The organism is Burkholderia sp. MSHR3999, assembly GCF_000833595.1.
Classification (GTDB): domain Bacteria; phylum Pseudomonadota; class Gammaproteobacteria; order Burkholderiales; family Burkholderiaceae; genus Burkholderia; species Burkholderia ubonensis.
Map to the genome: position 1 here is coordinate 115,344 of NZ_JRFO01000002.1, position 115,343 is coordinate 230,686.

General features: G+C 67.1%; 98 protein-coding genes and 4 pseudogenes (2 of these 102 cut by a window edge). 66 read left to right on the plus strand and 36 right to left on the minus strand.

Going from position 1 to position 115,343, the window contains the following annotated elements; genetic code table 11:
* The 3 genes and pseudogenes from KY49_RS11270 to KY49_RS11280 all read left to right on the plus strand — a co-directional run.
* Positions 1-301 carry the end of a diaminopropionate ammonia-lyase gene (locus tag KY49_RS11270; protein WP_042584762.1) on the plus strand. Its footprint begins 941 nt before the window's first position, so only the last 301 of its 1,242 coding nucleotides appear in the window; the start codon falls outside the window, past its left edge; the stop codon is at positions 299-301.
* Positions 302-330: 29 nt separating this feature from the next.
* A pseudogene (locus tag KY49_RS37075) lies at positions 331-516 on the plus strand (amidohydrolase); the annotation flags it as partial.
* A gap of 268 nt (positions 517-784) precedes the next feature.
* Positions 785-1,339: a CS1 type fimbrial major subunit gene (locus KY49_RS11280; RefSeq protein ID WP_042584764.1), complete on the plus strand. Its 555-nt coding sequence runs from the start codon at positions 785-787 to the stop codon at positions 1,337-1,339.
* Between the two features lie 28 nt (positions 1,340-1,367).
* Here the strand turns inward: KY49_RS11280 and KY49_RS11285 are convergent, their stop codons facing one another.
* From KY49_RS11285 to KY49_RS11295, 3 genes are all read right to left on the minus strand, one after another.
* The gene (locus tag KY49_RS11285; RefSeq protein ID WP_042584765.1) at positions 1,368-2,726 is read right to left on the minus strand and encodes an aspartate aminotransferase family protein; all 1,359 of its coding nucleotides are present in this window, start codon (positions 2,724-2,726) and stop codon (positions 1,368-1,370) included.
* A gap of 203 nt (positions 2,727-2,929) precedes the next feature.
* Positions 2,930-3,436 (minus strand): GNAT family N-acetyltransferase, encoded by a 507-nt coding sequence (locus tag KY49_RS11290; protein ID WP_042584766.1) that lies wholly within the window; start codon positions 3,434-3,436, stop codon positions 2,930-2,932.
* 415 nt (positions 3,437-3,851) lie between these two features.
* Positions 3,852-4,469 (minus strand): glycine zipper 2TM domain-containing protein, encoded by a 618-nt coding sequence (locus tag KY49_RS11295; RefSeq protein WP_042584767.1) that lies wholly within the window; start codon positions 4,467-4,469, stop codon positions 3,852-3,854.
* A gap of 424 nt (positions 4,470-4,893) precedes the next feature.
* On the opposite strand from KY49_RS11295, the gene KY49_RS11300 reads away from it, so the two are divergent.
* Positions 4,894-6,078: an amidohydrolase family protein gene (locus KY49_RS11300; RefSeq protein WP_042584979.1), complete on the plus strand. Its 1,185-nt coding sequence runs from the start codon at positions 4,894-4,896 to the stop codon at positions 6,076-6,078.
* Between the two features lie 30 nt (positions 6,079-6,108).
* Here the strand turns inward: KY49_RS11300 and KY49_RS11305 are convergent, their stop codons facing one another.
* From KY49_RS11305 to KY49_RS11315, 3 genes are all read right to left on the minus strand, one after another.
* A complete protein-coding gene (locus tag KY49_RS11305) occupies positions 6,109-6,972 on the minus strand; it encodes a LysR family transcriptional regulator (protein WP_042584768.1) in 864 nt (287 codons plus the stop codon).
* 228 nt (positions 6,973-7,200) lie between these two features.
* Positions 7,201-7,761: a nucleotidyl transferase AbiEii/AbiGii toxin family protein gene (locus KY49_RS11310; RefSeq protein ID WP_331456545.1), complete on the minus strand. Its 561-nt coding sequence runs from the start codon at positions 7,759-7,761 to the stop codon at positions 7,201-7,203.
* 13 nt (positions 7,762-7,774) lie between these two features.
* Positions 7,775-8,254, minus strand: a complete 480-nt coding sequence (locus KY49_RS11315; RefSeq protein WP_042584769.1) for a helix-turn-helix domain-containing protein — start codon at positions 8,252-8,254, stop codon at positions 7,775-7,777.
* Positions 8,255-8,553: 299 nt separating this feature from the next.
* Here KY49_RS11315 and KY49_RS11320 point away from each other — a divergent pair, with 299 nt between their 5' ends.
* Complete coding sequence (locus KY49_RS11320) at positions 8,554-9,405, plus strand: phytanoyl-CoA dioxygenase family protein (protein ID WP_042584770.1); 852 nt, start codon at positions 8,554-8,556, stop codon at positions 9,403-9,405.
* A 9-nt stretch (positions 9,406-9,414) separates the two neighbouring features.
* Here KY49_RS11320 and hutC read toward each other — a convergent pair whose 3' ends face one another.
* Positions 9,415-10,152, minus strand: a complete 738-nt coding sequence (gene hutC, locus KY49_RS11325; protein WP_042584771.1) for a histidine utilization repressor — start codon at positions 10,150-10,152, stop codon at positions 9,415-9,417.
* Positions 10,153-10,184: 32 nt separating this feature from the next.
* Complete coding sequence (locus KY49_RS11330; protein ID WP_042584772.1) at positions 10,185-10,727, minus strand: helix-turn-helix domain-containing protein; 543 nt, start codon at positions 10,725-10,727, stop codon at positions 10,185-10,187.
* A 128-nt stretch (positions 10,728-10,855) separates the two neighbouring features.
* On the opposite strand from KY49_RS11330, the gene KY49_RS11335 reads away from it, so the two are divergent.
* Genes KY49_RS11335 through KY49_RS11345 form a run of 3 tightly spaced genes read left to right on the plus strand, consistent with a single transcriptional unit; the run spans position 10,856 to position 13,286 of the window.
* Complete coding sequence (locus KY49_RS11335) at positions 10,856-11,638, plus strand: aldolase (protein WP_042584773.1); 783 nt, start codon at positions 10,856-10,858, stop codon at positions 11,636-11,638.
* 50 nt (positions 11,639-11,688) lie between these two features.
* Entirely contained in the window at positions 11,689-12,585 is an 897-nt protein-coding gene (locus KY49_RS11340; RefSeq protein ID WP_042584980.1) for a dihydrodipicolinate synthase family protein, read from the plus strand.
* On the plus strand, positions 12,582-13,286 hold the full coding sequence (locus tag KY49_RS11345; RefSeq protein ID WP_042584774.1) for an MOSC domain-containing protein: 705 nt from the start codon (positions 12,582-12,584) through the stop codon (positions 13,284-13,286). Before KY49_RS11340 ends, KY49_RS11345 begins: the two co-directional genes overlap by 4 nt.
* Positions 13,287-13,304: 18 nt before the next feature.
* On the opposite strand, the gene KY49_RS11350 is transcribed toward KY49_RS11345, so the two are convergent.
* Together KY49_RS11350 and KY49_RS11355 are read right to left on the minus strand one after the other, a co-directional pair.
* Positions 13,305-14,072, minus strand: coding sequence for an SDR family oxidoreductase (locus KY49_RS11350; protein ID WP_042584775.1), 768 nt, complete (start codon positions 14,070-14,072; stop codon positions 13,305-13,307).
* A gap of 115 nt (positions 14,073-14,187) precedes the next feature.
* Positions 14,188-15,045 carry a class I SAM-dependent methyltransferase gene (locus tag KY49_RS11355; protein ID WP_042584776.1) on the minus strand — a complete coding sequence of 286 codons (858 nt, stop codon included), beginning with the start codon at positions 15,043-15,045 and terminating at the stop codon, positions 14,188-14,190.
* Positions 15,046-15,353: 308 nt separating this feature from the next.
* On the opposite strand from KY49_RS11355, the gene KY49_RS11360 reads away from it, so the two are divergent.
* Together KY49_RS11360 and KY49_RS11365 are read left to right on the plus strand one after the other, a co-directional pair.
* A complete protein-coding gene (locus KY49_RS11360; protein ID WP_042584777.1) occupies positions 15,354-16,061 on the plus strand; it encodes a YceH family protein in 708 nt (235 codons plus the stop codon).
* A gap of 120 nt (positions 16,062-16,181) precedes the next feature.
* A complete protein-coding gene (locus tag KY49_RS11365; RefSeq protein ID WP_042584778.1) occupies positions 16,182-17,312 on the plus strand; it encodes a 3-deoxy-7-phosphoheptulonate synthase in 1,131 nt (376 codons plus the stop codon).
* 70 nt (positions 17,313-17,382) lie between these two features.
* Here KY49_RS11365 and KY49_RS37080 read toward each other — a convergent pair whose 3' ends face one another.
* On the minus strand, positions 17,383-17,712 hold the full coding sequence (locus KY49_RS37080; RefSeq protein ID WP_143136008.1) for a hypothetical protein: 330 nt from the start codon (positions 17,710-17,712) through the stop codon (positions 17,383-17,385).
* Between the two features lie 66 nt (positions 17,713-17,778).
* Between KY49_RS37080 and KY49_RS11370 the strand changes: the two genes are divergently transcribed.
* From KY49_RS11370 to KY49_RS11410, 10 genes and pseudogenes are all read left to right on the plus strand, one after another.
* Positions 17,779-18,354 (plus strand): fimbrial protein, encoded by a 576-nt coding sequence (locus tag KY49_RS11370; RefSeq protein WP_080402322.1) that lies wholly within the window; start codon positions 17,779-17,781, stop codon positions 18,352-18,354.
* Between the two features lie 137 nt (positions 18,355-18,491).
* A complete protein-coding gene (locus KY49_RS11375) occupies positions 18,492-19,238 on the plus strand; it encodes a fimbrial biogenesis chaperone (protein ID WP_231636377.1) in 747 nt (248 codons plus the stop codon).
* Between the two features lie 148 nt (positions 19,239-19,386).
* Positions 19,387-21,990, plus strand: a complete 2,604-nt coding sequence (locus KY49_RS11380; protein ID WP_042584780.1) for a fimbria/pilus outer membrane usher protein — start codon at positions 19,387-19,389, stop codon at positions 21,988-21,990.
* Between the two features lie 110 nt (positions 21,991-22,100).
* Entirely contained in the window at positions 22,101-23,069 is a 969-nt protein-coding gene (locus KY49_RS11385) for a fimbrial protein (protein WP_052495644.1), read from the plus strand.
* A 109-nt stretch (positions 23,070-23,178) separates the two neighbouring features.
* Positions 23,179-23,331 (plus strand): annotated as a pseudogene (locus KY49_RS35385) (3-deoxy-7-phosphoheptulonate synthase); the annotation flags it as partial.
* Between the two features lie 565 nt (positions 23,332-23,896).
* The gene (locus tag KY49_RS11390) at positions 23,897-24,688 is read left to right on the plus strand and encodes a fimbrial protein (RefSeq protein ID WP_269433286.1); all 792 of its coding nucleotides are present in this window, start codon (positions 23,897-23,899) and stop codon (positions 24,686-24,688) included.
* Between the two features lie 3 nt (positions 24,689-24,691).
* Entirely contained in the window at positions 24,692-25,192 is a 501-nt protein-coding gene (gene cblA, locus KY49_RS11395; RefSeq protein ID WP_042584782.1) for a cable pilus major pilin CblA, read from the plus strand.
* A 91-nt stretch (positions 25,193-25,283) separates the two neighbouring features.
* Positions 25,284-27,989 carry a TcfC E-set like domain-containing protein gene (locus KY49_RS11400; protein WP_042584783.1) on the plus strand — a complete coding sequence of 902 codons (2,706 nt, stop codon included), beginning with the start codon at positions 25,284-25,286 and terminating at the stop codon, positions 27,987-27,989.
* Positions 27,990-28,362: 373 nt separating this feature from the next.
* Positions 28,363-29,370, plus strand: a complete 1,008-nt coding sequence (locus KY49_RS11405; protein WP_269433283.1) for a CfaE/CblD family pilus tip adhesin — start codon at positions 28,363-28,365, stop codon at positions 29,368-29,370.
* Between the two features lie 467 nt (positions 29,371-29,837).
* The gene (locus KY49_RS11410) at positions 29,838-30,323 is read left to right on the plus strand and encodes a hypothetical protein (protein WP_042584785.1); all 486 of its coding nucleotides are present in this window, start codon (positions 29,838-29,840) and stop codon (positions 30,321-30,323) included.
* 52 nt (positions 30,324-30,375) lie between these two features.
* Here KY49_RS11410 and KY49_RS11415 read toward each other — a convergent pair whose 3' ends face one another.
* Both KY49_RS11415 and KY49_RS11420 read right to left on the minus strand, forming a co-directional pair.
* Positions 30,376-31,077: a hypothetical protein gene (locus tag KY49_RS11415; RefSeq protein WP_042584786.1), complete on the minus strand. Its 702-nt coding sequence runs from the start codon at positions 31,075-31,077 to the stop codon at positions 30,376-30,378.
* Positions 31,078-31,226: 149 nt separating this feature from the next.
* Positions 31,227-31,610 carry an SH3 domain-containing protein gene (locus tag KY49_RS11420; RefSeq protein ID WP_042584983.1) on the minus strand — a complete coding sequence of 128 codons (384 nt, stop codon included), beginning with the start codon at positions 31,608-31,610 and terminating at the stop codon, positions 31,227-31,229.
* A 334-nt stretch (positions 31,611-31,944) separates the two neighbouring features.
* Here KY49_RS11420 and KY49_RS11425 point away from each other — a divergent pair, with 334 nt between their 5' ends.
* From KY49_RS11425 to KY49_RS37085, 4 genes are all read left to right on the plus strand, one after another.
* Complete coding sequence (locus KY49_RS11425; RefSeq protein ID WP_042584787.1) at positions 31,945-34,023, plus strand: carbon starvation CstA family protein; 2,079 nt, start codon at positions 31,945-31,947, stop codon at positions 34,021-34,023.
* A gap of 12 nt (positions 34,024-34,035) precedes the next feature.
* Positions 34,036-34,242, plus strand: a complete 207-nt coding sequence (locus tag KY49_RS11430; RefSeq protein WP_006766647.1) for a YbdD/YjiX family protein — start codon at positions 34,036-34,038, stop codon at positions 34,240-34,242.
* A 140-nt stretch (positions 34,243-34,382) separates the two neighbouring features.
* Positions 34,383-35,456: a DUF262 domain-containing protein gene (locus KY49_RS11435; RefSeq protein ID WP_197083561.1), complete on the plus strand. Its 1,074-nt coding sequence runs from the start codon at positions 34,383-34,385 to the stop codon at positions 35,454-35,456.
* Between the two features lie 5 nt (positions 35,457-35,461).
* Positions 35,462-36,403, plus strand: coding sequence for a HEPN domain-containing protein (locus KY49_RS37085; RefSeq protein ID WP_269433284.1), 942 nt, complete (start codon positions 35,462-35,464; stop codon positions 36,401-36,403).
* Between the two features lie 221 nt (positions 36,404-36,624).
* On the opposite strand, the gene KY49_RS11440 is transcribed toward KY49_RS37085, so the two are convergent.
* The gene (locus KY49_RS11440) at positions 36,625-38,019 is read right to left on the minus strand and encodes an MFS transporter (protein ID WP_042584788.1); all 1,395 of its coding nucleotides are present in this window, start codon (positions 38,017-38,019) and stop codon (positions 36,625-36,627) included.
* Between the two features lie 197 nt (positions 38,020-38,216).
* On the opposite strand from KY49_RS11440, the gene trhA reads away from it, so the two are divergent.
* Positions 38,217-38,837: a PAQR family membrane homeostasis protein TrhA gene (gene trhA / locus KY49_RS11445; protein ID WP_042584789.1), complete on the plus strand. Its 621-nt coding sequence runs from the start codon at positions 38,217-38,219 to the stop codon at positions 38,835-38,837.
* A 24-nt stretch (positions 38,838-38,861) separates the two neighbouring features.
* Here the strand turns inward: trhA and KY49_RS11450 are convergent, their stop codons facing one another.
* The 5 genes and pseudogenes from KY49_RS11450 to ispH form a co-directional block, all read right to left on the minus strand.
* Positions 38,862-39,227, minus strand: coding sequence for a DOPA 4,5-dioxygenase family protein (locus tag KY49_RS11450; protein ID WP_042584790.1), 366 nt, complete (start codon positions 39,225-39,227; stop codon positions 38,862-38,864).
* 106 nt (positions 39,228-39,333) lie between these two features.
* Positions 39,334-39,600, minus strand: a pseudogene (locus tag KY49_RS39130) (hypothetical protein); the annotation flags it as partial.
* Positions 39,601-39,642: 42 nt separating this feature from the next.
* A complete protein-coding gene (locus KY49_RS39135; RefSeq protein ID WP_197083563.1) occupies positions 39,643-39,858 on the minus strand; it encodes a hypothetical protein in 216 nt (71 codons plus the stop codon).
* Positions 39,859-40,106: 248 nt separating this feature from the next.
* The gene (gene hpnH, locus KY49_RS11465) at positions 40,107-41,267 is read right to left on the minus strand and encodes an adenosyl-hopene transferase HpnH (RefSeq protein ID WP_042584792.1); all 1,161 of its coding nucleotides are present in this window, start codon (positions 41,265-41,267) and stop codon (positions 40,107-40,109) included.
* A 12-nt stretch (positions 41,268-41,279) separates the two neighbouring features.
* Positions 41,280-42,221 carry a 4-hydroxy-3-methylbut-2-enyl diphosphate reductase gene (gene ispH / locus KY49_RS11470; RefSeq protein ID WP_042584793.1) on the minus strand — a complete coding sequence of 314 codons (942 nt, stop codon included), beginning with the start codon at positions 42,219-42,221 and terminating at the stop codon, positions 41,280-41,282.
* Between the two features lie 436 nt (positions 42,222-42,657).
* Here ispH and KY49_RS11475 point away from each other — a divergent pair, with 436 nt between their 5' ends.
* The gene (locus KY49_RS11475) at positions 42,658-43,845 is read left to right on the plus strand and encodes a glycosyltransferase (RefSeq protein WP_042584794.1); all 1,188 of its coding nucleotides are present in this window, start codon (positions 42,658-42,660) and stop codon (positions 43,843-43,845) included.
* A gap of 94 nt (positions 43,846-43,939) precedes the next feature.
* Here the strand turns inward: KY49_RS11475 and KY49_RS11480 are convergent, their stop codons facing one another.
* Together KY49_RS11480 and hpnA are read right to left on the minus strand one after the other, a co-directional pair.
* Positions 43,940-45,376 (minus strand): hypothetical protein, encoded by a 1,437-nt coding sequence (locus KY49_RS11480; RefSeq protein ID WP_042584795.1) that lies wholly within the window; start codon positions 45,374-45,376, stop codon positions 43,940-43,942.
* A 108-nt stretch (positions 45,377-45,484) separates the two neighbouring features.
* The gene (gene hpnA, locus KY49_RS11485; protein WP_042584796.1) at positions 45,485-46,492 is read right to left on the minus strand and encodes a hopanoid-associated sugar epimerase; all 1,008 of its coding nucleotides are present in this window, start codon (positions 46,490-46,492) and stop codon (positions 45,485-45,487) included.
* Positions 46,493-46,645: 153 nt separating this feature from the next.
* Between hpnA and KY49_RS11490 the strand changes: the two genes are divergently transcribed.
* The 3 genes from KY49_RS11490 (at position 46,646) to KY49_RS11500 (ending at position 49,193) form a co-directional block, all read left to right on the plus strand.
* Entirely contained in the window at positions 46,646-46,942 is a 297-nt protein-coding gene (locus tag KY49_RS11490; protein ID WP_029226273.1) for an acylphosphatase, read from the plus strand.
* 7 nt (positions 46,943-46,949) lie between these two features.
* Complete coding sequence (gene rarD / locus KY49_RS11495) at positions 46,950-47,846, plus strand: EamA family transporter RarD (protein ID WP_042584797.1); 897 nt, start codon at positions 46,950-46,952, stop codon at positions 47,844-47,846.
* 240 nt (positions 47,847-48,086) lie between these two features.
* Positions 48,087-49,193, plus strand: coding sequence for an OpgC domain-containing protein (locus KY49_RS11500; RefSeq protein WP_042584798.1), 1,107 nt, complete (start codon positions 48,087-48,089; stop codon positions 49,191-49,193).
* 30 nt (positions 49,194-49,223) lie between these two features.
* On the opposite strand, the gene KY49_RS11505 is transcribed toward KY49_RS11500, so the two are convergent.
* Positions 49,224-49,427: a hypothetical protein gene (locus tag KY49_RS11505; protein WP_042584799.1), complete on the minus strand. Its 204-nt coding sequence runs from the start codon at positions 49,425-49,427 to the stop codon at positions 49,224-49,226.
* 113 nt (positions 49,428-49,540) lie between these two features.
* A complete protein-coding gene (locus KY49_RS11510; RefSeq protein ID WP_042584800.1) occupies positions 49,541-51,064 on the minus strand; it encodes a peptide MFS transporter in 1,524 nt (507 codons plus the stop codon).
* Between the two features lie 501 nt (positions 51,065-51,565).
* Between KY49_RS11510 and KY49_RS11515 the strand changes: the two genes are divergently transcribed.
* The 7 genes from KY49_RS11515 (at position 51,566) to KY49_RS11545 (ending at position 59,423) form a co-directional block, all read left to right on the plus strand.
* The gene (locus KY49_RS11515) at positions 51,566-52,147 is read left to right on the plus strand and encodes a cupin domain-containing protein (protein ID WP_029226270.1); all 582 of its coding nucleotides are present in this window, start codon (positions 51,566-51,568) and stop codon (positions 52,145-52,147) included.
* Between the two features lie 178 nt (positions 52,148-52,325).
* Positions 52,326-53,939, plus strand: coding sequence for a peptide ABC transporter substrate-binding protein (locus tag KY49_RS11520; protein WP_042584801.1), 1,614 nt, complete (start codon positions 52,326-52,328; stop codon positions 53,937-53,939).
* Positions 53,940-53,950: 11 nt separating this feature from the next.
* The gene (locus tag KY49_RS11525) at positions 53,951-54,889 is read left to right on the plus strand and encodes an ABC transporter permease subunit (protein ID WP_042584802.1); all 939 of its coding nucleotides are present in this window, start codon (positions 53,951-53,953) and stop codon (positions 54,887-54,889) included.
* 13 nt (positions 54,890-54,902) lie between these two features.
* Entirely contained in the window at positions 54,903-55,805 is a 903-nt protein-coding gene (locus KY49_RS11530) for an ABC transporter permease (RefSeq protein WP_042584803.1), read from the plus strand.
* A 1-nt stretch (position 55,806) separates the two neighbouring features.
* Entirely contained in the window at positions 55,807-56,799 is a 993-nt protein-coding gene (locus tag KY49_RS11535) for an ABC transporter ATP-binding protein (protein WP_042584804.1), read from the plus strand.
* On the plus strand, positions 56,796-57,815 hold the full coding sequence (locus tag KY49_RS11540; RefSeq protein WP_042584805.1) for an ABC transporter ATP-binding protein: 1,020 nt from the start codon (positions 56,796-56,798) through the stop codon (positions 57,813-57,815). Before KY49_RS11535 ends, KY49_RS11540 begins: the two co-directional genes overlap by 4 nt.
* A gap of 153 nt (positions 57,816-57,968) precedes the next feature.
* Positions 57,969-59,423: an OprD family porin gene (locus tag KY49_RS11545; protein WP_042584806.1), complete on the plus strand. Its 1,455-nt coding sequence runs from the start codon at positions 57,969-57,971 to the stop codon at positions 59,421-59,423.
* A gap of 105 nt (positions 59,424-59,528) precedes the next feature.
* Here KY49_RS11545 and KY49_RS11550 read toward each other — a convergent pair whose 3' ends face one another.
* On the minus strand, positions 59,529-60,521 hold the full coding sequence (locus tag KY49_RS11550; RefSeq protein WP_042584807.1) for a DedA family protein/thiosulfate sulfurtransferase GlpE: 993 nt from the start codon (positions 60,519-60,521) through the stop codon (positions 59,529-59,531).
* A gap of 168 nt (positions 60,522-60,689) precedes the next feature.
* Positions 60,690-60,962 carry a hypothetical protein gene (locus tag KY49_RS11555; RefSeq protein WP_010095979.1) on the minus strand — a complete coding sequence of 91 codons (273 nt, stop codon included), beginning with the start codon at positions 60,960-60,962 and terminating at the stop codon, positions 60,690-60,692.
* 615 nt (positions 60,963-61,577) lie between these two features.
* On the opposite strand from KY49_RS11555, the gene KY49_RS11560 reads away from it, so the two are divergent.
* The 3 genes from KY49_RS11560 (at position 61,578) to KY49_RS11570 (ending at position 67,310) form a co-directional block, all read left to right on the plus strand.
* Positions 61,578-62,105, plus strand: coding sequence for a GNAT family N-acetyltransferase (locus tag KY49_RS11560; protein WP_042584808.1), 528 nt, complete (start codon positions 61,578-61,580; stop codon positions 62,103-62,105).
* A 508-nt stretch (positions 62,106-62,613) separates the two neighbouring features.
* Positions 62,614-65,709 (plus strand): YadA-like family protein, encoded by a 3,096-nt coding sequence (locus tag KY49_RS11565; protein ID WP_082062336.1) that lies wholly within the window; start codon positions 62,614-62,616, stop codon positions 65,707-65,709.
* A gap of 557 nt (positions 65,710-66,266) precedes the next feature.
* Entirely contained in the window at positions 66,267-67,310 is a 1,044-nt protein-coding gene (locus tag KY49_RS11570) for a helix-turn-helix domain-containing protein (RefSeq protein WP_042584809.1), read from the plus strand.
* Between the two features lie 192 nt (positions 67,311-67,502).
* On the opposite strand, the gene KY49_RS37090 is transcribed toward KY49_RS11570, so the two are convergent.
* Positions 67,503-67,793 carry a hypothetical protein gene (locus KY49_RS37090; protein ID WP_156162482.1) on the minus strand — a complete coding sequence of 97 codons (291 nt, stop codon included), beginning with the start codon at positions 67,791-67,793 and terminating at the stop codon, positions 67,503-67,505.
* Positions 67,794-67,807: 14 nt separating this feature from the next.
* Here KY49_RS37090 and KY49_RS11575 point away from each other — a divergent pair, with 14 nt between their 5' ends.
* Entirely contained in the window at positions 67,808-69,376 is a 1,569-nt protein-coding gene (locus KY49_RS11575; RefSeq protein WP_042584810.1) for a thioredoxin family protein, read from the plus strand.
* A gap of 143 nt (positions 69,377-69,519) precedes the next feature.
* Positions 69,520-69,885, plus strand: a complete 366-nt coding sequence (locus KY49_RS11580; protein ID WP_042584811.1) for a 5-carboxymethyl-2-hydroxymuconate Delta-isomerase — start codon at positions 69,520-69,522, stop codon at positions 69,883-69,885.
* Between the two features lie 106 nt (positions 69,886-69,991).
* Here the strand turns inward: KY49_RS11580 and KY49_RS11585 are convergent, their stop codons facing one another.
* A complete protein-coding gene (locus KY49_RS11585; RefSeq protein WP_042584812.1) occupies positions 69,992-71,395 on the minus strand; it encodes a GntP family permease in 1,404 nt (467 codons plus the stop codon).
* Positions 71,396-71,723: 328 nt separating this feature from the next.
* Between KY49_RS11585 and KY49_RS11590 the strand changes: the two genes are divergently transcribed.
* The 5 genes from KY49_RS11590 (at position 71,724) to KY49_RS11610 (ending at position 77,435) form a co-directional block, all read left to right on the plus strand.
* On the plus strand, positions 71,724-73,187 hold the full coding sequence (locus tag KY49_RS11590) for a sigma-54 interaction domain-containing protein (RefSeq protein WP_042584813.1): 1,464 nt from the start codon (positions 71,724-71,726) through the stop codon (positions 73,185-73,187).
* A 39-nt stretch (positions 73,188-73,226) separates the two neighbouring features.
* Positions 73,227-73,769: a hypothetical protein gene (locus KY49_RS11595; protein WP_042584814.1), complete on the plus strand. Its 543-nt coding sequence runs from the start codon at positions 73,227-73,229 to the stop codon at positions 73,767-73,769.
* Positions 73,770-73,830: 61 nt separating this feature from the next.
* Positions 73,831-74,118 (plus strand): hypothetical protein, encoded by a 288-nt coding sequence (locus tag KY49_RS11600; protein WP_175550693.1) that lies wholly within the window; start codon positions 73,831-73,833, stop codon positions 74,116-74,118.
* A 104-nt stretch (positions 74,119-74,222) separates the two neighbouring features.
* Positions 74,223-74,513: an H-NS histone family protein gene (locus tag KY49_RS11605; RefSeq protein WP_010090142.1), complete on the plus strand. Its 291-nt coding sequence runs from the start codon at positions 74,223-74,225 to the stop codon at positions 74,511-74,513.
* A 561-nt stretch (positions 74,514-75,074) separates the two neighbouring features.
* Positions 75,075-77,435, plus strand: coding sequence for a bifunctional acetate--CoA ligase family protein/GNAT family N-acetyltransferase (locus KY49_RS11610; protein ID WP_042584815.1), 2,361 nt, complete (start codon positions 75,075-75,077; stop codon positions 77,433-77,435).
* Positions 77,436-77,900: 465 nt separating this feature from the next.
* Here KY49_RS11610 and KY49_RS11615 read toward each other — a convergent pair whose 3' ends face one another.
* Together KY49_RS11615 and KY49_RS11620 are read right to left on the minus strand one after the other, a co-directional pair.
* Entirely contained in the window at positions 77,901-78,452 is a 552-nt protein-coding gene (locus KY49_RS11615) for a hypothetical protein (RefSeq protein ID WP_042584816.1), read from the minus strand.
* A gap of 218 nt (positions 78,453-78,670) precedes the next feature.
* Entirely contained in the window at positions 78,671-79,492 is an 822-nt protein-coding gene (locus KY49_RS11620) for an IclR family transcriptional regulator (RefSeq protein ID WP_042584817.1), read from the minus strand.
* 550 nt (positions 79,493-80,042) lie between these two features.
* Between KY49_RS11620 and KY49_RS11625 the strand changes: the two genes are divergently transcribed.
* Positions 80,043-80,891: an ureidoglycolate lyase gene (locus KY49_RS11625; RefSeq protein ID WP_042584818.1), complete on the plus strand. Its 849-nt coding sequence runs from the start codon at positions 80,043-80,045 to the stop codon at positions 80,889-80,891.
* A gap of 51 nt (positions 80,892-80,942) precedes the next feature.
* Here KY49_RS11625 and prpR read toward each other — a convergent pair whose 3' ends face one another.
* Positions 80,943-82,928, minus strand: coding sequence for a propionate catabolism operon regulatory protein PrpR (gene prpR, locus KY49_RS11630; RefSeq protein WP_042584819.1), 1,986 nt, complete (start codon positions 82,926-82,928; stop codon positions 80,943-80,945).
* A gap of 171 nt (positions 82,929-83,099) precedes the next feature.
* Here prpR and prpB point away from each other — a divergent pair, with 171 nt between their 5' ends.
* The 5 genes from prpB (at position 83,100) to KY49_RS11655 (ending at position 90,271) form a co-directional block, all read left to right on the plus strand.
* Positions 83,100-83,993, plus strand: coding sequence for a methylisocitrate lyase (gene prpB, locus KY49_RS11635; protein WP_042584820.1), 894 nt, complete (start codon positions 83,100-83,102; stop codon positions 83,991-83,993).
* A gap of 49 nt (positions 83,994-84,042) precedes the next feature.
* Entirely contained in the window at positions 84,043-85,215 is a 1,173-nt protein-coding gene (gene prpC / locus KY49_RS11640) for a bifunctional 2-methylcitrate synthase/citrate synthase (protein ID WP_042584821.1), read from the plus strand.
* A gap of 64 nt (positions 85,216-85,279) precedes the next feature.
* Entirely contained in the window at positions 85,280-87,877 is a 2,598-nt protein-coding gene (gene acnD, locus KY49_RS11645; protein WP_042584822.1) for a Fe/S-dependent 2-methylisocitrate dehydratase AcnD, read from the plus strand.
* A 16-nt stretch (positions 87,878-87,893) separates the two neighbouring features.
* Complete coding sequence (gene prpF / locus KY49_RS11650; RefSeq protein WP_042584823.1) at positions 87,894-89,084, plus strand: 2-methylaconitate cis-trans isomerase PrpF; 1,191 nt, start codon at positions 87,894-87,896, stop codon at positions 89,082-89,084.
* Between the two features lie 125 nt (positions 89,085-89,209).
* The gene (locus KY49_RS11655) at positions 89,210-90,271 is read left to right on the plus strand and encodes a CaiB/BaiF CoA transferase family protein (RefSeq protein WP_042584988.1); all 1,062 of its coding nucleotides are present in this window, start codon (positions 89,210-89,212) and stop codon (positions 90,269-90,271) included.
* Between the two features lie 53 nt (positions 90,272-90,324).
* Here the strand turns inward: KY49_RS11655 and KY49_RS11660 are convergent, their stop codons facing one another.
* Positions 90,325-90,768, minus strand: a complete 444-nt coding sequence (locus tag KY49_RS11660) for a PaaI family thioesterase (protein ID WP_042584824.1) — start codon at positions 90,766-90,768, stop codon at positions 90,325-90,327.
* A gap of 234 nt (positions 90,769-91,002) precedes the next feature.
* On the opposite strand from KY49_RS11660, the gene KY49_RS11665 reads away from it, so the two are divergent.
* The gene (locus KY49_RS11665; protein WP_042584825.1) at positions 91,003-92,622 is read left to right on the plus strand and encodes a methyl-accepting chemotaxis protein; all 1,620 of its coding nucleotides are present in this window, start codon (positions 91,003-91,005) and stop codon (positions 92,620-92,622) included.
* Here KY49_RS11665 and KY49_RS11670 read toward each other — a convergent pair.
* Positions 92,595-93,704 (minus strand): AGE family epimerase/isomerase, encoded by a 1,110-nt coding sequence (locus KY49_RS11670; protein ID WP_042584826.1) that lies wholly within the window; start codon positions 93,702-93,704, stop codon positions 92,595-92,597. The genes KY49_RS11665 and KY49_RS11670 overlap by 28 nt on opposite strands.
* Positions 93,705-93,971: 267 nt before the next feature.
* On the opposite strand from KY49_RS11670, the gene KY49_RS11675 reads away from it, so the two are divergent.
* From KY49_RS11675 to KY49_RS11680, 3 genes are all read left to right on the plus strand, one after another.
* Entirely contained in the window at positions 93,972-95,276 is a 1,305-nt protein-coding gene (locus tag KY49_RS11675; RefSeq protein WP_042584827.1) for a hypothetical protein, read from the plus strand.
* Between the two features lie 175 nt (positions 95,277-95,451).
* Entirely contained in the window at positions 95,452-95,607 is a 156-nt protein-coding gene (locus tag KY49_RS38100) for a hypothetical protein (RefSeq protein ID WP_010096074.1), read from the plus strand.
* Positions 95,608-95,753: 146 nt separating this feature from the next.
* Positions 95,754-96,233 (plus strand): GNAT family N-acetyltransferase, encoded by a 480-nt coding sequence (locus KY49_RS11680; protein WP_042584828.1) that lies wholly within the window; start codon positions 95,754-95,756, stop codon positions 96,231-96,233.
* A 112-nt stretch (positions 96,234-96,345) separates the two neighbouring features.
* On the opposite strand, the gene KY49_RS11685 is transcribed toward KY49_RS11680, so the two are convergent.
* Positions 96,346-99,138 (minus strand): heavy metal translocating P-type ATPase, encoded by a 2,793-nt coding sequence (locus KY49_RS11685; protein ID WP_082062331.1) that lies wholly within the window; start codon positions 99,136-99,138, stop codon positions 96,346-96,348.
* A 534-nt stretch (positions 99,139-99,672) separates the two neighbouring features.
* On the opposite strand from KY49_RS11685, the gene KY49_RS11690 reads away from it, so the two are divergent.
* The 3 genes and pseudogenes from KY49_RS11690 to KY49_RS11700 all read left to right on the plus strand — a co-directional run bounded on the left by KY49_RS11690 (position 99,673) and on the right by KY49_RS11700 (position 105,885).
* Positions 99,673-99,972, plus strand: a complete 300-nt coding sequence (locus tag KY49_RS11690; RefSeq protein ID WP_042584990.1) for a hypothetical protein — start codon at positions 99,673-99,675, stop codon at positions 99,970-99,972.
* Positions 99,973-100,511: 539 nt separating this feature from the next.
* Positions 100,512-101,948 carry a DUF1254 domain-containing protein gene (locus KY49_RS11695; protein WP_042584829.1) on the plus strand — a complete coding sequence of 479 codons (1,437 nt, stop codon included), beginning with the start codon at positions 100,512-100,514 and terminating at the stop codon, positions 101,946-101,948.
* Between the two features lie 149 nt (positions 101,949-102,097).
* A pseudogene (locus KY49_RS11700) lies at positions 102,098-105,885 on the plus strand (DUF748 domain-containing protein).
* Positions 105,886-105,940: 55 nt separating this feature from the next.
* Here KY49_RS11700 and KY49_RS11705 read toward each other — a convergent pair.
* Together KY49_RS11705 and KY49_RS11710 are read right to left on the minus strand one after the other, a co-directional pair.
* On the minus strand, positions 105,941-106,159 hold the full coding sequence (locus tag KY49_RS11705; protein WP_042584830.1) for a hypothetical protein: 219 nt from the start codon (positions 106,157-106,159) through the stop codon (positions 105,941-105,943).
* A gap of 138 nt (positions 106,160-106,297) precedes the next feature.
* Positions 106,298-107,155: an oxidoreductase gene (locus tag KY49_RS11710; protein WP_042584831.1), complete on the minus strand. Its 858-nt coding sequence runs from the start codon at positions 107,153-107,155 to the stop codon at positions 106,298-106,300.
* 119 nt (positions 107,156-107,274) lie between these two features.
* Between KY49_RS11710 and KY49_RS11715 the strand changes: the two genes are divergently transcribed.
* Both KY49_RS11715 and KY49_RS11720 read left to right on the plus strand, forming a co-directional pair.
* Positions 107,275-108,216, plus strand: a complete 942-nt coding sequence (locus KY49_RS11715) for a LysR family transcriptional regulator (RefSeq protein ID WP_042584832.1) — start codon at positions 107,275-107,277, stop codon at positions 108,214-108,216.
* A gap of 295 nt (positions 108,217-108,511) precedes the next feature.
* Positions 108,512-110,173, plus strand: a complete 1,662-nt coding sequence (locus KY49_RS11720; RefSeq protein WP_042584833.1) for an alkaline phosphatase family protein — start codon at positions 108,512-108,514, stop codon at positions 110,171-110,173.
* A 181-nt stretch (positions 110,174-110,354) separates the two neighbouring features.
* Here KY49_RS11720 and KY49_RS11725 read toward each other — a convergent pair whose 3' ends face one another.
* The gene (locus KY49_RS11725; protein WP_042584834.1) at positions 110,355-111,251 is read right to left on the minus strand and encodes a LysR substrate-binding domain-containing protein; all 897 of its coding nucleotides are present in this window, start codon (positions 111,249-111,251) and stop codon (positions 110,355-110,357) included.
* Between the two features lie 162 nt (positions 111,252-111,413).
* Here KY49_RS11725 and KY49_RS11730 point away from each other — a divergent pair, with 162 nt between their 5' ends.
* The 5 genes in view from KY49_RS11730 to KY49_RS11750 are tightly spaced (at most 38 nt apart) and all read left to right on the plus strand, a layout consistent with a single transcriptional unit that may run on beyond the window.
* The gene (locus tag KY49_RS11730) at positions 111,414-112,265 is read left to right on the plus strand and encodes an ABC transporter permease (protein ID WP_042584835.1); all 852 of its coding nucleotides are present in this window, start codon (positions 111,414-111,416) and stop codon (positions 112,263-112,265) included.
* A 7-nt stretch (positions 112,266-112,272) separates the two neighbouring features.
* Complete coding sequence (locus tag KY49_RS11735) at positions 112,273-113,304, plus strand: ABC transporter ATP-binding protein (protein WP_042584836.1); 1,032 nt, start codon at positions 112,273-112,275, stop codon at positions 113,302-113,304.
* A gap of 38 nt (positions 113,305-113,342) precedes the next feature.
* The gene (locus KY49_RS11740; RefSeq protein ID WP_042584837.1) at positions 113,343-114,431 is read left to right on the plus strand and encodes an extracellular solute-binding protein; all 1,089 of its coding nucleotides are present in this window, start codon (positions 113,343-113,345) and stop codon (positions 114,429-114,431) included.
* A gap of 10 nt (positions 114,432-114,441) precedes the next feature.
* Positions 114,442-115,272: an ABC transporter permease gene (locus KY49_RS11745; protein WP_042584838.1), complete on the plus strand. Its 831-nt coding sequence runs from the start codon at positions 114,442-114,444 to the stop codon at positions 115,270-115,272.
* A protein-coding gene (locus tag KY49_RS11750) for a TIGR00725 family protein (RefSeq protein ID WP_042584839.1) crosses the window boundary here: on the plus strand, positions 115,250-115,343 show its beginning. Its footprint extends 461 nt past the window's final position; the window shows 94 of its 555 coding nt (coding positions 1-94); the start codon lies at positions 115,250-115,252; its stop codon lies beyond the right edge, outside the window. The genes KY49_RS11745 and KY49_RS11750 overlap by 23 nt, the downstream gene beginning before the upstream one ends.

Below are 115,343 nucleotides of genomic sequence, written 5' to 3' on the forward strand. Positions count from 1 at the left end.
GATCGACGACGACGACGCGGTGCGCACGATGCGCCGCTTCGCGACGGGCACCGGCCGCGACGCGCCGCTCGTGATCGGCGAATCGGGCGCGGCCGGTCTCGCGGGGCTCGCCGCGCTGATGCGCGACCCCGAACATGCACGCGCGGCGGGGCTCGACGCCACGTCGCGCGTGCTCGCGATCAGCACCGAAGGGGCGACGGCGCCGTCGGTCTACCGGCAATGCGTCGGCGAATCGGCCGAAGCCGTGCTGGCGCGCCAGCGCGACTGGCTGGATCGCACGGCGGCCGCCGTCGCCGTGTAACCGGCATCGGCATCGACGAGGAGTTCGGGATGGAAAGCACGCTGCAAGGACAACTGAAGGCCTGGCGACAACACCTGCATCGCTATCCGGAGACCGGTTTCGACGAAGTGAAGACGTCCGACTTCGTCGCGACGATCCTGACGACGCTCGGGCTCGACGTGCATCGCGGGATCGGCGGCACGGGGCTCGTCGCGAGCCTGACGGTCGGCAACGGGGACGCGCTGGGCAACGGCGGCGTGCCGTTGCACAACGCGCGCTACGACTTCAACGACGAGATCCTGTCGATCGGCGCGCGGTATTTCGCGGAGCTTGCGCGGCTTGCGTTGCCGGTCGCGTGAGGGTCGTTTTTTAGCGTATCCGGTTGCATCGCCGGAAATACGGATGAAAATCCTCGCTGATTGATCTAATGTAGAGCGATGATGTTTGGCCTAATGGGTTTGTTGATTTGGGTTTCAAATTCTTATTTGAATTGCGAGTTGACAAATGAAGATCGGCAAACTCATCCTGGCGCTCTGCGTGAGCGGCGTGCTGGCCGGCATCGCGCATGCGGGCCAGCCTTCGGCCCAGGCGGTCGTGAAGAAGATCACGCTGACCGCGCATATCGGCGACAGCATTTTCGTGTCGCGGCCGGACGGCTCGGCTTGGTATGACGTAGTGGAACTGACTGCGAACGACAACACGCAGAAAACTTTCAGCAAGACGCTGCCGATTCGCGTATGGACAAAAACCCCTGACTTCATCGTTACGCTGGCGCGACCGCTGAGGCTGTCGAACGGCCATGGCGAGATGACCAACGCGAAGGTGGCGCTGACGGGCGCCGACGGGACTGCGATCGTCGCACCGGATTCGGTGCGGAAGGTCACGCAGGTCAGGCCGGGCGACGGTGGCGGCTTCGACGAAATCCACAACCTGAAGATCAGCGCCAACGCGCCGGCCCGCAACGGCGCTGCCCGCGCCAACGGCAGCTATAGCGGCGATCTCGTGCTGCTGTTCGAGCCGACCGCGGCGTCAGGCGACGACGGGCCGATCGAACAGTAAGCACGCGTTCACCTGCTGCGTCACGCCATCACACCAGTTCGCCGAGACACGCATCGAACTGCGCGACCAGCAGGTCGACATCGTGCGTGCTCGTCTCGGGACACACGAGCATCATGTTGTGGAACGGCGTGATCAGCACGCCACGGTTCAGCAAGTACAGGTGCACGATGTGCTCGAGCTCGCTGTCGAGCTGCCGGCCGGCGATCGTGCCGTTGCGCGGCGGCGTCGGCGCGAACTGGAACTCGGTGCGCGCGCCGATGCGCGTCACGCACCACGGCAGCCCATGTTTCGCGATCGCCTGTTCGAGCCCTGACGCGAGCCGCGCGGCCAGTTCGAACATGTGCGCGTACGCCGCGTCCGTCGCCACTTCGTTCAGCGTCGCGCGCATCGCATGCATCGCGAGCATGTTCGCGGTGAGCGTCGTGCCGATGCCCGAATGCCCGGGCGGCGCGTTCAGCTTCGCCTGTTTCGCGCGCTCCGCGAACGCCGCGCTGAACCCGTAGACCGCGCACGGCACGCCGCCGGCAATCGGCTTGCCGACCACCAGCACGTCGGGATCGAGCCCGTGCGCCACCGCATAGCCTCCGGGCCCGCTGCTGATCGTATGCGTCTCGTCGATCACGAGCAGCGTGCCGTAGCGGCGCGTCAGCGCGCGGGCTTCATCCCAGAAGCCGGGATCGGGCAGCACCATCCCGATGTTCGTCATCGCGGGCTCGGCGAGCACGCACGCGACGTCGCCGTCCTTCAGCGCCGCTTCGAGCGCCCCCAGATCGTTGAACTCGACGACGCGCGTGTTCGCGAGCAGGTCGTACGCCTGCCCGAGCAGGCTGTCGCGCTGCACGGGGCGGCCGTCCACGAGATCGACGAACACGTCGTCGACCGTGCCGTGATAGCAGCCGTTGAACACGACGATCGTGCTGCGGCCGGTGGCCGCGCGCGCCCAGCGCAGCACGAAGCGGTTTGCATCGCTCGCGCTGAGCGCGAACTGCCAGACCGGCAGCCCGAAGCGGCGCGCGAGTTCGCGCGACACCCATGCGGCGTCCTCGCTCGGCAGCATCGTCGTGTAGCCGCGCGTCGCCTGCTCGGCGAGCGCACGGGCGACGGGTTCGGGCGCATGGCCGAACATCGCGCCCGTGTCGCCGAGACAGAAATCGGCATAGCGATGGCCGTCGACGTCGGTGAACGTCGCGCCGCGCGCTTCCTTCACGTACAGCGAGAACGGGGTCGACCAATCCTGCATCCAGTGCAGCGGGACGCCGAACAGCAAGTGCTCGGCGGCTTCCGCGGACAATGCGCGGGATCTCGGCATCGCTTCGGCGAACGCGCGGCGCTCGCGGTCGAACAACGCGCGGGCGCGGGTGAGGTCGACTCCGTGGCGGGAACGCAAGTTGGGCTCCTCTGGCAAGGTGGATCGGATGACGCCTGAGCGAGCTTGTCACATTCCGCGTGCCGGGTCGATCAGGGCTCGACCGCGTATCTGTCTGATTTGAAGTTTTTGCGCATAAATGTACGGCAACGGATGCCTTGGGGTGCGTTCGTGAAGTGAGTGTGCGCCCACATATTTGCGGATATGCAGGCCGCTTCGCTGCGTCATGACAGCGTCTTGACCATGTGGTGTTCGTCGTAGAAGCGGCCGTCCACGAACAGCGACCGGGGCTCCGTTCCGAATCGGACGAACCCTTGCGACGCATATAGCCGTTCCGCGGTGCCGTTGATCTCGTTCACGCACAGCAGCAGTTGGCGGCATTGCCACGCCTGCGCCGCATGCGCGGTCGCATGTTCGAGCAGCGACTGGGCGATCCCGCGTCCGCGATACGCGGGATCGACGAACACGCCCCAGACCGTCGCCTTGTGCGCGACTTTCGTCCGCGCATCGCGGTGCACACCGGTGATGCCGACGAGCGTGTCGCCGTCGAACGCGCCGAATACCGCGAGCTCCGGCGTCGGGCGCATGCGCGACACCACTTCGTCGAGGGAGAGCGCGGCCTGTTCGTCGCGGGTCGGCAGGAACGAGGTCGGTGAAGTCTCGATCGCCCGGAGGCGCAGGGATTGGAACAGCGCCGCGTCGGCGGCGTCGAGCAGGCGAATCGTGATCATGTGTCGTTGGTCTGGTGGATCGTCGGAATCCGCGGCGCGTCACGCCGCGGGGCGCGTCCATGCTAATCGGATTCGGCAACGCCTGCTTTGCCGATCGAAGCCGCCGTGATGACGCGGTGATGCGCGCGACCGTGTCGTGCTTGTCGGCTGGCGTGCGGCTGAACGACATGATCCACGCAGCGGGTTCGGCTGGCCGATCTTGCGGCGGTCATTCGCCGGGGCCGTGCGGCAAGGCGGGAAAGCGGGCTGCCTGGAATCGCGTGTCGCGTGCTTCCGGCGCGTGAGCTTGAGGATGGGGAAGGAGTGGTGCGCCGCGTCTTATTGGCGGCGCGTACGAAGCAAAGCGGGCGGCGCGGCGCGTGACGTCGCGCCGGTCAAGGGCACGACGTCGACCGAGGACGTCGTGCCGCCGAAATCAGTACCGCGACAGCTGGCTGCCGTCGATCCGCACGCGGTCGCCCGGGCGCAGGTCGCCCGGCGTCGGCACGTCGAACGCGCGCGTCGAGCCGTCGCTGACCTGCACGTCGACCCGGTAGCTGCTCGGCGCCTGCTGCGCGCCCATCTGCTGGCCGATCTGGTTGCCGGCCACCGCGCCGCCGAGCGCGCCGATCACGGTCGCCGCATCACGGCCGTGGCCGCGGCCGAACTGGTTGCCGATCACGCCGCCGAGCAGCGCGCCGACCACGGTGCCGGCGACGCCCGCCGGCGCCACGGCGCTGCTGACCGGGCGGATGTTCGTGATCGTGCCGTACTGCGTGCCGTATTGGTTGCCATACTGGTTCCCATACTGCTGGTTGCCGTATTGCGAATCGTACGGAGACGGCGCCTGGTTCGGATAGGCGGGCTGTTGCTGCACGTAGCCGGGCTGCGAGTACGCGGGTTGCGCATAGCCGGGCGTCGCGTATTGCTGCTGCGGATAGCCCTGCGCGCCGTACGGGCCATAGCCCGGCGCGACGCAGGCAGTCAGCGGGAGCGCCGCCACGGCGACGAGCGAGGCGAACAGAACGGTCTTCGTGGAGGGCATGCGCTTCATGATGTTTCCTGCATCGGCAACGTGTTCGCCGAGGGGATCAAGGGACGGGGGGCGAACTCGGCGTGAGTATAAGGAATGGCCGCAGGCACGTCCGGAGCGGCCGGGTAACAACGTGTAAAGTCTGTTGCCGCGTAAATCCCGGCGTCTATATGGCCGGCCCGCCTGACCGCGGCGCATCGCAAAATCGAATGCGCGGCATCGCGACAATTAATTGGCGCCGCGCACGGGCGTCCGATATCGTGACCGGATTCCCCATTCACGGTCGCGCGGCGCCGGCTGCGGTTCCGCCCATATTGGCTGCGGCGCGATCGCCTCATCGCCACCGTGTCATGACTGACCGCATCTTCATCAACGCCGTCGCTGCGGTTTGCGCGATGAGACGCTCGCGCATCGCTTCGAATCGTTTAGACGAATGGATATGCCGATGACCAGCCTGCTGATCCGCAATCTCCGCACGGGCGCCGGCGACGCGCTCGACCTCCTGATCGACGGCGACCGCATCGCGCGGCTCGGGCCGTCGCTCGACGCGCCGGACGGCTGCGCGGTCGAGGACGGCGCGGGCGCGCTCGTATTGCCCGGCCTCGTCGAAGGCCACACGCACCTCGACAAGACGCACTGGGGCATGCGGTGGTACCGCAACGAAGTCGGCCCGCGCCTCGTCGACCGCATCGAGCACGAGCGGCGCTGGCGCGCGACGAGCGGCCACGACGCCGGCGCGCAGTCGCTGGCGCTCGCGCGCGCGTTTCTCGCCGCCGGCACGACGCGGCTGCGCACGCACGTCGACATCGATACCGACGCCGGGCTGCGCCATCTGCACGGCGTGCTCGCGACGCGCGACACGCTGCGCGGGCAGATGGACATCCAGATCGTCGCGTTTCCGCAATCGGGCGTGCTGAAGCGCCCCGGCACCGCCGCGTTGCTCGCCGACGCGCTGCGCGCGGGCGCCGACCTGCTCGGCGGGCTCGACCCGTGCGCGATCGAAGGCGACCCGGCCGAGGCCGTCGACGTGCTGTTCGGGATCGCCGAGCGCTTCGGGCGCGGGCTCGACATCCATCTGCACGAGCCGTCGACGATGGGCGCGTTCTCGCTCGACCTGATCCTGCAGCGCACGGCCGCGCTCGGGATGCAGGGGAAGGTGACGATCAGCCACGGGTTCTGCCTCGGCGAGATCGACGAACGCGCGCGCGACGCGCTGCTCGCGCGGATGGCCGCGCTCGGCGTCGCGCTGGTCACGACCGCGCCGGCGTCGGTCGCGGTGCCGCCGCTGGCCGCCTGCCGCGCGGCGGGCGTGACCGTCGTCGGCGGCAACGACGGGATACGCGATACGTGGTCGCCGTACGGATCGCCCGACATGCTCGAGCGCGCGATGCTGATCGCCATGCGCAACGATTACCGCCGCGACGACGCGCTCGAGACCGCGCTCGATTGCGTGACCGACGGCGGCGCGCGCGGCTGCGGCTTCGCGGATTACGGGCTGCAGGCCGGCCGCCGCGCGGACCTCGTGCTCGTCGACGCGCTGACGCCCGCCGAGGCGGTCGTCGCGCGGCCCGTGCGCCGGCTGGTGGTGTCGTCGGGGAAGATCGTCGCGCGCGACGGCGTGCTGGTTTGAAGATACGAGCGCCGCTGCCGGGCCGCGGCGTCACCGCCGCTCGCGCTCCAGCATCGCGGCGAGCGTCTTCGTCAGTTCCTTGACCATCGGATCGGCGGTGGGGCGGTGCAGGATCGCGATGTCCATGTTCTCGATCGGCGCGAAGCCCTGCTTCGCGCTCAGCGCGACGTGCTCCGCCGTGACCGCGCGCGCGGGCAGCACGCTGATGCCGAGCCCGTCGGCGACGGCGGCCTGGATGCCGCTCAGGCTCGACGTCGTGAAGCTGATCCGCCAGCGGCGGCCGCGCTCCTCGATCGCCTTGATCATGTCGTCCCGGTACAGTCCGCGCGGCGGAAACGCGACGATCGGCACCGGGTCGAGATCGATCGACGGATGCTTCGCGCTGTCGATCCACTTCAGCTTCTCCGGCCAGCGCACGACCGCTTCGCGGCTGTCGCGCCGCTGCTTGATCAGCACGAGATCGAGGTCGCCGCGGTCGTATGCGGCGCTGACGTCGCGGCTCAGCCCGCAGGTGACTTCGAGCTTGACCTGCGGATGCCGGCGCTTGAATGCCGCGAGCGCGTGCGTCGTGTTGCCCGCCGCGAAATCGTCGGGCACGCCGAGCCGGATCGTCACCGCCACGGTCGCGCCCGACAGCGCTTCGAGCATCTCGTCGTTGAGCGCGAGCATCCGGCGCGCGTAGCTGAGCACGGTCACGCCCGCGTCGGTCGGGCGCACGTCGCGCGCGCCGCGATCGAGCAGCCGGTGCCCGGCAATGTCCTCCAGACGCCGCACTTTCTGGCTGACGGTCGACTGGGTCGAATGCAGGCGCGCGGACGCGGTCGTGAAGCTGCCGCAATCGGCGACCATCACGAGTGCGCGCAGCAGGTCCAGGTCGAACAGCGGTCTATTCATTTCTGCACTTCTTCGGGTTTGAGTATTTCATTTCCCAATACGTGCTGCGACTTTTAACATGCGCGGCCGCGGCGGGCAATCGCTGCTTCACCCGGGCGGGGGTGGTGCAATGGCTAGGCCCGGGGGCGCGATCTGCGATCAGCCGCTGACTTGGGAAATTGCCGCAGGAATTCGGTCGCCAGTCCGGCGCAGTAGTCGAACGATGGCGCGTAACCGAGCGTCCGGATGTCATTGAAGCGCGGCAGCAGGAAATCGCGGTGCTCGTCCAGGATTCGCAGAAAGGTTTCGCGATGGCGAATCAGGAACTCCCCCCGCTGCCATCAAGCTGTCCGGTTCCCGTTCTATCACCAGGCTGAGATCGAACAAGTCCCGCGCAGTCGGGCGATCGCCGCGATGCCACATCTTCTTTGCGACGATCTCCGCAGCAGTTTCGACTTTCATCGGATGATCCATCAGCGTCCACTCGTCGAATCCGGGGGTGGTCAGGTTCCGGGAAACGACGAAGTCGATCTCGCCGTCAGGCAACACGAGTTTCACGAATTCGGCGTGTTCCTCGTAGTCGGTCGTGATATCCGATGCCGCGTCGCTGATGCGAGATTTGACGTACCCGAGGTACTGCGGATTGGGAACGAAGATATCGATGTCCTTGCTCATGCGATGGCCGTAACGCAGCATCAGGACGGTGCCGCCACCGAACGTCCAGAACGGATTGGCCGTGCCATGTATCCGTATCTCGTCGATGAGTGTTAATGCGTGGCGAAACAGGCCCTGCCAAGGGCCGTCGGGCAAAGGTATAGGGCGGTCATCCCCAGATTCCCCGATAAAGATGAAGATCTTTCGACCAGGCCGCGAGGTGCTTCCAGATTTGCCGGAGCGGCGTGCCCGAACGTGTGGCAACCTCTTCGGCCGCTTTCACCACGACCGACACCGGAACCTCGTCGAGAACGACCGAAAGCTGCGATTCATACCCTTCCGGGATCCGCCCCGTGGCGAGCGCGTCTGCCAGCAGACGTTCGGTCAGGTCTCCTTTGTAGCTGACGTTTGCACTCACCGTGGCCTTGTAGAGACCTTTCTGGTCAGGCCGCGGCCGGGTCGTCAGTTCGATGCCGAGCACGCTCAGCAGCGGAATCAGCTTGTTGATGCCGAGATCCTTGACCTTGCCGGTTTCGAGCTGATTGACGGTGAAACGCGACAGGCCGGCGAGCTTTGCCAGTTGAGCCTGTGTGAGATCGAGTTCCGCCCGCCGTTTTGCAACAGCCTGGCCAATCTCGTAAAGCTGCATGATGACCTCCCGCCGGCGATCCTGGATAGCCGGTAAATGTAAAGTATATCCTACATCACTGAATGCGGCGCGAGCATCATTTTGCTCAAGTTACTGTATAGACTGCGATCGGATGACAACACCAATCAGCGGCACTTAACACCAAATTTCTCCGCTTGTTGTCAAAAATAAAGCGGTCTAGACTGCGCTTCGGCGTCATCGAAATCCGAAGCGTTCGCGCGCTGCGCAGGCCCTCATCTGGCGTGGCGTTTACAGCCGGACGGACCCGCGATTGACCCTATCCAACCGACAGGCGAGCCATGATCACGAACATCAAAGACCGCGTCGCGAAAGCCGTCACGCCCGAGCTGATCGAAGCGTTTCGCGCGGAAGGCGCGGTCTGCATCAAGGGCATCTTCTCGCCTGACGAGATCGCGACGCTCAAGTCCGGCATCGACGACAACCTCGCGCGCCCGAGCACGCGTGCGAAGGTCGCGAGCCGGCCCGACGATCCCGGCTGGTTCTTCGAGGATTTCTGCAACTGGCGGCACAACGCCGCGTACCGCGACTTCATCGTGCGTTCGCCCGCGCCGTCCGTCGCGGCGGCGCTGATGGGCGTCGACACCGTGCGGCTCCATCACGACCACCTGCTCGTCAAGGAGCCCGGCACGCGGCAGCGCACGCCGTGGCACCAGGACCAGCCGTACTACAACATCGAAGGCGACGACAACGTCAGCATGTGGATTCCGGTCGATCCGGTGCCGCTCGAATCGACGCTCGAATTCATCGCCGGCTCGCATCGCGGCCCGTGGCTGATGCCGCGCACGTTCATGGACCGGGAAGCGAAGTGGTTTCCGGAAGGCAGCCTCGCCGACCTGCCGGACATCGAAGCGGACCGCGCCGCGTTTCCGATCCGGCGCTGGGCGCTCGAACCGGGCGACATGGTGTGCTTCCGGATGCTGACGCTGCATGCATCGGGCGGCGCGCGGAATCGCCGGCGCGCGTTCTCGATCCGCTTCGTCGGCGACGATATCCGCCATGCGCCGCGGCGCTGGAAGACGTCGCCGGATTTCCCGGGGCTCGCGGACGAGCTGCCGGACGGCGCGCCGCTTGCGCATCCGCTGTTTCCGGTCGTGTGGTCGAAGGAGGCCGGGCAGGCGGCGGCGCTCTGAGCGCGCCGCTCAGGTCTGCTTGTGTCCCGCGCCCGGCTTGAAGCGCGAGCCGAGCCGGTAGCGATTGCCCGGGTGCAGGAAGTGCACGAACGTGACGGGCAGGCCGTTGGTCCAGGTGCGGCGCGTGAGCGTCAGGCACGGCTCGCCGGTGCGCATGTCGAGCAGTTGCGCCTGCTCGTGCGTCGGCAGTGACGCATCGACGACGTGCTCGATCTCCAGTTCGTGATGCGACACGTTGTTGTACAGATATTCGGACGGCGGCTCGCGCTGGAAATCCTGGTCGATGAAGCCCGGCGCGGCGGCGGGATTCACGTAGCGATCCTCGAGCTGGATCGGCCGGCCGTTCTCCTCGTGCACGCAGACGACGTGAAACACCGGCGTGTTCACCGGCAGGCCGAACGCGGCCGCGACGTCGAACGATGCCGGCTCGCTTGCGCGGCTGAGCACGCGGCAGCGGTATTCGTGGCCGCGCGCGCGGATCTCGTCGCGGATGTGCGCGATCATCAGCAGGTTCGATTGCGGCTTGTTCTCGGCGACGAAGGTGCCGACGCCCGCCACGCGCTTCAGCGCGCCTTCGTCGGTCAGCTCGCGCAGCGCGCGGTTCACCGTCATGCGCGCGACGCCGAATTGCGCGGCGAGATCGAGCTCGGACGGGATGCGGTCCCCGGGACGCCAGTCGCCGGATTCGATGTTCCGGCGCACGAGCGTCTTGATCTGCTGGAACGGCGCGGTGGCCTTCTTGACCATCGGGAATCCTTGGGCGGGGAGAAGCGACGATTCTAGTCTTCGTGACTCACGATGACCAGAATCTCCGCCTGCGTTGCGCCGAGGCTTCGCGTGCGGTGCGGAATCAGCGCATTGAAGTAGACCGAGTCGCCCACCTTGAGCTGCACCGTCTCGTTCGGGAACTCGATCTCGACGCGCCCCTTGTGCACGAACAGGAATTCCTCGCCGTCATGCTCGCGGAACGTCGACGCGGCGAATTCGTGCGGCGGCCGGACGATGAACGGCAGCATCTTCTTCGGCGCGACGCCGGCCGCGATGCTCTCGAACGCCTGCGCATGCCCGGCGGACCTGCCGCCCGGCGCGGCGCGCTCGTCCGCGCGCGTCACGGTGATCAGCTCGCGATTGTGGCGTTCCGAAAACAGTTGCTCGACATCCACGTTCAACGCCTTCGACAGCTTCAGCGCAACGGCGATCGACGGCACGCTCAAGCCGCGCTCGACCTTCGACAAATAGCTCTTGGTGAGGCCGGTCTCATCGGCCAGCACATCGAGCGTCCAGCCCTTTTGCTTTCTCAACAGCTTCAGGCGAATCGTCATGGGGCACAGGTTTCTTTTGAAAAACCGATTGTAACGCATGACACAATGTGTCATATAATCGGCTTTGTGTCATGAAGTGCGCAAACGGATGCGCATGACGGGCACGTCCTTTCGATTGAGGAGGCTATATGGCGGAAACATTGCAGTTGCCGAAGGCGGCGCTCGTTGCGCTCGCGCAGCGGCGTCTCGAGAGCGAGGTGGGCGAGAGCGGCTGGACCGTGCGGCAGAAGCTTGCGCTCACGTGCCGGATCCTGTTCGACGCGGGGCACGACTCCGGCCTGGCCGGGCAGATCACCTGCCGCGCGGACGAGGCCGGCACCTACTATACGCAGCGGCTGGGGCTCGGTTTCGACGAGATATCGGCCGCGAACCTGCTGCGGGTCAACGAGGATCTCGAGGTCGTCGACGGCGAAGGCATTCCGAACCCGGCCAACCGGTTTCATACGTGGATCTATCGCCAGCGCCCCGACGTGAACTGCATCATCCATACGCATCCGACGCATGTCGCGGCGCTGTCGATGCTCGAGCAGCCGCTCGTCGTATCGCATATGGATACGTGCCCGCTCTACGACGATTGCGCGTTCCTGAAAGACTGGCCCGGCGTGCCCGTCGGCAACGAGGAAGGCGAAATCATTTCGAAGGCGCTCGGCGACAAGCGGTCGATCCTGCTGTCTCACCACGGCCAGCTCGTGGTCGGCACGACGATCGAGGAGGCCTGCGTGCTCGCGTTGCTGATCGAACGCGCCGCGAAGCTGCAATTGCTCGCGATGTCGGCCGGCACGATCCGCCCGGTTCCGCCGGCGCTGGCGCAGGAAGCGCACGACTGGATCTCGAAGCCGAAGCGCGACGCCGTGACGTTCGAGTATTACGCCCGCCGCGCGCTTCGCACGCATCCCGATTGCGTTGCCTGAACCATCGATTCAACTGGTCTGCATTGACTTTTAATTCTGGAGTGCAAATCGTGTCAATCCTGCTGCAAGGCATCATTGCCTACCCGGTTACCCCTTTTTCCGCCGGCGGCGACGTCGACCTGAAAGCGCTTGACGCGCTGATCGAGCGTTTGGTCGCCGATGGCGTTCACGGCATCGCGCCGCTCGGCAGCACGGGCGAGAGTGCGTACCTGTCCGACGCCGAATGGGAGGCAGTCGCCGACACATCGATTCGGGCGGTCCGCAAACGCGTGCCGACGGTCGTCGGCATTTCCGACCTGACCACCGCGGGCGCGGTGCGCCGCGCCCGCTTTGCCGAGCAGGCCGGCGCCGATGCGGTGATGGTGCTGCCGGTGTCGTACTGGAAGCTCAGCAACGACGAGATCGTCGGCCACTATCGCGCGATCGGCGATGCGATCGGCATTCCGGTCATGCTCTACAACAACCCGGCGACGAGCGGCGTCGACATGTCGCCCGAGCTGATCGCCACGATCTGCCGCACCGTCGACAACGTCACGATGGTCAAGGAGAGCACGGGCGACATCATGCGGATGCACCGCCTTGCGCAATTGAGCGACGGCACGATTCCGTTCTACAACGGCAGCAATCCGATGGCGCTCGCCGCACTGGCCGCGGGCGCGGCCGGGTGGTGCACGGCCGCGCCGAACCTGAACGCGCGTTTGCCGCTTGCGCTGGTTGAGGCCGTTCGGGCGGGCGACCTGGCGCGGGCGCGAGAGGTCTTCCACGCGCAGTTGCCGCTGCTGCAATTCATCGTCAGTGGCGGCCTGCCGGTTACCGTCAAGGCCGGATTGCGTCTGCGCGGCTTCGACGCCGGCGAACCGAGAAAGCCGCTGCTGCCGCTCGGCGAGGACAGGACGCGCGATCTCGCGCGCCTGCTTGCCGCGCTGCCGGTGTGCGAGCCGGCATGAGCGGTGACGCGCTTCCGGCGATCGACGCGGGCATCGGGGCCGTGCTCGTCGGGGCGTGCCGGCCGCTGGCCGGTACGCCCCACGCGAGCGCGATCGCGAAGCGGCCGGTGCCGGCGCGCCTGTGGCTGGGCGCGCTCGGCTTCGCGGGCGACGAGCAGGCGGACCGCCGGCATCATGGCGGCGCCGACAAGGCGGTCCACCACTACGCGTTCGACCATTACGCGTGGTGGTCCGCGCAGATCGGCGCACGCGGCGTGCTCGCGCAACCGGGAGCATTCGGCGAGAACCTGTCGACGTCGGGTGTGACCGAGCGCGACGTCTGCATCGGCGACGTCTTCACGCTGGGCGGCGCCGTGCTTCAGCTATCGCAGTCCCGGCAGCCCTGCTGGAAGCTCAATGCGCGTTTCGAGCATCCGCGGATGGCCGCGCTCGTGCAGCAAAGCGGACGGACCGGATGGTATTACCGCGTGCTGGAGGAAGGGTGGGTGGAGCCGGGCGCGGTGCTGGCGCTGCACGCGCGCCCCCATCCGGAATGGCCGCTGTCGGCGGTGCTCGACGTGCTGTACCGGCGCACGCTCGACATGGCGGCGCTCGACGCGCTGTGCGGCATCGGGACGCTGCCGCCCGCCTGGCGCAAGATGCTCGAGCGGCGCCGGACGGAACGGACGGTCGAAGACTGGACGAAGCGGCTGGAAGGGTGACGGGCGGCGGCGCGCGGCTTATCCGGCCGCCAGCTCCCGCACGTCGGCCGTCGGCGTGGCGCCGAACGCATCGCTCAGCGCGTAGTCGATCAGTTGCCGCGCGGCCGCGTCCGGCGTCGCGAGCGCGCCGCTCGCCTTCAGTTGGTCGAACTTCTCGCGCTGCGGGAAACGATCGGTGCTGGTCGCGCGGATCGTCGCCTGCATGCCGGTATCGACGACGCCCGGCGCGACGCTGCAGATGCGCAGCCCGCGCGTCGCATCCAGCGCGACCGCGCGCGCGTGATGGTCGAGCGCGGCCTTGGTCGCGCAGTAGATGCTCCAGCCCGCGTACGCGTTGCGCGCCGCGCCGCTCGACACGTGCAGGATGCGGCGCTCGACGGTGTCGGCGCCGGCCTGTGCGAGCGCGCCCGACAGCATCAGCGGCGTCGCGACGTTCAGGCTGACCGCGCGCGCGATGGCCGCCGGGTCCTGCGCGTCGAGCGGGCCGATCGGCTCGACGGTGCCGGCGTTGTTGAACAGCAGCACGGTGGATGCGCCGTCGACGAAGCGGCTCAATGCGTCACCGGCGAGCCAGGCTTCGACGCGTGCCGGCTCCGACAGATCGAGTTCGACTTCGGCGAAGCGCTCGCCGGCTTGCGCGCCGAGCGACGGATGGCGGCTGCGCGACAGGCCGAGCACGGCGATGCCGCGCGCCAGCAGTTGCGCGGCGAGCGCGGCGCCGAGGCCGCGCGTGTGGCCGGTGACGATCGCGCGAACGGCCGGGAATGGAGTGGACGGGCTGGGCATGTCGATGAAAAGCGGATGGAGGTTGAACGGGCGCGTGTGCGTCGTGCCCCGCCTGACGAACGCGTATCGTAGCGCCGGCGTTTGCGTCGCGCAAACGCGAACGCCGTTGCGCGATCTACACGGTCGCGACGAGGAACACTTCGCCGTCGACCGGCCGGAGCCCGTCGGTCCGTCCGCTGAAATAGCGTTGCGCGAGATCGGCCGGCAACACGCAGCGGGCTTCGCTGAAGCCGGCTTCGCTTGCGAGCGCGAGGATTTCGGCCGGACTGAAGAGGCTCACGAACGGCGTGCCGGAATCGCGCGCGCGGTTCATCACCGCCTCATATATCGCGCGGTCCGCCGGCTCGACGAGTTCGGGCGGCAGCAGGAACGTCATCGCGAGCGTCGTGCCGCGTGCGAGCGACGCGATCTGCCGCAGCGTCGCCTTGATCGCGTCGAGGCTCAGGTACATCGTCACGCCGGTGGACGCGACGACCGCCGGCCGGTCGGTCGCGAAACCCGCCGCCGCCAGTTTCTCGAGCCACGAATCGCTGGCCTCGAAGTCGACCGGCACGAGATGCAGCCATTCCGGCACGCCGAACCCGAGCGAGATCAGGCGCTGCCGCTTCCATGCCTGCGGGCCCGGCTGGTCCACCTCGAACACCTGCAGGCGTGACGCGAGGCCCGGCCGGCGCTGCGCGAAGGTGTCGAGGCCCGCGCCGAGCAGCACGTACTGCGCGATGCCGCGGTCGGCGCGCTCGGCCACCAGATCCTCGATGAAGCGCGCGCGTCCGACGACCGACGCCCGAAAGCCGCGCGTGCCCTGCGGGTGCATGTCGGGACGGTCGCGCCAGTCTTCGTCCGGCGCGATCAGTTGCAGGCCGATATCGTCTTCGAGCACATACGGCGGCGCATCGACCTCCGTGTGCATGGCCCGCCACAGCGCGACGCGCAAAGCGGTGCTTTCCGGTGCGACGGATTGCTTGTCTTGCATGACGACCTCCTGTCTCGTGGCGAAAGTTCGAGCCGCGCACAAAGTGTAGTCATCGTGCGCGGCGGTTCCAAGCCGGCGCGTTACCCGCGATTCGGGCAGCGCATTCGGCGAGCGCGGCTGACGCAGCGCATTTAGCGATTGCAACCGATGCAACACGCGCAACGCATGCGATGAATGTGACGAATGCCGCGACACGCGACCGCACGCTCCGGCGGCGCGGCACCGGCTATCATATGGCTCGCCCGCCCGGCGCGCCGCCGGGCCCTGATCCGCTTCCCTTTCACACGCAGCATGCCGCGACGCCACCCATGAACACCACTCCGGATACTCCTTCGCCCCGCCCCCTTCGCGAACTGACGCAGCTCGAAGCGCGCATTCTCGGCGTGCTGGTCGAGAAACAGCACACGGTGCCGGATACGTACCCGCTGTCGCTCAACGCGCTGACGGCGGGCTGCAACCAGAAGACCGCGCGCTCGCCGGTGATGAACGTCACCGAGGCCGAGGTGACGACCGCGATCGACGGGCTGAAGCACCTGAGCATCGTGATGGAGGGCAGCAGCAGCCGCGTGCCGCGTTTCGAGCACAACATGAACCGCGTGCTCGGCGTCCCGAGCCAGGCGATCGCGCTGCTGACGATCCTGCTGCTGCGCGGCCCGCAGACCGCCGCGGAGCTGCGCCTGAATACCGCGCGCCTGCACGGCTTCGCGGACATTTCGTCGGTCGAGGCGTTCCTGGAAGAGCTGGCGACGCGCGAGCCGCCGCTCGTCGTGAAGCTGCCGCGCGCGGCCGGCGCGCGGGAGAACCGCTGGATGCACCTGATGTGCGGCGAGGTGAGCGTGAGCGACTTCGCGGGGCAGGATGCAGGCGGGGCCGATTCCGTTCCGCCGTCCGAGTTCGAGGCGCTGAAGGCCGAGCAGAAGCGTCTCGCGGATGAGGTGGCACGGCTGCAGGCGCTCGTCGAGCGGATGGCCGCCGAACTGGGGATCGAAGTCGATCGGGCGGCCGGCGCGTCCTGAGCGAAGCGGACGGCGCGCGCCGGGTCGGGCCGGCGTGCGACCCGGCGCCGGCCGCTGCCGCGACGGCCGGGTGAGATAATCGAGCCTGCCATTTCTACTCGAAGTCCCCCGGAGATCACCATGAAAAACCTCGACAATCCTTCACACGATCGCGAGGTAGGCACCGCCGACGCGACGCAGGACACCACGCGCATCGACGACGTCCGCATCGGCGCCGTCCGTCCGCTGATCTCCCCGGCGCTGCTGCAGGACGAGCTGCCGGTGCCGCCCGCCACGCAGACGCTCGTCGAGGACACGCGCAAGGCGATCGGCGACATCCTGCACGGCCGCGACGATCGGCTGCTGATCGTCGTCGGCCCGTGCTCGATCCACGACCACGACCAGGCGCTCGAGTACGCGCATCGCCTGAAGGCCGCCGCCGACGCGCTCAAGGACGACCTGCTGATCACGATGCGCGTCTATTTCGAGAAGCCGCGCACGACGGTCGGCTGGAAGGGCTACATCAACGATCCGCGGCTCGACGGCAGCTTCCGCATCAACGAAGGGCTGCGCGCCGCGCGGCAGCTGCTGCTCGACGTCAACGCGCTCGGCCTGCCGGCCGCGACCGAATTCCTCGACCTGCTGAGCCCGCAGTACATCGCCGACCTGATCGCGTGGGGCGCGATCGGCGCGCGCACGACCGAGAGCCAGAGCCACCGGCAGCTCGCGTCGGGCCTGAGCTGCCCGATCGGGTTCAAGAACGGCACCGACGGCGGCGTGCAGGTCGCGTCGGACGCGATCGTCGCCGCGCGCGCGAGCCACGCGTTCATGGGGATGACGAAGATGGGCATGGCCGCGATCTTCGAGACGCGCGGCAACGACGACGCGCACGTGATCCTGCGCGGCGGCAAGAACGGCCCGAACTACGACGCCGCGCACGTCGAAGCGAGCTGCGCGGTGCTGCGCGCGGCGGGGTTGCGCGAGCAGGTGATGGTCGATTGCTCGCACGCGAACTCGAACAAGTCGCACGAACGGCAGATCGACGTCGCGCAGGATCTCGCGCGGCAGCTCGCGCAGGGCGAGCACCGGATCGTCGGCGTGATGGTGGAGAGCCATCTCGAGGCGGGGCGGCAGGATCTGAAGCCGGGCGTGCCGCTGAAGTATGGCGTGTCGATCACCGATGCGTGCCTGAGCTGGACGCAGACGGAGCCGGTGCTCGATGTGCTGGCCGAGGCGGTCAGGCATCGCCGGGTGTATTCGCGTAACGCGTGATGTTGCGGCGGGTTCCGGCCCGCCGTCACCTCGTTCGATATGCTGGCGAAGCTTAGCCAAGCATACGTTTTCAACCATGCTCGCCAGACGCGCGTACACGGTCGGCGAGATTCTCACGTCGGAAGATGGCCATTCCTGCCTGCCCGGCCGCTAGATCGACGGTGATCACGCGGGGGACCTGACTGGCTACATCTTTCGTATCCCTGCATTTCGAGTTTTGCACTCGACATTCTTCGTCGAAACTCGTCGCATGAATCGCGAGTCCTCGGATTTCATTTTCCGAGACTGCGTCGACAATTGTTGCTGATTTGGCAATTTTAGGAAGATTCTCATATTCCTTCCGCCCCAATCTTTTGAGAATGCTAATCGAGCGATGCGTTGCGGTAGTCAGCGTATTCAACGCGAAAAGCCATACGCGAGCGTCGTTTCAATTCGATTAGTAATCTGAACGATAGGGTGAAAACACATGACCAAGAAAATGAACATCGGGCATATCGCTCGGGCTTCGGCGGTTCTGGCGCTCGTCGCGGCGGCTGTGCCGGCGATGGCTGCTGACGGCGAAATCGCGTTCAACGGCAAAGTGCTGTCGACGACCTGCACGATCGCTGCGGGCGGCGGTGCAAGCGGCGGCAAGAACATGACGGTCAAGCTGCCGAGCGTATCGGCGAGCGCGCTTGCGAATGCCGGCGACGTGGCAGGCCGCACGCCGTTCTCGATCCAGCTGAGCGGTTGCACGGGCGATTCGACGAAGGTGTCGACGGTGTTCGAAGCGGGCAGCACGGTCGATTCGGCAAGCGGTCGCCTGAATCTCGTGTCGGCCGGCGCGGAAGATACCGTCGCGTCGAACGTCCAGATCAACCTGCTGAACGATGCGCAGGAGCCGATCAAGGCAGGCCTGGCAGGTTCGCAGCAAAACTCGCAGGTTGTCGCGCTGAAGGACGGCGGCGCCACGCTGAATTACTTCGCCGAATACTACGCAACCGGCAAGTCGACCGCGGGTTCCGCGAATTCGCGTGTCCAATACTCGCTCGATTACCAGTAAATCGTGCTCGCAGGGAAACCGCTCTGCCTTACGCGGAGTGGTTTCCCGTTTCCCCGTAGACCTATTTTCCGGCGTGTTCCATTCGGAGCCGCAGCTTGAATACGACCCACCGAACGAGTTGACTTATGAACTGGAGGATGCCGAAATCCCTGGCCGCGCTCGCGCTGTGCGCGTCCATGTGGGCCCAATGCGTGCACGCAAGCGTCGTCATCACCGGGACCCGCGTGATTTTTCCTGGCGAGAATCGCGAAGTGACGGTTCGCCTGCTGAACGACGGCACGACGCCGGCGCTTGTCCAGGCGTGGATCGACACCGGCAACGAGAAGCAGTCGCCGGAACAGATCGCCGTGCCGTTCGCGCTGACACCGTCGATGTTCCGCCTCGATCCCGGCAAGGGGCAGTCGCTGCGCATGCTGTACACGGGCGAGCCGTTGCCGGCCGACCGTGAGTCGCTGTTCTGGCTGAACGTGCTGGAGGTGCCGCCGAAAGCGGAAGGCAACGACGACGCGAACCGGATTCAGCTCGCGTTCCGCACGCGCATCAAGGTGATGTATCGCCCGGCGGGATTGCCGGGCAGCGCTGCCACGGCGGCCGACCACCTGCGCTGGCAGATCGTCCCGCAACAGGGCGGGCAAGGCGTCGCGCTCAAGGCGGCGAATGCCGGGCCATATGTCGTGAACCTCGGCGCGATCGAACTCGACGCGGACGGCCGCAAGTACACGTTGCAGCCGGGTTTCGTCCGCCCGCAGGATTCCGCGACGTTTCCCGTTGAGGGGCTCGGCGCCGTGCCTGCTCACGCGGCGGTCGAATATAGCGCCATTGACGACTGGGGCGCGATCAAGCCGCCCAAGAAAAACAATATCGGCGACAAGCCGCACGACTGATACCGGGCATGCGTCCGCCGGCTCGATCGAGCCAGGCGCGCCCGAGGTACGAGCAATCTGATTTCGGATCCGCGCGATCCCGCGGGCGGCATGCATTCCAGACGAATGCATAAAGTGTTTCGTGATCCGAAGAAAATTCGGGGTAAACATGAATCTGTTTCTACACGGTGGCGCCGCCGCGCGTTCTGCGCCGCGCGTCAGCTTGCTCTATTCGATGGTGCTGTCGGCGATCGCCGGCTGGCACGCGAACGCCAGTGCCGCGCCGGTGACGTCGGCTGCCGCTGACGACGCGCAAGCCGTGGCGACTCAGGTGGCGAGCGTCCAGTTCGACAGCGGCTTTCTGACCGACAACGGGCGCGACGTGGCCGACATCTCGCGCTTCGAGAAGGGCAACGCGGTGCTGCCGGGCACGTATGGCGTCGACGTCTACGTCAACGATAACCTCGTCACGAGCGCCCGAGTCAAGTTTCGCGCATCCGCGCATTCACCCGATGCGCAACCGTGTTTCGACGAGGCGTTGCTGCAGGATATCGGCGTCGACGTCGAACGGCTGCATGCGGCCACGCTTGCGCAATTGCGCGACGAACGTGCCTGCATGGAGCTGCCGGACGCGATCCCGAACGCCACGGCCGCCTTCGCGTTCGACGAACAACGTCTGCGCCTGAGCATTCCGCAGACGGTGCTGCGTCGCAGCCCGCGCGGCTACGTCGGTCCCGATCGCTGGGATGCGGGCGTGACGGCGGGCATGCTGAATTACAACGCGAACCTCTATACGCGCCGTGGTTCCGGTGGACCGACGATCACGCAGGGCTATGTCGGCCTGACGGCCGGTGTGAACCTCGGCAAGTGGCATTTCCGGCACGAAGGCTCGTACAACTGGGCGACGGCGGGCGGCGGCAAGTATCAGGACATCGCGACCTACGTGCGCCGCGATCTCGCGGCGCTCAAAGCGCAGTTGACCGTCGGCGAATCGTATACGACGGGCGAGCTGTTCGATTCGACGCAGTTCCGCGGCGTGCAACTCGCATCGGATGACCGGATGCTGCCGGAATCGATGCGCGGCTATGCGCCGGTCGTGCGCGGCGTCGCGAACAGCAACGCGCAGGTGACGATCCGCCAGAACGGCGTGACGATCTACGAAACGACGGTCGCACCGGGCGCGTTCGAGATCGACGATCTTTATGCAACGGGCTACGGCGGCGACCTGAAGGTGACGGTGACGGAAGCCAACGGCGCCGTGCACCAGTTCAGCGTGCCGTACGCGGCGGTGCCGATGTCGTTGCGGCCGGGCGTTCATCGCTACAGCTTCGTCGCGGGAACGGTACGCGACACGCAGAGCGACCGCGATCCGCTGTTCATGCAGGGCACCTGGCAGCAGGGCATCACGAACCTGCTGACCGGATACGGCGGCCTGACCGTCGCGCAAGGCTATCTGTCGGCCATGCTTGGCAGCGCATTCAACACGCCGTTCGGCGCGATCGGGATGGACCTCACGCAAGCCAGCACCTCGGTGCCGGGCGTCAGGCGCTTCAACGGCACGAGTGCGCGGGTCAGCTACTCGAAGTCGATTCCGCAGACGCAGACCGACGTGACGATCGCCGCCTATCGCTATTCGACGAGCGGCTATTTCGGGCTGAACGACGCGATGAGCGTGCGCGAGCGCGTCGCGAACCTGGGCTCGGTCGACTCGGTCGCGCGGCAGCGCAGCCGCGCGTCGCTGTCGGTCAACCAGTCGTTCGGAGACCGAGCCGGCCGGCTTGCGCTAACCGTGTCCGCAATGAACTACTGGAACCGCAGCGGTTCGGATGTCAGCTATTCGGCATCCTACTCGAATATGTTCCGCGGCATCAGCTACAGCGCGTCCGTGCTGCGCCAGCAGAACAGCATCGGCAGGAACGAGACGCAGTACTACGTGAGCGCGACGATCCCGCTCGGCAAGACTTCGTCGACGATGGCGACGACGAGCTTCTCGCGTAACACGCGCGGCGAGATGCAGGCGCTCGCGACGCTGTCGGGCTCGGCGCTCCACGACGATCGCCTGTCGTACAGCGTGACGGGGAACCGGTCGTCCGGCGGCGGCCGCGCAAGCAACGACGGCAGCGGCACGATCGTGTATCGCGGTGCATACGGCGAAGTGTCGGCGACGGCGGGTGCGGGCACCGGCTATCAGCAGGGTTCGCTCGGCGTCCGTGGCGGGGTGGTCGCGCATCGCGGCGGCGTGACGCTCGCGCAGCCGCTGTCGGAGACCTTCGCGATCGTCAACGCGCCGGATGCGGCGGGCGCGCGCGTGCTCAATTCGCCGGGGGCGCGCGTCGACTGGCGCGGCTATGCGGTCGTGCCGTACCTGACGCCGTATTCGATGAATGCGATCGAGATCGATCCGGAAGGGTTGTCGACCGACGTGGAAATCAAGTTGACGCAGCAGCAGGTCGCGCCGCGCGCCGGGGCGGTGCCGATGATCGAGTTCCCGACGGTGTCGGGCAAGTCGGCGGTGATCGATGCGCGTCGCGCTGACGGCAGCGCGCTGCCGTTCGGTGCGGCGGTGGTCGATGCGGCGGGCAAGGAGATCGGCATCGTCGGGCAGGGCAGCCGGATCTTCGCGCGCGGGCTCGACGACAGCGGCACCCTAGCCGTGCGCTGGAGCGAAGATGCGAAGGCGCTGTGTTCGATTCGCTATGCATTGCCGATTGCGAAAAGCGGTGTGCATAAAAACGCGGTACGGCGCGTCGATGCAGTGTGCGCGGAACAGTAACGGCCGCCCCGGCTCGCCGATGAAGCGGGCCGGCCGGCTTCATGCGACGGAGCTGTCAGGCTATCCGTGCGCGGACGATGAGCAAATACGGGCAGGAAAGAGGAATTGAGATGACGATCACGATAATTGAAAGGGTGAGCGCGAGTGCCGCTCGGCGACTGCATGCGATCGCATTCATGGTGGCTGCAGCTGCCGCAACGGCGTCGCCCGCCAGCGCGCAGACACGTATCAATGCATTCGGGCAGCAGATCTCGCTCCCGAGAAGCGCGGCCAAGGGGACGATCCTGGCGAGATACTATATCGCGCCGACGCAGGTGTGCCATGGGAAGACGTGTGCGATGTGGTCATTTTTTAACTACATCAATGGTGATAGCCAGTTTGGAGTGACTGCGACGATTCCGACGAACGTGTCGGGTGTGTCGACGCGTCTACTGATCAATGGCCAGGCGTATGAACCTGACAGGTTTAAGATCTACGACCCGCCGATCGTTATCAATCAACCGCTCGAAGTGCAGTTGGTCAGGGGCAGTGGAGTGATGTCAAGCGGCGATCTCACGGGCCCTTACGCGTGGTCTCGAGAGTACTTCACGATCTTCACGAAGGCAGACGACGCCAGCATCGACAGTACCCATATTAGCCTACTGGGAACGATCACGACGATCGACGGTACCTGCTCGGTGCCAGCCCAGACCGTGAAGTTGCCCAACGCGCAGTTGAGCAAATTCGGAGACGTCGGGTCGACGCTCGGCACGCAGAGTTTCCAGATTCGTGTCGACAACTGTCCGAAAGGATACAACCGCGTCGGGTACGCGCTTGACCCGCGCGGTGGCGTGATCGCGAATGCGCCGGGCGTGCTGCCGCTCACCGACGGTTCCACCGCGAGCGGCGTGAAGATCAGGCTCGCCGACGACAAGGGCGTGCCCGCGGTTTTCGGCACGTCGATCAAGATCGATGCTTATAACAAAGCGACGGGCGGTTCGTATGCGATTCCGATGCAGGCGTCCTACATCAAGACGGACGCGACGGTCAAACCGGGAACCGTGAACGGCGCAATGACCGTGTTGCTGGACTATCAGTGACCGGGCTGCATCGATCATCAAGAAATGTTCGCCCCGCACCGCGCCATATGGCGCTTATGGCGTGTGTCGTCGTGTCGCCGGGCGCGAACACCGCGACCGCCTGCTGGATCTTCGAGAGGCGCGGCAGCTGACGCCGGGCGTGCCGCTGAAGTATGGCGTGTCGATCACCGATGCATGCCTGAGCTGGACGCAGACGAAGCCGGTGCTCGATGTGCTGGCCGAGGCGGTCAGGCATCGCCGGGTGTATTCGCGTAACGCGTGATGTTGCGGCGGCGGGCCTGGGCCCGCCGCCGCCACGTTCGGTGCGTCGACGGAGATCGGCCGCGCGAGCGTTCATTTCCTCCCTCCCCTCCCTGCCTGCCTGCTTGCCGAATGCGCGCTCGCTGCGGTAACGCATGTCACCCTGCACGCGGGCGTCCTGCCCGGTGCATTGCCCCTCGTTTTCCGGATGGTCGCGTCTGATGACCCGATGGTCTGTCAGCGTCCGACACGTCTTCTGCCCATGTTTGCTGCGCCACGCGCAAGGTGGCGCGTAGCTCGCGGAAATTTAGTAACTTGTCGACATGATCGTGCGCAATCGACGCATATGCTGCCATTTTTAGGACCATTCCTATATTCGGTCCTAGTCTAGTTTGTGAAAATTCAATTCATGCGATGCGTTGCGGTAGCCGACATGCCTGACACGACGCTGGCTGCACAAGAACTGCCGCATCCATTAACAGTCGTCTGAAATGGCTTGAGCGAAGTCGGGCAGGTCGTCGAATGTGAAATGAATTTCTAATTACTAAGTTATGCGAATCGAGTCAAAGGAAAAGTCCCGTGTGGGAATGGTGTTGCTTGCTGCGATCGCGATGTCGCTTGCCTCATCGGTCGCCAGCGCGAACATGACCGTCTATCCGATGGCTGCATCGATAGGGTCGGGCGGAAAATCGGCGGCGCAGTTGCGCGTCTATTCGAAATCCGAAACGACGCAGTACGTGAAGGCAATCGTGAAGCGCGTGATCGATCCGGCGACACCTCATGAGCGTGAGGTAAGCGGCATGAGCTCCGGCGACGACGCGATCGTGATCTCGCCGGCCAAGTTCGCATTGCCGGCCGGCGGAACGCGGCTCGTTCGCGTGATTCCGTTGGGCGTGCCGCAGAAGGAGGTGCTTTATCGCGTCTATCTGCAGCCCGTTGCAGCGCCGTCCGACGCTGACGCCGATTCCGGCACGGCGGGCGATGTATCCGGTCAGGTCAACTTCAGTCTCGTCTGGGCGCCGCTCATTCGGGTGTTGCCGAAAACGGCGTTGCCTGATCTCAACGTGTCGCACGGCTCGCTGACCAATACCGGCAATGTCCGGATCGGCTTGCTCAAAGCCGGCGCGTGTCAGTCCGAGCGGGACGAATCGTCATGCCAGTGGACGAAGTTTGAACGCAGCGTCTATCCCGACCAGCAATTCAAGCTGGACGGGCTGCATCCCGCACCTTACGTGCGGATCAAATATCGGGTGGAGGGAATGTCGGATGTACAGCAGAAGGTCGTGCCCGCGCATTCCATCAACACGATGAGCGCGTCGAGCGCGAATACCGAGACCCAACCGGGTCGAACCATTGTTTCAACCAACCAGGGAGATTAACCCATGCTGAAATTCGTTCCGATCGCCGCCGCTGCGCTCATGTCGATGTCGGCTTACGCCGTGCAGAAGGACATCACCGTGACCGCGAACGTCGACACGACGCTCGAGATGCTGTCTGCGGACGGCTCGGCGCTGCCGACGACCATGCAGATGCAATATCTGCCGGGCTCGGGCCTTCAGGCCACCGAAGTGAACACGAAGATCTTCACGAACGACAAGGCGAAGGATCTGCAGATTCGTCTCGCGGCCGATCCGTCGTTGAAGAACCAGACGAACCCGGGCGCCCCGGAAGTTCCGCTGGCCGTCAGCCTGGGCAGCACCGAGCTGAGCACCACGGCAGCAACGCTGAAGGCGTCGGAGATCTTCACCGGCGAACTGGCGCAAGGCTCGAACGTGCTTGCGCTGTCGATCAAGCAGAAGAAGGCCGAAGCCCTGACGGCGTCGGGTAGCTACCAAGGCGTCGTCAGCGTGATCGTCACGCAAAGCGCGGCATCGGGCGGCTAAACCTCACCGTTTCACTGGCGGGCGCGCCTGACGGGCGCGCCCGTTTTTTTTCTCCTCTTTTTCTCCTCTCTCCTACGCTTTCTCATCACTCATGATCCCATTCGATCTCAAGAAGACTGCCGTTGCATGCCTCAGCGCGCTGTGTGTGGGTGACCTCGTGTCGCCCGCATGCGCCGCTTCGGCCGTGCCGGCGGGATTCGAGGACATCGTGACGGGAAGCGAGGAGCGCATCGACGTCAATTTTCTTGGCGAGTCGCTCGGCTTGTTTCGGGTGTTCGTGACGCCCGGGACGATTCGCTTCGAGGAGCCCGCGCGTTTGCTGATGGCGCTCGGCAAGCATCTCGACCCGACGAAGGACGTGTCGCAGATCGGCGATGCGCTGTCGAAGCCGATGGCGCGCAATGGCAATCTCGCGTGCGGCGGACAAGCCGGCGTGAACGGCTGCGGGTATGTCGAGACCGACAGCGCGGCCGTGATTTATGACGACAGCAACGGCAACATCGAGCTGTTTCTGTCGCGCGACTGGCTGAGCACGGAGGAGCGCGACCGCCGTTTCCGCGAGCCTTCGCCGATGACGGAGAACGCGCTGATCCATCAGCAGACGATCAACCTCTCCGGCGGGCGTGGCTACAAGAGCCTGTCCGTCTCGGGCACAGGCGCGCTCGGCCTCACGCCGAACAGCTTCATCGGCGGCAACTGGGCATTTACCCATTCGAGCTACGCGACGAATTCGGACAGTCGCGTCGATCTGCAGGACATTTACTACCGCCACGACATCGGCTCGCAGCACTATGCGCAGGCCGGGCGGATGGACAATCGCAACCTCGCGAGCACGCTCGGCGGCAACTTCGGTTTCACGATGTTGCCGGTCGGCACACTCGACGGCGTGCGCGTCGGCACGACGCTCGCGTATACGAACCCCGAAGTCGCGGAGCAAGGTACGCCGGTCACGCTGCTGCTGCCGCGCGATTCGCGTATCGACGCTTACCGCGGCAACGAACTGCTGGGCACGGCCTACATGAAGGCCGGCGTCAATTCGCTCGATACCTCGCGCTTTCCGGAGGGCACGTATCCGCTCACGCTGCGCATCTTCGAGAACGGCGTGCAGGTGCGCACGCAGACGACACCGTTTACGAAGACGGGCGGCGGGATCAACTCGCGCACGCGGCAATGGTTCGCGCAGGCAGGACGCGCGGCCGACCGCGACGCGCCGAACGGCGTGGCCGCCGCGGCGGGTGTCCGCATTCCGCTGCCGGGCGATGTGACATTGACGAGCGGCGTCGCGACCGTCGGCGGGAAGCTCTACAACGAAACGGCGCTCGAGTGGCGTCATGCGTTTCCGTTGGGTGTTCTCTCCGCCGGTGGCGCGGTGTTTGTCGGGAACGACGGCGCACGCGGCAATACGCAGCAGATTTCGTTCGCCGACGGCGTGTCGTGGAGCGTGTATCGCTATCAGATGCGCGGCGCATCGTGCAACGGCCCGTCGGTGTCGTATCGCGACGTCGGCTGCTACGACACACTGAATGCAACCGTCTCGTTCCCGATCGGAAGCTGGTCGGCGATGCTCGGTTACACGTACAACAAGAGCGTCGGCCGCTCGCAGAACTGGATGGTCGATGAGGCGGACCGCCCGTGGTCCAGGCCTGTCTCCGCGCAGGACGACCGTGTGTCGCGCGCCCTTCAGTTGGCGCTGTCGCGATCGGTGACGTGGCGCAAGATCAACGCGAACCTGCGGGTGGGCGCATACGCGAACCGCAGCGCCGGCGCGAACAACGAGTATGGCGGCTACGTCGGCGTGACGCTGTCGATGGCCCAACCCGCGACGCAGCCGGGGCGCGCGTCCGCCTATACCGCGGCGGGCGTGGACGTCCGCACGGATCGCAGCAACACGACGACGAACTACACGCTCGATCGCAACTGGAACTGGCATGGCGACACTTATCGCGAAGTCGCGCTTGGCGTGTCCGGCTATGGCACCGACAGCCTGACAGGCTCGGTTCAGGGCCGTTGGAACGGCCGTTATGGCGACGTTGCCGCGTCGGTCGCGAACAGCTACAGCCGCGAAAGCGGCGGCAACAACCCCTCGGTGACGGCGAGCTACTCGTCGTCGTTCGCGGTTGCCCGGCAGGGGGTCTTCCTGGGCGCATCCGCGTCGCAATCGGATCCGCTCGCGGGTTTTGCCGTCAAGGTCGGCAACCGCGACGATGCGCACGGGATGGCGGCCGAAGTGAGCAGTGCGGCCAGCAGAAAGATCAAGGTGGGTTTCGGGCAGCGCGCGCTGTTGCCGGTCTCCGCATTCACGCCGGTGACGACGGAAGTGAACGACGCCGGCGCTCAGTCGGCTGCGGGAGCCACGAGCGTGACCGAAGGTCTCGGCAAGCGCACGCTGTTCATGGTGCCCGGGCAACTCGCGATGCGCGACGTCAAGGCGAAGGTGACGTACACGTATGTCGGTCAAGCGTTCTCGGCGGGCGGCATACCGCTGTCGGACAGCGTGATTCTCAACGGCTCGATGCCGCCGCTCGACGGCGAGGGTGGTTTCGTTGCCGAACTCGACCACAAGGAAGACGAACTATTCGTCGTGGACGGGCCGACGCTGATGCGGTGCCCGTTGCACGTCGAGCGCCGTCAGGACGTGCTGATGATGGTCGGCAAGGTGCGATGCGAAGTGGCCGGGCCGGATGCGCTGCCCGATGCGCTGCGCAAGCAGGCGCGCGTGCAGAAGCTGCTGCAGCAGCGCTATGTGATGTCGTCGGTGCGGGCGCGGACGACGGGTGTGGATGACGCGTCGCAGTAAGTGATTGGACACGGCCGGACCGGCGCGGGCGGACTGATCCGCCTGCGTCATGCCGGACGTTGATCCGCTTCGATGAGCGAGATGCCGGTTGTACGGCATCGCGTTTCGAGGAACAAGCGCGCGGTGCATTGCTTCTCGTCGCATGAAGTACCGCCCGGTAGTGGCCGTCGCGCAGTGGCGCTGACGACACCCCGAACACAAGGACACAGCAATTCAAATGACACGAGCAAATAAATCTCACTGGCGGGCCGTTGTGCTCGCCGCTGCGCTGGGGGCGATCTCGCTCGATGCGTCGGCGGCCATGGAGGCGCCTGCCAACCGCAACGATACCGTTGAAGCCACGCTGGATCGAGGTGCGCCGCAGGGAGACGTCATGATATTCAACGGCGCGTCGGGCGGCTACGACACGGCGGATTACCTGAAGTGGGGGCGAAATACGTGGACGTGCCAGTCGACCACCACCACGACGACAGGTGCGTGCGCGACCGAGCCGATATGGATAGTGGCAGGCAACTCGTCCACGATCCGGCTTTCGTTCAAGGAGGAAAAGACTGGCGCCACAGCCGTGCTGAATCTTCATGGAGAAAATGCTTACAGTCGCCACGTCGATTGCAACGGCAACGCCGCTTCGGAAACCGTGTCGATCGCGCGAACGCCGATCGAGATGGCGCAGTCCGCTACCGTGGGCAATTGCGATGCCATAGGCTGGGACGGACGCAAGCTCTTCGTCAAGATTCCGGTCTCGGAGCTGAAGAACCTCCCGTCGGGCGGAACTTGGAAGGCGAACCTTCAATTGAACTTGAGAATATGGGGCGCGAGCAGCCCTCCGACGCTCGCCGTCTTCAAAGCAGCAATCAAGTTGAACGTCACCGACAAGAACAACATCCAGGTCTACCTGCCCGAGTTCACGAATGCGACGCCCGTGGTCGACCTCAAGCTGCGCACGCTGCCGAATGGCAGCCGGCTGAGCGGCACGTCGAACGTCGACATGTGCCTGTACGACGGATACAACTCGCAGAGCACGTGGTTCGACGTTACCGCAAGCGACGGCCTCACGATCGACCGGCGCGACAAGGGCAGCTATTCGGTGCTGCTCGAATCGGACAAGAGCGGCGCATATGCATCGCGCGTCGATTACAACGCGAGTCTCACGTACGCCGGCAAGAAAATCGTGCTGCCGAACAACGAGACCGTCCGGCTTCAGGGCGTGAACAACAGCGCGGGGCGGACGGTCTCGTTGCCCGGCATTCCGGTTCCGGTCGTCTGCACGCCGACGCCGCTGACGCTCGAGACGCCCGAATTCCAGTCGGTGTGGAAGCGCCCCGGAAAGTACAGCAACAAGCTGACGATCACGTTCACGCCGTCGTCGGCAAGTCTCTAGCGCTTGCGGGACCCTTGACGCGTGTTCCCGGCGCGAGATGCTCGGAATCCAGCCAGGTTCGACGGGCCGTGGCGGACGTTGATAACGACGTGCGCCATGGCTGACACTCGTTGTGAAGTCACCGCCGGCGTTCGATGAGCGCGCTGTCCTGGGGCGCGACTCGTGGGAGGGGGGAGAGGCCCGTCCGATCAGGCAACGCGCTCGACCGTTCCGATGTCGTTCACGGCGATCGAACCGCTGGATGAATCTGCGACGGATCGCCTCCGACGGCATCGAGAACGGCCCGTATCAATTCGGAATCGCTTGCCGCTCCCATTTTCTTCATGGCGCTGCACTTTTGCGAACTTAGCTAAGACATAAGACGCGCCGCTTTCCTCAAGTTTCGTGTGACGAATGCCGTAATACGACTGTATGGAACCTCACGTTCAGCTGTCACGGTTCATTCACTAAACACACGGAAGCACGTCATGAAGATCGATTCCTCTTTGGTCGCGGGCCCGGCACAGGCTGCGGCGAACCCGACGACGGCCGGCGCATCGGGCAATCAGCAAGCCACCGCCGCCGGCTCCACCGCCGCCGGCTCCACCGCTGCTGGCTCCACCGCAGCGTCGGGCACGAGCGCAGGCGCGAATGCGAACGCCGCACAGCCCGCATCGGCCGAAGGCTCCGCGCCGCTGGGCGGTGCGAACGGCAAGGCCGAAGACCCGGCGGTCAAGCAGCTGAAGGAGTTGATCGAGAAGCTGCAGAAGCAGCTCGCGCAGCTGGAAGCCCAGATAGCGCAGGCTGGCCAGCGGGCGAAGAAGGACCCCGCGGCCCAGATCGAACAGCAGGCGCTGGTCGCGCAGGCCGGCGAAGTGTCCGCCGCGCTGCAAACCGCGGTCGCCAAGATGGTGGAATTGCTGCGCAAGCAGTCGAGCAGTCCCACGGGCGGTCTGGTCTCGACGCAGGCCTGACGCGAAGCCGTTTCGGTTCACGCCTTTCGTTGACGCGCCGACTTGGCGTCGCTCACAGCGGATGCGCGGCACCGGCCTGCGCCAGCAGTTGCACGGCGGCCGGGTCGGGCATGCCGTTGGCGTCGATCGCCCCCGCCTTCGCCAGCGCGACGAGGTCGCTGTCGACGCCGGGCTGGCCGACCACGAACGGCGTCGTCAGGAACGCTTGCGTCGTCAGCGTGACCGCGTAGCGCTGCTGGAGATTCGCGACGACCGCCACCTGCGCGGCCTGCACGTCGGACTGGTTTTCCAGCACCTGCTGCACATGCGCGCTGTTCGGCAGGTTGGCGATCAGGCCGGCCGTGGTCGTGCCGAGCTGCGATGCGAGGTAGACGAGCATCAGGTCGGTCTCGGGCGTCGTATTGAAGGTGCCGCCGGCGAACGCGAGGGAATGCAGGGTCGCGCCGCCAGACGTGACGGTGAGCACGCACGGGAGCGTCGCGTTGAACGTCAGGCTGTAGTTCCCGCCGCCGTCCGACAGCGCGGAACCCGAACCCTGCGCGCAGCGGGCGGCGACGGTCGCGCTGGCCAGCGCCGGGCCGGTGGCGGCCGTGCCGGAGACGGTGATGGTCTGCGTGCCGTTGCCGTTTCCGTTGAAACATCCATCGTTGAAGCCGAAGCACGCTTCGCCGCCGCACGCGGACAGCGTCGCGAGCGAAGCCACGCAGAGTGCGCCCAGCGCGGGGCGGATGACGCGCGCATCGTGAAGGTTCATGGCGGCTGCTTCCGACGATGGGAAGGGGAAACGCCCGGCCGGGGCACAGCGACGGCCGGCGCTGCGTTCAATTCTAGGTTCTATTCCGCGGAGCTGCTTGCCGCTGCGAGCGGTTGATTACCTGATGGGCAACTGCCGAACGCAGTTGACTACTGATTCCCGCCCAAGTGACCGCCCAAGCTCAGGCGACCTGCCTCGACCCACCCTTCGAAATCCTCCCCCGTCTTGCCGTTCACGTACATGATCTGATACCAGCCCTTGTACGGCTTATAGACGGTCACGGAGTCGCCGGGAATGATGAAGGTTCGCTTGGTGACGCACTGCGCGTCGGGAGCCGAATGAAAATAGGCGCGCCCCGAGCCGATGACCGTTGCGGAAACCGGCGGCCTGAAATCGTCGCCGGGGCCCCCGACCGCTTCGTTGAGTTGACGGCAATCCACCGGGCCTTTTGCATGGGCGTACATCGGGGCGATGCATGCGCACAGCGCGAAGAGGGCGGCTGCCCGGATGCGTTTCGAAATCTTGGTATTCATGGTTTTTCCGAGGAGGCAGGGCAAGGCAAGTGTTCGACCGGTCATCAAAAGCCGGCAAGTTTAACGGCAGGCAAAGCGGAAATTCCAATCGGAAATACCGCATGTGCTTCAGCGAATGCCTTTCAAGATGCACGCCGACGGCCAATGCGTGCATTTGATCTACGTAATTCTACGTAGCCATGCATACGTAATTATCCGCTTGTAAGCGATCCCCCGAACGCGAATACTACGAGCCCATCATGCCGGCCTTTGCGAGGTCGGCGTGACGTGCCATACCGACACACGAGCGCGGCGGCCCAAGCGCCGCGCGATATCAATAACCACAGGAGACACCATGAATCGGGCTTCCAGCACCCTGATCTGGATTGCGGTCGCGCTATTGGGCGCGTTCGCGTTCGGCACCATCGCGCTCGCGCACGGCGAGCGGGTCAGCGCCCTCTGGATCGTGATCGCCGCCGTCTGCGTGTATCTGATCGCGTATCGCTTCTACAGCCGCTTCATCGCCAGCAAGGTCATGCAGCTCGACGGGCTGCGGATGACGCCGGCCGTCCGGCACAACGACGGCCTCGACTACGTGCCGACCAACAAGTACGTGCTGTTCGGCCATCACTTCGCCGCGATCGCCGGCGCCGGGCCGCTCGTCGGGCCGGTGCTCGCCGCGCAGATGGGCTATACGCCCGGCATGCTGTGGATCCTGGCGGGCGTCGTGTTCGCGGGCGCGGTGCAGGACTTCATCGTGCTGTTCATCTCGACGCGCCGCGACGGCCGCTCGCTCGGCGATCTCGTCAAGATGGAGCTCGGCACCGTGCCGGGAGTGATCGCGCTGTTCGGCGCGTTCCTGATCATGGTGATCATCCTCGCGGTGCTCGCGCTGATCGTCGTGAAGGCGCTGACCAACTCGCCGTGGGGCACGTTCACCGTCGCCGCGACGATTCCGATCGCGCTGTTCATGGGCGTCTACACGCGCTACATCCGTCCTGGCCGCATCGGCGAAGTGTCGATCATCGGCTTCGTCGGGCTGATGGCGTCGATCGCGTTCGGCCAGACCGTGCACGATTCGCCGACGCTCGCCGCATGGTTCACGTTCAGCGGCACGCAGCTCACGTGGATCCTGATCGGCTACGGCTTCGTCGCGTCGGTGCTGCCGGTGTGGCTGCTGCTCGCGCCGCGCGACTACCTGTCGACGTTCCTGAAGATCGGCACGATCGTCGGTCTCGCGATCGGCATCCTGATCGTCGCGCCGGAACTGAAGATGCCCGCGCTGACGAAGTTCGTCGACGGCACCGGCCCGGTGTGGTCGGGCAACCTGTTCCCGTTCCTCTTCATCACGATCGCGTGCGGCGCGGTGTCGGGCTTCCACGCGCTGATCTCGTCGGGCACGACGCCGAAGCTGCTCGACAACGAAACCAACGCGCGCTTCATCGGCTACGGCGCGATGCTGATGGAATCGTTCGTCGCGATCATGGCGCTCGTCGCCGCCTGCGTGATCGAGCCGGGCATCTACTTCGCGATGAACGCGCCGGCCGCCGTGCTCGGCACGACGCCGGAAGCGGTCGCGAACACCGTCACGCAATGGGGCTTCATGCTGACGCCGGACATGCTCACGCAAACCGCGAAGGCCGTCGGCGAGACGACGATCATCGCGCGCGCGGGCGGCGCGCCGACGCTGGCGGTCGGCATGGCGCACATCCTGCACCAGGTGATCGGCGGCGAGGCGATGATGGCGTTCTGGTATCACTTCGCGATCCTGTTCGAAGCGCTGTTCATCCTGACGGCCGTCGATGCGGGCACGCGCGCGGGCCGCTTCATGCTGCAGGACCTGCTCGGCACGTTCCACCCGGCGCTCAAGCGCACCGAATCGCTGCCGGCGAACCTGATCGCGACCGCGCTGTGCGTCGCCGCATGGGGCTACTTCCTGTACCAGGGCGTGGTCGATCCGCTCGGCGGCATCAACACGCTGTGGCCGCTGTTCGGCATCTCGAACCAGATGCTCGCGGCGATCGCGCTGGTGCTCGGCACCGTCGTGCTGTTCAAGATGAAGCGCGAGCGCTTCGCGTGGGTCACGCTGGTGCCGACCGTATGGCTGCTGATCTGCACGCTGACGGCCGGCTGGCAGAAGGTGTTCGATGCGAACCCGAAGGTGAGCTTCCTCGCGCACGCCGCGAAGCTGCAGGCGGCCGTGGACGAAGGCAAGGTGCTGGCGCCGGCGAAGTCGATCGCGCAGATGAAGCGGATCATCGTCAACGACTACATCGACGCCGCGCTCGCGGGGCTGTTCATTCTCGTCGTGGTGAGCATCGCGGTGTACGGCGTGCTCGCGATCCGGCGCGCGCGCAGCGATGCGAAGCCGACCGTGCGCGAGACGCCGTACGAGGCGATGCCGGCGGCGCAGGCGCTCGGCAGCGGACGCTAAGGAGAAGCCGCGATGTTCTCCGATCTCGGCAGTGATCTGCGCAGCGCGGGCCGCTACCTGGGGCAGGCGTTGCGGCTGATGGTCGGCCTGCCCGACTACGACACCTACGTCGCGCACATGCGCGATACGCATCCGGACCGCGAGCCGATGACGTACGAGGAATTTTTCCGCGAACGTCAGAACGCGCGGTATGGATCGGGGGCGGGGAAGTGTTGTTAATAGCAATTTGAGTTTCTCTCATCAAAAAAGGCGTCGAAACTATGTTTCGGTGCCTTTTTTCTTGCCGGTGGATAGTGGTGAGAGGTTGTTTAATGTAATATGTTAGCCGCCACATTTTTGCTTCGAATGATATGTCTACAGTGAAATCGAAAACAATAGTAGAGCGTTTTGGTAAGGCGCAAGATAGCCTAGTGATTCAGGCGGCAGATATGTCGCTCGAAACCATTGCCGCTATGGTTGATGCTGGCGCAATCGATGTGCAGCCAGAATATCAACGTCGGGAACGCTGGTCGCTAGCGGCTCAATCTGCGTTGATCGAATCTTTTTTATTGAATATTCCGGTTCCGCCGGTTTACTTGGCAGAGGAGGATTTTGGTACTTATTCCGTAATTGATGGAAAGCAGCGGTTGACGGCGATTAAAAGATTTATGAGGCAGGAGTTTTCTCTTTTTAAGCCGGCTAGATTTGATGAGTTGAGTGGGTTGCAATTGGCTGAATTGCCGATTGATTTGCGCAATGCATTGACGATAAGGCCCTACGTTCGCGTGGTTACCTTGTTGAAGCAAAGTGATCCGCAATTGAAGTATGAAGTTTTCACGAGATTGAATACTGGTGGCGTTCCGTTGCAGCCTCAAGAGGTGAGAAATGCAATGTATCGTGGAAAATTAAATGACTTGCTGATTCAATTGTCTGATCAGCCTTTTTTGAGAAAGCAGCTTAAAATCAAGACGAAAAAGGAAGATGCATATTTGTCGATGTCGGATGTTGAATACGTCCTTCGATTCTTCACGATGCTGAATGAGTGGCAGTCGTTTTCGGGTGATTACCGAAGATCGATGGACCGATATATGGATATAAATAGAAATCCGACGCTGGCTAGGCTGAAAAAGCTTCAATCACTGTATGTTACGAGTTTGGAGCGATGTCAATCATTGTGGGGGGACCACGCTTTTCGACGATTCGATGTGGCAAGCAATGTGTATCGGGACCAATTCCTCTCGGCTCTCTACGATGCCCAGATGATTGCCGTCTCGGAATTGTCGGATGCTAAATTTAAGAAGCTTATTTCCAAGCGACAAAAGGTTATTGGTGCGACGCGGTCATTATTTGGGGTGAGTGAATTTGAGGACTCGATTCGAGTCTCCACAAACACGCCGACTCGCGTAAAAATGCGTGTTGAAATGATGGTTGAAATGTTGGCGGAACACTGCTAATTATTATGCGAAGTGAACGTGCCAATTTCCTTCGGCGATTGCAAGCCATTTCCAGTGCGTGCGAGGAGCCGCTTCTGGTTAACAATGCAGATTCTTCGCACAATGAGCGAGCGAAGCAACTTCGCTGTGGGTTGTGTGTAATGATATTTTCTGCGTTGGAGGATTTTCTTCGAGAAAGAATTGCTCAAATCCTTGAGCATATTACACCGGCATCGCTGCCATTTTCTAATTTATCGCAAAAATTTCAAACATCGGCTTCCCAGGTTGCCTTGCAAAGTCTTGCATTTCAATCTCAGTATATTGAGGAGGATCAGCGGTTGGCGTTTCTTCGTGCTGAATTTAAGAAATTGGCGACGCTGGGGGAGAATCATTATTCTATATCAAGATACGCGTTCTCGAATTCCAAGACGAATGTTCAGGCATCTGAAATATTCGATGTTCTGGATTCGTTCTTGGTTGAAAAGCCTTGGGAGGCGATCTACTATACGGCTCGGCGCTTGCAGCTGGCTACTGCCAATCCGGCGAAGCAGGAATTTGAGCAGTTGGCAACGGCGCGCCACTCGGCTGCACATAAGCAGATATATGACATCCCGAGTATCGATCTGAAGGCAAAGGTTGCTTCGGCAATGTCAATTGGTGTTGCTTTTGACATTGTTTTGAGTTCTGCGGCGTTAAATATGAATTCTTCCATTGCGCGTCATCAGGCTATGCGCCTTCTTAAGGCGGGCGACATAAAAATATACTTTATTAGTGAAAATCCGTATCGGGGGAAGTATCGTCTAATACAGGATGGGCAACCGAAATCAAAGACATTAAATAGTGATCCGGCGCTGCACACGGTAAAGGCGATTGGACTTCAGAAGCTGGCGATTGATCCAGGGGTGCTGGTAATCCAGGATGGAACAGGCAAGCCGAAAGAGTGGTACTGTCGCGCGGCAGGTGAGTAACCTTGTAGTTTTACGCGCGAACGTATTGTTCAGAGCAAGGATATATCATTGAGCATGTCAGGCACCCGTTTGAGGCGGGACGCAAAGACATCGATCATGGCGCTTCCCTGCACCACAATTCACGTGAGCGATTGTGCGCTGCGGTGACTACTTAGACGTATCACTGTGCGTCACGAGATCGGCGAACAGCAGTGTATGAGGCAAGACGTGTTGACTGACGATTATCCTTGATCGACCGCACACGTCTGCGTGACACGCTCATCGATCGCCGACGCCGCGCGCGGTGCCACCAACCAAACTGCGGCGGCGAGCGCTGATAATGTGACGGCGAGCGTGAGCCGCATCGCGGCCTGAAACGGCTGCAGCGTCGCGATGAACGCGCCGAAGACCGCCACGCCGAGGGCGGAGCCGCTCTGTCGCGCGGCGTTCAGGACGGCCGCCGCGATGCCCGCGCGGCCTTTCTCGACGGCGCCGAGCGCAGGCGAGGTCGCGGCCGGCGAGATGAAGCCCGACGCGAACCCGATCGCCAGCATCGGGCCGATCGCGAGCCAGTACGGCGACGTCGCGCTCGACAGCATCATGCCGAGCGCCCCTGCCGCATACAGGCCGAACGCGGCGCACATCGGCCAGCGCCCGCCGAAGCGCCTGACGAGCCGGCTCGACAGCAGGCCTCCGGCCGCGACCATCGCCGTCATCGGCAGGAACGCGAGCCCGGCATCGAGCGGCGACTCGCCGCGAACCTGCTGGTAGAACAGGCTGAACGTGAACAGCAGGCCGTAGAACACGAACGCGGACGCCATCGAGACGAAGGTCGATCCGGCGAAGAGCGGGCTGCGAAAGAAGGCCAGCGGCAGCATCGGATCGCGCCCCCGCGCCTCGATCACGAGCAACGCGATCCATGTGATGCAGCACACGACGATGCCGGCGACGATCGGCGTCGCGCGCCAGCCGAGCGACGGCCCCTCGATCAGCACGCCGATCAGCGTGCCGAGCGCGACGATCGCCGCGGCCTGTCCCTTCCAGTCGAAGTGCCGGGTTCGCGCGGCATCGGCGCGCGCAGCCGAGCGCGCGAGCCATACGCCGGCCAGCCCGATCGGCAGGTTCGCGAAGAAGATGCTGCGCCAGCCGAACAAATGGATCAGCAGCCCGCCGATCAGCGGGCCGGCAGCCATCGCGACCCCGCCGCATCCCATCCAGATGCTGACCGCCGACGCGCGCTCGCCCGGATCGGGATACGCGCGGTTGATCAACGCGAGCGAGCACGGCACCAGCATCGCGCTGCCGACGCCTTGCAGCACGCGCGCCAGCGCGAGGGCCGTGAGGTTCGGCGCGAAGCCGCACAACGCCGACGCGGCGACGAACACCGCGAGCCCCGCGACGTAGACGGTGCGCGCGCCGAACCGGTCGCACAGGGTGCCGCCCGTCAGCAGCAGGCTCGCGAACGTCAGCGTGTAGGCGTTCACGATCCACTGCAGCCCGGCAACCCGGCTGTCGAGCGTCCGGGCGATTTCTCGCAGCGCGACGTTGACGATCGACGCGTCGAGCAGGACGAGCGTGTAGCTGACGCTGGTCGCCGCCAGGATCCGGCGGGCGTTGGGATGCAGGTTGGCTTTCATCGGACTCCCGCGCGGGGATGCGTAAAAAGCCAATGTATCGACGCGATGGGCGACGACGTTTCACCGCGGACCGAAACGTGGATGTCGCCGCGTCGCCGCTCGTGTGTCGAGCTTGATCTGCCCGCCCCCGGCGTCGTGTCACGGCCGGTATCATATGACCTGTTTGGCCCGATGAACCCGCGCAGGAGGACGACGTCGTGCATGTCGGTGAGCGTTTCAACAGCATTACCCATCTCGTCGGCGCGGTGCTATCGATGGCGGGGCTGGCAACACTGGTGACGATGGGTGCGCTCCAGGGCGACGCTTACAAGGTGGTGAGTTTCAGCGTCTACGGCGCGATGCTCTGCGTGCTCTATGCGATTTCGACGCTTTACCACAGCGTGCGCAAGCCGAGTCTGAAAGCCATCCTGCAGAAATGCGACCATTCGGCGATCTACCTGCTGATTGCCGGCAGCTACACGCCGTTCACCCTCGTCACGTTGCGCGGGCCGTGGGGCTGGTCGCTGTTCGGCGTGAGCTGGGGGCTGGCCGCGTTCGGCATCGTGCAGGAACTTACCCTCGGGCGGCGCACCCGTGCCGTGTCGATGGTGCTGTACGTGCTGATGGGCTGGCTTGCGCTCGTCGCCATCCGCCCGTTGATTCATGCGCTGCCGCCGGTGGGCACCGCCTGGCTCGTGGCGGGCGGCGTCATCTACAGCGCCGGCATCTACTTTTTCATCAACGACGAGCGCATCCGCCACGGGCATGGCATCTGGCACCTGTTCGTTCTGGCCGGCAGCCTGTGTCAGTTCGTCAGCATTGCGCTGTACGTCGCGTGATGTATGCCGCGGCCGCGTCGCGCGTCAATCGGCCAGCCCGGCCAGATTCAATTCATACGACTTCCCGATCCACACCGCCGCGTCGCGATGATCGCGCAGCGAGTCGTCGGTATTCGGATGCAGGAAGATGTCGAGCGCGCCGTGATTCAGCACGAGCCACGGCACGATCTCGGCGAAGTGCGCGGCGGCGAACGCGATCTGGTACGACCAGGCCGGATGCGGCCCGACCAGGCGCTCGTGGAAACGGCCGAGATCGATGATCGCGCCGAAGCGCTGCTCGACGATCTGCCGGAAGGCCCAGGCCGCATCGCGGCTGGCGGCGTCGAAGTAGACGTGCGCGTGCCAGCTGTCGATGGCGGTGACGTCGATGAAAGTGGCGTGAGCGTGCATGCGGGTAGACGAGCGTGGGTGCCGTCGCGTCGGCGACGGCCGGAGCGCCATTATCGCGCCGTGCGGCGCCGCCTGCAGTGACGCACGTCATGCGCGGCCGCGCGCATCACGTCGGGCGAATCTGCGACGCTGCGCCGTCCGCATCCGTCAGCCGCGCGGCGAGCGCGGCGGCCTCGTCGAGCGACGCCACCGCCTCGTGCGGAATCCCGAACGCCTTGACGGCCGTCTCGCCTTGCTCGGCGACCCGCGCGCGCCGCTCGGGATCCGGCTCGACGCTGATCAGCGCCTTGCACACCGCGCCGAGCGCCGCCTTGTTCTGCTTCAGCCATACCGCGCGATGCTTGCGGTCCTCATGCGTCTCGTCGGCGTCGAGCGGCCCGGACGACTTGCCGCGCCGCGACACGCCGGTATGCGGTCAGTGCGCGAAGTGCTTGGGCGTGATGTCGTCGTCGAAGATCGAATGACCGCTGCGCGCGAGCCCGACGAACTTTGTCGTGAACAGCGGCCGCACGCGGATTTCCTGCCCGAGCCGGCGCGACGCGCTGATGAACAGGTCGATGCGGCCGCTGCGCAGCGCGTCGTCGTCGACGTCGTCTGCCTCGGGCATGAAGCGCACCATCGCGCGCGGCATCCCGCGCGCCATCTGACATGAGTGTCGCTTGAAGCTTGGGATTGGCACTATCCTGTCAATCGGGCTGAGCGTGACGGGCGACGTCAGCTATCGGTGGTGACGGCGGCCGCCTGACTCTGAATGCGCGACCGCTGCTCGCCATCCGACGAACAGAAAAAGGGTGTGACGGAATCGCTCCGTCACACCCTTTCTCGTGCTGCCGATGCGCGCGGCGATCGTCGCTGCGCGCATCGCGTTGCGGCACAGCCTTAAGCCGCCGCGGCCGGCTTCGCCGGCTTCTGCAGCTTGCCCTTGCCGGCGCGCTGGATTTCCTCGAGCTTGATCTCGACGTGGCGCGAGAACACGTACTCGGCCGGACGCTGCTTGTCGATCGGGATGTCCGGTGCGAACGCGCCTTCGGTCTTGATACCCTTCCGGCTCACGGCGAACGCCTTCAGCGGATGCGCGATCGTGTCCATCACGGCGGTCGCCTCGAAGCCGCAGTGGACCATGCAGTCCGCGCACTTCTCGTAGTTGCCGACGCCGTAGTTGTCCCAGTTCGTGTCTTCCATCAGCTCCTTGAAGGTCTTCACGTAACCTTCGCCGACCAGATAGCACGGCTTCTGCCAGCCGAACACGGTGCGCGCCGGGTTGCCCCACGGCGTGCACTTGTAGGTCTGGTTGCCGGCCAGGAAGTCGAGGAACAGCGACGACTGGCTGAACGACCAGCGCTTGCCGCCTTCGCCGCGCTTCAGGATCTCGCGGAACAGGTTCTTCGTCTTGTCGCGGTTCAGGAAGTGCTGCTGGTCCGGCGCGCGCTCGTACGCATAGCCCGGCGACACGGTGATGCCGTCGACGCCGATCGGCTTCAGCGTATCGAAGAACTTCGCGACGCGCTCGGGGATCGCGTCGTTGAACAGCGTGCAGTTGATGTTCACGCGGAAGCCGCGGCGCTTCGCTTCCTTGATCGCCGCGACCGCCTTGTCGTACACGCCTTCCTGCGACACGGAATGATCGTGCATGTCCTTGTCGCCGTCGAGGTGGACCGACCAGACGAAGTACGGATTCGGCTGGTAGTCGTCCATCTTCTTTTCCATCAGCAGCGCGTTCGTGCACAGGTACACGAACTTCTTGCGCTTCATGATGCCCTTGACGATCTCCGGCATCTCCTTGTGGAGCAGCGGCTCGCCGCCGGCGATCGACACGATGGGCGCGCCGCACTCGTCGACGGCTTCCAGGCATTCCTCGACGGAAAGACGCTGGTTCAGGATCGGGTCCGGATAGTCGATCTTGCCGCAGCCGTTACAGGCGAGGTTGCAACGGAACAGCGGCTCGAGCATCAGCGCGAGCGGATAGCGTTTGTTGCCGGACAGGTGTTGGCGCATGATGTATGCGCCGACGCGGACTTGCTGGAGCAGCGGAATAGACAAGAGTTGTCCTCCTTAAACTTCGCGGGCGACAGCTTGCGTGAGCTTCGCCGGCAACTTGAATTCGACTTTTTCTTCACGGCCCGCCATCGTCGTGACCTCGACGGGCCCCAGCGCGCGCAGCGCGCCGATTACATCCTCGACCATCTCTTCGGGCGCCGACGCGCCGGCGGTGAGCCCCACCGTCTGCGCGCCCGCGAACCATTCGGCCTTCACTTCCGAGCCGTCGGCGACGAGATAGCTCGGCACGCCGCTTTCAGTGCCGATCTCGCGCAGCCGGTTCGAGTTCGAGCTGTTCGTCGCGCCGACGACGAGCAGCACGTCGACCTGCGCGCTCAGCTCGCGCACCGCCGCCTGCCGGTTCTGCGTCGCGTAGCAAATGTCGCGCGTGTCCGGCCCGACGATGTCGGTGAAGCGGCGTTGCAGCGCCTCGATGATGCCGCGCGTGTCGTCGACCGACAGCGTCGTCTGCGTGACGTACGCGACCGGCGTGTCGACCGGCAGCGTCAGCGTGTCGACCTCGGCCTCGCTCTGGACGAGCGTGACCTCGCCCGGGATCTGGCCGATCGTGCCTTCGACTTCCGGATGGCCCGCGTGGCCGATCAGGATCAGCCGGCGGCCCGCCGCGACGTACTGGCGGCCCTGCACGTGCACTTTCGTGACGAGCGGGCAGGTCGCGTCGAGCACGTCGAGCCCGCGCGTTTGCGCGTCGCGCTCGACCGTCTGGGCGACACCGTGCGCGCTGAAGATCGCGACAGCGCCGTGAGGCACCTCGTCGAGTTCCTCAACGAATCGCGCCCCTTTATTACGCAGATTTTCGACAACGTGCCGGTTATGGACGATTTCATGACGCACATAAACCGGCGCGCCGTGCTGTTGCAGCGCGCGATCGACGATCTCGATCGCGCGGACAACCCCCGCACAAAAGCCGCGGGGCTGGGCAAGGATGACTCGCATATTGAGCGAACTCCGACGACAGACGCGGGGTTCGAGGGAGCCGGCATGCCAGCTCGATCGTCCCGACTTGATGTTATGAATGCAGGAACGACCCGGCAGGCCAGGGCCCGGCACCCCGAATTAATCGCGCATTTTAACTCTATCGGCAGGTCCTTGCTCTGGTGCTGTTTCGAACGTGTTGCAATCGCGTTGCAGGCGTGGGACAGCCGTGTCGGCGCCCGCCGGCGCGGAACCCAGTAAACTAGGCGGTTTCGCAGGCTTCCTTTCGGTTGCCTGACGTCGAGCACATTTCAAGGCCCCCCTCGATGACCGTCGATTCCTACGAGTATTGCCCTGCGGCGCCGCAGGCCGCACGCGCCGTTTTCGGCGTTTTAAATCCGACCCTGATTGCAGCGCCCGGCTCCGCCGCGGGCTGCGCCCGCCGGGAGGCGCGCCGATGATGCTGGCGATCGTGTTCCTGCTGTCCTGCCTGTCGCTGCTGATCTGGATCGTCCTGCTCGCCGCGCGCGGCGGCTTCTGGCGCGCGCAGCCGGCGCGGCCGCTGCCGCCCGACGCGCGCGGCGCGGCGGCCGAGGCCGGCTGGCCGGCCGTCGTCGCGGTCGTGCCGGCGCGCAACGAAGCCGACGTGATCGCCCGCGCGGCGACCTCGCTGCTCGAGCAGGACTATCCGGGCGCGTTTCACCTGATCATCGTCGACGACCACAGCGACGACGGCACCGCCGACGCGGCCCGCGCGGCGGCGCTCGCGATCAACCGCGCCGACCGCCTGACCGTGCTCGCCGCGAAGCCGCTGCCGGCCGGCTGGTCGGGCAAGGTGTGGGCGCAGTCGCAGGGGATCGCGGCGGTCGGCGCGCTCGGCCTGCCGGCCGACTACCTGCTGCTGACCGACGCCGACATCGGCCATCCGCCGGACGCCGTCGCGCAGCTCGTCACGCGCGCGCAGGCCGAGCGTCGCGACCTGGTGTCGCTGATGGTGCGGCTGCGCTGCGATTCGTTCTGGGAAAAGGCGCTGATCCCGGCGTTCGTGTTCTTCTTCGCGAAGCTCTACCCGTTCTCGTGGATCAACGATCCGCGCAACAAGACGGCCGGCGCCGCCGGCGGCTGCATGCTGGTGAAGCGCACGGCGCTCGAGGAGGCGGGCGGCATCGAGTCGATCCGCAACGCGCTGATCGACGACTGCAGCCTCGCCGCGCAGATCAAGCATCGCGGCGGCGGCCGCCATCCGATCCGGCTCGATCTCGCCGAGCGCAGCGTGTCGCTGCGTCCGTACGACAGCTGGCGCGACATCTGGAACATGATCGCGCGCACCGCGTTCACGCAGCTCCACTATTCGCCGTGGCTGCTGGCCGGCACGCTGCTCGGCATGACGATCATCTACCTCGTGCCGCCCGTCGCCGCGCTGGCCTACGGCGCGCACGCATGGCCGGCCTGGCTCGCGTGGGCGTCGATGTGCACCGCCTATGCGCCGATGCTGCGCTACTACCGGCGCTCGCCGTGGTGGGCGCCCGCGCTGCCGCTCGTCGCGGCGTTCTACGTCGGCGCGACGTTCGCGTCCGCGTGGCGCTACTGGCGCGGCAAGGGCGGGCAGTGGAAGGCGCGCGTGCAGGCGCCGGTGGAGCGCTGAGCGCCTCGGCCCGCGCGGCGCGGCGGGCCCGATGTGAAAAAGGGCGGCGCAAGGCCGCCCTTCGATGGCCATCCCGCGGATGGCCGCCCCATGCTTACCGCTGGGTGAGCATCATGTACATCTGAATCACCACGTCCGGCGAGAACGTGAACGGCACCCAGCCGAAGCCGGTGTGGCGCGCGACCAGCAGGCGGTCGCCGTTCGCTTGCTTCTGCACCGCCATCATCGGATTCTTCGTCGACACGAACCGCCAGCCGGCCGGGATGCCCGCCGGCTGTTCCGGCTGCATCGACGCGCGCGCGTGCGCGAGTTCCTCGATCAACTGGCTCAGCTGTTCCGGCTGCAGCGTGATCGATTCGCCGTTGACGGTCAGCGTGATCTCGTTCTGCGACGGGCGGGCGACATGCAGCGTCGGTTTGTCCGCTGCGGCGGCGGGCGCTTCTTCGGAGGACGCCGGTGCTGACGCGGATTCCGGTTCCGTTGCGGTTTCGGTTTCGGCTTCGGTTGCCGCGGGCGCGGGTGCATGGGTGTCGGTGGCCGGCGCGGCTGCGGCTTCCGGCGCGTCCGCGAGTTCAACGGCTTCCGCAGTTTCGGCAGTTTCCACGGCTTCCACGGTTTCCGCCGACGCGGCCCCGTTGACGACGGCTTCGACGAGCGCTTCGGCGTCGGCGATGGCCTTTTCGTGACGCTGCGCGGCGGCTTCGGCTTCCGCGAGCGCCAACGCGTGGCGCTGCGTGATGGCTTCGGCTTGCGCGGTCGCCTCGGCGTGGCGTCGCGCGGCGGCTTCGGCTTCCGCGATCGCTTCGGTGTGGCGCTGCGCAACGGCTTCGGCCTGCGCGGTCGCCTCGGCATGGCGCTGCGCGGCGGCTTCGGCCTCGGCGATGGCTTCGGCGTGGCGCTGCGCGACGGCTTCGGCCTGCGCGGCCGCGTCGGCCTGGCGTTGCGCGGCGGCTTGTGCTTCGGCGATCGCATTCGCGTGGCGCTGCGAAGCGGCTTGCGCCTCGGCGATCGCAGCCGCGTGACGTTGCGCAGCGGCCTCGGCTTCCGCGGCGGCGGCGGCATGGCGCTGCGCGGCGGCTTCCGCCTCGGTCGCGGCGGCGTCGTGACGCTGCGCGGCGGCCTCGGCTTCGGCGATCGCAGCCGCATGGCGCTGCGATGCGGCTTCGGCGTCCGCGTGGCGTTGCGCGAGCGCTTCGGTCAGCGCGGTCGCCTCCGCGTGGCGCTGCACGGCGGCCTCGGCCTGCGCGGCGGCCTCGGTGTGACGCTGCGCGGCGGCTTGCGCTTCGGCGCTCGCCGCGGTGTGGCGCTGCAGCGCGGCTTCGGCCTCGGCGGCCGCTTGAGCATGGCGCTGCGCGGCAGCTTGCGCGTCAGCCTCGGCCGCGGCATGACGTTGGGCGGCCGCGTCGGCTTCCGCCGCGGCCGCGCGCGCGAATGCTTCGGCGCTGCGTGCCGCCTGCTGGGCGGCGTGTTGATCGTGGAGGAGCTGATCGACGCCGGCATTGAGCGCATCGATCTGATCGTTCAGGTTCATGCGTGCTTTCTCTACGTAAGACCCGCGATTTTACCTGCTGCGCCGATGCCGGTTCGCGTGCGGCGTGTAACAAAGTGCGCAAAGCGGCGCAATGCGCGCCGCTTTGTGTTATTTCAGGTAGCCCGCCGAGCGGAACCAGTCGAGCGCGTCGCGCAGCCCGTCGCGGTACGGCCGGGCGCGATAGCCGAGCTCCCGCTCCGCCTTCGCGGACGTGAAATACATCTTGTTCTTCGACATCCGCAGCCCGTCGACGGTGACGAACGGCTCCTTCTTCGTGAACTTCGCGACCGCCTCCGCGCCCATCGCGAGCGGGTACAGCGGCCAGCGCGGCAGCGCGAGCGTCGGCGCCTTGCGGCCGGTCATCTGCGCGATGTCGGCGAGCATCTGCTGCAGCGGCAGGTTCTCGCCGCCGAGGATGTAGCGCTCGCCGATGCGGCCGTGCTCCAGCGCGAGGAAATGGCCGTTCGCGACGTCGTCGACGTGCACGAGGTTCAGCCCCGTGTCGACGAACGCGGGAATCTTGCCGAGCGCCGCCTCGACGATGATGCGGCCGGTCGGCGTCGGCTTCACGTCGCGCGGGCCGATCGGCGTCGACGGATTGACGATCACCGCGGGCAGCCCTTCGTCGGCGATCATCCGCTCGACCGCGCGCTCGGCGAGCACCTTGCTGCGCTTGTATACGCCGATCGCCTGCTCGGGCGTGAGCGGCCGGTTCTCGTCGGCCGGGTCGCCCGCGCTCGTGACCTTCAGCGTCGCGACGCTGCTCGTGTAGACGATCCGCTCGACGCCCTCGGCGCGCGCCGCGCGCATCGTCGCGACCGCGCCTTCGAGGTTCGCGCGCTCGATCTCGAGCGGATCGGGCGCCCACAGGCGGTAGTCGGCGGCGACGTGCAGCAGGTAGCGCACGCCGCGCAGCGCGGTGCGCATCGACGCTTCGTCGCGCATGTCGCCGGTGACGATCTCGGCGTCGAGATCCGCGACGTTCGTGCGCGGGCTGGTCGGGCGCACGAGCACGCGCACCGCGTAGCCCTTCTGCTGCGCGATGCGCGCGACGGCCGAGCCGACGAAACCGGACGCGCCGGTGACCAGAACGAGATCGCGGGATGTATCAGTCATGCAAGTCGAGTCCTCATGTCCGCGCGCGGGCGGCGCGGCGGTTGTGCATCGTGCGAGATTGTACGTGTTCGGCGCGAGGGGAGACGGGCACTGACATGGTGCGGCGCGCGCGACTACAATGCCGGGCTTGGATGCAACAGCAAGGTGACGACGATGAGCCGCGACGACCATGACGAACGGATTGAAACCTACTACGTGCGGGTGCGCGGCGTGGTGCAGGGCGTCGGCTTCCGTCATGCGACGGTGCGCGAGGCGCACGCGCTGAAGCTGCGCGGCTGGGTCGCGAACCTTGAAGACGGCAGCGTCGAGGCGATGCTCCAGGGCCCCGGCGCGCAGATCGACCGGATGCTCGCATGGCTGCGGCACGGGCCGCCGGCGGCGCGCGTGACCGAGGTGACGTTCGAGGAACGGCAGACCGACAAGCGCTACGAACGCTTCCAGCAGCAGTGAGCGGCCGATGACGGGGTATCCCGAGGCCGGGCGCGGGCTCGTGCTGTCGGTGACGGCGTCGATGATGTTCGCGCTGTTGTCCGCCTATGCGAAGCTGCTCGCGCCGCTGACGGGGCTCGACATCTTCGCGTGGCGGATCCTGTGGACGGCGCCGGGCGCGCTCGCGCTGATCGCGCTGCGCGGCCGCTGGCCGGCTCTGGTCGCGCTGGCCGGGCGGGCCGTGCGCGACTGGCGCCTGCTGGTCGCGCTGCCCGCGAGCGCCGCGCTGCTCGGCGTGCAGCTTTGGCTGTTCATGTGGGCGCCGCTGCACGGGCGGATGCTCGAAGTGTCGCTCGGCTACTTCCTGCTGCCGCTGACGATGGTGCTCGTCGGCCGTTTCTACTATCACGAGCGGCTCGATCCGCTGCAGTGGGTGGCGATCGCGTGCGCGGCGCTCGGCGTCGCGCACGAGGTGTGGGCGACGCGCGCGTTCGCGTGGCCGACGCTCGTCGTCGCGCTCGGCTATCCGCCGTATTTCGTTCTGCGCCGGCGGATCAATGCCGATTCGCTGGCCGCGTTCGCCGTCGAGGTGGCGCTGCTGTGCCCGGTCGCCGCCGTGATGGCCGCGACGAGCGCGACGCCGCTCGCCGGCCATCCCGCACTGTGGGCGGCGCTGCTGCCGGGGCTCGGCGCGCTCAGCACGCTCGCGCTGGCGAGCTACCTGAAGGCGAGCCGGATGCTGCCGATGGCGCTGTTCGGCATCCTCGGCTACGTCGAGCCGGTGCTGCTCGTCGTGGTGTCGCTGCTGTTGCTCGGCGAGACGCTCACGGTCGCGAAGCTCGCGACCTACGGGCCGATCTGGGTCGCTGTCGCGCTGACCGCGTGGCACAGCGCGATGCTGATGCGGCGCTTGCACGCTCGCTGAACGTGGCGTGACTGCTGCGGCGTCGACCCGCGAGGCGATCGCACGCTGTCGTCAGACTGACTGCCAACTGACCGCTCGCTGACGTTGCGCTGACCACGCCGCCCGCTTCTCCCGCGCGGCGTGTCGCGGATTTCGCACCGGTAATCGAACAGAAGATTCGGTTGCATTTTGTTACTTAGGGTCTTCCCTGAGCGGCCACTAGACTGACCTGATCGTCATTCCTTCGTATGCCGCTTTCCGATGAACGGTCCACCGCGTATCGCCGCCGGCCGCTTGATCGAAGTCGACTTCTTCCGGGGCGTCGTGCTGCTGATGATCGTCGTCGATCACATCAACGCGAGCGTGCTGTCGCGCGTGACGCTGCACGCGTTCGCGCTGTGCGACGCCGCCGAGGTGTTCGTGTTTCTCGGCGGCTTCGCGACCGCGAGCGCGTACGGCGCGATCGCGGCACGGCACGGCGCGCGCGCCGCGCAGCGGCGGTTCGTGGGCCGGGCGATGCAGATCTATCGCGCGTTCCTCGCAACGTCGACGCTGATGCTCGCCGTGTCCGCGGTGCTCGACCATTACGGCATCGATGCGCCGAACCTCGCGCTCGACGACGTCAGCGTGATGCTCGCGACGCCGTTGACGGGGCTCGCCGAGCTGCTCACGTTCCAGCGCCAGCCGTATCTCGCGGCGGTGCTGCCGATGTACGTGCTGTTCGCGCTGGCGGCGCCGGCGCTCGTGCCGTGGGCGCGGCGGCGCCCGTGGCTGCTCGCCGCCGCGAGCGTGTCGTCGTGGCTCGCCGCGGGCTGGCTCGGCCCCGAGCTGCTGGATAGCGACACGTTCCACTGGAGCTTCAATCCGTTCGCATGGCAGCTGGTGTTCGTGGCCGGCGTGCTCGCGCGCTGCCAGCCCGTCTACCGGCGCGTCGCGCTCGGGCGGTGGGCCGCCGCGGCGACCGGCGTCGCGTGCGCGATCGTGCTGGCCTGCGCGAGCGTCAAGCTGTTCTCGGGCCTGCCGCTGCCGGAGGGGATGATGAAGCGCGACCTGGCGTTCGCGCGCGTCGTGAACTTCGCGGCGATCGCCTGGCTGATGGCGGATTGCGTGCGCTACGGCTGGGTCGCGCGGATCGCGCGGGCGGTGCGCCCGGTCGTCGCGGTCGGCCAGCGCGGGCTGATGTGCTTCGTCGCGGGGGCCGCGATCTCGCTGACGCTCGATTCGCTGCTGCATCCGGCGGCGCACGGCGCGCGCCTGCCGCATGTGATCGGCGTCGGACTGGCCGCGGATGCGTGTGCGCTGGGCCTGATGATGGCGCTCGCGAGTTCGGGGACGTGGCTGGCGCGGCGGCGCGAAGCAGCCGCGTAAGGGGGCGTGCGGGCGCGGGCGCTGCGCGCCCTAGTGAGGTGAGCCGATACGGGAGCGGGGTGTGGGCGGTGCGTCGTCGGTGTCCGCTTCGCCGCGATCGTCGTCGGCGTCGTTGCGTTCGGCGAGCACCGCGTCGGCTTCGGCGGCCGCCTTCGCGGCGCGCAGCGCAGTGCAGCGTTGCGCGCGCCGGATATCCGACAGCATCCTCAAGAGCCGCGTCGTCTTGCTTTTCATGACTTTCTCCTGCCTGTCGCGCGTCTCGTCGGAAGCGCTCCCTGCAACCAGTGTAGGACGGGCGCGGGGAATCGGCAGGAGAATGTGGCGCGCACGCAGCGCGCCAAGGGATTTCACTGAGCCGCGACGGCTGCCGTTGCCGACGTGGCCTCTTCGCGGCGCTCTTCGACGCAGCGCTGATGCTGGCGCGACAGGCGGTTCATCATCGGCAGCAGCAGCAGCGCGAGCAGCATGCCGATCGCCGCGAGCCAGCCGAGCTTCTCGAACAGCGACAGGTAGAGCGGCAGCGATTCGGTCGCCGGCAGTTCGTGCGACGGCATCTGCGCGAAGTTCGCGACCACGCTGCCCAGGTACTGCGACACGCCGGTCGCGACGAAATACGCGCCCATCATGAAGCCGCTCATGCGCGCCGGCACGTAGCGGGCGATCATCGCGAGGCCGAGGCCGCTCACCAGCAGCTCGCCGAGCGAGTAGAGGCCGTAGCCCCACACCATGAACCACGACGACACGCGGCCGTCCACGGCGTAGCGGCCGCTGATCGTGAACACGAGGTAGCCGAGCGCAACCACGCCGAAGCCGAGCGCGTATTTCGCGGCGACCGGGAAATCGCGGCCGTGCTTCGAGAACTGGTTGTAGACGAGCACGAGCACCGGGCTCAGCACCATGATCCAGATCGGGTTGAGCGCCTGGAACTGCGCGGCGCTCCACGTGAACAGCGTCGTGCCGAACAGGACGAAGCGCGGATCGACGTTGCGCAGTGCGAACAGCGTGAGCGACGTCGACATCTGCACGTAGAAGATGAAGAACAGGATCACCTGGCCGATCAGCACGAGCGCCGCGATCAGGCCGGCGCGCTCCGAGCGCTCCGACTTCGCGATCATGTACGCGAAGATCGCGAGGATCGCGAACGCCGCGGCCCACACGCTCGCGACCGCGAGCTGCTTGTGCTGCAGCACGTACAGCGTGACGAGCGCGAGCGCGGCGCCGCCGGCCGCCACCGCGCCGAGGCGCTTCCAGCGGATCGGCGCGTCGTCGGGCTGCGAGCCGATGTGCGCGAGCGTGCGGTGCATCAGCACGAAGTTGAGGATCGCGAGCAGCATGCCGCCGCAGCAGACCGCGAACGCGGTATGCCAGCCCCAGTGGTCCTTGATCCACGGCGTCGCGAGCATCGACACGGTCGAGCCGATGTTGACGGCCATGTAGTAGATCGTGAATGCGCTGTCGATGCGTGCGTCGTCGCCTTCGTAGATCCGGCGCACGAGGTTCGCGGCATTCGCCTTGAACAGGCCGTTGCCGACCACGATCACGCCGAGCGACGCGTACATGTAGGCGAGCCGGTCGTTCGGCACCGCGAGCATCAGGTAGCCGGCGCACAGCACCGCGGCGCCGATGATCATCGTGCGGCGCGCGCCGAGCACCTTGTCGCCGATCCAGCCGCCGATCGACGGCGACGCGTAGACGAGCGCGGTGAACGCGCCCCAGGTCAGGTTCGCATGGCTGTCGGTGAAGCCGAGCTTGTCGACCATGAAGAGGACGAGAAGCGCCGCCATGCCGTAATAGCCGAAGCGCTCCCACATCTCGATGAGGAAGACCGTCGTAAACGATCGGGTTTGCGAAACAGGTGAAGGTGAATGCATGTCAATTTCGGTTCAAGCGGGCGGCGCGGATCGCGCGCTGCCAAGGGTCGATCTGGTGCCTGCGCGTATCGGCCGGGTAGGCAGCGCGAAGGCGGCGGCAAAATCGGGCGGACTGGCCCGCATCGGGGTCAGTCGCCTCCTGTGACAGGCGGCGCGAGGCTTCGGCCGGCGCGCGACTGGTAACGTTGACAGGTGCGCCGCGTCAGGTCCGCGCCACACCGGGAAATCCCTGACGTGTCAGGAGTTTTCAGGACAATTCGTCTCGTCATGTCTTTGTAAGTTTGCGTCAAGGGCCTCGGCAATATCCCGGAGAGCCGCTTGCAGCTTGCCTGTGAAGGCGTCGAGTCTGGCAAGATAGCGCGTTTCGCGGCCTGGGCCGAACGGTGTTTAGCGCACCGCGCGCAACGCTTGAGACGCACGTAAACCCGAAGACTAAGCTATATCGATCTAACTTAGTTATTTTCCATCAAACATTTTTTGACGACCCCTTTTCGGCCTGTTATGGTTCCCCCCACTGAAAACACGCGGCCAGCCGAAGCTGGCGCCGCTCTGGGCAGCAAGATTCGCGCGTTGCGCCAGCGACTGAAACGCACGCTCGATGAAACGGCAACAGCCGCGGGTATTTCGAAACCGTTTCTGTCGCAGGTCGAACGCGGGCTCGCGTCGCCGTCGCTGACGTCGCTGGCCGGCATCGCGCAGGCACTCGGCGTGACGGTGCAGTATTTCGTCGAAACGCCGAGCGAGGAGCGGTCGGTGTGCCGCGGCGAGCAGCTGCGCTTCTTCGGGTTTGCCGATTCGGCCAACCTGTTCGCGCGGCTCACGAACGTGACGGAAGGGCGTCAGCTCGAGGCGATTCTCGTGCGGCTGCCGCCCGGACAGACGCGGTCGGAAGTAACGACGCATGCAGGAGAGGAATTCCTGTATGTGATCGAAGGGGAAGTGTCGTTGACGCTGGAAGGCAGGACGTTCGTGCTGCAGGCCGGCGACAGCGCGCACTATCAGTCGACGGTCCCGCACAGCTGGGCCAACACCGCGAAGATCGAGTCGGTGGTGGTCTGGGTCGGAACGCCGAGGCTGTTCTAACGCACAGGTATTCCTTCGTTCCAGCGACGGATTACCTGTCGAAAGAAACGTAAGGAATACTAAGATGCCATACGAGATTCACGGGCCTCCTCAATCGCTGCACACGGCAGCGTCCTACGTGTAACCCGCGGCGTCCCGCCGCGACACACGCACCGAAAACCCACCAAGTACTGACACGATGAAATCCTTGCATGCCATGTCGGCCGTGCTGGCCGCGCTCGCCCTGACGACGCAGCCTGCGTCCGCCGTTACCGTTCCGTCGAACGTCGCGCTCGCCGCGCAACAGGACCTGACGCGTCAGGTGCCGGCCGAAGTCGAATCCCTCGACCCCGCGCACATCGAGTCGTGGACCGGCAACACGATCGGCCTCGACCTGTTCGAAGGGCTCGCCCGCATCGATGCGGCGGGCCAGATCGTGCCGGGCGTCGCGCTGTCGTGGGAGCGCAAGACGCCGGAAACGTGGGTCTTCAAGCTGCGCCGCGATGCGAAGTGGAGCAACGGCCAGCCCGTCACCGCCGCCGATTTCGTCTATGCGTGGCAGCGACTCGTCGATCCGAAGACGGGCTCGAAGTACACGATCCTCGTCGAGTTCGTGAAGAACTCGAAGGACATCATCGCCGGCAAGGCCGCGCCGTCGACGCTCGGCGTGCGCGCGGTCGACCCGTACACGCTCGAGGTGACGACCGACGTGCCGGTCGCGTTCTTCCCCGAGCTGACCGCGATGGTGCCGCTCGCGCCGGTGAACAAGGACACGGTGACGAAGCTCGGCGACGCATGGACGCGCCCGGGCAACATCGTCAGCAACGGCCCGTTCCAGCTCGTCGACTGGCAGCCGAACAACCGCATCGTGATCACGAAGGCCGCGAAGTACTGGAATGCGCCCAAGGTCGTGATCAACAAGGTCACGTACCTGCCGATCGAGAGCGACGAAACCGCGATGCGCATGTACCAGGCCGGCCAGATCGACTACAGCTATTCGATTCCGTCGGGCATCTTCCAGCAGGTCAGCAAGCAGTTCGGCGGCGAACTGCGCCCGGGCCTGCAGCTCGCGACGTACTACTACTACCTGAACAACAGCGACGCGGCGCTGAAGGACAAGCGCGTGCGCCAGGCGCTGTCGATGGTGATCGATCGCGACGTGCTGACCTCGAAGCTCACGCAGGCCGGCGAAAAGCCGATGTACGGGCTGATGCCGAACGGCACGAAGGGCGTGCAGCCGTTCACGCCGGAATGGGCGTCGTGGCCGATGGCCAAGCGCGTCGAGACCGCGAAGAACCTGCTGAAGCAGGCCGGCTACTCGGACGCGAAGCCGCTGTCGTTCACGCTGACGTACAACACCAACGACCTGCACAAGAAGGTCGCGCTGTTCACCGCGTCGGAATGGCGCACGAAGCTCGGCGTCAACACGAAGCTCGAGAACGTCGAGTTCAAGGTGCTGATGAAGCAGCGGCATGACGGCAAGGTGCAGATCGCGCGCGACGGCTGGTTCGCCGACTACAACGACGCGATGACGTTCTTCGACCTGATCCGCTGCGGCAGCTCGCAGAACACGGTCGGCTACTGCAACAAGCAGGCCGACGCGCTCGTCGACGAAGGCAACCAGAAGCTCGACGACAAGGCGCGCGCCGCGCTGCTCACGCAGGCGCACGACGCGGCGATGAACGACACGCCGATGGTGCCGCTGTTCCAGTACTCGGCCGACCGTCTCGTGAAGCCGTACGTCGGCGGCTACTCGCTGAAGAACGTGATCGACATGCGTGCTTCGCAGGACATGTACCTGATCAAGCACTGAGCGGAGCGATCATGCTGGCCTACGCTTTGAGACGCACGTTGTGGGCGGTGCCGACGATCCTCGCGGTCATCACCGTCTGCTACCTGCTGCTGCATTTCACGCCCGGCGGCCCGTTCGATACGGAAAAGCAGCTGTCCGCCGCGACGCTCGCGAACCTGAACGCCAAGTACCACCTCGACGAGCCGATGTGGAAGCAGTACCTGCTGTACCTGAACGCGCTGCTGCACGGCGATCTCGGCCCGTCGTTCCGCTACGTCGACTGGTCGGTCAACGATCTCGTGAAGAAGGCGCTGCCGGTGAGTCTCGGCGTAGGCGGCATCTCGATCCCGCTCTCGATCGGGTTCGGCGTGCTGCTGGGCACCGTCGCGGCGGTGCGCCGCGACAGCGTCATCGACCGCTTCGTGATGCTGATCGGCAACTTCGGCAACGTCGTGCCGCCGTTCGTGCTCGGCCCGGTGCTCGTGTGGATCTTCGCGATCCTGCTGAAGACGTCGGCCGGCAACGGCTGGCTGCCCGCGGGCGGCTGGGGCGATGGCGGCTGGCAGTACCGGCTGCTGCCGATCGTGCTGCTGACGTTCATCAACGTGTCGCTGCTCGCGCGCGTGATGCGCGGCTCGATGATCGAGACGCTGTCGAGCAACTACATCCGCACCGCGCGCGCGAAGGGGCTGCCCGGCTCGACGATCGTGCTGCGCCATGCGCTCAAGCCCGCGCTGATGCCGGTCGTGTCGCTGTTCGGCACGGTCTGCATCTCGTCGATCACGGCGGCCGTCGTCACCGAATCGGTGTTCGCGCTGCCGGGGCTCGGGCAGCTCGTCGTGAACGGCGCGATCAACCGCGACTACACGCTGGTGCTCGGCCTCGTCGTGCTGACGACCGTCTGCGCGGTGCTGTTCAACCTGCTGGTCGACCTCGCGTATGCGTGGCTCGATCCGCGCATCCGTTATTGAGCGAGGCACAGCGATGACCCCGACTACTCCCGTCGTCGGCCTGCCCGCGCAGACCGACACGCCGCCGCGCTCGCGCTCGCCGCTCGCGCTGGCCCTCTCCCGTTTCCTGCGCAACCGCGCGGCGGTGCTGAGCCTCGCGCTGCTCGTGCTGGTCACGCTCGCGTGCTTCGTCGGCCCGTGGCTGCTGTCGGCCGATCCGGCCGCGAGCGACTGGGCGTCGATCAGCCTGCCGCCGACCTGGGCGAACCAGCACTGGTTCGGCACCGACGAGCTCGGCCGCGACCTGCTCGTGCGCACGCTGATCGGCGGGCGCGTGTCGATCGAGGTCGGCCTGCTCGGCACGCTCGTGTCGGGCCTGTTCGGCGTCGCGTGGGGCGCGACCGCGGGCTTCGCGGGCGGCCGCGTCGACGCCGTGATGATGCGCATCGTCGACATGATGTACGCGATCCCGTACCTGCTGATCGCGATCCTGATGATGACGCTGTTCGGCCGCTCGTTCATCCTCGTCGTGCTGACGATCAGCGCGTTCTCGTGGATCGACATGGCGCGCGTCGTGCGCGGCCAGACGCTGTCGCTGCGCAACCGCGAATTCGTCGATGCGGCGCGCGCGATCGGCGTGTCGCCGGCGTCGATCGTGCGGCGCCACGTCGTGCCGAACCTGCTCGGCGTGGTCGTCGTATATGCGACGGTCTCGGTGCCGAACATCGTGCTGACCGAATCGGTGCTGTCGTTTCTCGGCCTCGGCGTGCAGGAGCCGATGACGAGCTGGGGCGTGCTGATCCAGGACGGCGCGCAGAAACTCGAATCGATGCCGTGGCTGCTGCTGGCCCCGGCCGTCATGCTTTGCGTGACGCTCTACTGCGTGAACTTCGTCGGCGACGGCCTGCGTGACGCGCTCGACCCGAAGGATCGCTGAAATGTCTGCACTACTCGAAGTCGACAACCTCGGCGTGCGCTTCACGCGCAAGGACGCCGCGCCGATCGACGCCGTGAGCGGCGTGTCGTTCACCCTCGACGCGGGCAAGACGCTCGGCATCGTCGGCGAATCGGGCTCGGGCAAGAGCCAGACCGTGATGGCGCTGCTCGGCCTGCTCGCCGGCAACGGCACGACGAGCGGCGCGGCCCGGTATCGCGGGCAGGACCTGCTGGCGATGGATACGCGCGCGCTGAACGCGATCCGCGGCGACCGGATCGCGATGATCTTCCAGGACCCGATGACGTCGCTCAATCCGTTCCTGACGATCGAGCGGCAGATGACCGAAACGCTGCAGCTGCATCGCAGGCTGTCGCGCAAGGAAGCGACGAAGCGCGCGATCGAGGCGCTCGAAGCGGTGCGCATTCCGGACGCGGCGCGCCGCATCCGCATGTATCCGCACGAGTTCTCGGGCGGCATGCGGCAGCGCGTGATGATCGCGATGGCGCTGCTGTCCGAGCCGGAAATCCTGATCGCCGACGAGCCGACGACCGCGCTCGACGTGACCGTGCAGGCGCAGATCATCGACCTGCTGCGCGAGCTGAACCGCGAGCGCGGCACCGCGATCGTGCTGATCACGCACGACATGGGCGTGGTTGCCGGCCTCGCGGACGACGTGATGGTGATGTACGCGGGCCGCACCGTCGAATATGCGCCGGCCGAGTCGATCTTCGCCGCGCCGTCGCATCCGTACACGATCGGCCTGCTCAACGCGCTGCCGCGCCTGACCGATGCCGACGACGCGCCGCTCGTCGCGATTCCGGGCAACCCGCCGATGCCGGGCATGGCGAGCGCCGGCTGCGCGTTCGCGAAGCGCTGCCAGTATGCGCAGAGCCAGTGCGGCACCGCGCGCCCGGCGCTCGAAACCTACGGCGCCGCGGACGCGGTGCGCGCGTGCCACCGGCCGGTGGCCGATCTGACGGGAGGACTGCGATGAGCGTCGATGAACGCCGCAATGCCGGCGCGACGGACGACACGCTGTTGTCCGTCGAGGATCTGAAAGTGCATTTCCGCGTGCCGCTCGGCGGCTATCCGTGGTCGCCGAAGGGGACGCTGCGCGCGGTCGACGGCGTGTCGTTCGACGTGAAGCGCGGCGAGACCGTCGGGCTCGTCGGCGAGTCCGGCTGCGGGAAGTCGACGCTCGCGCGCGCGCTGATCGGCCTCGTGCCGATGACGGCCGGCACGGTGCGCTGGCGCGGCGACGCGGTCGCGCCCGACCATCTGCGCGGCACCGCGATGCGGCGCGAAGTGCAGATGATCTTCCAGGATCCGCTCGCGTCGCTCGATCCGCGCATGACGATCGAGCAGATCGTCGCCGAGCCGCTCGTCACGCACCAGCCGGGCCTCGGCCGCGCCGAGGTGCGGCGCCGCGTGGTGTCGATGCTCGAGCGGGTCGGCCTCAACGCGCATCACCTGCTGCGCTATCCCCATGAATTCTCCGGCGGGCAGTGCCAGCGCGTCGGAATCGCACGCGCGCTGATCGGCGAGCCGAAGCTCGTGATCTGCGACGAACCCGTGTCGGCGCTCGACGTGTCGATCCAGGCGCAAATCGTCAACCTGCTGCGCGATCTGCAGCGCGAACTGTCGTTGTCCTATCTGTTCGTCGCGCACGATCTCGCGGTGGTGAAGGCAATCAGCCAGCGCGTGCTGGTGATGTATCTCGGCCGCGTGATGGAGTTCGGCGCGCGGCACGACGTGTACGGTGTGCCGCAGCATCCGTACACGCGGGCGCTGCTCGACGCGGCGCCCACACCGGAGCCGGCGCGGGAACGCGCGCGGCGGCCGATGCTGCTGGCGGGCGAGATGCCGTCGCCGCTCAATCCGCCGTCCGGCTGCGCGTTCCGCACGCGCTGCCCGGACGCGATCGAAGCGTGCGCACAGGACATCCCGCGGCCGGAAGTACGGCACGGTTCTGCGGCGAAGGTCGCCTGCATCCGCGCGGGTGTGGGCTGAAACACAAATAAGCAGGCAGGTCGACAGGGGTAGGTGCGGCGCGAACGACCTTCGCGCCGCGGGACAGGTGCGTCCTTGACCGGGCGCGCCGGGGTGGGACCGGAAGCGTATCGCGACCGGCGCAGACGACATCAACACAAGAAGAGAACCACGATGACAAAACACAGGAAGATCGGAACGACATCGAAAATGCTGCTCGCGTGGGGGCTGCCGGCGCTGGCCGGCGTCTCGCTGACGGGCGCGGCCTACGCGGACGACGCAGCGCCGCTGACGGTGGCGCAGGCAGCGCCGGGCGCCACCGTCGCGCAGGCGTCCACGCCGAACGCGATCATCAACGCCGAGGCCACGCAGGCCGTCACGCCGCCGGACGAGCCGTCCGCGCAGTCGAAGTCGAACGGCTTCATCGCCGACAGCCATCTGAACTTCCTGTTCCGCAACTATGCGGACGTGCTCGACAACAAGGGCGGGCCGCACCGCCATGCGTGGGTCCAGGGCGCGATGGCGAACTACGAGTCGGGCTTCACGCAGGGCCTGATCGGCTTCGGCGTCGACGCGTCGGTGTACGCGGCGCTGAAGCTCGACGGCGGCAAGGGCGGCGGCAACATGGTGCACGTCGCGAAGGGCGGCGGCGGCTCGAACCAGCTCGCATGGGCGTATCCGGGCATCTACGACGTGAAGGCGCGGATCTCGAACACGGTGGTCAAGTACGGTCTGCAGGCCGTCGACAACCCGTTCATGGAGCAGCACGACAACCGTGCGCTGCCGCCGACGTTCCTCGGCGCGACGCTCGTCAGCAACGAATTCAAGAACGTGATGCTCGAGGCGGGCAGCTTCACGAAGACCGACGCGCGCGGCCACACGACGCTGACCAACCTGACGAGCCAGTACGGCGGCACGCGCATCGACCGGCTGACCTACGCCGGCGGCACGTGGGACTACTCGCCGGACGGCGAGGTCGCGCTGTACGCGAACCAGGCGGACGACGTGTGGCGCCAGTACTACGCGTCGATCAAGCACAGCATCGGCAGCCCGAAGACGATCAAGTGGACGGGCTTCGCGAACATTTACTCGACGCACGACACGGGCGACAAGCGCCAGGGCGAGATCAACAGCAACGCGTACAGCCTGTCGCTGGCCGCGCAGCACGGCCCGCACGAACTGCTGCTCGGCTACCAGGAGGTGCTCGGCGACCAGTTCTTCGACTACCTGAACGAGACGAACGGCATCTTCCTGACGAACTCGATGGACGTCGACTACAACGCGCCGCACGAGAAGTCGCTGCAGCTGCGCTACACGTTCTACGGCAAGGACGCCGGCCTGCCGGGCTTCAAGGCGATGGTGTGGGGCGTGACGGGCTGGGGCGCGGACGGCGGCAAGATGGCGTCGCAGGATCCGACGAAGTCGAGCATCTACTGGGTCAACGGCGCGCCGGTGCAGGGCCGTCACCACGAGTTCGGCTTCATCCCGTCGTATACGTTCCAGAGCGGCAAGCTGAAGGACACGAAGGTCACCTTCATCGCGATGTGGCACGTCGGCTCGACGCACTACTCGGACGCGACCAACCGCGAGTACCGTCTCGTCGTGAACGTGCCGGTGAAGGCGTTCTGATCGCCACGCGGATAGAGACGGAAGGGCACGCGCGCTGCGATGGCGGCGCGCGTCGTGCAGCGGGCGCCGCGCGATCGCGGGCCCGCTGCTTGCGTTTGCAAGGATCTAAGCAGGCTTGTGAAAGCCGGCGACGGGATCGTTCGCCGCCGGCATGTCTTCCGCAAGCGACGCGAGCTGGCGGCCGGTGTCGCGCCACGCGTCGAGGCCGCCGCGCAGCGCGAGCGCGTCGGTGAAGCCGGCGTCGGTCAGGCGCTTCGCCATCAGCGCGGCGGACACCTCGTTCGGGCACGAGCAGTAGACGACGAACTTCTGGGTAAGCGGATAGCGCGCGACGATGTCGCCGATATGGCGCTCGTCGGCGAACTGCGCGCCCGGAATCGCGAACGGGTCGAGCTTGCGGTGCTCGTCGGAGCGCACGTCGAGGATCACCGGCGCGGCGGCGTCCTGCAGCAGCGCGTCGAGCTCGTCGACGCCGATGCGCGCGTTCGCGAGCTGGCGGATCAGCGCGCGGCGGCGCATCCAGCGCACCGCCGCGTAGGCGGCCAGCAGCGCGACGATGACCAGCAGCACCGCGCGGCCGAGCCGGCTCGCGCCGGCGAACAGCCAGTCGATCTGCCGATAGAACACGAGCCCGGCCGCGAGGCCGACGATCGTCCACAGCGCCGCGCCGAGCGCGTCGTAGCCGGCGAACGTGCGATAGCGCGTGCGCAGCGCGCCCGCCATCGGCACGGATACGAGCGACAGCCCCGGAATGAAGCGGGCGACGGCCAGCACGCGCACGCCGTAGCGGCCGAAGAAGCGCTCGGTTTTCCTCACGCAACTGTCACGCGACAGCGACAGCCGGCAGATCGTCTTCAACGTGACGCCGCCGTAGCGGCGCCCGGCCACGTACCACACGGTATCGCCGATCAGCGCGCCCAGCACCGACAGCGCCAGCACCGTCACGAGCTGCGAGCCGATCATTTCCGGGTGCAGTGCGGACATCGCGCCGAACAGCACCAGCGTCGGCATCGCCGGCACCGGCAGCCCGACCGCGGCGGCCAGCACGTTGGCGAATACGAGGAGCGGCCCGTACTGGGCGACGAGATCACGGAGCATCACGGCTGTCCGAAAAGGAAAAGGCGGGCAAGGGCCGGCAAATGCGCGGAATGCGCATGGATGGGCCGATTATCGGCCATTTTCAAGACAGTGGCGGGAAACGTTGAAGCGGGCGAAACGGTGCGGAGGTGAGCCGGCGCATCGTGCGCGGCTCACCGATCCGTCGGATCAGGAGGGGCTGCGCGCGAGCGACGCCGCGCCGTGGTGGTTCTCGCCCGGCAGCTCGGCGCCGTGCGAACGGATCGCCGCGACCAGCTCGGCGGGCGTGATTTCGTAACGGACCTCGCGGTGAATGCCGGGCTTGCGCTCGTCGATCTCGATCAGCAGCACGCTCTTGCCGTCGCTGGTCGCTTCGAGTCGCAACGAACGCAGTTCGCGGCCGTCGGCCGGGTCGTGTTCGGTGAGCAGGGTCATTGCCCCGGATGAGCCGGATGTGCGCATCGAACGTATCCTCGTGTCGTGTGTGCCGTAAAGGCGAAGATGTCGCTTTTGCAAACAGCTTGATGGAGTTTAACGCGAACCGGCGGCGAACAAGGAGCATTTTCGTGCGGTGCGAAATCAGGGCGGCACCAGCCATCCGTCTGATGATCTGCGCGGGCCGGGCGGGCGCTGCGATCGCAGCGCCCGGCACATCCGGCCGCGCGCTGCGGAGCGGCGAAGCGCGCGGCGGCCCGGCGGGGCCAGGTCGCCGGTGAAGCCGCGGTGAGCGCCGTTCGGGCCGAGCCCTCCACGGGTCGTGCTCGTCGCCGTCGGCGGCGGCCGTTCAATCGCCGTGCAGCCGGTCGAGGTGCGGCTTGTCGCAGACGTGGAACACGGCGGCCGCGCGAGCGCGTGCATGCAGTTCGCAACGCAGCGCGCCCACCTTGCATGATGTTGCGCATGCAACGAACCACGAACCGCGGGAATGCACGATCCGTCGCGCGATGCAGCGTGATTTCGTCGGTTCGCGACCGTATCCGGCGCGGCGAATTCGGATAAGCTCGACGTTTCCCCCGGCATGCCGCCGACCTCCGACGCAGCCGCAACGTCCGCTTCCCCCGTTTGCCCGATAGCCTCATGACCGACATCACGATCCGACACAGCGAAACGAAGGACATCGACGCGATCCGCCAGATCGCCGCGCACCCCGCGGTCTATGCGAATACGCTGCAAGCGCCGTTTCCGTCGCCGGAGAAATGGCAGGAGCGCATCGAAGGGATACGTCAGAAGGGCTTCAGCCTCGTCGCCGAAATCGACGGCGAGGTGGTCGGCCATCTCGGGATTCAGCCCGAAGCGAATCCGCGCCGCCGCCACGTCGCGGGGTTCGGGCTGATGGTCAAGGCGTCGCATCACGGGCGCGGCATCGGCGGCCGGTTGCTCGCCGCAATGATCGATCTCGCGGAGAACTGGCTGAACGTCACGCGGATCGAGCTGACGGTGTTCGCCGATAATCGGAGCGCGATCGCACTGTACGAAAGGCACGGTTTCCGGATCGAGGGCGAATCGCCGGACTTCGCGTTGCGCGACGGCGTGTATGTCGCCGCGTGTCACATGGCGCGGCTCAAGCGTGACGCCGGCCCGGCGGCCGGCGGCGGTCGCGAATGATCCTGCATGGCGCGCTGCCCATCGCCTGAATCGGTTCCGAACGCAGTCTCGCGCGGCCGCGCGCGTGTTCCGCGGCGTACCGGCATCAACGGAATCGACGCCGTGCCCGACAAGCAGCCTTGTCGACCTGAATGACGTCGATTTGACGTCGCCCCCCACCTTTTCCTTCTTCCCTCCTTCCTCCGTTCCGACGCTTCGTCCCGCGCAGGGCCGGGCGGCGTTCGCGCGCATCGGCATCCGAATTCGAAATGAGATTTTTTAAAGCACCAAATGAGACAAAACGATGGGGTCGAAATTGCTAATTTTTCTATGATTTCGTTTAATGAAAGATTTTCATTTAAATAATGGATTTTGATTGCAAATTTAACCATGTATGACAAATATTTCGGCCGATTTTTACATTTTTTGAAGATTGATCCGTGAGGTAATAAATAGAATCCATTTCCGGTTAGTGCGGAGTTGAATTAAATCGACTCCGATTTATCGATGAAAATAATGGATTCCAATGATGAATAAATGCTATAAAACGATCTGGAACGAATCATCGGGCGCCTGGGTGGCGGTGCAGGAAGGGGCGGCATCGCACGGCAGGGCAGGCGGCCGCAAGCGCGTACGGGGCCTTCGCGTGATTGCGGGTATTGCATTTTCGATTTCCGGATTGACGCTCTCTGCATATTCGGAAGCGCAAACGGCGGTTTCAGGAACTTCCGCTAATGGTGGCGGAGCCGGTTCCGCGGCCAGTGTCGATTCGACTTGTTCGCAGGATTTCGTCGATCGCCGAAATCCCGGCAACCCGTCCAGCGCATCCGGTTCGCAATATATTCTGCAAAACGGCTGCAGTACGGCCATCGGAAATAACGCGAATGCGCAAAAGGCATCGGTGGCAATCGGCGATCGCGCCAGCGCATCGGATTCCGGTATTTCCATCGGCATCGGCGCGAGCACGACGAAGAACTCGGCGATCGCAATCGGCACGGTCGCGCTGGCAACCGGCAACACCAGCTTCGCGCTCGGCCGCCAGTCGGCGGCGACCGCCGATTACGCGACGGCGATCGGCAACGTTGCCTATGCGAGCGGCGAAAGCGGGATCGCGATGGGGCATTCGGCGTTCGCCCAGGGCTATCGGTCGATCGCGATCGGCTCGTCCGATTCGCGGGCGGCGGGCAACGACGGCGTGTCGAGCGGCGCGACCTACAACCCGGCGACGCAGACCCGCGCGAGCGGCATCGCGTCCGTCGCGCTCGGCGCGGGCGCGGTGGCGGCGCCTGACGGCAGCATCGCGCTGGGCGCGAACAGCGTGGGCGCCGCCAACGCGACCGGTCCGGCCCGGTTCAGCGGCGATGCGATCGCGTCCGGCGGCGCGCTGTCGGTCGGCAGCGCGGGGGCGGAGCGGCAGGTCCGCAACGTCGCGGGCGGCACGGCGGGCACGGACGCGGTCAACGTCAACCAGCTGGCCGCGGTCGCCGACAGCGCGGTGCAATACGACGACGCAACCAAGGGCAACGTGACGCTCGGCGGCTCGACGAGCACCGACGGCGGCGTGACGGGCGGCACGAAGCTGACGAACGTGGCGCGCGGCGCCGTATCGGCGACGAGCACCGACGCGGTGAACGGCAGCCAGCTTTATCAGACGAACCAGCAACTGTCGAACGTGAGCACGCAGGTCGCGGGCAACACGTCGAACATCGCGGCGCTCCAGCAGGACGCGCTGCAGTGGAATGCGACGCTCGGCGCGTATGACGCGAGCCACGGCAGCGGCGCGCCGCAGCAGATCGCCAACGTCGCGCAAGGCGTGAAGGGCACCGATGCGGTCAACGTCGATCAGCTGAATGCCGCGGTGAAAACCGGTGTCGGCCAGCTCGATTCGCTCGCCGTGAAGTATGACGATGCGAGCAAGCAGCAGGTTTCGCTCGGCGGCGGCAACGGCGGCGCGCCGGTGCGCGTGACGAACGTCGCGGAAGGCGGCGTCTTGGTCGGCAGCACCGACGCGGTGAACGGCTCGCAACTGCGCCATGCGACCGACGGCGTGGCGGCGGCGCTCGGCGGCGGCGCAACCGCGAACGCGAACGGCTCGATCAATGCGCCGAAGTATGACGTCGGCGGCGCGACCTTCAACAACGTCGGCGACGCGCTCGGCAATCTCGACACTCGCGTGGCGGGCAACACGACGACGATCCAGAACCACGAAACCCGCCTCGGCAACGCGGAAACGAACCTCGCCAACAACACGACGGCGATTTCGGGCTTGCAGAAGGATGCGCTGCAATTCGATCCGGGCGTCGGCGCGTACAACGCGGCGCGCGGCGGCGTGGCGACGCAGATCACCAACGTGGCGGACGGCGGCATCGCGGCAGGCAGCACGGACGCCGTGAATGGCGGCCAGTTGTACGGCGTGAAATCGGCCCTCGAGCAGCAGATCACGAACGTGTCGAACCAGGCCGGCGAAGCCGTGAAGAACGTCGTGAAATACGACGTGGACACGAACGGCAACCGTCTGAATTCCGTTTCGCTCGTCGGCGGCGACGCCGCGTCGCCCGTCGTGCTGAAGAACGTCGCGGCCGGCGTGGACGATACCGATGCGGTGAACGTGAAGCAGCTGAAGAGCGTGCAGTCGAGCGTCAACCAGTTGGGCGCGATGGCCGTCACGTACGACGACGCCTCGAAGGGCGTCATCACGCTCGGCGGCGGCGCCGGCGGCACGAGGATCACGAACGTGCAGGCCGGTACGCTCAGCGCAACCAGCACGGACGCCGTGAACGGCGCGCAACTTCACGCGACGAATCAGCAGGTCGCGAAGAACACGACCGACATCACGAACCTGCAGGAGAGCGTGACCAACGTCACGAACGGCAAGGCGGGCCTCGTGCAGCAGCAGGACCCGAACGGCCAGGTCACGGTCGGCGCGGGCACCGGCGGCACGTCGGTGAACTTCGCCAACAGCGCCAACGCGGATCGCGTGCTGACGGGCGTGGCGGCGGGCGTCAACAACAACGACGCCGTGAACGTCGGCCAGCTCAACAGCGTGCTCAAGGACGTCAGGACCAACCAGGAGATCAAGGCCGCCGCCACCGATGCGAATACGAGCTGGATCGCGCACGCGGATGCGGGCGCGTTCGGGGCGACGGCAACCGCGAGCGGCAAGAACGCCGTCGCGGTCGGCCAGGGCTCGGTCGCGGATCGCGACAATTCGTTCTCGGTCGGCGCGAAGGGCAACGAGCGCCAGGTCACCAACGTCGCGGCCGGTACGGCGCCGACCGATGCGGTGAACGTGCAGCAGCTGAACGACAACGTCGCCGCCGCGTCGGCGGCATCGCGCGGCTACACGGATCAACGCATCGGCCAGGTCTACAACGACCTGAACACCGTCAAGAAGGACATGTTCGGCGGCGTTGCGTCGGCGATGGCGGTGGCCGGTCTTCCGCAACCGACTGCGCCGGGGCGCTCGATGGTGTCGGCAGCCACGGCGAACTACCGCGGCCAGCAAGGTTTCGCGGCGGGCTACTCGTACCTGACGCAAAACGACAAGTGGGTCGTCAAGGCGTCCGTGACGGGCAACAGCCGCTCGGACTTCGGTGCGGTCGTCGGCGCGGGCTACCAGTTCTGACGCAGGCCGACTCGTGACGACGCGTTTCCGTCGAGTGCGTGGCCCGCCGATGTTGCGTGCCCGTTCGGGCGAGCAATGTTTCTGCGCGCTGCAGCAAAGGGCCTAACGCCGGATTGGCTGCACAATCCCGCCGCCGGTCGCCTCTCGTGCAACCCGGCAGCCGCAGCGCTCCGTCGCTCGGCGCATCCGTCGGGATCGAACGGGACGCGATCGCGGCGCTCGCGATCAGCGTGCATGGGCGCTCGACGGGAGCGGGTGCCGGGTGTGTCGCCGGTATGTCGCCGGGTGTGGCGATTACCCGGCTCTGCCGGCGACGGCAGCGGATTGTTCGGGCCGCTGCCGTTCGCTTCACCGGCCGCACGCATCGCGTGCATTCCCCGGACGATCGTGCCGCGATGACTGAGAGCGGCGCATGCAGGCCGGCCATGGAGCAACGGCTTGCGGCGCCGGATTCGCGGCGCTGGACCGTGGTTCTGCGCGTCGGCGGCCGTGCTGCGCCGCCGCCCACGATTCACGGCAAGAAGGATCGCAATAGAAAACGGAAATGCGAGGGGATCATGGCTTCCGGGGAAGTCTTTCTATCGACCGAACGCGTCGAGCCGGCGCTGCGTGACGAATACTGGCGCCAGGTCACGCGGCCCATCGTCGACACGACGCCGATTGCCGGACACGGGGACGCGCGGCTGGCCGGGACGCTGGCGTCGCGGATGCTCGGCGAGCTGCTGATGTCGCGCACGTCGTTCAATGCGCAGCAATACCGGCGCGACCGCCGGACCATCCAGCAGAGCGGCTTCGACCAGTACGTCGTGCAGCTCGTGCGCTCGGGCTCGCTCGTCGGCGATTTCAACGGCGTCGAGGTTCGCGCGTGCCCGGGCGACATCTACATCATCGATCTCGGCCAGCCGATGTGCAGCCGCGTGGACGCGGGCGAGAGCGTCGCCGTGTTCGTGCCGCGCGAGGGGCTCGAGAAGGCATCGGGCGGGCGCGACCTGCACGGCGTGGTGCTGCATGCGAACCGGGCGATCACGCGTCTGCTGGCCGATTATCTGGTGGGCATGTACGAGCTGGGCGAGCAGGCGTCGCCGGCGCAGGCGATCGCGGTGCAGGATGCGATGGTGGCGCTGCTCGCGGCCGCGCTCGCCGAGGCGGCCGCGCCGGCCGGCCGGCGGCCGGTCACGCATGGCGCCGCGCTGCGCCGGCGGATCGTCCAGCACATCTCGCAACACGTCACCGATCGCGACCTGAGTCCCGACACGCTGATGACGCACTTCCGCATTTCGCGCGCGCACCTGTACCGGGTGTTCGAGGCGGACGGCGGCGTCGCGCGCTTCATTCGCGACCGGCGTCTTGATCTCGCGTATCGGGCGCTCGTCGATCCGCGCTCGAATGGGCAGACGATCAAGGAAGTCGCGTTCCGCTACGGCTTTTCGAGCAGCGACATGCTGGTGCGGGCGATGCGCCAGCGCTTCGGCGCAACCGCGCGCGAGATTCGCACCGAGCACGGCGAGCACTTCGAGGCCGCCCATGACCTGTCGAGCCTGCACGTGCACTTCGCGCGCCATGCGGTGCCCGTGATCCCGCTGCAGGGAGGGCGGGACTGAAGGCGGCAAGCGCGGGTGCGCGGCAAAAAAGAAGCCACGCGAAGGTGGCTCAAGAATGGCACAAATATTCCCGGGCGCGGGGAGCGTCCGGGTGCGGAATTGTCACATTCTTTCTGCACCGGTTGAATCACGGCACGCTTCGATTTGTCTCGTGTTTACCCTGATGACGTCCCATATCGACGCGATGCGGATTCAGGCCGCTGCCTCGGGCAGGCGTGCGTGAATTTTCGACGGCGCAACGATACACGGCTCAATGCAGCCGAATATTTCAGGTTTCGATTCGCGCGAATGCCGGAGTGAAGCCACTTCATATCCATTCGAGAATTCAATCGTTTTCTTCTGGATGCACGATCCGTATCGTTCTACGATTTGTCGGCCTGGCGGTTGTCGGATGCCGGATGCCTGCCAAATATTGGGAATGCCGGTGTCGATGCGCCGGCGTTCGAGCATGGAATGCCGCGCACGCGCGGCCGTCACGATCAACGGAGACCGCATCGATGCAAACCTCTCTTCGGAAACTGGCCGCCGCGTGGCTGCTCGCGACGGCAAGCGCGGCATACGCGGCCGACGCGCCGCGCGAGCCGGTGCACGTGCCGCCCGGCATCGCGTGGCAGCAGGGCGACGTCGACGCCGCGTTCGCGCTCGCGAAGCGGACCGGCAAGCCGCTGCTGCTGTACTGGGGCGCGGTGTGGTGCCCGTCGTGCAATCAGGTGAAGTCGACGGTTTTCAGCCAGCAGGCGTTCCGGGCGCGCTCGTCGTTCTTCGTGCCGGTCTATCTCGACGGCGACACCGAGAGTGCGCAGAAGGTCGGCGAACGCTTCAAGGTGCACGGCTATCCGACGATGATCCTGTTTCGCCCGGACGGCACCGAGGTTACGCGGCTGCCGGGCGAGGCCGATCTCGACCGCTACATGCGGGCGCTGTCGCTCGGCATGAACGCCGCGCACCCGGTGCGGCAGACGCTCGCGAACGCGCTGAAGGGCGGCGCCCCGGTGACGCGCGACGAGTGGCGTATGCTGGCCGACTACTCGTGGGAGACCGACGGCGCGCTGCCGGTGCCGGGCGAGCGCGTCGCGGAAACGCTGCAGACGCTCGCGCAACGCGCGCGCGCCGCCGGCGCGACGGGCGATGCGCAGCGGCTCGAGCTGAAGTCCGTGGTGATCGCGGCGTCGGGCGATCCGGCGCAGGCCGGCGCGCTCGACAAGGCGGCGGGCGCCGACGTGCTGCGCACGGTGCTGCGCGATGCCGCGCTGTCGCGCGCCAATGCCGACGTGCTGGTTGCGGCGCCCGCGGGCGTCGTCGCGTATCTCGGCGGCGACGACGCCCGGCGCGCGGAGTTGCGCGCCGCATACGACGCGGCGCTCGCGCGACTGTCGGTCGAGCGCACGCTGTCGTCGATCGATCGCCTGATGGCGCTGCACGGGCGCGTGCTGCTCGCGCGCGGCGACGCGCGCAAGGGCGCGCCGCTCGATGCGCCGGCGCTCGTCGCGCCGGTGCGCCGCCAAACGGCTGCGGCGATCCAGGGCGCGGCGAACGTCTATGAACGTCAGGCGCTGATCAGCGAGGCGGCCGACACGCTCACCGACGCCGGGCTGCTCGACGAATCCGATACGCTGCTGAACGCCGAATTGCCGCGCTCGGCGACGCCCTATTACTTCATGTCCGGGCTTGCCGCCAATGCGAAGGCGCGCGGCGACAAGGCCGCGGCGCTCGACTGGTACCGCAAAGCCTACGACAGCGCGACGGGGACCGCGACGCGGCTGCGCTGGGGCGCCACCTATTTCGCGAACGCGGTCGAGCTTGCGCCGGACGACGCGGCGCGGATCGAAGGCATCGCGAGCAGCGTGCTCGCGCAGGCCGGGCAGACCCGGGACGCGTTCTATGGCGCGAACCTGCGTGCGCTGACGAAGGTGGTCGCGCAGCTGACGCGCTGGCATAACGGCGGCGCGCACGATACGTCGGTCAGGTCGGTGGTGAAGCAATTCGACGGCGTATGCGGGAAGCTGCCGGCGGGCGACCCGCAGGCGGCCACGTGCGAGCGGCTGATTCAGCCGGTGAAGGCGTAGGGTTCGTCGGCGTGTGCGTTTGCGTCTGCGTCGGCGTGCGATGCGTGCGAGTCGTATCCACGGGTAACATGGGCGTCTTTCCGCGCGCCGGACCAACATGATCGGTCCGGCGCGACGGCGGTTTCAACCACGACCATGACGCCATGCCACATCTGACGCTTGAATACTCCGGCAACCTCGACGGGTTCGATGCCGACGCGACGCTTGTCGCGCTCAACGAAGCGCTCGCGGGTTCCGGACATTTCATTGAACTCGACATCAAGAGCCGCGCGACCCGCTTCGACGATTTCGTCATCGGCACGGCGAGCGCGCCGCGCGCGTTCGCACACGCGAAACTCGCGATCCTGAGCGGCCGGTCCGCCGACGTGAAGCGCGCCCTGTCCGAGCGGGTGTTGTCGGTATTGGCGCAATGCTGCCGCGCGCCGTCCGGAACGCATCTGCAGTTGAGCGTGGAAATACTCGACCTCGAGCGCGAGACTTACGCGAAGGCGATCGTCGAGCCGCGTTGACCGGGGCGTGCGGCAGGAGGGAACGGCAGGATGTCGCAGGCTGAACCGCTGCCTGGATCGATGACGCCGCCTTCAGCCGAGGAACCGGCTGAAGGCGGCGTCGCGCTTACACGAGCCCCGTCGTGTAATACACCGCGATCACGAAGAACACCGCGAGCGTCTTGATGATCGTCACCGCGAAGATGTCGCGATACGACTCGCGGTGCGTGAGGCCCGTCACCGCGAGCAGCGTGATCACCGCGCCGTTGTGCGGCAGCGTGTCCATGCCGCCGCTGGCCATCGCGACGATTCGGTGCAGCACGTCCATCGGGATGTTCGCTGCCTGCGCGCCCTTGATGAACAGGTCCGACATCGCGGCGAGCGCGATGCTCATGCCGCCCGACGCCGAGCCCGTGATGCCGGCAAGCGAGCTGACCGACACGGCCGCGTTGACGAGCGGGTTCGGAATGCTCTTCAGCGCGTCGCCGACGACGAGGAAGCCCGGCAGCGCGGCGATCACGCCGCCGAAGCCGTATTCGGACGCGGTGTTCATCGCGGCGAGCAGCGCGCCGCCCACCGCTGCCTTCGACCCGGCCGCGAAACGTTCGCTGACGCGCTTGAACGCGGTGACGACGACGAGCAGGATGCCGAGCAGCAGCGCGGCCTCGACCGACCAGATCGCGACGACCGTCTTGATCGATGTCGTCACCGGCGTATGCACGCCCGGCAGCACGTCGGGCGCGACCGTGTACGACGCGGCGCCGTACCACGTCGGGATCAGCTTGGTGAGCGCGAAGTTCGACACGCCGACGAGGATCAGCGGCAGGATCGCGAGGAACGGGCTCGGCAGCGATTCGGTCGCGACGCGCTCCGGCTCGTTGACGAGCGACGTGCCGTAGCCTTCGCCCTTCGCCATCGCGGTGCGGCGGCGCCATTCGAGATATGAGAGGCCGACGACGATGATGAACAGCGAGCCGATCGTGCCGAGCGCCGGAGCGGCCCACGCGGTCGTCTTGAAGAACGTGGTCGGGATGATGTTCTGGATCTGCGGCGTGCCGGGCAGCGAATCCATCGTGAACGAGAACGCGCCGAGCGCGATCGCGCCGGGCATCAGCCGCTTCGGAATGTTGCTCTGGCGGTACAGCTCGGCCGCGAACGGGTAGACCGCGAACACGACGACGAACAGCGACACGCCGCCATAGGTGAGCAGCGCGCACACCGCGACGATCACCGCATTCGCGCGCGAGCGCCCGATGTAGCGGATTGCCGCGTGGACGATCGACTCGGAGAAGCCGGACAGCTCGATCACCTTGCCGAACACGGCGCCGAGCATGAACACCGGGAAATACAGTTTGACGAAGCCGACCATCTTCTCCATGAAGATGCCGGAGAAGACCGGCGCGACGGCGGCCGGCTCGGTCATCAGGACCGCGCCGAGCGCGGCGATCGGCGCGAACAGGATCACGCTGTAGCCGCGGTACGCGGCGAACATCAGGAACGCCAGCGCGGCGAGGACGATCACGAAGGACAAGAGAGTCTCCTAATGGCTTTGGTTTTGTTCGGTCGCGCGGCGCGCCGCGGACCGGCTCAGGTTCGTGCAGGTTTCGTGCCATCGGCCGCGATGCGCCGCCGGACGCGGGTCTGCCGGTGGCCGGCGGGCCCACGCCGGCCAATCTTCAGGCGATTCTACATAAATCGTCTCTGCGTGGAGACGAATTTCCCGCCCGGACGACCTGGACATGCTTGCCGAACGTGAGCGGGCAAGGCATTGCGGGCAGTCTCCGGAATGAGATAATCCGTCTCGTTCTGGAGACAGTCCCGGACGATACCCAAAAGCAATACACGGAGACGACGACACGATGATGAACGACTGGCCCCGCTTGCCCGTCGATTACGGCGACGTGCTGCTGCGCGCCGCCGAATCGCTGTTCAGGACGTTCGAGGATTCGAGCGCCGGCACGCTGATCGTCGACCGTGACGCGCGCATCGTGTGGATGAACGAGCGCTATGCGGCGCGTTTCGGTTTCGCCGATCCGCAGCAGGCGGTCGGCCTCGATTGCGAGGCGGTGATCCCGCACAGCCTGATGCGCGAGGTCGTGTCGACCGGGCAGCCGATCCTGCTCGACATCATGGAGACGGGCCGCGAGCCGCTCGTCGTGACCCGCCTGCCGTTGAAGAACGAGGCGGGCGAGACGGTCGGCGCGATCGGCTTCGCGCTGTTCGACCAGTTGAAGACGCTCACGCCGATCTTTTCCCGTTACGTGCAGCTGCAGCAGCAACTGCTCGCGACGCAGCGTTCGCTTGCACAGGCGCGTCGCGCGAAATACACGTTCGCGAGCTTCGTCGGCACGAGCCCGGCGAGCCTCGAGACGAAGCGCCAGGCGCGCCGCGCCGCGCAGGTCGATTCGCCGGTGCTGCTGCTCGGCGAAACCGGCACCGGCAAGGAGCTGCTCGCGCACGCGATCCATGCGGCGTCGGCGCGTGCGCTCCAGCCGCTCGTGACGGTCAACGTCGCCGCGATCCCCGATGCGCTGCTCGAGACCGAGTTCTTCGGCGCGGCGCCCGGCGCCTATACGGGCGCCGACCGCAAGGGGCGGGTCGGCAAGTTCGAGCTGGCCGACCGCGGCACGCTGTTCCTCGACGAGATCGGCGACATGCCGCTGCCGCTGCAGGGCAAGCTGCTGCGCGTGCTGCAGGACAAGGAATTCGAGCCCGTCGGCTCGAACCGCATCGTGCGCGCCGACGTGCGGATCATCGCGGCGACCTCGGCCGACCTGCCCGCGCTCGTGGCGGCCGGCCGCTTTCGCGCCGATCTCTATTACCGGCTCAACGTGCTGACGATTCACGCGCCGCCGCTGCGCGAGCGCGCGTCCGACATCGCGGCGCTCGTCTACGCGACGCTCGAGGAGCTCGCTGCCCAGCACGGGCGCGCCGCGCACTGCGAGCTCACCGACGATGCGCTGCGGATGCTGTGCGCGTATCCGTGGCCCGGCAACGTGCGCGAACTGCGCAATACGCTCGAGCGCGCGCTGATGCTGTCCGACCGCTCGGTGATCGACGCACGGGCGCTCGCGCCGTTTCTCGGGCCTGCGCGCGCGCAGCCCGACGGCATGCCGCCCGCGCAGGCGGAGGCCGAACCTGAAGCAGGCGCGGCGCCTGCCGCATCCGCCGTGTCGTACGCGGACGCGTTGGCGGCATGGGAGCGCCAGTTCCTCGCCGACGCGCTCACCGCATGCAACGGCAAGGTGGTGGACGCCGCCGCACGCGTCGGCATCGGGCGCGCGACGTTTTACAAGAAGCTGGCGGCGCTGGGCATCGACTAGCGCGCGCGTTTCCGGCGCGGCTCGAACGAGGAGGCGACGATGAAGCGAACCTGCATCGCGTGGTGGCTGGGCGTGACGCTGGCGGCGTCCGCGCTGGCGGCATCCGTGCTCGCGCAACCGGATGCGGCGGGCGAACAGACGATGCGACGCAATTGGTACAACGACCCGTTCGTCGCGCTCTCGCGCGACGTCGCCGAATGCCCGTTGCCGCTCGGGCCGTGGATGACCCGCGCGGAGATGGAGGACGACGCGCATTACCGCGCCGAGCGCGGCACGACCTGCTGGCTCGCGCATCGCTGCACGAAGCCGAATTCGTATATGTACGACGCGCCGATCGCGGCTGCGGCGAAGGCGCGCTTCGCCGGCGCGACGCGGCTGAGCGGCACGAGCCTGTGGATCACCGTGCAGCGGCGCTTCGTCTACGTGGAAGGGTGTGCGGACGCGTCGTTCGATCGCGCGGCGCTGCAACGCGAATTGGCGGCGCTGCCCGACGTCGAGCAGGTTTTCGTTCGCATCACAGACGATCCGCGCCGGTCGGTGCCGTACAAGACCCGCGCGCAACCCGACCGGGCGCCGAATTGACGAGCGTGCAGGGGCGCATGGCATACTCGCGACATTTAAAAAAAGGTTGACGGAAAGAACAATGAAACACATGCTTGCGTCGGTCTGTCGAAGGCCCGACGCGTTGTTGCGGCGGGCCGGGGCGATTGTCTTGCTGGCGGTGCTCGGGGGATGCGGCGGAAGTGCTCCGCTATTTACTTCGGATGGCCGTCCGACCACGTTGGTGCAATGCACGAGCGGCGATTCATGGGGCAATTGCATGGACAACGCGCGCGCCACCTGCAACGGTGAATTCGACGTGCTTCAGCAATCGGTCGACGGCGGCGTGCGGAGTCTTCTCTTCGCATGCAAGAGAAAAAGCGGTTATTGATCCCGTTTTCTCAGCCGGAGAAATCTCCCGATCGCGCAGACCCCTTTTCTATTTGCTTCGAGTCACCTATTTTTCATAAATAACACTCAGGGAATCCCATCCATATGGCGACCTACCGGCAACTGACAGCGCAACTCGAAAAACTTCAGCAGAAGATCGATAAGGAACGCGAAAAGGCGATCGCCGACGCGATCGCTGCGATCCGGGCGAAGATCGAGGAATTCGACATTACGCCGGAGGAACTCGGCTTCCGTTCCACGGGCGCCCCTGTCAAGGCCAAGCGTCCGCTGCCGCCGAAATATCGCCATCCGAAGACCGGCGAAACGTGGAGCGGCCGCGGCCGCGCGCCGGCATGGCTCGGCAAGAACCGCGCGCGTTTCCTGATCAAGGACTGATTCCCGAAAAGTCTCACCTTTCCCGCGCTGACTGACGGTGCGCATGGCCGGATGGCCATCGCACCGTTTTGTTTTGGTGCGCGCGCCGATCAATTGAATCCCCCGAAGCGTGGCGCGCTGCTGCGCGATTGCCGCGTGCCGTTTCGGCAAATCACCGCGATTTATCCACGTTTCGCGCCGATTTCCGGTAAACCGCCGCGCAATCGCGTGTCGCATGTGCGTATCCGCAGGCGAATTGCGCGGTGCATGCGCCGACGATGTTTCCATCACCTTTCGCCGTTTCGCGCATTCACGTGCGCAATTCCCGAACGTTCTCACCTTGGCTCCTGTAAATCCTCACCATTGCCGGACAGGCGCGGACGAACGCGTTCGCGTTTCGCGTGACGCAGCATGCCGGACGCCCGTACATGGTGCAGGGCTTGACCGAGGTCGAGTAGTCGGCCGTTCGGCATATAGGCAGCCGCGAACGGTTCGCCTATGCTTTGAATTCGCGCAGGCCGGACGGCGGCTCGTCGAGCCGCATCCGGGTCCGGCCATCTTTCGTTACCGTATGGAGCCGATGTGACCGTTCGCCATCTCGATGCGCTGTTTCAGCCCAAATCCGTTGCGGTCGTCGGCGCGTCGCCGCGCGCAGGCAGCATCGGCGCGATGGTGTGGGCGCGCGTGCTCGACGGCGCGTTCCAGGGGGCCGTGTGGCCCGTCAATCCGAAATACGACGCGCTGAACGGCTACAAGGTCGTGCCGGACGTCGACCGGTTGCCCGCGCCGCCGTCGGTCGCGGTGATCTGCACGCCGCCCGCGACGTGGCCCGGCATCGTGCACAAGCTCGGCGTCCTCGGCGCGCGCGTCGCGGTGATCGTCGGCGAGGCGCGCACCAGTGCGCATCGCGCGGCGCTCGATCGCGCGCTCAAGGCGGCGAAGCCGTTCGTCCTCCGTATCGTCGGGCCGGGCAGTCTCGGCGTGCTGTCGCCGGCGCGGCATGCGCATTTCGGCGCGCCGGCGTATACGGTGCGCTCCGGCGGCGTCGCGTGGGTATCGCAGTCGAACGCGCTGACGAACGCCGTCCTCGGCTGGGCGGATGCGCGCGGGCTCGGCTTTTCGCACGTCGTCGCGCTCGGCGGCGAGGCCGACGTCGATGCGGGCGACGTGCTCGACTACCTCGCGAGCGATCCCGGCACGCGCGCGATCCTGCTCGAGCTCGACAGCGTGCGCGCCGCGCGCAAGTTCATGTCGGCGGCGCGCGCGGCCGCGCGCAACAAGCCGGTGCTCGCGTTGCGCACCGGCCGCGCGGACCCGGGCGACGCGCTGTATACGGCAGCGTTCCAGCGCGCGGGGATGGTGCGCGTCGACGCACTCGACGATCTGCTCGACGAGATCGAGACGCTAGGCGTCGGCCGCGTCGCCGCACGCGGAGCGGCGACGCTCGTGACGAGCGACGCGGGCGTCGCGAAGCTCGCGGTCGATGCGGTCGCGGAGGTGCGCGACGTGCTGGCCGAATGGCCGGCGGAGGCAACGGCGACCGTCGCGCAAGCGCTGCCGCATCTCGGCGCGCCCGGCAATCCGCTGACGCTCGGCGACGACGCGCGCCCCGAGCATTTCGGTGCAGTGATCCGCGCGCTCGCGCCGTTTCCGCAGACCGGCACGCTGTTCGTCGTGCATTCGACGTCGCACAGTGCGCCGGCCGACGCGGTGGCGCGCATGCTGATCGAAACGCGCCAGCATGCGCATCGCGGCATCCTCGCGTGCTTCTTCGGCGCGGTCGATGCGTCGACGCGCGACGCGCTGCATGCGAACGGCATTCCCGTGCATACGACGCCGCAGCGGCTGGCGCGCGCGTATGCGCGCCTCGTCGATTACAACCTCGGCCGCGAACTGCTGATGCAGACGCCCGAAGGCACGCCGCCGCAGCCGGCGGCATGCATCGCGTCCGCGCGGGAGGAGGCGCGCGTGTGGCTGGAGGCGGGGCGGCACGAACTCGCCGGCGAGCCCGCGCTGCAATGGCTGGCGCATTTCGGCCTGCCAGGCGCGGCGCCGTCCGACGAGCCGCGCGATGCCGTGGTCGTCGACGTGACGGTCGACATGCACGACGACCCGAATTTCGGTCCGGTATTCCGCTACCTGGTGCCTCCGGCGGACGGCGTGTCCGCGCCGTTCGTCGTCTACGGGCTGCCGCCGCTGAACACGGTGCTCGCGCGCGCGGTGATGGAACGCTCGCCGTATGCACGCCGCGCGCCGGTCGAACCCGCGCTCGGCGCATTCACGGCGCTGTCGCAGGTGGTGTGCGACGTGCGCGAGGTGGTCGCGCTGTCGCTCACGCTGCGCGTGCTGCCCGACCGCGTGCGGGTGATCGCGCCGCGCATCACGCTGGCGGAGGGGCGCAGCCGGCTCGCGATCATGCCGTATCCGCGCCATCTCGAGCAGACGCTTGCGTGGCAGGGCGACACGATGACGATCCGGCCGATCCGTCCGGAAGACGAGGCCGCGCACAACGAACTGCTCGGCGCGATGACGCCGGAGGATCTGCGGATGCGCTTCTTCGGTGCGGTGCGCAGCTTCGATCACTCGCAGCTGGCGCGCATGACGCAGATCGATTACGACCGCGAGATGGCGTTCATCGCGTCGGTCGACGACGGGGCAGGCCGGTCGCACACGCTCGGCGCGGTACGCGCGGTGACCGACCCGGACAACGAGACGACCGAGTTCGCGATCGGCATTCGGCCGGACCAGAAGGGCAAGGGGCTCGGGCGCCTGTTGATGGCGCGCATCATCGAGTACGCGCGCTCGCGCGGCACCGCATGGATGATCGGCGAGGCGCTGCGCGAGAACACCGCGATGATTGCGCTCGCGCGTGCGTGCGGGTTCACGGTCAGTGCGACGGAGGAGCCCGGCATCGTGGGCTTCAGGATGAAGCTGCAGGCGTGACGCGCGGCGCTTGTCTTCCGTTGTCAGATACGGCATGTCGCACGCACATTCGCCCCCGGCCGCGGCGCGAGCGAAGGCGGGCAACGATGCCTTTACACCTCCATCGCGTCAAAGGTGAGCTTTTTCGGGGGCCGTGCGTGAGCCTTTCCGGGAACGCAGGAGTGAGTTTTTTCGGGAGCCTTCGGTGAGCCCTTTCGGGAAGGGGCGGTGAGCGTCTCCGGGAGACGCCGGTGAGCCTTTCCGGGACGCAATGGTGAGCCTCTGCGGGAAGCCGTGGTGTGGGTCTGCGCGAGGATCGGGTGAGCCGTTCCGGGAGCCCTCGGTGAGCGCTTTCGGGACGTTCAGGTGAGCACTTGCGGGAGGCTGAGGTGAGATTTTTCGGGAGCCGCGCCGGCGGTGCTCCCGTGGGCACGGCGCCGGCTGTCGCGTTGCGCGCGCCGGTGTCGGCCGTGCCCGGCGGTCCGGTCAGGCGGCCAGTTTCGTCGCCGCGTCGTTCACCTGCTCGCGCGAGATGGCGAGTTCGGCCAGGTGCGCGTCCGCGTATACGGCGCCCGTTTCGCGCTCGAGGCGGGCGATCGTCAGTGCGCAGCGGGCCACGTCCTTCGGCATCGCGATGAAGCGCTTGACGGACTCGCCGGCCTTGAACGCTTCGAACAGCGCGCCGCGAACATCGTCCGGCAGTGTCTTGGTCCATTGATACGGCTTGCCGTTGAACGTGATCGACGGCGGCAGCGTGCGCTCCTTCTTGGTCGCCGTGATGAGCCCGTAGGTGCGGGCGGCGTCGCCGATCTGGTCGGGCGAGAAGAGTTCGTCGGGCGTGATGTCGAATTGCTCGATGTAGTTTTCGATCGCCTGCATCGCCGCAGCGCGGTCGTCGCGCTTCTTCTGCGCACGCGCGACGATGTCGCGCAGTTCGTCCGCCTCTTCGGGCGTGATCGTGAAGCTTGCCTGCTTCTGCTGAAGTTCGGAGAAACGCTGGAATTCGAGATCGTTCAGAAGTTTGGCCATGACATTCATCAGACACGACAGCCGGCGCCGCCAGCCGTCGTAGTTTTGGAGAGGGCCGCTATTCTAGCGTAGCGACCCTGCATGGCGCGGCCGTGCGAAGCATCGCGGCCATGCGCAACATGTGCAACATGTGCAACATGTGCGATACGCGGCGGCGGCGCGCGTGCCGCGTCGCGGCGCGCGTTGCCGCCGCACCCGCATCGGTCCGACGCGCTCGCGTGCGCCGGTCAGTTCAGCCCGATGCGGCTCATCGACAAAGTCGCGGCGGTGGCGCGCAGGCGCTCGGCTGCCGCGTCGACGGAAGGCGCCGCGTGCGCGTCGATGCGGCGCATGTACGGGCAGGTCAGCGCGGCGATCGCGTGGCCGGACGGGCCGACGATCGGGACGCTGATGTCGACGACGCCATAGGCCTGACGGCTGTCCCGGCACAGGAACCCGTCGCCGCGGATCGCCTGGCACGCTTGCACGAGCTCCTGTTCGTCGAGCGGCGCTTCGCCCTTGACCTTGCGGTGCTCGGCCAGCATGTGCGCGCGTTGCTCGGGCGCCTGGAACGCCAGCGTCACGCGTCCCGACGCGGTATCGGCGAGCCCGATGCGCGAGCCGAGCCGCACCGATACGCCCCACGGGCCGGGGCCGTCCACCTGCGCGATCACGAGCAGGTTGCCGTGGTCGTAGACGGCCAGGTGGCAGGACTGTTCCGCCGCATCGGCGAAGCGCTGCATCGGCGGCAGCGCTTCGGCGATCAGGCGGCTCATCGGCGGATGGCGGTGGGCGAGCGCGAACAGCTTGAGGCTCAGCGTGTAGCGGTCGCCGCCCGTCGAACGCATCACGTAGCGGCGCGCGACCAGGCGTTCGAGCATCCGGTAGATTTCGCTCGCGTTGCGGCCGAGTTCCTTCGTGATTTCGGTGCGGGTGAGCCCCTCCTTCTGCTCGGACAGGAGTTCGAGGATGTCGAGCCCCTTGTCGAGCGCGGGGGCGCGATAGCGTTCGAGTCCCCCGCCGTCTCCATGGGCGTCGTTACCGGGGGGCCGGTCGTTGATCATCTGCATCGTCTTGGTATCGTGGGTCGGTGAAGTGCTTACGATCGGTCGGCAGCGCACGCGCAACGGCTTTTGCAACGCCCACGTGCAAAGCCTGTACGCGCCGGCGAGCGCACGTCGATCGAGCATAACAATAAACAATTGGGAAATAATTCTGCAGATTCTTACTGATTATTACCAATCTGGCGCGTATGTGCGGCTGCTCAGGCGACAAATATTGCAAGAAAATGCATATTTATTTTATGTGACGAAATAGTCGCGGTGAATCGATGACGCCCGTATGGCGAGTATTCACGTCGCGTTGCCCGGAGCGGATCGGGCCGGCGCGGGACCCCGACGGATAACGGCGATGCTGCGCCGCAAGGCCAGCGTGCGCTTCAATAGTCGGTATACGTCGCGCGTCGTTTCATGGCCGGCGGCGGGTGGTACAAAGAGCGGCGGGCAACACTGGCTGCTGCGCGAGAGCGCCGTTTTGCCGGCGTCGACCCGCAAACCGACGGCCGCCCGTTCGTTGCGTGCGTCGGCATCCTGTCACATCCGATCACGGAGGTTGAGTTCGATGAAACTGCTTCGCTATGGCCTGCCCGGCCAGGAAAAACCCGGCATGCTCGACTCGGACGGCCGGATTCGCGATCTGTCGGCGCATGTCGACGATCTCGCCGGCGACGTGCTGTCCGACGCCGGACTCGCGCGGCTGCGCGCGCTCGATCCGGCGACGCTGCCGCTCGTGCCGGGCGAGCCGCGCATCGGCCCGTGCGTCGGGCGGATCGGCAAGTTCATCGGCATCGGGCTGAACTACGCCGATCACGCGGCGGAGGCGGGGATGCCCGTGCCGGCCGAGCCGGTCGTGTTCGGCAAGTGGACGAGCTCGGTCTGCGGCCCGAACGACGGCATCGACATTCCGAAAGGCTCGGTGAAGACCGACTGGGAAGTCGAGCTGGGCGTCGTGATCGGCGCGCCGTGCAAGGACGTCGACGAGGCGCGCGCGCTCGACTGCGTCGCCGGCTATTGCGTGGTCAACGACGTGTCCGAGCGCGAATGGCAGCTCGAGCGCGGCGGCCAGTGGGACAAGGGCAAGGGCTTCGACACGTTCGGCCCGATCGGCCCGTGGCTCGTCACGCGCGACGACGTGCCCGATCCGCAGCGGCTCGACCTGTGGCTCGAGGTCGACGGCCGTCGTTACCAGCAAGGCAACACGCGCACGATGGTGTTCACGGTCGCGCAGCTCGTCGCGTATCTGTCGCGCTGCATGCGCCTGCAGCCGGGCGACGTGATCACGACCGGCACGCCGCCGGGCGTCGGCATGGGCATCAAGCCGGCGCCGGTATACCTGAAGCCCGGGCAGACGGTGCGGCTCGGCGTCGAAGGGCTCGGCGAGCAGCTGCAGCGCACGCGCGCCGCGCAGTAGGTATTCGCCCCGCATGCCGATAGGCTCCGGCCGCATCGCAACAGCCAGCGCCTACCTGCCGGACAGCTTTCGCCACATCGTCGTCTTGCTGATGCCGAGCATCGCGCACGCGCGGTCGCGATCGCCGCCGCATGCGTCGAGCGCCGCGCGGATCTCGTCGGCTTCCGCGCGGCGGCGGCGCGCCTGCAGTGTCGGCGCGTCATCCGGATCGGCCCCCGCGTCGGCCGAGCTCGCGAACAGTTCCGGCGCGATCGCCTGCAATGCGTCGGGATCGAGCACGCCGCACGGCGCAGCCTGCCCGTCGTCGCCTGCTTCCTCCGCCAGCTCCACCGCGATCCGCTCGATCACGTTCTGCAATTCCCGCACGTTGCCGGGCCACCGGTAGCGCATCAGGATCGCCTGCGCCGCGTCGAGCACGCGCGCCGCGTCGCCGGCGTCGCGCAGGCTGTCCGCGAGCCGCGGCTCGCGCCGCGCGGCCTGCGCCAGCAGCGCGGCCGCGAGCGCGGGAATGTCGGCCGGGCGCTCGCGCAGCGGCGGCAGCCCGACGTTCAGGATGTTGAGCCGGTAGTAGAGATCCGCGCGGAACGTGCCGTCCTCGACGGCCGCGAGCAGCGGCCGGTGCGTCGCGGCGATCACGCGCACGTCGATGCGGATCGGCTCGGTCGACCCGAGCCGGATCACCTCGCGCTCCTGCAGCACGCGCAGCAGCCGGCTCTGCAGCGACGGCGGCATCTCGCCGATCTCGTCGAGGAACAGCGTGCCGCGATGCGCGGCCTCGAACAGGCCCGTCTTGCCGCCGCGCCGCGCGCCGGTGAACGCGCCTTCCTCGTAGCCGAACAGCTCGCTTTCGAGCAGCGCTTCCGGAAACGCGCCGCAGTTGATCGCGACGAACGGATAGCTGCGCCGCGCGGACAGCGCATGCAGGCTCTGCGCGATCATCTCCTTGCCGGTGCCGCTCTCGCCGAGCACGAGCACGGTCGCGTCGGATTTCGCATAGCGGCGCACGAGGTCGCGCACGCGCGTCATCGGCGCGGATGCGCCGACCACGTCGTCGAGCGTGTAGCGCGCCGCGAACTGCTGCGTGCCCGGCTGCGAGCGCAGCGCACGGTCGAGCCGCTCGACCGCGCGCGATTCCTGGAAGGTCAGCACGCTGCCCGACGTGACGCCGCGATCGACGAGCGGGCCGCGGTGCACGACGTAGCGCACGCCGCGCACGGTCGCGAGCGCGTCGCCGTCGTCGCCGCGCAGCGTGCGCAGCTCCGGCGTCAGGTCGACCAGCGCGCGCCCGACGGCCGCCGCGGGTTCGACCCCGAGCGCGAGCGCGAGCCGCTCGTTGATCGCCTCGACGCGCCCGCGCGCATCGAGCGCGACGACGCCGTCGCGCAGGTGCTGGAGCAGGTTGTCGAGGCGCTGGCGGCGCAGCGCCTCCGCGTGCGTCGCATAGGCGACTTCGAGCGCGGTGTCGACGGCCTTGCGCACCGACGCATGCGAATACAGGAACACGGCGCCCATGCCGGCGCTCGCGGCCAGGTCGGTGACGAGGCCGGGGCCGACGATCGTCTCGATGCCGCGGTCGCGCAGGTCGTGCACGCAGGTTTCCGCTTCCTGCGCGGACTGATATGACGCAAACTCGACGTCGAGGCCGTACGCGGCGACGAAGCGGCGCACCTCGGGCGGCGTCTCGCCGACGCTGACGAGCGCGATCCGCGACGCGTCGCGCCGGGCCCGCGCGAGCGCCTGCATCACGTCGAAGCCGGTCGGCGTGACGACCACGACCGGCACCGGCGCGCGCGTTTTCAGGAAGCTGCCGTTCGAGCCGGCCGCGACGATCACGTCGGGCCGCGCGGCGCCGGCCTCCGCGATCGCGTTGAGCGCCTCTTCATACGCGCGCGACACGATGCGCACGTCGGCGCGTTCGTCGAATTCGCCGGCGATCTCGCGAAAGAGATCCCGCAGGCGGCTGATGCCCATCGCCCAGATGCGCGGCCGCACCGCGCGGTCGGCGGGGCCGACGGGCTTGATCAAGGAGAGGTCCATGACGAACGATTATGCGCGCGCGATTTCATTTTTGGAACGCGAAATTTCCAAATTGAAATCAATCGGCCACGGCGGCACGCGGCCGGTTGCTTAAGAATCAGTGGGTTAGCGGCGGCACGCGAGCTGGCCCGGTACTTGCTGTGTAGCAGGCATTCCATCAGGAGGCCGTTCATGAGCAACACGCATCTTCAAAGCGCCGGCGCGAAATTCCGCGCGGCAGTCGCGGCCGAGCAGCCGCTGCAGGTGGTCGGCGCGATCACCGCCTACGCGGCCAAGATGGCCCAGGCCGTCGGCTTCAAGGCCGTCTACCTGTCGGGCGGCGGCGTCGCCGCGAATTCGCTCGGCATCCCCGACCTCGGCATCAGCACGATGGAAGACGTGCTGATCGACGCGAACCGGATCACCAACGCGACCGACCTGCCGCTGCTCGTCGACATCGATACGGGCTGGGGCGGCGCGTTCAACATCGCGCGCACGGTCCGCTCGTTCATCAAGGCCGGCGTCGCCGCCGTGCACCTCGAGGACCAGGTCGGCCAGAAGCGCTGCGGCCACCGCCCGGGCAAGGAAGTCGTGCCGACCGAGGAAATGGTCGATCGCGTCAAGGCCGCGGTCGATGCGCGCACCGACGACCAGTTCGTGATCATGGCCCGCACCGACGCGGCCGCCGCCGAAGGGATCGACGCGGCGATCGAGCGCGCGGTGGCCTACGTCGAAGCCGGCGCGGACATGATCTTCCCGGAAGCGATGAAGACGCTCGACGACTATCGCCGCTTCAAGGCCGCGGTGAAGGTGCCGATCCTCGCGAACCTGACCGAATTCGGCTCGACGCCGCTCTTCACGCTCGACGAGCTGCGCGAGGCGAACGTCGACATCGCGCTGTACTGCTGCGGCGCGTATCGCGCGATGAACAAGGCCGCGCTGAATTTCTACGAGACGCTGCGCCGCGACGGCACGCAAAAGGCGGCCGTGCCGACGATGCAGACGCGCGCCGAGCTGTACGACTTCCTCGGCTATCACGAATACGAGCGGAAGCTCGACGAGCTGTTCGCGCAGGGCAAGAAGTAACGCGGCCCGCACCCCACGAGACACGATTCTGAATTTGGAGAACGGAAACATGAGCGAGACGAAAGACGCAGCAGCACCGGCCGCCGCAGGCGCGTTCAAGCCGAAGAAGTCGGTCGCGCTGTCGGGCGTGGCGGCCGGCAACACGGCGCTCTGCACCGTTGGCAAGACCGGCAACGATCTGCATTACCGCGGCTACGACATCCTCGACGTCGCCGAGTCGTGCGAGTTCGAGGAAATCGCGCATTTGCTCGTGCACGAGACGCTGCCGAACCTGACCGAACTGGCCGCCTACAAGGCGAAGCTGCGCGCGATGCGCGGCCTGCCGAACGCGCTGAAGGCGGCGCTCGAGCAGATCCCGGCGTCCGCGCACCCGATGGACGTGATGCGCACCGGCGTGTCGGTGCTCGGCACCGTGCTGCCGGAGAAGGACGATCACAACCTGCCGGGCGCGCGCGACATCGCCGACCGCCTGATGGCGTCGCTCGGCTCGATGCTGCTGTACTGGTATCACTTCTCGCACAACGGCAAGCGCATCGAGACGGAAACCGACGACGACTCGATCGGCGGCCACTTCCTGCACCTGCTGCACGGCAAGGCCCCGTCGAAGTCGTGGGTCGACGCGATGCACACGTCGCTGATCCTGTACGCGGAGCACGAGTTCAACGCGTCGACGTTCACCGGCCGCGTGATCGCGGGCACGGGCTCGGACATCTACTCGGCGATCACCGGCGCGATCGGCGCGCTGCGCGGGCCGAAGCACGGCGGCGCGAACGAAGTCGCATTCGAGGTGCAGAGCCGCTACCGCTCGCCGGACGAGGCGGAAGCCGACATCCGCCGCCGCGTCGAGAACAAGGAAGTCGTGATCGGCTTCGGCCACCCGGTCTACACGATCTCCGATCCGCGCAACAAGGTGATCAAGGGCGTCGCGCACAAGCTGTCGAAGGAAGCGGGCGACCTGAAGCTGTACAACATCGCCGAGCGCCTCGAATCGGTGATGTGGGACGCGAAGAAGATGTTCCCGAATCTCGACTGGTTCAGCGCGGTGTCGTATCACATGATGGGCGTGCCGACCGCGATGTTCACGCCGCTGTTCGTGATCTCGCGCACGTCCGGCTGGAGCGCGCACGTCATCGAGCAGCGCATCGACAACAAGATCATCCGCCCGAGCGCGAACTACACGGGCCCGGAAGACCTGCAGTTCGTGCCGATCGAGAAGCGCTGATCGGGCGCCCGGGGGAGGCCGGCCGGCTTCCCCCGCTCATGAATCCCCAGCTTTCCCCCACATCATGAATACCGCCTACCGCAAACCCCTGCCCGGCACGTCGCTGGACTACTTCGACGCGCGCGCCGCGGTCGAAGCGATCGCGCCCGGCGCCTACGACACGCTGCCGTACACGTCGCGCGTGCTCGCCGAAAACCTCGTGCGCCGCTGCGATCCGGCGATCCTCGCCGCTTCGCTGCAGCAGATCGTCGAGCGCAAGCGCGAACGCGATTTCCCGTGGTTCCCGGCGCGCGTCGTGTGCCACGACATCCTCGGCCAGACCGCGCTCGTCGATCTCGCGGGCCTGCGCGACGCGATCGCCGAGCGCGGCGGCGACCCGGCGAAGGTGAACCCGGTCGTGCCCGTGCAGCTGATCGTCGATCACTCGCTCGCCGTCGAGTGCGGCGGCTTCGACCCGGACGCGTTCGCGAAGAACCGCGCGATCGAGGATCGCCGCAACGAGGACCGCTTCCACTTCATCGAGTGGACGAAGAAGGCGTTCGAGAACGTCGACGTGATCCCGCCGGGCAACGGCATCATGCACCAGATCAACCTGGAGAAGATGTCGCCGGTGATCCAGGCGCAGGACGGCGTAGCGTATCCGGACACCTGCGTCGGCACCGACAGCCACACGCCGCACGTCGACGCGCTCGGCGTGATCGCGATCGGCGTCGGCGGCCTCGAAGCCGAGAACGTGATGCTCGGCCGCGCGTCGTGGATGCGCCTGCCCGACATCGTCGGCGTCGAGCTGACCGGCAAGCGCCAGCCCGGCATCACCGCGACCGACGTCGTGCTCGCGCTGACGGAGTTCCTGCGCAAGGAAAAGGTGGTCGGCGCGTACCTCGAATTCCGCGGGGAAGGCGCGGCGAGCCTCACGCTCGGCGACCGCGCGACGATCTCGAACATGGCGCCCGAATATGGCGCGACGGCCGCGATGTTCTTCATCGACGGCCAGACGATCGACTACCTGCGCCTCACCGGCCGCAGCGACGAGCAGGTGAAGCTCGTCGAGACCTACGCGAAGGCGGCGGGCCTGTGGGCCGATACGCTGCAGCACGCGCAGTACGAGCGCACGCTGACGTTCGACCTGTCGTCCGTCGTGCGCAACATGGCCGGCCCGTCGAACCCGCACAAGCGGCTGCCGACGTCCGACCTTGCCGCGCGCGGCATCGCCGGCCAGTGGGAAGAGAAGGCGGGCGAGATGCCCGACGGCGCGGTGATCATCGCCGCGATCACGAGCTGCACGAACACCAGCAACCCGCGCAACGTGATCGCAGCTGCCTTGCTCGCGCGCAACGCGAACGCGAAGGGCCTGACGCGCAAGCCGTGGGTGAAGAGCTCGCTCGCGCCGGGCTCGAAGGCGGTCGAGCTGTATCTGGAAGAAGCGAACCTGCTGCCCGAACTCGAGAAGCTCGGCTTCGGCATCGTCGCGTTCGCGTGCACGACCTGCAACGGGATGTCGGGCGCGCTCGATCCGAAGATCCAGCAGGAGATCGTCGATCGCGACCTGTACGCGACCGCCGTGCTGTCCGGCAACCGCAACTTCGACGGCCGCATCCATCCGTATGCGAAGCAGGCGTTCCTCGCGTCGCCGCCGCTCGTGGTCGCATATGCGATCGCCGGCACGATCCGCTTCGACATCGAGAAGGACGTGCTCGGCCACGACCAGGACGGCAAGCCGGTCACGCTGAAGGACATCTGGCCGACCGACGAGGAGATCGATGCGATCGTCGCGTCGAGCGTGAAGCCCGAGCAGTTCCGCAAGGTCTACGAGCCGATGTTCGCGCGCAGCGCCGATGCGGGCGAGCGCGCGGCGCCACTGTACGACTGGCGGCCGCAGAGCACCTACATCCGCCGCCCGCCATACTGGGAAGGGGCGCTGGCCGGCGAGCGCACGCTCAAGGGCATGCGCCCGCTCGCGGTGCTCGGCGACAACATCACGACCGACCACCTGTCGCCGTCGAACGCGATCCTCGCGAATAGCGCCGCCGGCGAATACCTCGCGAAGATGGGCCTGCCGGAAGAGGACTTCAACTCGTACGCGACGCACCGGGGCGACCACCTGACCGCGCAGCGCGCGACCTTCGCGAACCCGACGCTCGTCAACGAGATGGCGGTGGTCGACGGCGCGGTGAAGAAGGGCTCGCTCGCGCGCGTCGAGCCGGACGGCAAGGTCATGCGGATGTGGGAAGCGATCGAGACGTACATGAATCGCAAGCAGCCGCTGATCGTCGTCGCCGGGGCCGACTACGGCCAGGGCTCGTCGCGCGACTGGGCCGCGAAGGGCGTGCGGCTCGCGGGCGTCGAGGCGATCGTCGCCGAAGGCTTCGAGCGGATTCACCGCACGAACCTGATCGGGATGGGCGTGCTGCCGCTCGAGTTCAAGCCGGGCACCAACCGGACGACGCTCGGCATCGACGGCACCGAGACCTTCGACGTGGTCGGCGCGCGCACGCCGCGCGCGGACCTGACGCTCGTGATCCATCGGAAGAACGGCGAGCGCGTCGAGGTGCCGGTCACGTGCCGGCTCGATACGGCCGAGGAAGTGTCGATCTACGACGCGGGCGGCGTGTTGCAGCGCTTCGCGCAGGACTTCCTCGAATCGTCGCAGGCGGCGGCTTGACAGGGACAACACGGACATGGCTCATATTCCTCAAATCAGGATTCCCGCGGCTTACCTGCGCGGCGGCACCAGCAAGGGCGTGTTCTTCCGCCTGCAGGACCTGCCCGAGGCCGCGCAGGCGCCCGGCGCCGCGCGCGACGCGCTGCTGCTGCGCGTGATCGGCAGCCCCGACCCGTACGGCAAGCAGATCGACGGGATGGGCGGCGCGACGTCGTCCACCAGCAAGACGGTGATCGTGTCGAAGAGCACGCGGCCCGGCCACGACGTCGACTACCTGTTCGGCCAGGTGTCGATCGACAAGGCGTTCGTCGACTGGACCGGCAACTGCGGCAACCTGTCGGCGGCGGTCGGCCCGTTCGCGATCGGCGGCGGCCTCGTCGATCCGTCGCGCGTGCCGCGCGACGGCATTGCGACCGTGCGGATCTGGCAGGCGAACATCGGCAAGACGATCGTCGCCCATGTGCCGATCACGAACGGCGCGGTGCAGGAAACCGGCGACTTCGAACTGGACGGCGTCACGTTCCCGGCGGCGGAGGTGCAGCTCGAGTTCATGGACCCGGCCGCCGACGAGGAAGGCGCGGGCGGCGCGATGTTCCCGACCGGCAACCTCGTCGACGATCTCGCGGTGCCGGGCCTCGGCACGCTGAAGGCGACGATGATCAACGCGGGGATTCCGACGATCTTCGTCGACGCGGAGGCGATCGGCTACACGGGCACCGAGCTGCAGGACGCGATCAACGGCGACGCGCAGGCGCTCGAGAAGTTCGAGACGATTCGCGCGCACGGCGCGCTGCGCATCGGCCTGATCGACACGCTCGACGAGATCGCGACGCGGCAGCACACGCCGAAGATCGCGTTCGTCGCGAAGCCGGCCGACTATGTCGCGTCGAGCGGCAAGCGCGTCGCGGCCGCCGACGTCGACCTGCTGGTGCGCGCGATGTCGATGGGCAAGCTGCATCACGCGATGATGGGCACGGCGGCGGTCGCGATCGGCACGGCCGCCGCGATTCCGGGCACGCTCGTCAATCTGGCGGCGGGCGGCGGCGAGCGTCAGGCGGTGCGCTTCGGGCATCCGTCGGGCACGCTGCGGGTCGGCGCGGAAGCGAAACTGGAAAACGGCGAGTGGACCGTCACCAAGGCGATCATGAGCCGCAGCGCGCGCGTGCTGATGGAAGGGTGGGTGCGCGTGCCGGGGGATGCGTTCTGACGCGGCGCGATCAGCGTGAACAGGCCCTGCCGATCCCTGCGAAGCGGACCCCGCCGAGCAGGGATTTTTCGTTTGAGGGGGCGTCCGTCGCAAACGCCCACCGACCGCCAAGCATGGAGAACCGCATGCCGCTCGAATCGCCGCTGACGGGCGTTCATATCGTCGAATTCGAAGGTCTCGGCCCCGGCCCGCTCGCGGGCCGGATCCTCGCCGGGATGGGCGCGCGGGTCACGCTGATCGCGCGTCCGGCGGGCCGCACGAGCGCGCCCGACGCGCTGCAGGGCCGCGACGGCGACCTGCTGCGCGAAGGCAAGACGATCGTCCCGCTCGACCTGAAAACGCCGGCGGGGCGTGACGAAGCGCTCGCGCTGATTTCACGCGCCGACGCGCTGATCGAAGGGCTGCGGCCCGGCGTGATGGAGCGCCTCGGGCTCGGGCCGGCGGATTGCGCACCGCATAACCCCCGGCTCGTCTATGGCCGGATGACCGGCTGGGGCCAGACAGGGCCGCTCTCCGCTGCCGCCGGCCATGACCTGAACTACGTCGCGTTGACGGGCCTGCTGTCGCTCGCCGCGCCGCGCGGCGCGGACAGCGCCAAGCCCGGCCTGCCGCCGACCGTCGTCGGTGACGCGGGCGGCGCGCTCGGGCTCGCGTTCGGGATCGTCTGCGCGCTGTTCGACGTGCGGGCTGGCGGGCCGGGGCGGGTGGTCGACGGCGCGATCGTCGACATCGTCGCGATGCTCGGCACGCTCGCGCTGTGGGCGCGCGCGAACGGCCAGCTCGACGGCGCGCAGCCGAGCCTGTTTCACGACGCGCCGTTCTACGACGTCTACCGCTGCGCGGACGGCGAATGCGTGACGATCGGCGCGCTCGAGCCGCCGTTCTATGCGCTGCTGGTCGAGCGGCTCGGGCTGACGGACGTCGATCCGGCGTCGCAGTACGACCGCGCGCATTGGCCGGCGCTGAAGGCGCGTTTCGCGGAGGTGTTCGCGCGGCAGCCGTTGGCGCACTGGCGCGCGCTGCTGGAGGGCAGCGACGCGTGCTTCGCGCCGGTGCTGAGCGTCGCGGAGGCGGCGGAGCATCCGCACAATGTCGCGCGCGGGATTTACGAGGCCGACGCGCAAGGCGTCGTGCGCGCGCGCGTTGCTCCGCGTTTCCTGCCGCTGGCGGGCGGCGAAGCGGAATAGGGGCGCGTCCATGTGCAAACCCGCGACCGGCGCAAAACCGGCATCTGCGTGTGCTATGCCGCTTCCTCCGGCGCCCCCGGCACCTTCCCGTCGCCGACGCGGTTGATCGTGCCCTGCGCGATCGCGACCAGCCGCTCGTGATCGCCGTCGATGACGAACACGTGACACTGGCAGGTCGCCTGTTGCCGCCCCGCATAGACGAGCGTCGCGCGGGCGACGAGCGTGCCGTTCACCGCCGGCCGCAGATAGTTGATCTTGTATTCGGCCGTGATCACGCGCGGCCCGAGCGCGAGCGCGCCGGCGAACGTCAGCGCGTTGTCGGCGAGGTAGCTGATGACGCCGCCGTGCACGTAGCCGTGCTGCTGCCGCAACTCGTCGCGCACGGGCAGGCACAGCGACACTTCATGCTCGCCGATGTGCATCAGCTCCGTGCCGAGCAGCATGCTGAACGGTTGCGCCCGCAATGCGCCGCGGGCGTGATCCACGATGTCCGTCATCGACTTGCCTCGCAATGAGTGGCCGCTTGCGCTGAACTCTAGGAAGCGGGGCGCGGATAAGCAAGGAAATCTGTCCGCATTTCCTGCGATTGGCGGCGCCGCGCAATGCGATTATTGCGTCGCACGCGCGCGACCTCCGTAAATTGGAGGAGATTCTCGGGCATGCCTAAAGTCCGCCCGGGAATTGCCGCTAACGCCGGGGCATTGCTCCATCGTCGCTTTCCAGGAATTTCCATGTTCAGCAAAATCAAGCTCGCGTCGGGTCTGCTCGGCGTGTTGACCATGTTCTGTCTCTTCATGCTGGCGGTCGAGGCGCTCGGCTTCTGGTCGTTCACGTCGACGCGCAGCGGCGTCGACGACCTGTCGAACGTCGCGATCGCGCAGGTCGGCGCGGCGAACCAGGCGACCGAACGCCTGCTCGACGCGCGCATCAACCTGTCGCGCGCCGGCACGCGGATGGTGCGCGGCGGCCCGAAGCCGGACGACATCATCCGCCATGCGAGCGATTCGCTCGCCGAGGCGGACAAGGCGTTCGCCGCGCTCGCCGCGGCGCAGCCGGTCGACGAGGAAAACCGCACGCGCGTCGCGGCGCTCACCGAGCGCTACCGGAAAATCCACGCGGCGCTCGCGGAGCTCGTGCAGTTTCTCGACGGCGACAACATCCAGGCGTTTCTCGACCAGCCGACCCAGAGCATCCAGGATGCGTACCTGTCCGAGCTGCATCGCTTCGTCGAGTACGGCGGCGCATCGAGCCGCACCGCGCTCGGCACGATCGACGCGGGCATGAGCTGGTTCAAGTGGGTCGGCATCGTGCTGCTGGCCGCGATGCTGGCGAGCAGCGCGGCGATCTACGCGGCTGCGCGGCGCGCGGTGGTCGCGCCGCTCGACGAGGCGGGCCTGCATTTCGAGCGGATCGCGCAGGGCCGGCTCGACGAGGACGTGCGCGCGGGCGGCGTGTACGAGATCGACCGGATGCTGCGCGGGCTCGCCACGATGCAGGCGAGCATCGCGGAGACGGTGCGCGTCGTGCGCCACGCGTCCGACGCGATCCACCTCGGCGCGGGCGAGATCGCGAGCGGCAATGCGGACCTGTCGGCGCGCACCGGCACGCAGGCCGCGTCGCTCGAGGAAACCGCCGCGAGCATGGAGGAGCTGACCGCGACCGTGCGCCAGAACACCGACAGCGCCCGCGCGGCGAGCGTGCTGGCCGACGACGCGCTCAAGGCGACGAGCCACGGCGGCGGGGTCGTCGACAGCGTGATCGACAAGATGCGCGGCATCGCGCAAAGCTCGGGGCGCATCGCGGAAATCATCTCGGTGATCGACGGGATCGCGTTCCAGACCAACATCCTCGCGCTGAACGCGGCGGTGGAAGCGGCGCGCGCGGGCGAGCAGGGCCGCGGCTTCGCGGTGGTCGCGGGCGAGGTGCGCTCGCTCGCGCAGCGCAGCGCGCAGTCGGCGAAGGAAATCAAGACGCTGATCGAGGATTCGGTCGCGCAGATCAACGGCGGCGCGGAGCTCGTCGAGCGCGCGGGCGAAGCGATGCGCACGGTGTCGACGTCGATCTCGCGCGTCGTGCAGACGATGACCGAGATCACGTCGGCGTCGGTCGAGCAGACCGTCGGGATCGAGCAGGTCAATCAGGCCGTCACGCAGATGGACCAGCTGACCCAGCAGAACGCGGCGCTGGTGGAGCAGGTTGCCGCGGCGGCCGCGTCGCTGAACGACCAGACCACGCACCTGATGCAGGCGGTGTCGGTGTTCGAGCTCGGCGACGTGCGCTCGCCGCTCGGCGGACGCGCCGCGCCGTCGTTCGGCGCGCCGGCTTATGCGTCGGCGGGCAGCGCCGCGTAAGCGGTCGCGAGGTGATAAGGCGTCGTCGACGGCATGTCGGCGCGCGACACCTGGCCATCGGCCGTCTTGCACTCGAACCAGCCGCGCGGATGCAGGAAGCGTGCGGCGAAGCGCGCGATCTGCGCCGCCAGCGGCGCGGACGCCGGCGTGCCGCCGTGCGTCGCGAGCGCGCGCAGATACTCGGTCTGCGCCCAGATCCGCTGCGTGCCGTCCAGGCACGCGCCTTGCGCGTCGAGCGCGGCGCTGACGCCGCCCGTCCGCGCATCGACGCCGTGCCGTTCGGCGAACGCGAAGGCACGCGCGAGCGCGTCGCGCAGGCCGGTATGCGCGACCCGCGCACCGGCCGCGTCGACCAGATAGAACCATTCGAATTGATGCCCCGGCTCGAAGCGGTTGTCCGCCGAGCCGAGCGGCAGCTCGGCGACGCAGCCGGTGGCCGTGTCGACGAACGTGCGCTCGACCGCCTGCGCGGTGCGCGCGAGCGCATCGTCGAACGCGGCGTCGCCGAACGCGCCGGACGCCGCCAGCCATGCTTCCGTCAGGTGCATCAGCGGATTCTGCAGCGCTCCGCTGCCCGACGACGAGAAATCGGCATGACGCGCGGCGTCGAGCAGCGCATCGCCGCGCTGCGGCGCGAAGCGATCCTGGATCAGCGCGGCCGTGTCTTCGGCGACCGTGCGCGCGGCGCGCTCGCCCGAGGCCGCGTGATACGCGGCGCAGGCGAACACGATGAACGCGTGCGTGTACAGGTCCTTGGTCGTGTCGAGCGGCGCGCCGGCCGCGTCGATGCTGTAGTGCCAGCCGCCGTGGCGGGCGTCGCGGAAATGGCGGCAAAGCGCGTCGAACAGCGTCGCCGCGTGATCGGCCTCGCCGGCCTGCGCGAACACGAACAGCTGCCGCGCGCAGGCCATCGCGCGATAGCGTGCGACCGGCAGCGGCGCGTGGGTGGCCGGATCGACGGCTTCGAACGGCAGTTGCAGCGCGCGATCGAACCCTGACCCCCGCCAGATCGGCAAGACGACGTGCGCGAAATGGCGGCGCAGTTGAGCGGCCTGGGCGGAAGCGGAGTCGAAATCGGACATGACGGGGTTGAGCGCGTGAATCGAATCGTGTTGGCGCGCGCCGGATGCGCGCGGCCGGGGGCCAAGGATAAAGCATTCGGCGGCCGGCCGGCACCACAAAAAGGACGGAAATCCGCTGCGTGCGCGCGCTGCCCGGCGTGACGCGCGGCGACGACGGAAACGGCGGGGCCTGAGATGAATAGGCGACAGGTCATGCGACAATGCGCGGTCACTGATTCCGTTTGACGCTCCGGTTCCGCGTTCGCGGGGCCCCGCATCCCGACCTCCATGACCGAATCCGTCGCCACGCCCCGTTCCCGTTCCAACCGTCCGTCCGCGAAGCCGCGCCGTCGCGCCGCCGCTGCCGCGGGCCGCGCGCCGGCCCGCGCGACGATGCAGCCCGGCGGCGACGCGCAGGCGGCCGGCGCGCCTCGCGACGAGCGTACGCTCGACCTGTTCGGCGATCCGGTGCTCGAGGCCGGTGAAGGGGCGTCGGCGGTCGCACGCAGTCGGGTGGCCGAGGCCGCGGCCGTCGTCGACGCTGCAAGCGACGCGCCGGATCATCAGCAAGCGACGCTCGACGGGTTCGACGCGCCGGAGGTGGCGGTCCCGGCTGCGGCTGGCGGCGAGCCTGCCGCCGATGGCGCGACGGCAGAGGCCGGACATGTGCCGGCGGCTGCCGACGCTGCATCAGGGGCGGCGTTCGAGCCGACGGAGGAAGGCATGCCGGCTGGCGCCGAGCGCGAGCCGGCGGCCGAGGCGACGCTGGAAGTCGCCTCCGACGCGACGGCGCAGGATGCGTCAGCTCACACCGCCGACGCCGCGTCGGCAGCGCAGGACAGCGTCGCGCCGAGCCGTGCCGAGGACATCGCGACGGCCGGCGCGGCGGCAACGCTGCCGCTTGCAGCGGCTGCCGCGGTTTCCACGAAAGACGACGGCGGCGCGGCAACGAAGCCGGCGCCCCCGCGCGCGGCAGGCGCCCGCTCATCGACGGGGACGAAGCGCCGCACGTCGGCGGCAGCCGCCCGCGAAGCGACCGCACGGCCCGCGCCGGGAGCGGCTGACGCAGCGTCCGGGCCGGGCAAGGCCGCCTCTGCCATGAGCGTCGAGCCCTCCGTCACCGCGCGCGAACGCGACGATGCGGCTGCGTCGGCTGCGCGGCCGGCGGCGTCCGCGGCGACGTTCGTCACGAAACCGTCGTCGGACCACGCCGGGCCGTCGTTCGATGCCGATACGCAGCTGCGGCCGCTCTCCGACCGTCTGGCCGCATTGCAGGCGGAAACGACCGCGCTCAAACGCGCGGCCGATCGGGAAATGCGCCGGGTGAACCGCCTGTTGCTGGCGCTGGCCGTCGTCGTGCTGGCGGGGCTCGTCGCGCTGGTGATGCAGACGATGCAGATGTCGCGCCTGAAGCTCGGCGCCGTCGCCCAGCAGCAGCGAATCGATCGCCTGACCGCCGATCTGGCGACGCAGCAGGCCACGGTCACGACGCTCGAGCAGCACAACGACGCGCTCCTGTCGCAGGTCGACCGCCTGGAACGCAACGTGAGCCGCCAGACGGCGGCGGGGAAGCGCGTCCGTCGGGGCCGCTGAACGTTTCGACCCTACCTGGAGAGCCCCGCCACACCGAGATCGGCGTTTGTGGCGCTGGGCTCGTCATTGGCCGGTTGCGGCAAATTGCTGCGGCACGCTGGCAGAGTCTAGGGAAAACCCTTAGAATGGAGTCCGTCTAAGGGAAAACCCTAGCTAACCCTGTCGGGAGTCGCCCATGAGCTTCATCCTCGCCCTGCTGCAAAAGATCGACGATCTGTTCGTTTCGCCGCACCTGCCGCTCGATGCGGAATACTCGTACGCCGCGCGTCACGCCGAAGCCGAGCGCGTGCGCCGGTCGCACCTCGTGCCGCTTTGCCTGTACCGTCGCTGATTCGCTGATTCGCTGATTCGCTGATTCGCTGATTCAGCGCGGCGCCCGCCGCACCTGCCCGCCCGTTTCCGCCGCCGCACCGTCCGTGTGCGAGCGCGACCGTCCCGCTACACTGGAAGTCCGATTCCTCTCACGGCGACCGGGCCATGCTGCAGATGCGGCCGATGACGGCCGGCGAATTTCATGCGTACCGCACGCGAGCCATCGACGGCTACGCGCGCGACCTCGTCTCATCCGGGCAAAACGCCGTCGAAGACGCGCCCGCCCGCGCCCGGGCCTGTTTCGACACCTTGCTGCCGGACGGCCTGCTGACACCGGGCCAGATACTCGTCTCCCTCGTCGACGCCGCCGATGGCGAAGTGCTCGGCGATCTCTGGTACGCGATCGTGACCGAAGGTCCGAACCGCACGCTGTTCATCTACGATCTCGAAATCGCGCCGTCCAGGCGCCGCCAGGGCTGGGCCACGCGCGTGCTCGATGCGCTCGAGGCCGAGGCGCGCCGGTACGGCGTGACCGAGATCGGCCTGTCCGTGTTCAATCACAACGCGGCCGCGCGGGCGCTGTATCGTGCGTGCGGCTTCGTGCCGATCACGACGACGCTGATCAAGCCGGTCGTGTCGGGCTAACGCCGGTTCAATCCGGCCCTCCCACGCGGCTCCATGCAAACGGGCCCGGCGCAACCGGGCCCGTCCTTTCTTTCCCGTAATGGCGCCGCGCTCAGCCGCGCGGCGCGTCGCGTCACCGAGCCCGCCCCTTCCATCGCCGCAGCAGCAGCGCGTTCGTCACCACGCTCACGCTGGAAAACGCCATCGCCGCGCCCGCGATCACCGGGTTCAGCCAGCCGAGCGCCGCGAGCGGCACGCCGACCAGGTTGTAGACGAACGCCCAGAACAGGTTCTGCTGGATCTTGCGGTACGTGCGCTTCGAGATGTCGATCGCGTCGGCGACGAGGCTCGGGTCGCCGCGCATCAGCGTGATGCCGGCGGTGTGCATCGCGACGTCGGTGCCGGTCGCCATCGCGATGCCGACGTCGGCCGCGGCGAGCGCGGGCGCGTCGTTGATCCCGTCGCCGACCATCGCGACGATGCCGTCGTGCGTGCGCTTGAGCTCCGCGACGACGCGCGCCTTGTCGTCCGGCAGCACCTGCGCGTGGACTTCGCCGATGCCGAGCGACGCCGCGACCGCCGCCGCGCTGCCGCGGTTGTCGCCCGTCACGAGCACGCTCGCGACGCCGCGCGCGGCGAGCGCCGCGATCGCGTCGCGTGCGCCGGGCTTCACGGTGTCGCCGAACGCGATCAGCGCGAGCGGCGCACGCGGCGCGTCGGCGCGCATCAGCCACGAGATCGTGTTGCCGGCGCGTTCGAGCTCGGCCGCGCGCGCATCCAGCGCGGGCGGCGCGGCGATGCCCAGCTCGTCGCGCCAGCGCGTGCTGCCGAGCGCCAGCCGCCGGCCGGCGACGCGCGCCTCGACGCCGCGTCCGGCGACCGCCCGTGCGTCGGTCGCGACGGGCGCCGACGTCGCGCCGCCACGCGCCGCGACGTCGGCATGGTGCGCGGCGACCACGGCGCGCGCCAGCGGATGATCGCTGTGACGCTGCACCGCCGCGGCGAGCGCGAGCGCCTCGTCGCGCGGCAGGCCGACCGCGTCGAACGCGGTGACGGACGGCTTGCCCTCGGTGAGCGTGCCGGTCTTGTCGAACGCGATCACGGTCGCGCGCTGCGCGAGCTCGAGCGCCTGCGCATCCTTGATCAGCACGCCGTGACGCGCGGCGACGCCGGTGCCGGCCATGATCGCGGCGGGCGTCGCGAGGCCTAGCGCGCACGGGCACGCGATCACGAGCACCGCGACCGCGTTGAGGATCGCGGTTTCCGCGCCCGCGCCGGCAATCAGCCAGCCGATCAGCGTGAGCGCCGCGATGCCGAGGATCGCCGGCACGAACACCGCGCTGACGCGGTCGACGAGCCGCTGGATCGGCGCCTTCTCCGCCTGAGCGGACTCGACGAGCCGGATGATGCGGGCGAGTGTCGTCTCCGCGCCGATCGCGGTGGTTTCGACGATCAGCGCGCCTTCGCCGTTGATCGAGCCGGCCGTCACCGGATCGCCGTCGTCCTTCGCGACCGGCAGGCTTTCGCCGGTGATCAGCGATTCGTCGATGTGCGAGCGGCCCGACACGACCCGGCCGTCCACCGGCACCCGTTCGCCGGGCCGGATGCTGACGGCCGTGCCGACGCGCACCTGCGCGAGCGGCACGTCGCGTTCGACGCCGTGTTCGACGATGCGCGCGCGGTCCGGCCGCAGCGCGTTCAGTGCGCGGATCGCTTCCGTGGTCTGGCGCTTCGCGCGCGCTTCGAGCCATTTGCCGAAGCGCACCAGCGTGATGATCACGGCCGACGCCTCGAAATACAGATGGCCCGGATGCATGGGGTCGCGCAGCAGCATCCACAGGCTCAGGCCGTAGGCGGCCGACGTGCCGAGCGCGACGAGCAGGTCCATGTTGCCGGCGCGCGCCTTGATCGCGTGCCAGGCCGCGCGGTAGAAGCGCGCGCCGAAGCCGAACTGGACGAGCGACGCCAGCACCAGCTGGAACCAGCCGTTCAGCATCGCGTCGACGCCGAACGGCGCGGCGAACATCGGCGCGATCAGCGGCGCGCTCAGCAGCGCGGCGGCGATCACGAGGTTGCGTTCGCGGATCGCCTCGCGGCGCTTGCGCGTGTCGGCGTCCGTGGCTTTCGCGGCGTCCGGTTTCGTGCCGGCGGGCGCGCCGGTCGTGGCAGGCGTTCCGGATGCGCCGGCCGGTGCGGCGACGCGCGACGCCCGGTAGCCGGCGGCCGTGACCGCCGCGATCAGCGCGGCCGGGTCGAGCGGGGCGGCGCCGTGCACCGTCGCGCGCTCGGTCGCCAGGTTGACCGACGCGCGGGCGACGCCCGGCACGTTCGCGAGGGCCTTTTCGACGCGGCCGGCGCAGGACGCGCAGGTCATCCCGCCGATGTCGAGTTCGACCGCGCCGGGTGCGGGGCCCGGTACGATGGCGGCCTCCGGTTCCGCGACCGGCGTCGCCTGATAGCCGGACTGCTTGACCGCGTCGACCAGTTGCGCGGTCGTCACGCCGGCCGCCGCGTCGACCGTCGCGCGCTCGGTCGCGAGATTGACCGACGCGCGCGTGACGCCCGGCACGCCGGCCAGCGCCTTTTCGACGCGCGCGACGCACGATGCGCAGGTCATCCCTTCGATTTCGAGTTCGATCGGCGCCGTCGCGGCGGCAGCGTCAGCGTGACGTTCGCTCGTGTCGACCGACTCGCGCAACGTCGCGCGATAGCCCGCGTCGCTGACCGCTTCGACCAGCCGGGCCGGATCGACCGTATCGTGCGCGCTCACGGTGGCCGAGCGATCGGCGAGATCGACGGCGGCGTCGACGACGCCCGGCACGCCGGCCAGCGCGCGCTGCACGCGCCCGGTGCAGCCGCCGCAATGCATGCCGTCCACCGTCAGCACGATCGTGTTCAGCGCCGCCGAGGCGAGAGGTTCTGTCATGTCGGGTTCCCAAAAAGCGCGGTCTGAGCCGCAGACAGGTCAAATATCAACATTCCCATCATGGGAAGGTCAAGCGGCAGCGACGATGCGTCGCGGGCAGGCATCGGCCATGCGTCCGCGTCGAACCGTCGGCAGAGGGCTCCATACATGAACATACAGGTCTTCATGATGGACGACTGCGCGACTCAGGGCTACGGCCTGTTCATCCCGAAGCTCACGAAACCTTGCTGGACATGTGTCCGATACGTCGTCGACAACTTCGCCGCGCAGCCCGTGTTCGAGAATTTTCCTGCCGCCGCAACGATTGCTCTGCAAAAGGCTACGCGCCGACGTCATGCAACAATTCGCGCTTTCAATTACATAATTCATTTATTGGAAATAAAAATTCCAACAAATTATTTGCCGAGTTCTCCAAATATGAAAATCTGCCGCATAAAATGAAGCTGTCGATCCGGGGAATTCTGGTGACATGGAATCGACATCCCGTTTTCAATTCTCTTTATTGTTTTAAAAAATAGCGAAGGAGAAGTGATCATGGCTCAAGTTACACTGTGGGGCAGTGTCAATAGAGATGGCGTGGTTTTGGATGGCTCGGGCGGATTCGCCGTGAAACGTGAAAGCACCGGCACGTATCAGATCAAGTTCAGTGTCCAATTCACCAAGACGCCGGCGGTTGTCGGCTCGCAAGGGGCGTTTGGCAACGGGCAAAGCACGCTGGACAACGTGATCTTTCCGGTAGTTAATCCCGGTGAGATCACGGTTCAAACCGGCGACCAGTATGGAAAATATTCCGACCGGAATTTCAGCTTCATCGTTATCGGAACGATTGCCTGAATGTCGATCGGATCCGCATTTATATCGACTGCGGTAGTTTGATTTGAAGAAGATGTCGGGGCGAATGCGGTTCCAATTCAATGACCGGCCGCGTCGGGGCAGTCCCCGGTGCGGCCGCGCAATGCTCGCCTGTCAGATTCCGCCGAGCCAGAACGAGCGGTCATGTTCGACCTGTCCGCAACGACAGCGCATGCCTGCGTAACCGCCAACTTCACAGCCAGCTAGCCCGGCCGGCCGTTCTGGGCTGCTGGCACGTGCAGTCTCATTCCCGTTTCCAATTTCGCGTCGACGGCATCGGCCGGCGGTCGGTCGCCATGGCGTCCGCCCCGCGCATTTCGCGGTCGCAATGACAAGCATCCGGCATATTGGGGAATGCCCCGAGGCGCTATGATACCGGCCTGACGATAGCGCCCGCTGCGGTGAAATTGCAGCGCGGCAAGGCCGGGGCAGCCTCGATTGACCTTGCTTGGCCTTGGATTCGCAGGTTGCGAATCGCGCAAGGCGTTGATTTACAAAGAATTAGATACGGCCACGAATCAATGATAAAAACCCGACGAGAATCCGTTTCTCTGCGGCGCGCCTGCGCGTCGCTGGCCATTGCGGCCCTTCTGGCCGGATGCGCCACCCAGCCCGACGCGATCCCGCGCAAGACCGGCTGGATGCGTGCCGAAGTGGCCGACGCCTATATATATGCGTATCCGCTCGTGATGATGGACGTCGCGAAGGACGCCGCCACCGGCGGCGACGGCGCGCAGCCCGGCCAAGCGCCCGTCAACACGCTGCGCCATGCGCAGGCGCTGCCGCCCGTCGGCGCGGTCAACCCGCCGCTGCCGGGCGTCGACACGCTCGATTCGACCGGCTGGCTCGACGTGGCCGCCGAACCGGTGATCGTCACGCTGCCCGACACCCGCGGCCGCTACTGGGACGCCCGCGCGCTCGACATGTGGACCAACGTGCTGTGGTCGTCGAATGCGGCCGCGCGCGGCCCGCGCGGCGGCCCCCGATCGCAAACGATTGCCTTCGCCGCGAAGGACTGGCAGGGCACGCTGCCGAAGGGCGTGACGCGCGTCGACGCGCCGTCGCGCAACGCGTGGCTCGAAGTGCGCCTGCAGACGAGCGGCGGCCGCGACCTGACCGCCGTGAAGAAACTGCAGCGCGCGATCCGCGTGGTGCCGCTGTCGGTGTATACGGGCGCGGCGCGCGGCGCGTCGGTCGCGGTGCACGCCGGCAGCGCAGCCGCCGAGGCGGCGAGCGGCGGCACGCCGGCCGAGCAGGTCGCGGCGCTCGACCCGAAGGCGTACTTCACGCGCTTCGCGCAGGCGCTGCAGGACAACCCGGCGCCCGCCGACGACGCGCACGCGCAGCAGCAGCTCGAGGAAATCGGCGTGATGGCCGGCTATCCGGTGCTGTGGACGGGCGATCGCCTCACGGCCGCGACGGCGGGCGTCGCCGAAGCGCGCGCGCGGCTCGCGGCGCCGCCGCCGAACCTGCTGAACGCGAACGGCTGGAGCTGGATCGGCGACACCGCCGGCAAGTACGGCCAGGACTACGCGCTGCGCGCCTTCGCGGCCTACACGCAGTTCGGCACCGCGACGCGCGACGACGAGACGCTCGCGGTCGTGCGCGTCGACAGCGACGGCCATGCGCTGAACGGCGCGAACCGCTACACGCTGCATTTCGCGGCGGGCGCGCTGCCGCCCGTGCGCGCGTTCTGGACGCTCACGCCCTACACGACGGGCGGCGCGCTGCCCGACGTCGGCGCCGCCCGCCGCTCGCTCGGCGATCGCGACCGGCTGCGCCGCAACCGCGACGGCTCGATCGACATCGTCGTCTCCGCGACGTCGCCGGGCGGCGCGAACGCGGCGAACTGGCTGCCGGCGCCGCGCGCGGACTTCGCGCTGGCGCTGCGGCTCTACGCGCCGAAGCCGAAGGCGAACGACGGCTCCTGGATGCCGCCCGTCGTCGTGCGCAAGTGAACGCGCCGCCGCCGCGCCGGTCCGACCGGCAGGCGCGGCGGCGGCCCCATCTGCGTTCCGTCACCCCCTGAGCCTATACTTGCGGGAAACGGGCCGGATCGCACCGATTCCCCGGATTCCCTGAAATATTGCTCCCAAGGCAATTCGGCATGGCAAGCCTCAACAAAGACACCGTTTCCTCGACGCTGCACGCGCTGCGCGACGTCGCGCGCGCGCGCGCCGGACCCGGCGCATCGGCCTCGGCGTGCTGATCTTCCTCGTTCTGTTCGGACTGCTCGGGTTCTTCGCCGCGCCGCCGCTGATCCGCCACATCGCGGAACAGCAGCTGAGCCGGCAGCTCGACCGTCCCGCGACGATCCAGCGCATCGCGCTCAATCCGTATACGCTGAACCTCGAAGCCGACGGCATCCATCTCGGCGAGCGCGGCGGCCAGGGCGATTTCATCGACATCGGCAAGCTCGTCGTGCGCCCGTCGTGGACGTCGCTGTTTCGCGGCGCGCCGATCGTCAACGAAATCCGCGTCGATGCGCCGCGCTTTCACGTCGTGCGCTACGACGCGCAGCGCTTCAACTTCACCGACCTGATCGAGAAGCTCTCGACGCCGTCGAAACCGGAAAGCAAGCCGACGCACTTCTCGGTGTCGAACATCCAGATCAACGACGGCCGGATCGACTTCGACGACCGCCTGCTCAATGAAAAGCACGTCGTCGACAACTGGACGCTCGGCATTCCGTACATCGCGACGCTGCCGTCGAAGACCGACATCTTCGTCCAGCCGAAGCTGCGCCTGCGGCTCGACGGCAGCCCGATCGCGATCGAAGGCCGGACCAAGCCGTTCGCGCAGTCGCGCGAATCGGAGATCGCGCTGAAGTTCGACAAGCTCGATGTGCCGCAGCTGATCTCGTACGTGCCGGCGAAGCTGCCGGTCGCGGTGACGAGCGGCCTGCTCAGCAGCAACCTCAAGCTCAATTTCGTGATGAGCGGCGCGACGCCGGCGCTGCGCGTGTCGGGCACCGTGGACCTGAACGACGCGAAGGTGACGAGCGCGGCGTCCGAGCCGCTGTTCGCCGCGCGCGGCGTGCACGTCGCGGCGGCCGGCCTCGAGCCGCTGCGCAACGCGCTGCATTTCGACGAGATCCGCGTCGACCAGCCGGTCGTCGATCTCGCGCGCGACCGGCAGGGCGTGCTGAACGTCGAGAAGCTGGCCGCGCACCCCGCGGCGGCACCCAACGCAAAGGCGCCGTCGGCCGCGCCGGCCGCGTCGGGCGTGGCCGTGCCGGCAGCGGCGAGCGCGGCGCAGGCTGCATCGGGCGCCGCAGCGCCGGTCGAAACCAAGGCGCCGCCGCTCGACCTGACGATTCGCCACTTCGCGATCGACGGCGGCACGATCAACCTCGACGACCGCGTGCCCGCGACGCCGACCACGCTGTCGCTCACGAAACTGGCGGCGACGCTCGACGGCTTCACGCTGCAAGGCAACACGCCGGCGAAGTACACGCTGTCGACATCGCTCGCGCGCGGCGGCGACGTGAAGGCCGAAGGCGCGTTCAGCGTCGCGGCGAAGCAGGCCGACGCGAAGCTGACGGTCGATGCGCTCGCGCTGCCCGCGCTGCAGCCGTACCTCGGCGAAGCGACGCGCGCGCGCGTGCTCGACGGCACGCTCGGCGCGACGCTCAACGCGAAGGCCGACTGGGGCAAGACGCCGCTCGACGCGCAGGTCGCCGACAGCGAGGTGAGCCTGAAATCGCTGAAGCTCGCGACGCCGGACGCGAAGGCGCCGGCCATCGTGCTGCCCGACGCGAGCGCGAAGATCGCGAAGGTCGATCTCGCGACGCGCACCGCGCAGATCGCGAGCGTCGACGCGAGCGGGCTCGCGCTCGACGTGACGCGCCTGAAGGACGGCACGATCGATCTCGCGGCGCTGGCGAGCGCCGAGCAGAAGGCGCTGCCCGCGCGCACGGTCGCGCGCAAGGCGCAGGCCGCCGCGCCGTCGTGGCATTACCGGATCGACGCGCTGAACGTGAAGGATGCGGCGGCGAACTACACGGACCTGTCGACGCAGCGCCCGGTGAAGCTCGCGATCAAGCCGCTGGCGTTGTCCGTCCAGAAGATCAGCGACGACCTGACGAAGCCGCTGCCGGTCGAACTGAAGGCGACCCTGAACCGCAAGGGCTCGCTGAACGTGTCGGGCGACGTCACCGCGCAGCCGCTCAAGCTCGGCCTGAAGATCGACGGCAACCGCCTCGACGCGGCCGCGTTCGAGCCGTATTTCGGCAGCGCGCTGAACGCGACCGTCGCGAGCGCGCTGCTCAATGCGAACGGCAACCTGGCGTTCGCGCAGGCGAACGGAGCGACACGCGCGTCCTATCGCGGCGACGCGGCGCTCGTCGACGTGCGGATGCTCGACAAGGCGACGTCCGACCCGTTCGCGGGCTGGCGCTCGCTCGCGCTGTCGAACCTGAAGGCGACCTACGACGAGAAGGGCACCGACGTCGACGCGGCGCGCGTGACGTTCTCGAACTTCTACGGCCGCGTGCTGCTCGACGCGCAAGGGCGGCTGAACCTGAAGGACATCGTCGCGAAGGAATCCGGCCCCGCGCAGTCGCTGACGCGCGACACGAGCAAGGGCGAGCCGGCGCCGGCCGCCGCGTCGGCCGTGGCCGCGGTCGCGGTCGCGCAGCAGGCGTCCGCGCCAGCCGCCGCGTCGGCGTCGACGGTCGTCAAGGCCGCGCCACCGCCGCAGAACCCGGTGCGGCTGCATTTCGGCGAGTTCGTGCTGCAGAACGGCCGCGTGAACTACACCGACAACTTCATCAAGCCGAACTACACGGCGAACCTCGTCGCGATCAAGGGCACGATCGGCGCGTTCGGCACGGATTCGACGACGTCCGCGCCGGTCGACGTCGCCGCGAACCTCGCGGGCAACGGGCCGATCACGATCAAGGGCACGGTCAATCCGCTGATCGCGAAGCCGGCGCTCGACCTCACCGCGACCGCGCACGACATCGAGCTGACCAACCTGACGCCGTATTCGGCGAAGTACGCGGGCTACCCGATCACGAAGGGCAAGCTCAACGTCGACCTGCATTACCAGCTCGCGAACGACCAGCTGTCGGCGAACAACCACATCTTCATCGACCAGCTGACGTTCGGCGACCACGTCGAGAACGACACGGCGACCAAGCTGCCGGTGAAGCTCGCGATCTCGCTGTTGAAGAATTCGCGCGGCGAGATCGACGTGAGCCTGCCGGTGTCGGGCTCGCTGTCGAATCCGGAGTTCAGCGTCGGCGGGCTGATCTGGCGCGCGGTGCTGAACCTGATCGCGAAGGCGGTCACGTCGCCGTTCACGCTGCTCGCGCACGCGTTCGGCGGCGGCGGCGAGGAGCTCGGCTACGTCGAGTTCGCGCCGGGCTCGGACGAGCTCGCCGACGCGCAGCAGAAGAAGCTCGACACGGTCGTGAAGATGCTGAACGAGAAGGCGTCGATTCGTCTCGACCTGATCGGCCGCGTCGATCCGGACAAGGACACGCCGGGGCTGCGCGAAACCTACGTCGACCGGCTCGTGCGCCAGCAGAAGCTGAAGGACGTCGTCGGGCAGGGCGAGAGCATCGATCCGCGCTCGGTGAAGGTCGAGCCGGCCGAGTACCACACGTATCTGACGCGTGCGTACAAGGCCGCCGACTTCAAGAAGCCGCGCAACCTGGTCGGCCTGCAGAAGACGCTGCCGGACGACGACATGAGGAAGGCGCTGGCCGAGCACGCGCCGGTCGACGAAGGCAGCCTGCGCACGCTCGCGCAGGCGCGCGCGCAGTCGGTGCGTCAGTACCTCGAAGGGAAGATCGATTCGAGCCGGATGTTCATCGTCGCGCCGAAGCTCGATGCGAAGGGCATCGACGACAAGGGCGCGACGACGCGCGTCGACTTCGGTTTGAAGTGATCCTTGCCGTTCCTCCGCTGCCGCGTCCGTCTGTTCGGGCGCGGCGGCGGAACGTTCAGCGCGCGACTTCGGGTTCGCGCTTGTCCAGCTCCTTCCTCGCCGCCAGCGGCAGGCGCGGATCGTCCCATTGCGTCAGCCACTGCACTTCCTTCGCCGTGAATACCTGTCCGTAGTTGCGCAGCGCGTACTGCAACGCGTCGACGACGTGATGGCGAATGATTTCAGGGGTGCGTGCATCGTCCAGCACGAACCGGAGGGCTTCCAGGGTCGACATTCTCGTGCTCCGGGTCAGGGAAAACCCTTTATCGCATGACAATAGTCGGGCGCCAAGGCGGAAAAAAAGTTCTTGGCGCCAAACGACGGCCTCCAGGCTGCAGCGGCCCGACCCATGTCGAGACGCCGCTTTCGTCACTCACGCAGCGAAGTCGGTCGATGTCGATAGTGCCTTCCACGTTTCCGTTTCCTGCGCCACGTAAGCGTTCTTCGCAGCGATGGCAGCCAGTGTGTCCGTGCCAAGCGGAAGGCGCAACGGTGGGTTCGGCGCGTCGACAAGCGCGATCATCGCAGCCGCCAGCTTCGCCGGGTCGCCAGGCTGGTTGCGATTCAATTGCACGGCCTTGCGGCGAACCGCACCCGAGGTTTCGTCGTAATCGTCGATCACGTCCGGCGCAACGACCAGCGAGGACGCATCCAGAAAGTCCGTCCGAAAATACCCCGGCTCGACAACTGTCGCGTGAACGCCCAGTGGCTTCAACTCGGCATGCAACGCTTCCGTAATGCCTTCGACGGCGAACTTCGTCGACGAGTACACGCCAAATCCCGCCGCTGCCCGATAACCGCCAATCGATGAAATATTGATCACGTGGCCCGAGCGGTTCGCGCGCATCGTCGGCAACACGGCACGCGTGACGTTCAGCAAGCCGAATACGTTCGTGTCGTACATGCGGCGGACGTCCTTGTCGGCGGATTCTTCCACCGCACCCAGCAGACCGAAGCCGGCGTTGTTGACCAGCACGTCGACGCGGCCGAATTTTTCGACCGCCGCCTGCACCGCCGCCTTGGCTTGGGCCTCGTCGGTCACGTCCAGCTCGACCGGCAGCAACGCAACCGAGTCGCCAAGACGCTCGACGATGGCCGGGACGCGACGGCCGGCGGCCACGACCGCGTTGCCGTCCGCGAGCGCCGCTTCGGCAATCAATGCGCCGATACCGCGCGACGCGCCGGTGATGAACCATACGCGCTTGAAACCACCTTGCTGGACGTTTGCCATGATGTCTCTCCTACGTGTGTGATGAGGTGATGCCATGGTAGGCACGACGATTGACACAAACTAGCCGCCCAATACTGGGGTGATAATCAACTTTTATTTGCGAATCCGGGGCCCTGGGAATGAACGAAATTCGTGCGATCACCACTTTCGTACGCGCCGCGACGCTCGGAAGCCTGCGGAGCGCGGCGGTCGATCAAGGCGTCTCGCCGCAGGCCGCGAGCCATGCGGTGATGCAATTGGAGAAGGCGCTGGGCGTGCGGCTCTTTCATCGGACCACCCGCAAGCTGAGCCTGACGGAGGAAGGCCAACGGCTTCTCGACAGCGTGAAGCCGGCGCTCGCTATTCTGTCGTCCGCGCTCGACGAGGCCCGGCGCGCGAAGGAAGACGTGGGCGGTATCCTGCGCGTGAGCGCACCGCGCGCACTCGGGCTCCCGGTCCTGTGGCCGTACTTCGAGGAATTCCAGATGCGCTATCAGAACGTGCAGCTCGAAGTGCAATTCGACGATCAGTTCACGGATCTCGTGGCCGACCGCTCCGATGTGGGATTTCGCGGTGGACCGCCGCCATCGGGCGGCTCGATCGCGCGCCGACTGGTGCCGATTCAGCTGATCGTGTGCGCGTCGCCGGAATATATCGAGCGCAACGGCGCACCGAGGACCATCGACGAACTGGCTCGACATCGCTGCACCGGGTACCGGCGCGCAAACACGGGCAAGCTCGCGCAGTGGCAGTTCCGTATCGACGACGAGATCGTTTATCGCGACGTGCCCGCCGCCATCTGCGTGAACGACACGGAAATGGAAACGCAGGCGGTGCTATCGGGCCTCGGCATCGGGCAACTGGGCAGCTTCAACGCAACGACTCACATCAGAAGCGGCCGACTCGTTCCGCTACTGACGCGGCACGTCACCGAATACGGGATGATCTACATCTACTACAAGCATCGAACCGAACAGTCGCTGCGCGTGAAGACGTTCATCGATTTCATGGTTGAGCGCATGGACGGCAACCGAAATTTTTTCCTCGATCCGTCCGAGCTTCGCGCCGGGCAGCAGCCGTAGCCGAACGCGGACGGTCCGCACCGCGTTTATCCGGTAATCGTCGAAGAATCAACAGAAGCGGTTGCAAGCCGCACGGCGGGCGTTCATGCGCCGCATGCACCTGCATGGTGCGGCTGCATGCGGAATCGGCGATGCTCGCAGCCATCGCAACACGCCCCCCTGCTGTCATTTGCGATTGGTTACGTTTGACAGAAAACAGAAAGCCTCGCTTCACGGAGCCGTCCCACGGCTCGGCGATATTGACGCGCCTGTTTCGCAGGCCATGCAGTCCAACGTCAATCGATGAGGTGGGGTGATGATTTCGTTCCTCGGTAAGCAGCGGAAGGTGGCGGTGATGGTGGCGGGCGCGCTGGCGCTCGCGAGCGCGGGCGCCAGCGCGCAGGGCGACAACGAACGGCATGAGCACGGCCGCCGCGTGGCGAAGCACGTGCTGCTGCTCAGCATCGACGGCCTGCACGAGCAGGATCTCGCGCGCTGCATCGGCGCGAACACGTGCCCGAACGTGGCGGCGCTCGCGCAAAGCGGCGTGACGTACACGAATGCGCACACGCCGGGCCTGTCGGATTCGTTCCCGGGCCTCGCGGCGCTCGTGACGGGCGGCTCGCCGAAGACGGCCGGCCTGTTCTACGACGTGTCGTACGACCGCAACCTGTACGCGCCGACCGACACGACCTGTTCGGGCAAGCAGGGCTGGAACGTCGTGTTCGACGAAACGACGGGCATCGACGCGATGAACGGCGGCCCGCTCGTGCACCTCGACGGCGGCGGCGCGTTCAACCCGCAGGCGATTCCGAACGCGCTCGTCGGCGGCAAGTGCGTGCCGGTCTATCCGCACAACTACGTGAAGACGAACACCGTGTTCGAGGCCGTGAAGTCGGCGATCCCGAATGCGCGCACCGCATGGGCCGACAAGCATGCATGGGGCTACGACTGGCTGAACGGGCCGTCGGGCAAGGGCGTCGACGATCTCGCGCGCACCGAGATCAACTCGATCGACCCGGTGACGAAGACCGCCTACACCGACGTCTATTCGCACACCGCGCAGTTCGACAACCTGCACGTGCAGGCGCTGATCAACCAGATCGACGGCCTGGACTCGACCGGCAAGACGGCCGCGCCGGTGCCGACGCTGTTCGGCACGAATTTCCAGACGCTGAGCGTCGCGCAGAAGGCGCCGGTGACGAAGGGCGGCGGCTACCTGGACGCGAACTTCACGCCGAACGGGCAAGTCGCGAACGCGATCACGTATGTCGACAACTCGATCGGCCGGATCGTCGCCGAGCTGAAGCAGCGCAACCTGTACGACACGACGGCCGTGATCGTGACGGCGAAGCACGGCCAGTCGCCGACCGATCACACGAAGCTCGTGAAGAACGGCGACACGCTGACGAAGCTGCTCGAAACGAACAACTATCTCGATCCGAACGGCAACTTCGGCCAGAACAACACGACGACGGGCAACCTGAACGACGGCACGGGCCTCGTCGGCACGGGCTTCGTGCAGACCGACGACGTCGGCCTGATCTGGCTGCGCGACCGCAGCCAGCGCACCGCCGTCGTCCAGACGCTGAAGGCGAACCTCGGCTGCAACGCGCCGGGGATCTGCGCGGACGGCCCGCAGGCGTACATCCTGTACGGCGCCGCGCTCGCCGAGCAGTTCGGCGATCCGGCCAACGGCCGCACGCCGGACATCGTCGTGCAGCCGAACCCGGGCGTGATCTACACGTCGAGCACGAAGAAGGACGAGGAGCACGGCGGCAATGCGCCGGACGACAACCACCTCGGCCTGCTCGTGTCGTATCCGGGCCTGCATCGCGCGCGCACGGTCAGCGACTACGTCGGCACCAAGCAGGTCGCGCCGACGATCCTCGGGCTGCTCGGCGTCGAGCCGGAGCGGCTGCACGCGGTCGTCGCCGAGCACACGCACGTGCTGCCGGGGCTGGGCATCGAGCACTGACCGGGTGAATCGCCTGCCGCCCGCGCGCGGCAGGCGCACTGCGCGGCACCGCGCTGCTTTTCGAGAGCGATGGCCGGCGCCGCGGTTACTTCGCGACCAGCACAGGCGGCATCGTCGCCGCGCAGTCGCGCATGCGCGCGCCGCTTGTCTGGGCTTCCGGATCCTTGTCGGCAGCCTCGCTTCACCCGCTCGCGCATTCGTCCAGCATCCATTCCCTGAAGCGCCGCAACGCTTCGCTCGTCTCCAGGCGCTCCGGCGCGTAGCACAGGTAGTGCCCCTGCGCGTCGACGTCGACCGGCGCATCGAACGGCTCGACGAGCGTGCCGGCCGCGAGGTTGTCGAGGATCAGGAAGCGCGGCACGAGGGCGATCCCGAGCCCCGCCTGCGCCGCCTGGATCAGCACCGAATACTGTTCGAAGCGCGGCCCCGCGAGCGCGTTCATCTGCGTCGCGCGATGACGCTCCGCCCATGCAGACCACGCGATCTCGGCCTGCTCGTGCACGAGACGCGGCGCGGCCGCGGCGTCGGCGGGCGCGCGCAGCGCATGCCGGTCCGCGAATTCGCGCGTGCACACCGGCGCGAAGGTCCGGCCGTCCAGGTAATCGCTTCGCACGCCTTCCCATGCGCCGTCGCCGTAGCGGATCGCCGCGTCGAGCCCGAACGGAAACATGTCGCCGTGCGCGAGATGGCGGCGAAAGCTCAGCGTGACGCTCGGCGCGCTGGCGAGAAAGCGCGCGAGCCGCGGCACGAGCCACTTGGTCGTAAAGGTCGGCACGCTCGCGATCGTCAGCAGGTCGCTGTTCTCGCGTGCGCTCAGCAGTTCGATCGATGCGTTGCCGATCTCGCGCAGCGGCCCGACGACGCGTGCGTGGTACACCTGCCCGGCGCGCGTCAGCGCGAGATTGCGTCCCTCGCGCACGAACAGCTTCACGCCGAACAGCGCTTCGAGATTCGCGATCTGCCGGCTCACCGCGCTGGGCGTCAGGCCGAGTTCCCGCGCCGCGTACGAGAAATTCAGGTACTTCGCAGAACTGGCGAACGCATGCAGTTCCGCCACGTTCGGATACAGGTGCTTCATCGCCGACTATTCCTTGCACGCACAGATCGATGCGGGCTTTGTACGTTTTTTTCATGACGATGCCATGTCGAAACCGCACACTGCGCCTGTCTCGATCAAGCGTGCAGGCCCCGTCCGGCGGGCGCTGCGCGACGTTTTTCCTCATCGGCAGCGAGCGTACCCATGCATCCGTCTACCGCCCCGGCACTGGCCGATGGTGTTCCGATTCGTCGTAACAATGCCGTGCGCCCGATCGCGTGGCGCTTCGTGCTGCAGGCGCTCGTCGCGGTGTTCGGGGTCTACCTGCTGCTGCCGATCGCGCTGCTGCTGATCGGCTCCGTCGGCCAGTCGTGGACGAACACGCTGCTGCCCAGCGGCTTCACCGGGCACTGGTTCGCCGATCTGGCCGCGAACGGGAGCTTCACCCGCGCGTTCGGCGTGAGCCTGATGGTCGCGCTGGCATGCTGCGCGCTCAACGCCGTGGTCGGCCTGCCGCTCGCGTATGCGCTGCATCACCGTGCGCAGGCCGGGCGCGGCGTCGCGACGCGCATCGTGATGCTGATGCCGGTCGGCGTGCCGGCGCTGACGCTCGGCTTCGGCTACATCGCGATCTTCAGCGGCGACACGCTGCCGTGGATGGGCACGCTGCCGCTGATGATCGCGGCCCACGCGGTGCTGACGCTGCCGTACCTGCTGCAGACCCTGCTCAGCGATCTGCGCCATCTCGGCCTCGAGCGTCTCGAAGCGTGCGCGGCGACGCTCGGCGCGACGCCGCTGCGCCAGTTCTTCACGATCGTGCTGCCGAACCTGCGGCACAGCCTGTTTTCCGGGCTCGTGATGGTGGCCGCGCTGTCGATCGGCGAATTCCAGGTGTCGAACCTGATCGCGGGCTTCCGCTATCGCAACTACCCGATCGTGCTGCTGCAGGCGTTCTACGGCGCGTCGGGGATGGCGTGCGCGGCCACCGTCGTGCTGCTCGTCCTCGCCGTGCTGGCGACGCTCGTGTCCGTCAGCACCGTGCAACGTCTGAAGTGAGTCCGTCATGAGTCTCGATTTCGAACACGTCAGTTTCCAGTATCCCGGCGCGCGTCACGGCGTCGACGACGTCACGCTGTCCGCTACGCAAGGCGAGCTGCTCGCCGTGATGGGGCGCAGCGGTTCCGGCAAATCCACGCTGCTGCGGCTCGCCGCCGGCCTGCTCGACGGCTGGCGCGGCCGCATCGCGATCGGCGGCGACGACGTGGCGGGCGTGCCCGTGTGGCAGCGCGAGGTGGGCATGGTGTTCCAGCATTACGCGCTGTTTCCGAACCTGTCGGTCGTCGACAACGTCGCGTACGGCCTGCGCATGCGCGGCGTCGCGGCCGACGCCCGGCGCCGGCGCGCGCTGGAGATGCTCGAGCGGGTCGGCCTGTCGGCGCATGCGGATCGCGGCATCGCGATGCTGTCCGGCGGGCAGCAGCAGCGCGTCGCGCTGGCCCGGGCGCTCGTGATCGAACCGAAGCTGCTGCTGCTCGACGAGCCGCTCGCGGCGCTCGACGCCGGCATCCGCCATCAGCTGCGCGACGAGATTCGCGCGCTGCAGCGCGCGTGCGGCGCGACGACGCTACTCGTCACGCACGACCAGGACGAGGCGCTGAGCATGGCCGACCGCGTCGCGATCGTCGACGGCGGCCGCATGCTGCAGGCCGGCACGCCGCGCGACCTGTACGAGCGTCCGGCCAGCGCGCAGGTTGCCCGCTTCGTCGGCCATTCGACGGTGCTGCGCGGCCGCGTGCTCGCGCAGGGCGCGGTCGACGTGCGCTTCACGACGCTGTGCGCCGAGACGGGCGCGCACCGGCCGGGCGACACGGTCGACGTGCTGGTGCGGCCCGAGCACGTGCAGCCCGATCCGCCCGCGTACGCGGTGAACCGCATCGACGGCCGGATCGGCGAGGTGCGCTACTTCGGCGCGACGCAGCGTTTCGACTTCGTGCCGGCGGGCGGAACCGACGCGTTGCTGTGCGAAGGGCGCGAACTGCCTGCGCGCTGCATCGCGATCGAGCCGCGCCATCTGCTCGTGCTGCCTGCCGCGTAAGCATGCGGGCGACCCCATTCATTCAACGGAGATTCACGATGTCTGCACGCCGCTTCTTCCTCCAAGCGATGCGCCGCCGCCTGCTGGCGCTCTGCGCGCTCGCGACGCTCGCGCCGCTGGGCGCCCACGCCGCGCCGCTCTATCCAGGCGAAGACGCGCTGTACGAGAAGGCCGCCGACGAAGGGCTCGTCGTGTCGTTCGACACGGGACCGGAATGGGCGAACTGGAAGGCGCTGTTCGCCGAATTCCGCAAGCGCTATCCGAAGGTCGAGATCACGTACAACGATATCGGCTCGGCGGCCACCGTCGTCGCGCTCGACAAGTCGCGTCGCCGCCCGCAGGCCGACACCGCATACTACTTTGCCGCGTCGGCGCTCGATGCGGCGGGCAAGGACGTGGTCGCGCCGTTCAAGCCGCTCAACTTCGACAAGCTGCCGGCGGTGTTCCGCGCGGCCGACGCCCGCTGGTTCGCGGTGCACTCGCTGAACATCGCGTTCCTCGTCAACAAGAAGCTCGTGAAGAGCGTACCGCAGCGCTGGTCCGACCTGCTGAAGCCCGAGTACCGCAACGCGGTCGTCTATCTCGATCCGCGCTCGACCGGGCAGGGGCAGGTCGCGGTGTTCGCGGCCGCGTACGCGAACGGCGGCAGCGTCGAGAACCCGAAGCCGGGCGCGGAATTCTTCGGCAAGCTGAAGAACGCGGGCAACGTGCTGCGCGTCGAGGGCACGACGCCCTACGCGAAGTTCGTGAAAGGCGAGATCCCGATCCTGATCGGCTACGAGAACGACGGGCTCAAGGCGAAATACGCGGACGGGATGGGCGACGCGGCCGAAGTCGTGATTCCGCAGGACGGCAGCGTGTCGGCGCCGTACGCGATGAGCCTCGTGAAGAACGGCCCGAACCCGGCCGCCGCGCAGCTATGGCTCAACCTCGTGATGAGCGACGTCGGGCAGGCGCTGTTCGCGCAAGGCTACGTGCGTCCGGCGGTGCCCGGCACGCCGGTGGCGCCGGACGTCGCGGCGAAGCTGCCGAATGCGCCGCAGGTGCGCCCGCTCGACGTCGCGAAGGCGGCGGCGCGCAAGGCCGAGGTCGACCAGTTGTGGTCGCAGGCGACGCTCGGCAAGTAAGGAGCGCGAGATGCAGGCCACTTTACCGGAACGCGGCGCGTTGCGCCGCTTCGGCGCGGCGCCGGCCGCGGGGTTGCTCGCGGTGTTCTTCGTGCTGCCGCTCGCGGCGCTCGTCGGCGCGGCCTTCACGGACGGCGGCCGCGCGTTCGCCGCGGTGCTGCGCGATCCGCTCGTCGCCGATGCGGTCGCGCGCTCGCTGGCGCTGGCGGTCGGCGCCGGCACGCTGTCGGTCGGGGTCGGCGTGCCGGTCGCTTTCGCGCTGGCGGGGCAGTCGCCCGCCCGCCGCCACTGGTCGCTCGCGCTGCTCGGCGTGCCGCTCGCGTTCTCCGGGCTGGTGATCGCGTACGGCTTCATCCTCGCGTTCGGCCGCGCCGGCTTCGTCACCGCGCTGCTGGCCTCGCTGGGGGCCGACCAGAACGTGATCGGCGGCGCGATCTACACGATGCCGGGGCTCGCCGTTGCCTACGCGTATTACCTGATCCCGCGCGTCGCGCTGATGATCTATCCGGCGCTCGCGAATCTCGACCGGCGGCCGCTCGAAGCGGCGCTGACGCTCGGCGCGCGACCGTGGCGCGCGTGGCTCGACGTCGCGTGGCGCGAGCTGTGGCCGTCGGTCGCGTCCGCGTGGTGCCTCGTGACGGCGATCGCGCTCGGCACCTACGGCACGGCGCTCGCGCTGGCCGGCACGCAAATCAACATCCTGCCGCTGCTGATGTACCTGAAGCTGTCGGACGGGCAAACCGATTTCTCGCAGGCGGCCGTGCTGTCGATCGTGCTGACGGCGCTCTGCACCTGCGTTCTTGCACTGGGGGAAGGCCTTGTTCGGCAACGGCGTCATTGAATGTGAATGGTCGGAGGACGCGCGCGACGCGCTCGCGCGGCTCGCGCAGCGGCAGCGCGGCGCGCGCCGGC

Excerpts from the sequence above, each read along its gene's own strand:
- KY49_RS11280 (WP_042584764.1), top strand. The coding sequence starts at position 785 with ATGAAGATCGGCAAACTCATCCTGGCGCTCTGCGTGAGCGGCGTGCTG.
- KY49_RS11290 (WP_042584766.1), bottom strand. The coding sequence starts at position 3,436 with ATGATCACGATTCGCCTGCTCGACGCCGCCGACGCGGCGCTGTTCCAA.
- KY49_RS11295 (WP_042584767.1), bottom strand. The coding sequence starts at position 4,469 with ATGAAGCGCATGCCCTCCACGAAGACCGTTCTGTTCGCCTCGCTCGTC.
- KY49_RS11300 (WP_042584979.1), top strand. The coding sequence starts at position 4,894 with ATGACCAGCCTGCTGATCCGCAATCTCCGCACGGGCGCCGGCGACGCG.
- KY49_RS11305 (WP_042584768.1), bottom strand. The coding sequence starts at position 6,972 with ATGAATAGACCGCTGTTCGACCTGGACCTGCTGCGCGCACTCGTGATG.
- KY49_RS11315 (WP_042584769.1), bottom strand. The coding sequence starts at position 8,254 with ATGCAGCTTTACGAGATTGGCCAGGCTGTTGCAAAACGGCGGGCGGAA.
- KY49_RS11320 (WP_042584770.1), top strand. The coding sequence starts at position 8,554 with ATGATCACGAACATCAAAGACCGCGTCGCGAAAGCCGTCACGCCCGAG.
- hutC (WP_042584771.1), bottom strand. The coding sequence starts at position 10,152 with ATGGTCAAGAAGGCCACCGCGCCGTTCCAGCAGATCAAGACGCTCGTG.
- KY49_RS11330 (WP_042584772.1), bottom strand. The coding sequence starts at position 10,727 with ATGACGATTCGCCTGAAGCTGTTGAGAAAGCAAAAGGGCTGGACGCTC.
- KY49_RS11335 (WP_042584773.1), top strand. The coding sequence starts at position 10,856 with ATGGCGGAAACATTGCAGTTGCCGAAGGCGGCGCTCGTTGCGCTCGCG.
- KY49_RS11345 (WP_042584774.1), top strand. The coding sequence starts at position 12,582 with ATGAGCGGTGACGCGCTTCCGGCGATCGACGCGGGCATCGGGGCCGTG.
- KY49_RS11350 (WP_042584775.1), bottom strand. The coding sequence starts at position 14,072 with ATGCCCAGCCCGTCCACTCCATTCCCGGCCGTTCGCGCGATCGTCACC.
- KY49_RS11355 (WP_042584776.1), bottom strand. The coding sequence starts at position 15,045 with ATGCAAGACAAGCAATCCGTCGCACCGGAAAGCACCGCTTTGCGCGTC.
- KY49_RS11360 (WP_042584777.1), top strand. The coding sequence starts at position 15,354 with ATGAACACCACTCCGGATACTCCTTCGCCCCGCCCCCTTCGCGAACTG.
- KY49_RS11365 (WP_042584778.1), top strand. The coding sequence starts at position 16,182 with ATGAAAAACCTCGACAATCCTTCACACGATCGCGAGGTAGGCACCGCC.
- KY49_RS11370 (WP_080402322.1), top strand. The coding sequence starts at position 17,779 with ATGACCAAGAAAATGAACATCGGGCATATCGCTCGGGCTTCGGCGGTT.
- KY49_RS11375 (WP_231636377.1), top strand. The coding sequence starts at position 18,492 with ATGCCGAAATCCCTGGCCGCGCTCGCGCTGTGCGCGTCCATGTGGGCC.
- KY49_RS11380 (WP_042584780.1), top strand. The coding sequence starts at position 19,387 with ATGAATCTGTTTCTACACGGTGGCGCCGCCGCGCGTTCTGCGCCGCGC.
- KY49_RS11385 (WP_052495644.1), top strand. The coding sequence starts at position 22,101 with ATGACGATCACGATAATTGAAAGGGTGAGCGCGAGTGCCGCTCGGCGA.
- KY49_RS11390 (WP_269433286.1), top strand. The coding sequence starts at position 23,897 with ATGGTGTTGCTTGCTGCGATCGCGATGTCGCTTGCCTCATCGGTCGCC.
- cblA (WP_042584782.1), top strand. The coding sequence starts at position 24,692 with ATGCTGAAATTCGTTCCGATCGCCGCCGCTGCGCTCATGTCGATGTCG.
- KY49_RS11400 (WP_042584783.1), top strand. The coding sequence starts at position 25,284 with ATGATCCCATTCGATCTCAAGAAGACTGCCGTTGCATGCCTCAGCGCG.
- KY49_RS11405 (WP_269433283.1), top strand. The coding sequence starts at position 28,363 with ATGATATTCAACGGCGCGTCGGGCGGCTACGACACGGCGGATTACCTG.
- KY49_RS11410 (WP_042584785.1), top strand. The coding sequence starts at position 29,838 with ATGAAGATCGATTCCTCTTTGGTCGCGGGCCCGGCACAGGCTGCGGCG.
- KY49_RS11415 (WP_042584786.1), bottom strand. The coding sequence starts at position 31,077 with ATGAACCTTCACGATGCGCGCGTCATCCGCCCCGCGCTGGGCGCACTC.
- KY49_RS11420 (WP_042584983.1), bottom strand. The coding sequence starts at position 31,610 with ATGAATACCAAGATTTCGAAACGCATCCGGGCAGCCGCCCTCTTCGCG.
- KY49_RS11425 (WP_042584787.1), top strand. The coding sequence starts at position 31,945 with ATGAATCGGGCTTCCAGCACCCTGATCTGGATTGCGGTCGCGCTATTG.
- KY49_RS11430 (WP_006766647.1), top strand. The coding sequence starts at position 34,036 with ATGTTCTCCGATCTCGGCAGTGATCTGCGCAGCGCGGGCCGCTACCTG.
- KY49_RS37085 (WP_269433284.1), top strand. The coding sequence starts at position 35,462 with ATGCGAAGTGAACGTGCCAATTTCCTTCGGCGATTGCAAGCCATTTCC.
- KY49_RS11440 (WP_042584788.1), bottom strand. The coding sequence starts at position 38,019 with ATGAAAGCCAACCTGCATCCCAACGCCCGCCGGATCCTGGCGGCGACC.
- KY49_RS11450 (WP_042584790.1), bottom strand. The coding sequence starts at position 39,227 with ATGCACGCTCACGCCACTTTCATCGACGTCACCGCCATCGACAGCTGG.
- KY49_RS39135 (WP_197083563.1), bottom strand. The coding sequence starts at position 39,858 with ATGCCGCGCGCGATGGTGCGCTTCATGCCCGAGGCAGACGACGTCGAC.
- ispH (WP_042584793.1), bottom strand. The coding sequence starts at position 42,221 with ATGCGAGTCATCCTTGCCCAGCCCCGCGGCTTTTGTGCGGGGGTTGTC.
- KY49_RS11475 (WP_042584794.1), top strand. The coding sequence starts at position 42,658 with ATGATGCTGGCGATCGTGTTCCTGCTGTCCTGCCTGTCGCTGCTGATC.
- KY49_RS11480 (WP_042584795.1), bottom strand. The coding sequence starts at position 45,376 with ATGAACCTGAACGATCAGATCGATGCGCTCAATGCCGGCGTCGATCAG.
- hpnA (WP_042584796.1), bottom strand. The coding sequence starts at position 46,492 with ATGACTGATACATCCCGCGATCTCGTTCTGGTCACCGGCGCGTCCGGT.
- KY49_RS11490 (WP_029226273.1), top strand. The coding sequence starts at position 46,646 with ATGAGCCGCGACGACCATGACGAACGGATTGAAACCTACTACGTGCGG.
- rarD (WP_042584797.1), top strand. The coding sequence starts at position 46,950 with ATGACGGGGTATCCCGAGGCCGGGCGCGGGCTCGTGCTGTCGGTGACG.
- KY49_RS11500 (WP_042584798.1), top strand. The coding sequence starts at position 48,087 with ATGAACGGTCCACCGCGTATCGCCGCCGGCCGCTTGATCGAAGTCGAC.
- KY49_RS11505 (WP_042584799.1), bottom strand. The coding sequence starts at position 49,427 with ATGAAAAGCAAGACGACGCGGCTCTTGAGGATGCTGTCGGATATCCGG.
- KY49_RS11510 (WP_042584800.1), bottom strand. The coding sequence starts at position 51,064 with ATGCATTCACCTTCACCTGTTTCGCAAACCCGATCGTTTACGACGGTC.
- KY49_RS11515 (WP_029226270.1), top strand. The coding sequence starts at position 51,566 with ATGGTTCCCCCCACTGAAAACACGCGGCCAGCCGAAGCTGGCGCCGCT.
- KY49_RS11520 (WP_042584801.1), top strand. The coding sequence starts at position 52,326 with ATGAAATCCTTGCATGCCATGTCGGCCGTGCTGGCCGCGCTCGCCCTG.
- KY49_RS11525 (WP_042584802.1), top strand. The coding sequence starts at position 53,951 with ATGCTGGCCTACGCTTTGAGACGCACGTTGTGGGCGGTGCCGACGATC.
- KY49_RS11530 (WP_042584803.1), top strand. The coding sequence starts at position 54,903 with ATGACCCCGACTACTCCCGTCGTCGGCCTGCCCGCGCAGACCGACACG.
- KY49_RS11535 (WP_042584804.1), top strand. The coding sequence starts at position 55,807 with ATGTCTGCACTACTCGAAGTCGACAACCTCGGCGTGCGCTTCACGCGC.
- KY49_RS11540 (WP_042584805.1), top strand. The coding sequence starts at position 56,796 with ATGAGCGTCGATGAACGCCGCAATGCCGGCGCGACGGACGACACGCTG.
- KY49_RS11545 (WP_042584806.1), top strand. The coding sequence starts at position 57,969 with ATGACAAAACACAGGAAGATCGGAACGACATCGAAAATGCTGCTCGCG.
- KY49_RS11550 (WP_042584807.1), bottom strand. The coding sequence starts at position 60,521 with ATGCTCCGTGATCTCGTCGCCCAGTACGGGCCGCTCCTCGTATTCGCC.
- KY49_RS11555 (WP_010095979.1), bottom strand. The coding sequence starts at position 60,962 with ATGCGCACATCCGGCTCATCCGGGGCAATGACCCTGCTCACCGAACAC.
- KY49_RS11560 (WP_042584808.1), top strand. The coding sequence starts at position 61,578 with ATGACCGACATCACGATCCGACACAGCGAAACGAAGGACATCGACGCG.
- KY49_RS11565 (WP_082062336.1), top strand. The coding sequence starts at position 62,614 with ATGAATAAATGCTATAAAACGATCTGGAACGAATCATCGGGCGCCTGG.
- KY49_RS11570 (WP_042584809.1), top strand. The coding sequence starts at position 66,267 with ATGGCTTCCGGGGAAGTCTTTCTATCGACCGAACGCGTCGAGCCGGCG.
- KY49_RS11575 (WP_042584810.1), top strand. The coding sequence starts at position 67,808 with ATGCAAACCTCTCTTCGGAAACTGGCCGCCGCGTGGCTGCTCGCGACG.
- KY49_RS11580 (WP_042584811.1), top strand. The coding sequence starts at position 69,520 with ATGCCACATCTGACGCTTGAATACTCCGGCAACCTCGACGGGTTCGAT.
- KY49_RS11590 (WP_042584813.1), top strand. The coding sequence starts at position 71,724 with ATGATGAACGACTGGCCCCGCTTGCCCGTCGATTACGGCGACGTGCTG.
- KY49_RS11595 (WP_042584814.1), top strand. The coding sequence starts at position 73,227 with ATGAAGCGAACCTGCATCGCGTGGTGGCTGGGCGTGACGCTGGCGGCG.
- KY49_RS11600 (WP_175550693.1), top strand. The coding sequence starts at position 73,831 with ATGAAACACATGCTTGCGTCGGTCTGTCGAAGGCCCGACGCGTTGTTG.
- KY49_RS11605 (WP_010090142.1), top strand. The coding sequence starts at position 74,223 with ATGGCGACCTACCGGCAACTGACAGCGCAACTCGAAAAACTTCAGCAG.
- KY49_RS11615 (WP_042584816.1), bottom strand. The coding sequence starts at position 78,452 with ATGAATGTCATGGCCAAACTTCTGAACGATCTCGAATTCCAGCGTTTC.
- KY49_RS11620 (WP_042584817.1), bottom strand. The coding sequence starts at position 79,492 with ATGCAGATGATCAACGACCGGCCCCCCGGTAACGACGCCCATGGAGAC.
- KY49_RS11625 (WP_042584818.1), top strand. The coding sequence starts at position 80,043 with ATGAAACTGCTTCGCTATGGCCTGCCCGGCCAGGAAAAACCCGGCATG.
- prpR (WP_042584819.1), bottom strand. The coding sequence starts at position 82,928 with ATGGACCTCTCCTTGATCAAGCCCGTCGGCCCCGCCGACCGCGCGGTG.
- prpB (WP_042584820.1), top strand. The coding sequence starts at position 83,100 with ATGAGCAACACGCATCTTCAAAGCGCCGGCGCGAAATTCCGCGCGGCA.
- prpC (WP_042584821.1), top strand. The coding sequence starts at position 84,043 with ATGAGCGAGACGAAAGACGCAGCAGCACCGGCCGCCGCAGGCGCGTTC.
- acnD (WP_042584822.1), top strand. The coding sequence starts at position 85,280 with ATGAATACCGCCTACCGCAAACCCCTGCCCGGCACGTCGCTGGACTAC.
- prpF (WP_042584823.1), top strand. The coding sequence starts at position 87,894 with ATGGCTCATATTCCTCAAATCAGGATTCCCGCGGCTTACCTGCGCGGC.
- KY49_RS11655 (WP_042584988.1), top strand. The coding sequence starts at position 89,210 with ATGCCGCTCGAATCGCCGCTGACGGGCGTTCATATCGTCGAATTCGAA.
- KY49_RS11660 (WP_042584824.1), bottom strand. The coding sequence starts at position 90,768 with ATGACGGACATCGTGGATCACGCCCGCGGCGCATTGCGGGCGCAACCG.
- KY49_RS11665 (WP_042584825.1), top strand. The coding sequence starts at position 91,003 with ATGTTCAGCAAAATCAAGCTCGCGTCGGGTCTGCTCGGCGTGTTGACC.
- KY49_RS11670 (WP_042584826.1), bottom strand. The coding sequence starts at position 93,704 with ATGTCCGATTTCGACTCCGCTTCCGCCCAGGCCGCTCAACTGCGCCGC.
- KY49_RS11675 (WP_042584827.1), top strand. The coding sequence starts at position 93,972 with ATGACCGAATCCGTCGCCACGCCCCGTTCCCGTTCCAACCGTCCGTCC.
- KY49_RS38100 (WP_010096074.1), top strand. The coding sequence starts at position 95,452 with ATGAGCTTCATCCTCGCCCTGCTGCAAAAGATCGACGATCTGTTCGTT.
- KY49_RS11680 (WP_042584828.1), top strand. The coding sequence starts at position 95,754 with ATGCTGCAGATGCGGCCGATGACGGCCGGCGAATTTCATGCGTACCGC.
- KY49_RS11685 (WP_082062331.1), bottom strand. The coding sequence starts at position 99,138 with ATGACAGAACCTCTCGCCTCGGCGGCGCTGAACACGATCGTGCTGACG.
- KY49_RS11690 (WP_042584990.1), top strand. The coding sequence starts at position 99,673 with ATGGCTCAAGTTACACTGTGGGGCAGTGTCAATAGAGATGGCGTGGTT.
- KY49_RS11695 (WP_042584829.1), top strand. The coding sequence starts at position 100,512 with ATGATAAAAACCCGACGAGAATCCGTTTCTCTGCGGCGCGCCTGCGCG.
- KY49_RS11705 (WP_042584830.1), bottom strand. The coding sequence starts at position 106,159 with ATGTCGACCCTGGAAGCCCTCCGGTTCGTGCTGGACGATGCACGCACC.
- KY49_RS11710 (WP_042584831.1), bottom strand. The coding sequence starts at position 107,155 with ATGGCAAACGTCCAGCAAGGTGGTTTCAAGCGCGTATGGTTCATCACC.
- KY49_RS11715 (WP_042584832.1), top strand. The coding sequence starts at position 107,275 with ATGAACGAAATTCGTGCGATCACCACTTTCGTACGCGCCGCGACGCTC.
- KY49_RS11720 (WP_042584833.1), top strand. The coding sequence starts at position 108,512 with ATGATTTCGTTCCTCGGTAAGCAGCGGAAGGTGGCGGTGATGGTGGCG.
- KY49_RS11725 (WP_042584834.1), bottom strand. The coding sequence starts at position 111,251 with ATGAAGCACCTGTATCCGAACGTGGCGGAACTGCATGCGTTCGCCAGT.
- KY49_RS11730 (WP_042584835.1), top strand. The coding sequence starts at position 111,414 with ATGCATCCGTCTACCGCCCCGGCACTGGCCGATGGTGTTCCGATTCGT.
- KY49_RS11735 (WP_042584836.1), top strand. The coding sequence starts at position 112,273 with ATGAGTCTCGATTTCGAACACGTCAGTTTCCAGTATCCCGGCGCGCGT.
- KY49_RS11740 (WP_042584837.1), top strand. The coding sequence starts at position 113,343 with ATGTCTGCACGCCGCTTCTTCCTCCAAGCGATGCGCCGCCGCCTGCTG.
- KY49_RS11745 (WP_042584838.1), top strand. The coding sequence starts at position 114,442 with ATGCAGGCCACTTTACCGGAACGCGGCGCGTTGCGCCGCTTCGGCGCG.